General features: G+C 63.1%; 84 protein-coding genes, 1 tRNA gene and 2 pseudogenes (2 of these 87 only partly in view). 45 read left to right on the top strand and 42 right to left on the bottom strand.

What is annotated here, in order from left to right; all coding sequences use genetic code 11:
* Nucleotides 1-73 carry the 3' portion of an NCS1 family nucleobase:cation symporter-1 gene (locus ACZ9GA_RS10795; RefSeq protein ID WP_457362683.1) on the top strand. 1,373 nt of this gene lie to the left of the window's left edge, so only the last 73 of its 1,446 coding nucleotides appear in the window; its start codon lies off the left edge, out of view; its stop codon occupies nucleotides 71-73.
* 172 nt (nucleotides 74-245) lie between these two features.
* Nucleotides 246-512, top strand: coding sequence for a DUF2790 domain-containing protein (locus tag ACZ9GA_RS10790; RefSeq protein WP_457362684.1), 267 nt, complete (start codon nucleotides 246-248; stop codon nucleotides 510-512).
* On the opposite strand, the gene ACZ9GA_RS10785 is transcribed toward ACZ9GA_RS10790, so the two are convergent.
* On the bottom strand, nucleotides 513-1,787 hold the full coding sequence (locus ACZ9GA_RS10785) for a chloride channel protein (protein ID WP_457362685.1): 1,275 nt from the start codon (nucleotides 1,785-1,787) through the stop codon (nucleotides 513-515).
* Nucleotides 1,788-1,910: 123 nt separating this feature from the next.
* Nucleotides 1,911-3,629: a phospholipase D-like domain-containing protein gene (locus ACZ9GA_RS10780; protein ID WP_457362686.1), complete on the bottom strand. Its 1,719-nt coding sequence runs from the start codon at nucleotides 3,627-3,629 to the stop codon at nucleotides 1,911-1,913.
* Nucleotides 3,630-3,922: 293 nt separating this feature from the next.
* On the opposite strand from ACZ9GA_RS10780, the gene ACZ9GA_RS10775 reads away from it, so the two are divergent.
* Nucleotides 3,923-4,813, top strand: coding sequence for a hypothetical protein (locus tag ACZ9GA_RS10775; protein ID WP_457362687.1), 891 nt, complete (start codon nucleotides 3,923-3,925; stop codon nucleotides 4,811-4,813).
* Between the two features lie 153 nt (nucleotides 4,814-4,966).
* Here ACZ9GA_RS10775 and ACZ9GA_RS10770 read toward each other — a convergent pair whose 3' ends face one another.
* The 7 genes from ACZ9GA_RS10770 to ACZ9GA_RS10740 all read right to left on the bottom strand — a co-directional run bounded on the left by ACZ9GA_RS10770 (nucleotide 4,967) and on the right by ACZ9GA_RS10740 (nucleotide 13,554).
* Nucleotides 4,967-5,614: a ribonuclease T2 family protein gene (locus tag ACZ9GA_RS10770; RefSeq protein ID WP_457362688.1), complete on the bottom strand. Its 648-nt coding sequence runs from the start codon at nucleotides 5,612-5,614 to the stop codon at nucleotides 4,967-4,969.
* A gap of 66 nt (nucleotides 5,615-5,680) precedes the next feature.
* Nucleotides 5,681-6,571: a hypothetical protein gene (locus ACZ9GA_RS10765; RefSeq protein ID WP_457362689.1), complete on the bottom strand. Its 891-nt coding sequence runs from the start codon at nucleotides 6,569-6,571 to the stop codon at nucleotides 5,681-5,683.
* Nucleotides 6,572-6,680: 109 nt separating this feature from the next.
* Entirely contained in the window at nucleotides 6,681-7,571 is an 891-nt protein-coding gene (locus ACZ9GA_RS10760) for a hypothetical protein (protein ID WP_457362690.1), read from the bottom strand.
* A 40-nt stretch (nucleotides 7,572-7,611) separates the two neighbouring features.
* A complete protein-coding gene (locus ACZ9GA_RS10755) occupies nucleotides 7,612-8,808 on the bottom strand; it encodes an alpha-xenorhabdolysin family binary toxin subunit A (protein WP_457362691.1) in 1,197 nt (398 codons plus the stop codon).
* A gap of 49 nt (nucleotides 8,809-8,857) precedes the next feature.
* On the bottom strand, nucleotides 8,858-9,940 hold the full coding sequence (locus ACZ9GA_RS10750; RefSeq protein ID WP_457362692.1) for an alpha-xenorhabdolysin family binary toxin subunit B: 1,083 nt from the start codon (nucleotides 9,938-9,940) through the stop codon (nucleotides 8,858-8,860).
* Nucleotides 9,853-11,058, bottom strand: coding sequence for an alpha-xenorhabdolysin family binary toxin subunit A (locus ACZ9GA_RS10745; protein ID WP_457362693.1), 1,206 nt, complete (start codon nucleotides 11,056-11,058; stop codon nucleotides 9,853-9,855). Before ACZ9GA_RS10745 ends, ACZ9GA_RS10750 begins: the two co-directional genes overlap by 88 nt.
* A 132-nt stretch (nucleotides 11,059-11,190) precedes the next feature.
* Nucleotides 11,191-13,554 (bottom strand): DNA polymerase II, encoded by a 2,364-nt coding sequence (locus ACZ9GA_RS10740; RefSeq protein WP_457362694.1) that lies wholly within the window; start codon nucleotides 13,552-13,554, stop codon nucleotides 11,191-11,193.
* Nucleotides 13,555-13,681: 127 nt separating this feature from the next.
* Between ACZ9GA_RS10740 and mltA the strand changes: the two genes are divergently transcribed.
* Together mltA and ACZ9GA_RS10730 are read left to right on the top strand one after the other, a co-directional pair.
* Complete coding sequence (gene mltA, locus ACZ9GA_RS10735; RefSeq protein ID WP_457362695.1) at nucleotides 13,682-14,827, top strand: murein transglycosylase A; 1,146 nt, start codon at nucleotides 13,682-13,684, stop codon at nucleotides 14,825-14,827.
* Between the two features lie 108 nt (nucleotides 14,828-14,935).
* Nucleotides 14,936-16,492, top strand: coding sequence for a GGDEF domain-containing protein (locus ACZ9GA_RS10730; protein ID WP_457362696.1), 1,557 nt, complete (start codon nucleotides 14,936-14,938; stop codon nucleotides 16,490-16,492).
* A gap of 3 nt (nucleotides 16,493-16,495) precedes the next feature.
* Here ACZ9GA_RS10730 and ACZ9GA_RS10725 read toward each other — a convergent pair whose 3' ends face one another.
* Both ACZ9GA_RS10725 and ACZ9GA_RS10720 read right to left on the bottom strand, forming a co-directional pair.
* The gene (locus ACZ9GA_RS10725; RefSeq protein WP_457362697.1) at nucleotides 16,496-17,203 is read right to left on the bottom strand and encodes a metallophosphoesterase; all 708 of its coding nucleotides are present in this window, start codon (nucleotides 17,201-17,203) and stop codon (nucleotides 16,496-16,498) included.
* A gap of 80 nt (nucleotides 17,204-17,283) precedes the next feature.
* Nucleotides 17,284-17,499, bottom strand: a complete 216-nt coding sequence (locus ACZ9GA_RS10720; protein ID WP_027978073.1) for a TOBE domain-containing protein — start codon at nucleotides 17,497-17,499, stop codon at nucleotides 17,284-17,286.
* Between the two features lie 260 nt (nucleotides 17,500-17,759).
* On the opposite strand from ACZ9GA_RS10720, the gene ACZ9GA_RS10715 reads away from it, so the two are divergent.
* Together ACZ9GA_RS10715 and ACZ9GA_RS10710 are read left to right on the top strand one after the other, a co-directional pair.
* Entirely contained in the window at nucleotides 17,760-19,334 is a 1,575-nt protein-coding gene (locus ACZ9GA_RS10715; protein ID WP_457362698.1) for an FAD-dependent oxidoreductase, read from the top strand.
* The gene (locus ACZ9GA_RS10710) at nucleotides 19,334-19,684 is read left to right on the top strand and encodes a 4Fe-4S dicluster domain-containing protein (protein WP_457362699.1); all 351 of its coding nucleotides are present in this window, start codon (nucleotides 19,334-19,336) and stop codon (nucleotides 19,682-19,684) included. Before ACZ9GA_RS10715 ends, ACZ9GA_RS10710 begins: the two co-directional genes overlap by 1 nt.
* Before the next feature lie 692 nt (nucleotides 19,685-20,376).
* On the opposite strand, the gene ACZ9GA_RS10705 is transcribed toward ACZ9GA_RS10710, so the two are convergent.
* The 5 genes and pseudogenes from ACZ9GA_RS10705 to ACZ9GA_RS10685 all read right to left on the bottom strand — a co-directional run bounded on the left by ACZ9GA_RS10705 (nucleotide 20,377) and on the right by ACZ9GA_RS10685 (nucleotide 27,367).
* Nucleotides 20,377-21,147, bottom strand: coding sequence for an ABC transporter ATP-binding protein (locus ACZ9GA_RS10705; protein WP_008373463.1), 771 nt, complete (start codon nucleotides 21,145-21,147; stop codon nucleotides 20,377-20,379).
* Nucleotides 21,141-22,139 (bottom strand): ABC transporter permease, encoded by a 999-nt coding sequence (locus ACZ9GA_RS10700; RefSeq protein ID WP_457362700.1) that lies wholly within the window; start codon nucleotides 22,137-22,139, stop codon nucleotides 21,141-21,143. Before ACZ9GA_RS10700 ends, ACZ9GA_RS10705 begins: the two co-directional genes overlap by 7 nt.
* The gene (locus ACZ9GA_RS10695) at nucleotides 22,126-23,190 is read right to left on the bottom strand and encodes an ABC transporter substrate-binding protein (protein ID WP_457362701.1); all 1,065 of its coding nucleotides are present in this window, start codon (nucleotides 23,188-23,190) and stop codon (nucleotides 22,126-22,128) included. Before ACZ9GA_RS10695 ends, ACZ9GA_RS10700 begins: the two co-directional genes overlap by 14 nt.
* 285 nt (nucleotides 23,191-23,475) lie before the next feature.
* Nucleotides 23,476-25,852: pseudogene (locus tag ACZ9GA_RS10690) on the bottom strand (TonB-dependent receptor plug domain-containing protein).
* A 282-nt stretch (nucleotides 25,853-26,134) separates the two neighbouring features.
* Nucleotides 26,135-27,367, bottom strand: a complete 1,233-nt coding sequence (locus ACZ9GA_RS10685) for an alpha/beta hydrolase family protein (protein ID WP_457362703.1) — start codon at nucleotides 27,365-27,367, stop codon at nucleotides 26,135-26,137.
* Nucleotides 27,368-27,635: 268 nt separating this feature from the next.
* Between ACZ9GA_RS10685 and ACZ9GA_RS10680 the strand changes: the two genes are divergently transcribed.
* From ACZ9GA_RS10680 to ACZ9GA_RS10625, 12 genes are all read left to right on the top strand, one after another.
* On the top strand, nucleotides 27,636-28,328 hold the full coding sequence (locus ACZ9GA_RS10680; protein WP_457362704.1) for an HPP family protein: 693 nt from the start codon (nucleotides 27,636-27,638) through the stop codon (nucleotides 28,326-28,328).
* Nucleotides 28,325-28,729 (top strand): MarR family winged helix-turn-helix transcriptional regulator, encoded by a 405-nt coding sequence (locus ACZ9GA_RS10675; RefSeq protein ID WP_455922831.1) that lies wholly within the window; start codon nucleotides 28,325-28,327, stop codon nucleotides 28,727-28,729. Before ACZ9GA_RS10680 ends, ACZ9GA_RS10675 begins: the two co-directional genes overlap by 4 nt.
* A gap of 5 nt (nucleotides 28,730-28,734) precedes the next feature.
* Nucleotides 28,735-30,297, top strand: a complete 1,563-nt coding sequence (locus ACZ9GA_RS10670; RefSeq protein ID WP_457362705.1) for a chloride channel protein — start codon at nucleotides 28,735-28,737, stop codon at nucleotides 30,295-30,297.
* Nucleotides 30,298-30,373: 76 nt separating this feature from the next.
* A complete protein-coding gene (locus ACZ9GA_RS10665; protein WP_457362706.1) occupies nucleotides 30,374-30,697 on the top strand; it encodes a DUF6388 family protein in 324 nt (107 codons plus the stop codon).
* A 373-nt stretch (nucleotides 30,698-31,070) separates the two neighbouring features.
* The gene (locus ACZ9GA_RS10660; protein ID WP_457362707.1) at nucleotides 31,071-32,141 is read left to right on the top strand and encodes an LLM class flavin-dependent oxidoreductase; all 1,071 of its coding nucleotides are present in this window, start codon (nucleotides 31,071-31,073) and stop codon (nucleotides 32,139-32,141) included.
* A 14-nt stretch (nucleotides 32,142-32,155) separates the two neighbouring features.
* Nucleotides 32,156-32,764 carry a cysteine dioxygenase family protein gene (locus ACZ9GA_RS10655; RefSeq protein WP_457362708.1) on the top strand — a complete coding sequence of 203 codons (609 nt, stop codon included), beginning with the start codon at nucleotides 32,156-32,158 and terminating at the stop codon, nucleotides 32,762-32,764.
* Nucleotides 32,761-34,344, top strand: a complete 1,584-nt coding sequence (locus ACZ9GA_RS10650; RefSeq protein WP_457362709.1) for a rhodanese-related sulfurtransferase — start codon at nucleotides 32,761-32,763, stop codon at nucleotides 34,342-34,344. The genes ACZ9GA_RS10655 and ACZ9GA_RS10650 overlap by 4 nt, the downstream gene beginning before the upstream one ends.
* A 276-nt stretch (nucleotides 34,345-34,620) precedes the next feature.
* Nucleotides 34,621-35,577 (top strand): ABC transporter substrate-binding protein, encoded by a 957-nt coding sequence (locus ACZ9GA_RS10645; RefSeq protein WP_457362710.1) that lies wholly within the window; start codon nucleotides 34,621-34,623, stop codon nucleotides 35,575-35,577.
* A 20-nt stretch (nucleotides 35,578-35,597) separates the two neighbouring features.
* Nucleotides 35,598-36,950, top strand: coding sequence for an LLM class flavin-dependent oxidoreductase (locus ACZ9GA_RS10640; protein ID WP_457362711.1), 1,353 nt, complete (start codon nucleotides 35,598-35,600; stop codon nucleotides 36,948-36,950).
* Nucleotides 36,947-38,092, top strand: a complete 1,146-nt coding sequence (locus ACZ9GA_RS10635; RefSeq protein ID WP_457362712.1) for an acyl-CoA dehydrogenase family protein — start codon at nucleotides 36,947-36,949, stop codon at nucleotides 38,090-38,092. The genes ACZ9GA_RS10640 and ACZ9GA_RS10635 overlap by 4 nt, the downstream gene beginning before the upstream one ends.
* The gene (locus ACZ9GA_RS10630) at nucleotides 38,089-39,048 is read left to right on the top strand and encodes a D-isomer specific 2-hydroxyacid dehydrogenase family protein (protein WP_457362713.1); all 960 of its coding nucleotides are present in this window, start codon (nucleotides 38,089-38,091) and stop codon (nucleotides 39,046-39,048) included. Before ACZ9GA_RS10635 ends, ACZ9GA_RS10630 begins: the two co-directional genes overlap by 4 nt.
* A 211-nt stretch (nucleotides 39,049-39,259) precedes the next feature.
* The gene (locus ACZ9GA_RS10625) at nucleotides 39,260-41,347 is read left to right on the top strand and encodes a TonB-dependent receptor (RefSeq protein WP_457363757.1); all 2,088 of its coding nucleotides are present in this window, start codon (nucleotides 39,260-39,262) and stop codon (nucleotides 41,345-41,347) included.
* A 336-nt stretch (nucleotides 41,348-41,683) separates the two neighbouring features.
* Here ACZ9GA_RS10625 and ACZ9GA_RS10620 read toward each other — a convergent pair.
* The 3 genes from ACZ9GA_RS10620 to selA all read right to left on the bottom strand — a co-directional run bounded on the left by ACZ9GA_RS10620 (nucleotide 41,684) and on the right by selA (nucleotide 45,063).
* Nucleotides 41,684-41,779, bottom strand: a tRNA-Sec gene (locus ACZ9GA_RS10620).
* A 9-nt stretch (nucleotides 41,780-41,788) separates the two neighbouring features.
* Nucleotides 41,789-43,690: a selenocysteine-specific translation elongation factor gene (selB, locus tag ACZ9GA_RS10615; RefSeq protein WP_457363758.1), complete on the bottom strand. Its 1,902-nt coding sequence runs from the start codon at nucleotides 43,688-43,690 to the stop codon at nucleotides 41,789-41,791.
* The gene (gene selA / locus ACZ9GA_RS10610) at nucleotides 43,687-45,063 is read right to left on the bottom strand and encodes an L-seryl-tRNA(Sec) selenium transferase (RefSeq protein ID WP_457362714.1); all 1,377 of its coding nucleotides are present in this window, start codon (nucleotides 45,061-45,063) and stop codon (nucleotides 43,687-43,689) included. Before selA ends, selB begins: the two co-directional genes overlap by 4 nt.
* 277 nt (nucleotides 45,064-45,340) lie before the next feature.
* Here selA and ACZ9GA_RS10605 point away from each other — a divergent pair, with 277 nt between their 5' ends.
* The gene (locus tag ACZ9GA_RS10605) at nucleotides 45,341-46,153 is read left to right on the top strand and encodes a crotonase/enoyl-CoA hydratase family protein (protein ID WP_457362715.1); all 813 of its coding nucleotides are present in this window, start codon (nucleotides 45,341-45,343) and stop codon (nucleotides 46,151-46,153) included.
* A gap of 13 nt (nucleotides 46,154-46,166) precedes the next feature.
* Nucleotides 46,167-46,979 (top strand): class I SAM-dependent methyltransferase, encoded by an 813-nt coding sequence (locus tag ACZ9GA_RS10600; RefSeq protein ID WP_457362716.1) that lies wholly within the window; start codon nucleotides 46,167-46,169, stop codon nucleotides 46,977-46,979.
* Between the two features lie 161 nt (nucleotides 46,980-47,140).
* Here ACZ9GA_RS10600 and fdhE read toward each other — a convergent pair whose 3' ends face one another.
* From fdhE to fdnG, 4 genes are read right to left on the bottom strand one after another with little or no spacing between them, the layout of a single operon-like run.
* Nucleotides 47,141-48,064 carry a formate dehydrogenase accessory protein FdhE gene (gene fdhE / locus ACZ9GA_RS10595; RefSeq protein WP_457362717.1) on the bottom strand — a complete coding sequence of 308 codons (924 nt, stop codon included), beginning with the start codon at nucleotides 48,062-48,064 and terminating at the stop codon, nucleotides 47,141-47,143.
* Nucleotides 48,061-48,714, bottom strand: a complete 654-nt coding sequence (locus ACZ9GA_RS10590; RefSeq protein WP_457362718.1) for a formate dehydrogenase subunit gamma — start codon at nucleotides 48,712-48,714, stop codon at nucleotides 48,061-48,063. Before ACZ9GA_RS10590 ends, fdhE begins: the two co-directional genes overlap by 4 nt.
* Nucleotides 48,711-49,625: a formate dehydrogenase subunit beta gene (gene fdxH / locus ACZ9GA_RS10585; RefSeq protein ID WP_457362719.1), complete on the bottom strand. Its 915-nt coding sequence runs from the start codon at nucleotides 49,623-49,625 to the stop codon at nucleotides 48,711-48,713. Before fdxH ends, ACZ9GA_RS10590 begins: the two co-directional genes overlap by 4 nt.
* A complete protein-coding gene (gene fdnG, locus ACZ9GA_RS10580; RefSeq protein ID WP_457362720.1) occupies nucleotides 49,626-52,691 on the bottom strand; it encodes a formate dehydrogenase-N subunit alpha in 3,066 nt (1,021 codons plus the stop codon).
* Between the two features lie 463 nt (nucleotides 52,692-53,154).
* Between fdnG and thiM the strand changes: the two genes are divergently transcribed.
* Nucleotides 53,155-54,015 (top strand): hydroxyethylthiazole kinase, encoded by an 861-nt coding sequence (gene thiM / locus ACZ9GA_RS10575; protein WP_457362721.1) that lies wholly within the window; start codon nucleotides 53,155-53,157, stop codon nucleotides 54,013-54,015.
* Here thiM and ACZ9GA_RS10570 read toward each other — a convergent pair.
* Nucleotides 54,008-55,006, bottom strand: coding sequence for an NAD(P)H-quinone oxidoreductase (locus ACZ9GA_RS10570; RefSeq protein WP_457363759.1), 999 nt, complete (start codon nucleotides 55,004-55,006; stop codon nucleotides 54,008-54,010). The genes thiM and ACZ9GA_RS10570 overlap by 8 nt on opposite strands.
* A gap of 148 nt (nucleotides 55,007-55,154) precedes the next feature.
* On the opposite strand from ACZ9GA_RS10570, the gene ACZ9GA_RS10565 reads away from it, so the two are divergent.
* On the top strand, nucleotides 55,155-56,048 hold the full coding sequence (locus tag ACZ9GA_RS10565) for a LysR family transcriptional regulator (protein WP_457362722.1): 894 nt from the start codon (nucleotides 55,155-55,157) through the stop codon (nucleotides 56,046-56,048).
* Here the strand turns inward: ACZ9GA_RS10565 and ACZ9GA_RS10560 are convergent.
* The gene (locus tag ACZ9GA_RS10560; RefSeq protein WP_457362723.1) at nucleotides 56,011-56,508 is read right to left on the bottom strand and encodes a methylated-DNA--[protein]-cysteine S-methyltransferase; all 498 of its coding nucleotides are present in this window, start codon (nucleotides 56,506-56,508) and stop codon (nucleotides 56,011-56,013) included. The genes ACZ9GA_RS10565 and ACZ9GA_RS10560 overlap by 38 nt on opposite strands.
* A gap of 267 nt (nucleotides 56,509-56,775) precedes the next feature.
* Here ACZ9GA_RS10560 and ACZ9GA_RS10555 point away from each other — a divergent pair, with 267 nt between their 5' ends.
* The 8 genes from ACZ9GA_RS10555 to ACZ9GA_RS10520 all read left to right on the top strand — a co-directional run bounded on the left by ACZ9GA_RS10555 (nucleotide 56,776) and on the right by ACZ9GA_RS10520 (nucleotide 66,833).
* Nucleotides 56,776-57,474 (top strand): GntR family transcriptional regulator, encoded by a 699-nt coding sequence (locus ACZ9GA_RS10555; protein ID WP_457362724.1) that lies wholly within the window; start codon nucleotides 56,776-56,778, stop codon nucleotides 57,472-57,474.
* 3 nt (nucleotides 57,475-57,477) lie between these two features.
* Complete coding sequence (gene prpB / locus ACZ9GA_RS10550) at nucleotides 57,478-58,368, top strand: methylisocitrate lyase (protein WP_455922855.1); 891 nt, start codon at nucleotides 57,478-57,480, stop codon at nucleotides 58,366-58,368.
* 141 nt (nucleotides 58,369-58,509) lie between these two features.
* Nucleotides 58,510-59,637 (top strand): bifunctional 2-methylcitrate synthase/citrate synthase, encoded by a 1,128-nt coding sequence (prpC, locus tag ACZ9GA_RS10545; protein WP_457362725.1) that lies wholly within the window; start codon nucleotides 58,510-58,512, stop codon nucleotides 59,635-59,637.
* A 150-nt stretch (nucleotides 59,638-59,787) separates the two neighbouring features.
* The gene (gene acnD / locus ACZ9GA_RS10540; protein WP_457362726.1) at nucleotides 59,788-62,382 is read left to right on the top strand and encodes a Fe/S-dependent 2-methylisocitrate dehydratase AcnD; all 2,595 of its coding nucleotides are present in this window, start codon (nucleotides 59,788-59,790) and stop codon (nucleotides 62,380-62,382) included.
* Between the two features lie 10 nt (nucleotides 62,383-62,392).
* Entirely contained in the window at nucleotides 62,393-63,574 is a 1,182-nt protein-coding gene (gene prpF / locus ACZ9GA_RS10535) for a 2-methylaconitate cis-trans isomerase PrpF (RefSeq protein WP_457362727.1), read from the top strand.
* A gap of 221 nt (nucleotides 63,575-63,795) precedes the next feature.
* Nucleotides 63,796-64,122, top strand: coding sequence for a hypothetical protein (locus ACZ9GA_RS10530; RefSeq protein ID WP_457362728.1), 327 nt, complete (start codon nucleotides 63,796-63,798; stop codon nucleotides 64,120-64,122).
* 327 nt (nucleotides 64,123-64,449) lie between these two features.
* Nucleotides 64,450-65,589 (top strand): porin, encoded by a 1,140-nt coding sequence (locus ACZ9GA_RS10525; RefSeq protein WP_457362729.1) that lies wholly within the window; start codon nucleotides 64,450-64,452, stop codon nucleotides 65,587-65,589.
* Between the two features lie 92 nt (nucleotides 65,590-65,681).
* Nucleotides 65,682-66,833 carry an epoxide hydrolase family protein gene (locus ACZ9GA_RS10520; RefSeq protein ID WP_457362730.1) on the top strand — a complete coding sequence of 384 codons (1,152 nt, stop codon included), beginning with the start codon at nucleotides 65,682-65,684 and terminating at the stop codon, nucleotides 66,831-66,833.
* A gap of 68 nt (nucleotides 66,834-66,901) precedes the next feature.
* Here ACZ9GA_RS10520 and ACZ9GA_RS10515 read toward each other — a convergent pair whose 3' ends face one another.
* On the bottom strand, nucleotides 66,902-67,135 hold the full coding sequence (locus ACZ9GA_RS10515) for a hypothetical protein (protein WP_457362731.1): 234 nt from the start codon (nucleotides 67,133-67,135) through the stop codon (nucleotides 66,902-66,904).
* Between the two features lie 259 nt (nucleotides 67,136-67,394).
* Between ACZ9GA_RS10515 and ACZ9GA_RS10510 the strand changes: the two genes are divergently transcribed.
* Nucleotides 67,395-67,754 carry an NUDIX hydrolase gene (locus ACZ9GA_RS10510; protein WP_457362732.1) on the top strand — a complete coding sequence of 120 codons (360 nt, stop codon included), beginning with the start codon at nucleotides 67,395-67,397 and terminating at the stop codon, nucleotides 67,752-67,754.
* 56 nt (nucleotides 67,755-67,810) lie between these two features.
* Nucleotides 67,811-68,233: pseudogene (locus ACZ9GA_RS10505) on the top strand (GNAT family acetyltransferase); the annotation flags it as partial.
* 124 nt (nucleotides 68,234-68,357) lie between these two features.
* Here the strand turns inward: ACZ9GA_RS10505 and ACZ9GA_RS10500 are convergent.
* On the bottom strand, nucleotides 68,358-68,885 hold the full coding sequence (locus ACZ9GA_RS10500) for a tetratricopeptide repeat protein (RefSeq protein WP_457362733.1): 528 nt from the start codon (nucleotides 68,883-68,885) through the stop codon (nucleotides 68,358-68,360).
* A gap of 126 nt (nucleotides 68,886-69,011) precedes the next feature.
* On the opposite strand from ACZ9GA_RS10500, the gene ACZ9GA_RS10495 reads away from it, so the two are divergent.
* Nucleotides 69,012-69,806 carry an SDR family NAD(P)-dependent oxidoreductase gene (locus tag ACZ9GA_RS10495; protein WP_457362734.1) on the top strand — a complete coding sequence of 265 codons (795 nt, stop codon included), beginning with the start codon at nucleotides 69,012-69,014 and terminating at the stop codon, nucleotides 69,804-69,806.
* A 421-nt stretch (nucleotides 69,807-70,227) separates the two neighbouring features.
* On the opposite strand, the gene ACZ9GA_RS10490 is transcribed toward ACZ9GA_RS10495, so the two are convergent.
* From ACZ9GA_RS10490 to ACZ9GA_RS10480, 3 genes are all read right to left on the bottom strand, one after another.
* On the bottom strand, nucleotides 70,228-71,478 hold the full coding sequence (locus ACZ9GA_RS10490; protein ID WP_457362735.1) for an MFS transporter: 1,251 nt from the start codon (nucleotides 71,476-71,478) through the stop codon (nucleotides 70,228-70,230).
* 191 nt (nucleotides 71,479-71,669) lie between these two features.
* A complete protein-coding gene (locus ACZ9GA_RS10485) occupies nucleotides 71,670-72,833 on the bottom strand; it encodes a hypothetical protein (RefSeq protein ID WP_457362736.1) in 1,164 nt (387 codons plus the stop codon).
* A 184-nt stretch (nucleotides 72,834-73,017) separates the two neighbouring features.
* A complete protein-coding gene (locus ACZ9GA_RS10480) occupies nucleotides 73,018-73,188 on the bottom strand; it encodes a hypothetical protein (protein ID WP_457362737.1) in 171 nt (56 codons plus the stop codon).
* Between the two features lie 168 nt (nucleotides 73,189-73,356).
* On the opposite strand from ACZ9GA_RS10480, the gene ACZ9GA_RS10475 reads away from it, so the two are divergent.
* Entirely contained in the window at nucleotides 73,357-73,995 is a 639-nt protein-coding gene (locus ACZ9GA_RS10475; protein ID WP_457363760.1) for a DUF1345 domain-containing protein, read from the top strand.
* 306 nt (nucleotides 73,996-74,301) lie between these two features.
* Here the strand turns inward: ACZ9GA_RS10475 and ACZ9GA_RS10470 are convergent, their stop codons facing one another.
* Complete coding sequence (locus ACZ9GA_RS10470) at nucleotides 74,302-77,157, bottom strand: hypothetical protein (RefSeq protein WP_457362738.1); 2,856 nt, start codon at nucleotides 77,155-77,157, stop codon at nucleotides 74,302-74,304.
* A 200-nt stretch (nucleotides 77,158-77,357) separates the two neighbouring features.
* Between ACZ9GA_RS10470 and ACZ9GA_RS10465 the strand changes: the two genes are divergently transcribed.
* Nucleotides 77,358-82,148: an Ig-like domain-containing protein gene (locus tag ACZ9GA_RS10465; RefSeq protein ID WP_457362739.1), complete on the top strand. Its 4,791-nt coding sequence runs from the start codon at nucleotides 77,358-77,360 to the stop codon at nucleotides 82,146-82,148.
* A 668-nt stretch (nucleotides 82,149-82,816) separates the two neighbouring features.
* Here ACZ9GA_RS10465 and ACZ9GA_RS10460 read toward each other — a convergent pair.
* Nucleotides 82,817-84,802, bottom strand: coding sequence for a hypothetical protein (locus ACZ9GA_RS10460; RefSeq protein WP_457362740.1), 1,986 nt, complete (start codon nucleotides 84,800-84,802; stop codon nucleotides 82,817-82,819).
* Nucleotides 84,803-84,890: 88 nt separating this feature from the next.
* A complete protein-coding gene (locus ACZ9GA_RS10455; protein ID WP_457362741.1) occupies nucleotides 84,891-86,774 on the bottom strand; it encodes a hypothetical protein in 1,884 nt (627 codons plus the stop codon).
* 351 nt (nucleotides 86,775-87,125) lie between these two features.
* Between ACZ9GA_RS10455 and ACZ9GA_RS10450 the strand changes: the two genes are divergently transcribed.
* Nucleotides 87,126-89,099 carry an RCC1 domain-containing protein gene (locus tag ACZ9GA_RS10450; RefSeq protein ID WP_457362742.1) on the top strand — a complete coding sequence of 658 codons (1,974 nt, stop codon included), beginning with the start codon at nucleotides 87,126-87,128 and terminating at the stop codon, nucleotides 89,097-89,099.
* Between the two features lie 69 nt (nucleotides 89,100-89,168).
* Here the strand turns inward: ACZ9GA_RS10450 and ACZ9GA_RS10445 are convergent, their stop codons facing one another.
* From ACZ9GA_RS10445 to ACZ9GA_RS10430, 4 genes are all read right to left on the bottom strand, one after another.
* Entirely contained in the window at nucleotides 89,169-91,127 is a 1,959-nt protein-coding gene (locus tag ACZ9GA_RS10445; protein ID WP_457362743.1) for an RCC1 domain-containing protein, read from the bottom strand.
* A gap of 48 nt (nucleotides 91,128-91,175) precedes the next feature.
* A complete protein-coding gene (locus ACZ9GA_RS10440) occupies nucleotides 91,176-93,863 on the bottom strand; it encodes an RCC1 domain-containing protein (protein ID WP_457362744.1) in 2,688 nt (895 codons plus the stop codon).
* Between the two features lie 183 nt (nucleotides 93,864-94,046).
* Nucleotides 94,047-96,296: an autotransporter outer membrane beta-barrel domain-containing protein gene (locus ACZ9GA_RS10435; RefSeq protein ID WP_457362745.1), complete on the bottom strand. Its 2,250-nt coding sequence runs from the start codon at nucleotides 96,294-96,296 to the stop codon at nucleotides 94,047-94,049.
* A 241-nt stretch (nucleotides 96,297-96,537) separates the two neighbouring features.
* Nucleotides 96,538-98,568 (bottom strand): hypothetical protein, encoded by a 2,031-nt coding sequence (locus tag ACZ9GA_RS10430; protein WP_457362746.1) that lies wholly within the window; start codon nucleotides 98,566-98,568, stop codon nucleotides 96,538-96,540.
* A 244-nt stretch (nucleotides 98,569-98,812) separates the two neighbouring features.
* On the opposite strand from ACZ9GA_RS10430, the gene ACZ9GA_RS10425 reads away from it, so the two are divergent.
* Both ACZ9GA_RS10425 and ACZ9GA_RS10420 read left to right on the top strand, forming a co-directional pair.
* On the top strand, nucleotides 98,813-99,799 hold the full coding sequence (locus tag ACZ9GA_RS10425) for a LacI family DNA-binding transcriptional regulator (protein WP_457363761.1): 987 nt from the start codon (nucleotides 98,813-98,815) through the stop codon (nucleotides 99,797-99,799).
* Nucleotides 99,800-100,043: 244 nt separating this feature from the next.
* The gene (locus ACZ9GA_RS10420) at nucleotides 100,044-100,508 is read left to right on the top strand and encodes a hypothetical protein (RefSeq protein WP_457362747.1); all 465 of its coding nucleotides are present in this window, start codon (nucleotides 100,044-100,046) and stop codon (nucleotides 100,506-100,508) included.
* Nucleotides 100,509-100,511: 3 nt separating this feature from the next.
* Here ACZ9GA_RS10420 and ACZ9GA_RS10415 read toward each other — a convergent pair whose 3' ends face one another.
* Both ACZ9GA_RS10415 and ACZ9GA_RS10410 read right to left on the bottom strand, forming a co-directional pair.
* Nucleotides 100,512-100,883, bottom strand: a complete 372-nt coding sequence (locus ACZ9GA_RS10415; protein WP_457362748.1) for a HipA N-terminal domain-containing protein — start codon at nucleotides 100,881-100,883, stop codon at nucleotides 100,512-100,514.
* 320 nt (nucleotides 100,884-101,203) lie between these two features.
* Entirely contained in the window at nucleotides 101,204-101,467 is a 264-nt protein-coding gene (locus ACZ9GA_RS10410; RefSeq protein ID WP_457362749.1) for a hypothetical protein, read from the bottom strand.
* Nucleotides 101,468-102,224: 757 nt separating this feature from the next.
* Here ACZ9GA_RS10410 and ACZ9GA_RS10405 point away from each other — a divergent pair.
* Together ACZ9GA_RS10405 and ACZ9GA_RS10400 are read left to right on the top strand one after the other, a co-directional pair.
* Nucleotides 102,225-105,470 carry a hypothetical protein gene (locus ACZ9GA_RS10405; RefSeq protein ID WP_457362750.1) on the top strand — a complete coding sequence of 1,082 codons (3,246 nt, stop codon included), beginning with the start codon at nucleotides 102,225-102,227 and terminating at the stop codon, nucleotides 105,468-105,470.
* 623 nt (nucleotides 105,471-106,093) lie between these two features.
* The gene (locus tag ACZ9GA_RS10400; RefSeq protein ID WP_457362751.1) at nucleotides 106,094-109,186 is read left to right on the top strand and encodes an Ig-like domain-containing protein; all 3,093 of its coding nucleotides are present in this window, start codon (nucleotides 106,094-106,096) and stop codon (nucleotides 109,184-109,186) included.
* A 287-nt stretch (nucleotides 109,187-109,473) separates the two neighbouring features.
* Here the strand turns inward: ACZ9GA_RS10400 and ACZ9GA_RS10395 are convergent, their stop codons facing one another.
* On the bottom strand, nucleotides 109,474-109,614 hold the full coding sequence (locus ACZ9GA_RS10395) for a hypothetical protein (RefSeq protein WP_457362752.1): 141 nt from the start codon (nucleotides 109,612-109,614) through the stop codon (nucleotides 109,474-109,476).
* A 137-nt stretch (nucleotides 109,615-109,751) separates the two neighbouring features.
* On the opposite strand from ACZ9GA_RS10395, the gene ACZ9GA_RS10390 reads away from it, so the two are divergent.
* Genes ACZ9GA_RS10390 through ACZ9GA_RS10375 form a run of 4 tightly spaced genes read left to right on the top strand, consistent with a single transcriptional unit; the run spans nucleotide 109,752 to nucleotide 113,808 of the window.
* Entirely contained in the window at nucleotides 109,752-110,537 is a 786-nt protein-coding gene (locus ACZ9GA_RS10390) for a sugar phosphate isomerase/epimerase family protein (RefSeq protein WP_457362753.1), read from the top strand.
* Complete coding sequence (locus ACZ9GA_RS10385) at nucleotides 110,530-111,474, top strand: sugar kinase (RefSeq protein WP_457362754.1); 945 nt, start codon at nucleotides 110,530-110,532, stop codon at nucleotides 111,472-111,474. The genes ACZ9GA_RS10390 and ACZ9GA_RS10385 overlap by 8 nt, the downstream gene beginning before the upstream one ends.
* A 51-nt stretch (nucleotides 111,475-111,525) precedes the next feature.
* A complete protein-coding gene (locus ACZ9GA_RS10380) occupies nucleotides 111,526-112,818 on the top strand; it encodes an MFS transporter (protein WP_457362755.1) in 1,293 nt (430 codons plus the stop codon).
* A gap of 15 nt (nucleotides 112,819-112,833) precedes the next feature.
* On the top strand, nucleotides 112,834-113,808 hold the full coding sequence (locus ACZ9GA_RS10375; RefSeq protein WP_457362756.1) for an NAD(P)-dependent oxidoreductase: 975 nt from the start codon (nucleotides 112,834-112,836) through the stop codon (nucleotides 113,806-113,808).
* Nucleotides 113,809-113,951: 143 nt separating this feature from the next.
* On the opposite strand, the gene ACZ9GA_RS10370 is transcribed toward ACZ9GA_RS10375, so the two are convergent.
* Both ACZ9GA_RS10370 and ACZ9GA_RS10365 read right to left on the bottom strand, forming a co-directional pair.
* Nucleotides 113,952-114,527 carry a hypothetical protein gene (locus ACZ9GA_RS10370; protein ID WP_457362757.1) on the bottom strand — a complete coding sequence of 192 codons (576 nt, stop codon included), beginning with the start codon at nucleotides 114,525-114,527 and terminating at the stop codon, nucleotides 113,952-113,954.
* 133 nt (nucleotides 114,528-114,660) lie between these two features.
* A protein-coding gene (locus ACZ9GA_RS10365) for a GGDEF domain-containing protein (protein ID WP_457362758.1) crosses the window boundary here: on the bottom strand, nucleotides 114,661-115,343 show its 3' portion. Its footprint extends 496 nt past the window's final position; 683 of the gene's 1,179 nt are visible here — the last part of the coding sequence; its start codon lies beyond the right edge, outside the window; the stop codon is at nucleotides 114,661-114,663.

The raw sequence follows: 115,343 nt of genomic DNA, 5'->3' as shown, positions 1-115,343 counted from the left end.
AGGTGGGTTGTTTTATGGGTTGAGCTTGTGGTCGCAGCGGGGAGTGCCTGTTTCAACCGCTATGGTGCGCTGAACACCATCCAGCGATACCCCTGACACACTGCGGTGCCTGTGACGCGGCCTACGGCCGCTGCTACAGGGTTAGCGCATCACTTTGGCTGATGCCCGCTATCGACACCCTCCATTTCAAACGGGGGTGGGCGCCTTCGTAAAATGGCGCCCATACCCGAATGGAGGGCTCACTGATGAAATACCTGATCGCACTCGCACTGACCCTGTTGGCCGCCTTTACCTCGTTCGCCCGCGCCGACGACGCGGCGCCCGCACAAGCCAGCGCGCAAACCAACGGTTACGACTATTCCCAAGACCTGGACATCGCCAAGGTGGTACGCATGAACAGCGGCGGCGACCAGTGCGGCCCGGTACAAGGCCACATGACCTACATCGACAGCAAGGGCGTGCAGCACGAGCTCAACTACACCCGTCTGGGCGGCGACTGCGACAAGGGCTGATCAGCCCAGCCGCGCACATAGCCGACTGACGCACACCGAGCCCACCACCGCCAGAATGATCGGCACCAGGAAGTCGTGGTCGATGCGGGTGAACTCCACCACCAGCACGATGGCGGTCAGCGGCATGCTCATGGACGATGACAGGAAGGCCGCCGCACCGACGATGGCGAACGCGCCCAAGGGCACGCCCGGCCACACCAGGCTCCAGCCGCCGCCCAGGATCACCGCCAGCAACGCGCCGCAGGCCAGCGCCGGCGTCAGCAACCCGCCCTCCGCGCCCGCACGCAGGGTGCTGCTGGTGATCACCAGCTTGGCCACCAGTAACAGCGCCGCCAGGCCGATGGTCAACTGATCGTCAAAGCCCAACTGCGCCGGGCCTTTGCCGTTGCCCAGCACCTGCGGCAGGTAGATGGCCAGGCAGCCGATCAGCATGAAGTTGAGCAACGACAGCACTGGCAGCTGCCAACCGCGCGCCGCCCGCTCACGCGCCGCCCCCGTCAGGCGCACGAAACCGTAGGCAGCCAGCCCGAACAGCGGCCCGCACAGCACCGCCCACGTCATCAGGTCAGGGCTGACGACAAACGCCGGCACCGTGTACTGCGCCTCCGCACCCAGACCTATCCAGGCCACCGAAGCACCGATGGCCGAAGTGGCCAGGGCAATGATTGCCTCACGCCAGGCGAAGCGTGCCACCAGCACTTCCAGCACGAACACCGCGCCACCCAGCGGCACGTTGTACACCGCCGCCAGACCCGCACCGGCTCCACAGGCAATCATCAGCCGACGCGTGTCGGCGTCCAGGCCGCTGTAGCGCGACAGCCGATCGGCAATCAGCGAGCCCAGTTCGCGCGGCGCCACTTCACGGCCCAGGGGCGAGCCCAGCGCTACGGTAACGATCTGCAGCAGCAGGTGCGCCAGGGTTTCCTTGCCGGGCATGCGCGCCTCGGCGTTGCCGACCGCCTTCTTGATGCTGACCAGGGGCCTGCCGTAGCGGTACAGCAGCCACCAGCCCAGCCCTGCCACCACGCCACACAGCGTCAGCGCCGCCACCCGGCGCTCGGGCGAGGCAGCCGTGACGCCGAGCAGGAAGCTTTCATGACCCACCAGGTGATCCTGGCTGTAGCCGTAGGCCAGGTGCTGGATGCCGTGCAGCAGCAGCGCCAGCAACATGCCGCCCAGGCCGGCGCCAATGCCGGTCAACACCACCACGGCGGCCAGCGCCAGGTTGGCGCGCACAGGGGAACGTACGACAACGGGTGAATCAGGCAACGACATGCAGCGCTCCGCAGGCAATCTCAGGTAATGCCCCAGAGGGTAGCCGCCGTCAGCCTGCGCGCCTAGGGACGCGCCGGCCGATTGGGAGCTGGGCGCTACAGGTTGTCCGCCAGGGGATAAGGATCAGGCGAACAGCAAGCGATCCTGGATTTTGCGCGGGTCGCTGTAGTCCTCCTGCCACCAGGGGGTCGGACCTGGCCGCTGCAAGGTCAGCGCCGTGCGCGTGCCGGCCTTGACGCTTTCCTGGGCGACGCGGAAGTGATAGTGGTCGAGCAGGCGCACCGCCTCCACCATGTAGGCCACCGCCACCCGGCGATCACGGATCAGCAGCAGGTTTTCGCCATTGCTGCGGTCGGCGGCGTCGGCAAAGTTGTACGACCCCATGTACACCCGCGCCGTGGGCTTGTCGAAATCGATGACCACGAACTTGTGGTGCAGACGCACCCCGGCGCCGCCGATCAGGCCGGTGGGCTCGGCCTGGAACGGCGCCGGGATGTTCTTGTTCAGGGCCGCAGCGTGCAGGATGGCGCTGTCGCCGCCGGGCAGCAGCACGTCCAGGCCCTCCTGCATGTGCCGGTCGGAAATGCCATAGACAAAGATGGCGGGGTTGGCCGCCACCTGCTTGATCGCCGCCTGGATCGGCCCGCGGGTCTGGTACAGGAAGGCCAGCGAGAACAACAGGCTGGAGCCGGTGGTGGCAATGTCGCTGCCCACCCCGGCCAGCGCCGCGTTGTCCAGGGCGTGGGGCGAGAACGTCACCTGCGCATCGATGTTGTCCAGGCCCAGGTCGTGCCATTGCGCAGGCGGCTGGGCGCCGAAGTCCTTGGCCGAGCTGCTGGCCCAGTACTGGGCAAACGCCGCCTGGAACAGCCGCAACGCCGTCTCGCCCTGCACCACCAGGGCGTTGTTGGCCTGCACGTACAGACCGCGCCAGCTGAAGTTGGTGGAGCCGCACACCACGGTCTTGAGCGTGCTGCCGTCCAGCAGGATGACCTTGTTGTGCTGCAGGCTGGCCATGTGTTCGCGCTTGACCGTGGCGCCGGCCTGGGTCAAGCGCGTGGCGGCCAGGGTTTCGGCGGAATCGGCGTCGCCGTGGCTGCTGCTGTCGTCGATGATGATCTGCAGGCGCGCGCCCAGCTGTTCCAGGCGGCTGACGATGTTGGGTTCGTTGAGGTCGTAGGCGATCACCTTGACCTGGGCTGCGGTGTCGGCCACTGCCTGGTCCAACACCGCCAGAATCGCCTCGCGCGCCTCGAAGCCCATCCACTCAAGCGCCGCCTGGGCATTGGGGTTACTGGGGACGAAATCCAGGCCGTCGTCGGCCTTGCGCGGCAGCAGCGTGGTCAGGTTGCGATCATCCTTGGCGTAGCGCTCCACGAAGGCTTGGGACGACACGTAGCCGCGGGTGAAGGTGACGTTGAGCTGGCCGGGCCAGGTGTCGCGCTGCAACTCGATGGCGGCCACCTGGGCTTCACCGTAGCTGAGCACGTTCTGGGCGTTCATGAACACCGGGGTCACGCGATAGGTAAAGGCGCCGGTCAGCTCGGCGTTGCGCGGGAAATGCACCCAGCGAAATTTCTGGATCGGCGACAACAGGCTTGAAAGCGCTGTGGTGGGCACGCTGCCGTCGGCGGTGGGGAACGTCAGACGGTTGTTCAGTGCGTAGAAACGGTCGCCGGCCGGTTCCTTGTACTCGATGCCGAAACCGACGAAGTCGGCGGGTGGCGGGCCACTTTTCCAGTTCATGGCCAACAGCAGCATGCCTTCGCTGCGGTGCAATTTGAGGGTGAACAGGGCGGCATCATTGTTGCCACTGACTTGAAAGTCCCCGGGTGTGGGCATGCGTGCGTTCCTTCGGCGGCGGTGAGGCCAGAGAGTGCCAGATCCTGCCGGGCCTGGGTATATGCGCCCGCACCGCGCCGTCTGCATCGCGACCAAGGTCGGCTCCTACGCCATTCGCGGTAGGAGCCGACCTTGGCCGCGATGCAGGCGACGCGATCCCGTAGCCGCTGCCGCCAGGCTGCGCTGGCCCTGTGCCCCGCTGGAAATATACGACGTACACGCGTGCCAGCGCAGCCTAGCGGCAGCGGCTACAGGGTGTAAGCTGGCGGCTTGCCTTGACCCGGAACCCGCCCATGCGCCACTGGCTCGCCCTGCTGCTCACCCTGCCCGCCCTCGCCCACGCCAGCCAATGGCTGGCCGTACAGCCACAGCCAGGCCTTGGCAGCCTGCATTACTACGCCTCCCAGGCACCCAACCGGCAGGCGCAATCGGCCTTGATCGTGCTGCACGGCTTCCATCATGACGCCCATCGCACGTTCGACACCGGGGTGGCCGTAGACCCTCACGGCCTGGTCGTCGCGCCGCTGTTCCAAAGCGTCGGCGACACGTGCCAGGGCCGCGATGAGCCCGCATCGCAACCCGGCGACCTGCAATGGAGCTGCGGCGGCTGGGCACAGGGTGAGCCGGCGCTGCAAGGCGGCGCCGTGACGTCGTTCCAGGCCATGGATGCCTTGATTGCGCAGGTTCGCCAACAGTGGCCGTCAGTCCGATCCATCACCGTGGCAGGCTTCTCGGCCGGTGCTCAGTTGGTGCAACACTACATCGGCTTCGCCGCCGCGCAGCCCGGCCTGCGCTTCGTGGTGGCCGACCCGGGCAGTTGGCTGTATTTCACGGCCACGCGCCCCTACCCGGTCGCCGACTGCCCGGCACTGAACCACTGGAAATACGGCGTCGAACACTTGCCTGCCGGCTTGCCCCGCGACGCCCAGGCAGCGGCGCGCCATTACGCGGAGGCCGAAGTGCACTACTTGGCCGGCACCCTGGACACAGGGCGTGGCAAGGGGACGGCCTACACAGTGCTGGACCGCTCGTGCGCCGCCATGGCCCAGGGCCCGTACCGCTACGAAAGGGCCCAGGCGTACGCGAAGGCCCAGGGCAAGCCGCTGATCGACATCCCCGGCTGCGCCCACGACGTACGCTGCGTGTTCGCAGCTGCCCCAGCCCGCGAGGTGCTGGTGCCCTAGGGTCTGTATGAAATGTATTCCAGCGAAGGTCAGGCAAGGCGAAAACAGGCGAGGAACGGTCGGAGTCGCGCTCGACTTTACGGGTTGTAAATGAGCATTCCGAGCCTGTATTCAACGCAGCATGGGCGAGCTGGGATGCATTTCGTACAGAGCCTAACGAATGCCTGGCACCCGTACCTCATCCTGCGCGCACTGCATCTTCACCCCGCGCCCGCACGAGGTGAACGCCAGGTCCTTGGACAGGCACACCCGCACCTCGGCCAACTGCGGCCCGCTGCACCGCACCACAATACCGTCCTCGGGCATGCCGGGATTGCTTTGACGGAACATCTGCACGATCTGCTGCGGCGCAAAGGACTGGGCGCCTTCGGACGGCTGCAACGCCGTGGGCACCTTCACCCTGCCCACGGCGTGGTCAGCGGTGTTCAGGTAATCGGTCGCGCTCAGGCCACTGCAGGTACCGTGCTTGGTCCATTCGTGGTTCACCAATTGCCGGCTGGGGTACAGGCTGGCGCCCTGGCTGCGTTCAGCCGCCGACAACGGCGTGATGGGCTGACAGTTCTGCGGCCAGCCGCCCTTGAGGTATTGCGGCCACAAGCCGTGCAGCACGAAGCCGTAGCCCTTGCCGCTGCACTGCTCGTTGTTGCCATGGGTGAGGCAGAACGTCGGCGACCACGACAGGCTCAGCAGGTAATAGTCGAACTGGCCTGCCACGGCGGGTGGCCGGTTGCCGGTTTGCCGGGCTTGCGCAGTACTGAAGGTGCATAGCAGCGCCAAGGCGATTGCCACGAGCTTGGTCACGGTGACTTCCTGTTTGGGTAGGGGGACACACTGTAGCAAAGTGCCCCCCTGCGACGTAGCACCGGCTTACTGCAGGGCTTTCTTGGTGGCCTGTAGCAGGCCATCTACGGTTTGCCATACATCGACAACGTCTTTGAACCGTACGACGAAGAACAGGACAGCAAGGTTGTAGTGCAGGGTGGACAACTCGGAAACTGTCGACTTCAGATAGGTTAACAGCGCAACCTGGAGGTCGTTCAACGCCGATGCGGAAGCATCTACCCCCCGATCAAGCATTATGCCCTGCAACATTCGGCCCACGTTTGACAAACAGAAATGACAGTAATAAACACCGCACATTTGAGACAGTCCTGCCTTATGCAAGCGATCAAGTGCCGGCGATACGGAAGTTCTGAATGAGCGACTGAAGCTCTCTGCCGCGTCGCTTACCTTCACCACCAACGCTTTATTAGCCATTACCTCAGCGAGCCTTTGCCCTATCATGGCCTGCAACGTCCCTACTGTTTCGACATCACGAGCACTGAGTGACCGATTTCGCAGCTCGCCCAGCTTTTCCTCCGTCAGATCGCCGATGGTGCAATCAAGTTGCTCCATGAGATCCATTTTTTCGACCAGCGCCACAATATCACGACCACTCGAAAGCCACTTCCCCGATTGTTGCAGCAGAACACCAACAAGGTCCGACAACGACTTCTCCAACGTCACCCATTGCTCACCGGAGCCGGCAAGCCTGGTGAAAAACCCATCTGATTTTATCAAGCTGAATAAGTCCTTATGATAAGGGCCGTCATTGCATACACCTTGATACCACCAGCCTATCGCTTGCACATTACGCGCATAATGTCTCAGCCCAGCCAAATCCTCCTTCCTGAGAAAAGCGACTTCAGTCCCCAGCGACATCTTGCCCCTGACCGACCACCTTGCGATAATGCGCAACATCTCTTTAGCTGCATCCATGCACGCCTCCCTACACGCCGCCAGAAACCACACCAACCTTTGACAAGCAGCGACCCACTACCCGTTTTCAAGGCCATTACAAATAGTGCCAACTTTTGATAGAGCACGATTATTCCAGCGCCTTCTTGGTGTTTTTCAACATGCTGTCTACCGTCTGCCAAACATCGACGACGCCTTTGAACTGCACAACGAAGAAAAGAACAGCGAGATTGTCGTGCATACCCGTCAACTCGCGGATTGTCGATTCCAGGTAGGTTGACAGCGCAACCTGCAGGTCATTCAAAGCCGCTGCGGACACGTCCACTCGCCGATAATTAAGCAGGGTATTAAGAGTCACCTGAATATCCCACAATCTGGCGTTACAGTAAGGCTGATTGCAAGGACCCGCCGTCGTGGTCTTGTATAAACGCTCTATGCATGGCAGGGCAGAAGTCCGGAACTCCTGGTTGAACTTTGCCGCCGCAACGTTCATGCCCGTGACTGACGTATTGTTAACCCTCGCGACTGCGACAATCTGTTCGAGTATTCCCTGCAACGACCCAACGGCCTGGGTATCACGGTGACTGAGGGTGCGACTTCGCAGCTCATTCATCTTGCTTTCTGTCAAATCGCCGATAGTACAATCAAGCTGCTCCATCAGGTCCATCTTTTCGACCAGATCCAAAATATCGCGCCCCCCCGAAAGGTAGACCGCAGATTGATACAGCATTGCGTCCACGGTATGGGACAGTAAACGCTCCAGGTGTTTCCAATCAGCACCCGACTTGACAAGTACGCCCAAAGAGTCAGGCATCTTGAGCACCGTCCTGAGGGCCTGATGATAGTGATTCGCGCTACAGATCATGTCATACCACACCGGAAACCTTGCCGTGTAATACGCATATTCTCGCAGCTTTACTACATCATACCTTTCAAGAAAACCAACTTCAGCACTCACCATCATCTTGCCCGTCGCAGCCCACGGCGAGATGACCTCTACAATCTTCTTGGCTGCATCCATGCGCACTCCCCTCCACTCACAGTTTGTCGTCACCCATCCATCACCGTTCAGCGTTACGCTGCCAGTCATTGATCGCGTTGTGAAACAGCACAGAAAATTCGAACGCCTGCTCTTCGATATCGGCCCAAGGGTTAAGCACCAGAGAAAACTCGATGACAAACTCAAACAACGACTTGGCATCATCAATCTTCTTCAAGCGCCCTGCCGAGACGTCAATAAACTCGTGCAGCAAAAGCCACATGTCTCGAAGATTACTGGCACCCTCTTCGGCATCCACCAGTCGAAAATCAATGTCGTGCAACCCCCCGGACAACCGGTCCACGGCCCCAATCAATGGTTGGGTAGCACGGATCTGAGTGTGTACTGCATCACGTTTACGAATCAGTTGATTCTTGTCCTTGCGTGCACGCTCCGCCCTTGCACCGTATATCCCGGCATTGACCAGACCAAACGGAAATATTGCCGCATACTTCAAGGCTTTTTTAACGAGCGCGTCATACTCGACTTTTTTACTGGCGATATCACGGTCCAACTCTTTCAGCTGCGCATCCAGCCCCTCAATGACTTTGTGCAGGTTATGCGTCCTGGCGAGCGCTATTTTCTGGTTCACGGCGGGTATCAGTACTTCGCTAATCTGCCGTGCAAAATCGGTAATTCCAAGCTTGACTCGCGCAACCTGCGCACACTGCGTTTCCACGTCGTGCTTGATCCACTCCAGAAAGGTAATCAAGCTACCCTTGAGCCTGAGGTCCTTCTCACTCAACGGTCGGCCAGAAAAGCCTGCAAGATCATCAAGCACAAGATCACCGACCTTTTTGTTTAACTGCTCGATGATGTCCATGGCGTTGACGACACTCAGCACCGCATCGCCATTGCGCCTGAACTTCCCTGCAAAAATGTGCAGCTGGGTGCTGGTTGATTTGATGTCGCTTTCCAGCGCCATCCAGGTGCCCGCGTGCTGTTTGATACGGCCGTAAACCGCGATGATATCGGTCAGCTCCAGGCCATTGATCCCGGTCTTGTTGACGCCGACCTCAACCTGCAACGCCGCCACAGTCGCAGGCAGCGCAAAAGCGCTTTTCTCATAGGTCTTGATTTTGAAAATATCGTCGCGCGTTACCACCAGTCCGCTGTCACGCCCCTGGGGTTCGCTGTTCATCATGATGCCCAGACGTTGAGCTGGAATGGCGGCCGCGCGGCCTGCCAACTGTCGATGAGTGTCTGCGAATCCTTGCATATTAATCTCCTACGGGCGGAGGCGCCCCGCAAGGAGGCGCCGCGCCACGTTAACGGATGCCCGAATAGGTCGACTCGGCGAAACCATGGCAAGCGCCCAGAATGCTGATCATGGAATCCATGTCGCGTGCCTTGCCAGCTGCCATCAACGTCAGGCTGAACTGCTGCAAGGGTTGCGCAATTTTCAGCAATTGATCCTTGAGCTCGTCCTTCTGGGTGTGCAGTTGCGAGGCCGTGTCAAGGCACGACTGCTGGCGGCTGAGTTCGGCCAGCGACGCCTTGAGTGCGTCTAGCTCAATCACGCCCTGTGCCTGTCGATTGCGCAGCCCGTCACGCTGTTCGGTCAGTTCGACGTACGCCATGCCTTCGGTGACTTTGCCCAGCAGCTTCTCCAACAGTTCCAAGCCGGCTTCGATGGCCGCCAGCTCCGGTGACGGCAAGCTCATCCCTTTCAAGTCTTCGGGTGAGGGCAGCTTGATGGTCGGCCACTTGGATTTTTCCAGGGATTTGATGGTTGCATCCAGGGTTTCGCGGTCCTTGCGCAGCAAGGCCAAGGCCGCGGTGTCCTCCTCCAGTTTTTTGCTGCTCAGGTTGGTTTTCATCAGCAGTTCGGGCGCAATCTCCGCAACGCGCATGGCGAGGTTGATGGCATCAAATGTGCTGCAAGCTTCACGTATGACCATCGCCGCATGGTCGATCTTTGCCCGGTGGTCTGCCGCCAGGGAATCAGCCATTTTCCAGACCAAGTCCATTGCCTTCTGACGCATCTCCTCAGGCAGCCCTGCGGCTTCGGTGGCTTTGAGCTTGGCCTGTACTGCCTCAAGGCCTGCCGCCCCATTGCTGGCGGTAACTGCCACCAACTGGCCGCGCACTTCTTGCTCAGCGTTGATTGCCCCCAGGTGCAAGCCCCGCACGCCTTGATCCAGGCGTGCATGGAAAGCCGCGTCCAGAACGCCCGCCACGCGGCGGATTTCCGTGAATCGTGTTTTGATCAGGTTTACATCAACTTCCGGTGTAGCATCGAAACCTTTAAGGAAATAGATATTCATGCGTGTGCTCCACTGTTCCAATCGTTGATAGCGCGAATAAACGTTGTATTCAGCTCGTAGGACGTCTGTTTGATATCGTTCCATGGCAGCAGGACCAACTGGAACTCCATCACGAATTCAAACAACGTTTTGGAATCGTCTATCAACCGCAGCTTGCCCAACGACTCAGTGACCCACGTGTGCAGCAGCAACCACATGTCCCGCAAATTGTTGGCGCCGACCTCGGCATCCTTCAGCGACATGTCCAGATTGTCCAGGTAGCCCGCCAGGCGTCCTACTGCCTCGATCAGCGGCGCCAAGACCTTGACCTCTGCCACCTTGGCATCACGCACGCCGATCATCTTGTTGCGCGCCTTCCGAACTTTTTCCGCCTGGGCACCGAATATACCGCCCAGTACCACCAGGCCCACGGGCCCCATGAAGTTGATCCCGTCGAGCGCCTTCTTGACCAGTTCGTTGTACTCTTGTTTCTTCTGGTCAATGTCTTTGGTCAACTCTGCTATTTCAGCATTCAACTCTTCAACCTTCTTACCGAGGTTGTGCTTCTGCGACAATGTGATTTTCTGACCTACTTCGGGGATTAACTTCTGCGTGATTTCGCTGGCAAACCCCGATGTTCGGTTTTTCACCAGGGTTACCGCCGCCAACTGTGCTTCAATACTGGCAGCCATCATTTCCAACAATCTGGCCAGGCCCAGATCCTTGACAAGCTTGTCATTGTCAGACAGCTCCTTGGGGGCCAGATCAGCGCCGTCCTCAATGACTGCCTCACGGATAGGCGTCGTTAACTGTTTGACAAAATCCATTTTTTCGATGACGTCGATCACCCGCTGGCCCGTCACCAGAAACTCCGAAGAAAAGGTATACAGGCTGGCACTGGTCAGTTTGACTTTTTCTTCCAGGTCCGCCCAGGACAAGCCGTGCCCGCGTAGTTTTTTATACGTGGCCAACAGGTCCGCTGGCTCCAGCCCGGCGATACCACTCTTACTGAAGCCCAACAGTTGGGTGACACTTTGCAGGTTGCTGGGCAGCGCTAAAGCAGTGCGCTCATAGCTTTTGATCTTGAAAATATCTTCGCGGGTCACCAACAAGCCGCTGTCGCGACCACCCTCTTCACTATTGGCTGTTATTTCAACATATTGACCGGGAAGTTCTGCCGCTCGTCGATTTAAATCCTGGGGCACAGATGAAGTCGCAAACATATTCACACCTCGTATGTTTTGTAGGTATCACCGTAGTGACACCCACAGCATAAAAGTGTGTTAGCTGTTGAATAACCGGGAACTTATACGTACGCCGCAATACTCCCGTGGCTGCCCGTTGAGAATGCCCGGTTAAAACAAGCCCATCTGCCCACCCACCAGCGTCGCGAAGTCATCATCCACGAACGGTAAAATACCGTCCGCCACCGGCTGCAACTGCCGGCTGATGTAATGGTCATAATCAATCGCCGCATCAATCGCCTCCAGCGGCTGCGGCCCCGCCAGGGTGATCACATAGCTGATCCAGCCCCCGCGCTGGTATTGCAACGGCCGCCCCTGCCGTGCGTTGAACTCGTCAGCCAGGCGCGCCGCCCGTACATGGGGCGGCACATTGCGCTCGTAATCATCCAGCGGCCGGCGCAAGCGCTTGCGGTAAACCAGTTGCTCGTCCAGCTCGCCCGCCAGGGTACGTTGCACCACCGTGCGCACGTAGTCCTGATAGGGCCGATGGTGGAAAATGCGCTCGTACAGTTCCCGCTGAAAGGCGCGGGCCAGGGGCGACCAGTCCGTGCGCACCACTTCCAGGCCTTTGTAGACCATCTCGTCGCAACCATCGGCGCGGCGCACCAGCCCGGCGTAGCGCTTCTTGCTGCCCTCCTCGGCCCCGCGAATGGTGGGCATCAGGAAGCGCGTGAAATGGGTTTCGAACTGCAGCTCCAGGGCGCTGTGCAAACCGTACTCGGCCTGCAGATGCTCACGCCACCAGGCGTTGACGTGGGCCACCAGGCGGCGGCCGATGTCGGCGGCTTCCTGCTGGCCATGGGCGCGCTTGAGCCACACGAAGGTAGAGTCGGTGTCACCGTAGATCACCTCGTAGCCTTGAGCCTCCACCAGTTGCCGGGTGCGCTGCATGATCTCATGGCCACGCAGGGTGATGGACGACGCCAGGCGCGGATCGAAGAAGCGGCAACCGCTGGAGCCCAGCACGCCGTAGAAGGCGTTCATGATGATTTTCAGCGCCTGGGACAGCGGCTGGTTGCCTTCGGCCTTGGCGGCTTCGCGGCCTTGCCAGACGGCCTGGACAATGGACGGCAGGCAATGGCGCTCGCGGGAAAAACGCGCGCCTAGAAAACCCGGCACCGAATGCACATCGTCCGGCTGGCGCAGGCCCTCGATCAAGCCGATGGGGTCGATCAGGAAGCTGCGGATAATCGAGGGGTACAGGCTCTTGTAGTCCAGCACCAGCACCGATTCATACAGCCCGGGCCGAGAATCCATCACGAAACCGCCAGGGCTGGCCTGGGGCGGCCGCTCCCCCAGATTGGGGGCCACGAAGCCCTGGCGGTGCATCAACGGCAGATAAAGGTGGGTGAACGCCGCCACCGAGCCGCCGCTCTGGTCGGCTGGCAGGCCGGTGACTGTGGCGCGTTCGAGCAAAAAGTCCATGATGCGCGTGTGCTCGAAGATACGCAGCACCAGTTCGCAGTCCTTGATGTTATAGCGGGCCAGGGAAGGCTTGTCCTCGGCGAACAAACGGTTGATTTCGTCCATGCGCTGGTAGGGCGTGGCGATGGACTTGCCCTCGCCCAGCAGGGTCTGGGCCACGTTCTCCAGGCTGAACGAGGGGAAGCTCCAGGTGGCCTGGCGCAGCGCCTCAATGCCGTCGATGATCAGCCGCCCGGCCGCACTGGCAAAATAGTGCCCGTTGCCGCTGCCGTGCTCGCGCCACAGCAACTCGCCGCCATTGCGGCCCAGGCGCAGTTGTACGCCGTAACGCCGCGCCTGTTCGTGCAGCACGCGCAGGTCGAACTGCACCACGTTCCAGCCGATGATGGCATCGGGGTCGTGGTCGGCCATCCACTGGTTCAGGCAGTGCAGCAGTTCCACCCGCGACTGGCAGTACTGCAGGTCAACATCCACGACGCCGGCGTCACCATTGGGCGGGCCCAGCATGTAGACCTGGCGCTGCCCGCAACCTTGCAGGCCGATGCAGTACAGGTCGCCATGTTCGGTGGTCTCGATGTCCAGCGACAGCAGCTTGAGCGCCGGTCGATAGCCCGGCGCCGGCTTGAGCTGGGCGTCCAGCAGCACGCCGTTGGCGTCCGCACGCCCGACGATGCTGGCCGGGGCATTGATGAAACGCTCCATCAAGTAGCGTTCTGGCGGGCGAATATCCGCCTCGTAGACGTCGGCACCGTTGCGGCGCAGGCTTTTTTCCAGGTCCAGCAGGTGGCGGTATTGCTGGCAGTACAGCCCGTTCACAGGCCGGTGGTGAAAGTCCTGCAACCCCAGAGGCCGCAACTCGGCACCCGGCTGCGCAGCCACCGCGGCCTGGGCGCGTTCGCTGTGCTCGGCAGGCACGAACGCCACCGAAGGCTGCAGCGGCAGGCGCACGTGGCGGGGACCTGCGTCGGTGGCCAGCCAGAACTCCACCTCCGTCCCCGCCGGCGTATCGCGCCAATGGCGGGTCAGGATAAAACCTTGCTGGACGTCCACTGCGCTGACCTCGTTGAACCGCGGGGCAAAAACGCCATTGTAACCGTTCAAGCCAGGGATTTGACGCGGCGCAGGGCATTGCTCAAGCTACACGGCTTTCCACTTGCAGTATGGATACCCGATCCCAGTGAAGACTTCAGCGATCAAATGGCCACGCCTGCTGCTGGCCGCCACCGGCGTGCTGGTGCTGCTGGCCGGCTGCGACTTCGGCAAGCCCAAGCCCCCACCGCCCACCACCTACACCAGCGTGGACTGGAGCGCCCTGCCCGCCGTCAGCGACAATGACCTGATGGCGGGCTTCGGCGCCTGGAAATCAGCCTGCCAGCGGCTGGCCAAAGACCCCACCTGGGGCGCCACCTGCGCCGCAGCCGCCCAGGTGCCGGCGCAACCGGCGGCGGTGCGCAGCTTTCTGCAGGCGCAACTGCAGGTGTTCAGCCTGCGCTCGGGCGACAACCAGGACCGCGGCCTGATCACCGGCTACTACGAACCGGTGTACCCCGGCAGCCTGACCCGTGACGATCAGCACACGGTGCCGGTGCTGGGCGTGCCGGACGACCTGATCATCGTCTCCCTGGACAGCGTCTACCCGGAACTGAAGGGCAAACGCCTGCGCGGGCGCCTGGACGGCCACATTCTGCGGCCCTACGACGACGCGCAAACCATCAACCAGAAAGGCGTCAACGCGCCGGTGCTGGCCTGGCTGAACAACCCCATGGACCTGCAGTTCCTGCAGATCCAGGGCTCGGGCCGCATCCGCCTGGACAGCGGCCGCCAGTTGCGCATCGGTTATGCCGACCAGAACGGCTACCCCTACAAACCGGTGGGCCGCTGGTTGGTGGAACAGGGCCTGCTGAAGAAAGAAGAAGTCAGCATGGGCAAAATCCGTGACTGGGCCGTGGCCAACCCCGAGCGCGTGCCGGAGCTGTTGGCCAGCAACCCCAGCTACGTGTTCTTCTCCACCCGCCCGGACAGCAACGAAGGCCCGCGCGGCTCGCTCAATGTACCGCTGACCGCCGGCTACAGCGTGGCCATCGACCGCAAGGTGATCCCGCTGGGCAGCCTGCTGTGGCTCAACACCACCAGCCCCGACGGCAACACCCTGACCCGCCCAGTGGCCGCCCAGGATACCGGCGGCGCCATTGCCGGCGAAGTGCGCGCCGACCTGTTCTGGGGCACGGGCGACAAGGCCGGGGACCTGGCGGGCAACATGAAGCAGCAAGGGCAGATCTGGCTGCTGTGGCCCAAGGGTGCGCAGCCGCCCAAGCTGAACTAAGCAGCCCCTTGGTCCCACAGGGCACTTGCCTGCCACTGTGAAAACCGGGCAGCGCAGCGTGCGGCAGCGGCTACACTCAGAGCACACCCTTTGACGTGATGGCCGCCGATGCTGGACAACCTGCAGCAGCGAATCATTCTCAAGGCTCGCCCCTCCGCCCAGCGCCTGGCCATCGGTTTCATGGCGCTGGTGCTGCTGTCCCTGCTGGGGCTGGACACTTGGCAGAGCTGGACCGCCCGCACCCAGGCGTTGCGAGTGGCGCAGACCGATACCTCCAACCTGGCCCGCTCCTTGGCCCAGCACGCCGAAAGCACGGTGCAGGAAGCCGACGTGGTGCTGGCCGACCTGACCGAGCGGGTGCGCGCCGACGGCACTGCCCCCGAACAGCTGGCGCGGCTGCACCGCTTGATGCAAGGGCGCACCCACGACCTGACGCAGTTGCACGGCCTGTTCATCTATGACAAGGATGGCCGCTGGCTGGTGTCTTCCAATGATGTCGACCCGCAGGGCGCCAATAACGGCGACCGCGAGTATTTTCAGTTCCACCGTTTCAACCGCGACCCCGCCGTGCACATCGGCCCGGTGATCCGCAGCCGCACCAACAACCAACTGGTGATCCCCGTCTCACGGCGCATCGACGGCCCCGACGGCGCCTTCGCCGGTGTCGCCCTGGCCACCCTGGACCTGGAATTCTTCAACCGTTTCTACCAATCCTTCGACCTGGACCGCCAAGGCGTCATCGTGCTGGCCTTGGGCAATGGCACCATCCTGGCGCGCCGGCCTTTCGAAGAACACATCATCGGCACTAGCCTGGCCCGCGGCCGTGTCTTCAGCGAGATGCTGCCCAACCACCCGGACGGCAGCGGCATGATGCCGTCGATGATCGATGGCGTGTCGCGGCTGTTCAGCTACAAGGCCCTGGGCAAATACCCGCTGGTGGTGGAAGCGGCGCAGTCCAAGGAAGCCATCTACGCCACCTGGTACGCCAACCTGATGCGCTCAGCCGCGTTCATCCTGGTGGTGGGCGCGGCGCTGTCGGTGTTCGGCGTGGCGCTGATCCGCCAGATCCGCCACGGCCAGCTCACCGAAGCCAAGCTGCGCAATGCCCATGCCGCGCTGGAGATCCTGGCCATGCAGGACGCCCTCACGGGCCTGGCCAACCGGCGGCAACTGGACGCCGCCCTGCCCCACGAAATCGGCCGCGCGCGGCGCAACGGCAAGGCGCTGGGGCTGATCATGATCGATGTCGACCACTTCAAGCGCTTCAATGACCTGTACGGCCACCCCGAGGGTGACCAGTGCCTGGCCAGCGTTGGCCGAGCGGTGCTCGACTGCGTGGGCCGCAGCAGTGACCTGGTGGTGCGCTATGGCGGCGAGGAGTTGCTGCTGGTGTTGCCCGAAAGCGATTGGCAAGGCACTTGGCTGGTGGCCGAGAAAGTCTTGCAGGCGGTGCGCAACCTGGGCATCCCCCATGCGGGCAATGACGGCGGCGTGGTCACGGTCAGCGCCGGCCTGCACGTGTGGGTGCCGGGCGCCGGCGACCCCCATCCCCAGGACCTTATCCAGGCGGCCGACCAGGCCCTGTATGCAGCCAAGAGCCAAGGCCGCAATCGACTGCACCCTTCCTTGCCGCAGCACCTGGCCCAGGCTGAAGAGACGGCATAAGGCTTATCCCACCGACTGCGGCACGCTCACAGGCTGCAGTTCGCCCAGTTCCATCAAGGTGAAATAGCCTTCGCTCCAGCCCGCCGTGTCTATGTGCCAGACATTGCCCAGCCGGCGGGGGCGGCGCAGCGGCGTGTGGCCGACGATCACCGCGCGCACATCGCGAATGCCACTGCCGTCGCCACGTTTGATCCGCGCCCGCGACCACTGGCAACCCTCATCGGTGTAGGTGTCGTCGGGCCAGCGGTGCTGGACGAAATCGCGCAATTGGCGCCAGGTGGGGAATGGGCAGTCCGCATGCACCAGGCCAATCAAGCCACGGCTGGTCTCCACCTCCAGCGCCACGGGCAACTGGCTGAAACGCTGGGCGTAAAGCTGCTGGGTTTCCTTGCTGGCGTCCAGGAACCAGGCACCGCCGCTGGCGCGGTACATGCGCTCATCGACGCTGATATTGGCGTGGTGCTGGATGGCCAAGGCCTCGTGGTTGCCCTGCACGGCAAAGAACCAGGGCCGGTCCAGCCACTCCAGGCAGGCTTCGCTCTGGGGGCCGCGGTCCACCAGGTCACCGACGCTGAACAGGCGGTCGGTGTGCGGATCGAAGCCGATCTGGTCGAGGCTGGCCTGCAAGCGGCCAAAATGGCCGTGAATATCGCCCACGGCAAAATCGCGCCCCCTGAGGTTGCGCGTGTAGTGGGCGAACTTGTTGGTCATGGCCTGCCTCCTTGTGCCGAACTGCACCACGATAGTCTGCCCGTGGCGCCGCGCGGTCAAGGATGGCGGCCGGATCGGGCTCAGAGCTTGGCGATGGACACTTCGGTGGATTTTACGAACGCGATCACTTCGCTGCCGATTTTCAGTTCCAGTTCATGGATGGAGCGGGTGGTGATGACCGACGTCACGATGCCCGAAGCGGTTTGCACGTCGATTTCCGACACTACCGGGCCTTCGATGATTTCCTTGATCACGCCCTTGAACTGATTGCGTACGTTGATGGCTTTGATAGTCATGGCACGGTTCCCTTGTGATGGTAGCGGGTAGTGAACGTTGCGGCCCTGTGCCGCGATGGATTTAATGTGCCTGAGTGGTTATAAAATCAAAAGGAATTGATTGTGCTTTTGATATCACCAAAAAGAATATAAGCACCTAGAATTGAATAATAACCCGGTAACTACATAAAATATATTCATAGAACAATCCGGCATTTCCCAACCTGCCTCCCCGCGCCTTAGCGTAGCGCCAGCATTTCACACCTGGCAGGGAGACACCGTTGAAAGCACACACAGCCACCTTGGCGCTGGAGGCCGATGTACTGATCATCGGCGGCGGCCTGGCCGGCACTTGGGCCGCCATTGGCGCGGCCCGCGAAGGCGCCCGCGTGATCCTGGTGGACAAGGGTTACTGCGGCACCAGTGGCGTCACGGCCACCGCCGGCCCTGGGCATTGGTGGGTACCGCCGCTGCCCCAGGCACGCGAGGCGGCCATCGACAAACGCTTGGCCACGGCCTTCGGCCTGGCCGACAGGCGCTGGATGGCGCGGGCCATCGACACCACCTGGACCAGCCTGCCGGGCCTGGCGGGCTATTACGATTTCCCTCGCGACGATGCCGGGGTTACTCAGTACCGCGGCTTGCGCGGCCCCGAGTACCTGCGCGCCCTGCGCAACCGGGTGCTGGACAGCGGTGTCACCGTCCTCGACCACCACCCGGCCCTGGAGTTGCTGCGCGACACCCACGGCCGCCTGGCCGGTGCCCGTGGCTGGCGCCGCCAGGCCGGTGGGCGCTGGCAGGTGCGCGCCGGCGCGGTGGTGCTGGCCACGGGCGGTTGCGCGTTCCTGTCGCGCCTGCTGGGGTGCCACACCAACACCGGCGACGGCTACCTGATGGCCGCCGAGGCCGGGGCCGAGCTGTCGGGCATGGAGTTTTCCAACTACTACTGCATTGCCGCCGCCGGCAGCACCATGACCCGCTCAATGGTGTACACCTTCGGTGATTATTACGACAGCACCGGCCGCGCGCTGGATATTCCCCAGGGCCCCGGCTTTACCGATGCACTGGCCAAGGCCCTGCTGCAAGGCCCGGTGTTTGGCGACCTCAGCGCGGTACCGGCGCACGTCCGGGCGCGCCTGCCGAGCATTCAGCCCAACCTGATGCTGCCGTTCGACCGGCGTGGCATCGACCCCTTCCGCCAGCGTTTCGAAGTGACCTTGCACGCCGAAGGCACCATTCGTGGCGTGGGGGGCTTGCGGGTGATCGATGACGACTGCCAGACCGGCGTGCCAGGCCTGTACGTGGCCGGCGATGCGGCCAGCCGCGAGCCGATCGCGGGGGCCACCTCCGGCGGCGGCGCGCAGAACTCGGCCTGGGCGCTGTCCACCGGGCAGTGGGCCGGGCGCGGCGCGGCGCGCAGGGCCTTGGACAATGGCGCACCCGGTGGGCCGCTGAACGGCTTTGGCGGTTTGGGCCTGGGCACCGGCCAAGGCACGCCGGGCGTGGAACTGATCGCGCAAATCCAGGCCGAAGTGCACCCGCTGGACAAGAACCTGTTCCGCCACGGCCAGCAATTGCAGCAGTCGCTGGACGCCCTGGACAACGTCTGGGACCGGCTGCAGCAAGGCCCCAGCCGCGACGACAACCCCTTGCGCGCCCGGGAAACCGTAGCCATGGCCGCCACGGCACGCTGGTGCTACCGCGCAGCCCTGGCCCGCCGCGAAAGCCGTGGCATGCACCAGCGCTGCGACCTCCCCGGCCAGAATCCCGCATTCGACGGCCACCTGCGCGTCGGCGGGCTGGACCAGCCGTGGACGCGCCTCGACCCCCTCACCGCTCTGGAGCCACAGGCCTGATGCTGGAAATCATCTTCACCGACCGTTGCAACCAGTGCGGCGACTGCGTCACCGTTTGCCCCACCAACGTCCTGGCGCTCACTGACCGCCAGCCGCGCATCGCCGACCCGTTCGCTTGCCAGACGTGTTTCATGTGCGAGCTGTACTGCAGCGAGGATGCGCTTTACGTGCACCCGGACCCAGAGCGCCTGCACCACCCCAACCCCGCGCAGATCGCCGCCAGCGGCCTGCTGGGCCAATACCGGCGTGATTCGGGATGGGATGAGTGGGCGCAGGATCCGGCGCATCAGAACGAGCATTGGCGGATGGACGCGGTGTTTACCCTGGCGCGCAGCCGTCAGCCAGCCTAACCCCGTAGCCGCTGCCGCCAGGCTGCGCTGGCCCTGCGCCCCACCGCAAATCTGCAGCGTACACACAGGCCAGCGCAGCCTTCGGCAGCGGCTACAGGCGATCCGTAGCCGCTGCCGCCAGGCTGCGCTGGCCCTGCGCCCCACCGCAAATCTGCAGCGTACACACAGGCCAGCGCAGCCTTCGGCAGCGGCTACAAGTGATCCGTAGCCGCTGCCGCCAGGCTGCGCTGGCCCTGCGCCCCACCGCAAATCTGCAGCGCACACACAGGCCAGCGCAGCCTTCGGCAGCGGCTACAGGCGATCCGTAGCCGCTGCCGCCAGGCTGCGCTGGCCCTGCGCCCCACCGCAAATCTGCAGCGTACATACAGGCCAGCGCAGCCTTCGGCAGCGGCTACAAGTGATCCGTAGCCGCTGCCGCCAGGCTGCGCTGGCCCTGCGCCCCACTGCAAATCTCCAGCGTACATACAGGCCAGCGCAGCCTTCGGCAGCGGCTACAAGTGATCCGTAGCCGCTGCCGCCAGGCTGCGCTGGCCCTGCGCCCCACCGCAAATCTGCAGCGTACATACAGGCCAGCGCAGCCTTCGGCAGCGGCTACAAGTGATCCGTAGCCGCTGCCGCGCAGGCTGCGCTGGCCCTGCGCCCCACTGCAAATCTCCAGCGTACATACAGGCCAGCGCAGCCTTCGGCAGCGGCTACAGGCCTAGGGACTGCAGAATCTGCGTACGCAGGTTGACCAGGTAAGGATCATCCCGCCGCCGCGGATACGCCCGGTCCACCACAATCTCGGACTTCACCCGCGCCGGCCGTTCGCTGAACACAATGATGCGGTTGGCCAGTAGCAGCGCCTCTTCCACATCGTGCGTCACCAGCAACGCCGTATACCCTTGCCGCTGCCACAACTCGATCAGCTCCTTTTGCATGGCAATGCGTGTCAACGAATCCAGCTTGCCCAACGGCTCATCCAGGATCAGCAACCGCGGCTCATTGACCAGCGCCCGCGCCAGCGCAACACGCTGGGCCATGCCGCCTGACAGCTGCCGCGGCCAGGCGCGGGCGAACTCGCTCAGGTGCACCTTGGCCAAGGCCGCATCCACCCTGCCCCGCTGGGTCTTGAGCACCCCCTGGGCCTCCAGCCCCACCGCCACGTTGTCCCACACCCGCCGCCAGGGATACAGGGTGGGGTCCTGGAACACCACGACACGGCTCGGGTCCGGCGCCGTGATGGCCTGGCCGTCGCCCTCAAGCGTGCCTCGATCGGCCGGCTCCAGCCCCGCCACCAGCCGCAGCAACGTCGACTTGCCACAGCCGGAGGGCCCCAGCAAGGCGACGAATTCGCCCGGTGCCACGTCCAGGCTGACGTTGTCCAATACCGGCAAAGGCTCGCCGTCCAGATGGAAGGCATGGCTGAGCCCTTCGATATGCAAGGCCAGGCCCGCGTCCTGGGGTTTGTGCAGGGCTACCATTTGACCGCTCCTTTCTGCCAGGCCAACAAGTGATCACGAACATAGAACAGCGCGCTGATCAGCCCCGAACAGGCCAGCGCCATCACCAGCAACGCCGCGTACATATTGGCGTACGCCGCCCAGCCCTGGGCCCATTGCAAATACCAGCCGATGCCGGATTTGACACCCATCATCTCGGCCACCACCAGGGTTGAGAATGACGCGCCCAGGCCCATGAACAGACCCACGAACACATGGGGCAAGGCCGCCGGGATCGCCACCTTGAAAATCAGGAAACCGGGCTTGGCACCCAAGGTGCGCGCCACATCGTAGTAGGCCTTGTCGACGCTGGCCACCCCCGACCAGGTCAACACCGTGACCGGGAACCAGGTGGCCAGGGCAATCAGGAACACACTGGCGCTCCAGCTGCTGGGGAACAGAAAGAAGCACAGCGGCAACAGCGCCGTCGACGGCACCGGCCCCAATATGCGCAGCACCGGGTGCAGCCAGTAACCGATGGCCCGCGACCAGCCGATGGACACCCCGGCGATGAAGCCGAACACCGCGCCCAGGCCCACGCCACTGCCCAGCAGGAAGGCCGAGTGCCAAAGGCTGTCCAGCAGCCGCGGCCAATCGGTGATGTAGACATTCAGCAAGGCCTGGGGCGGTGCGAAGAATGGCACCGGCAGCAGCGCCAGCTTGGCGGTCAACAGTTCCCAGGCTGTCAGTAGCAGCGCCAGGGCGATCAGCCACGGCGCCAGCTCTCGTACCCGGCGCGCCAGGGCCGGCGAGCGTGAGGCCAGCAGCGCCAACGCGCCAATGCTCACCGCCAGCGCCAACTCGACATTGGCCAGGCCCTCGGTCAACGGCCAATGGCGCGTGGCGTCGGGGTAAAAACGGGTGACCAGCGCCGCGAGCACCCAAGCGCCCACCGCCAACGCAGGCCGCACGCCGACACGCACGCGGGCCACCCGGCTCGGCTCACCAGCATGAGTCAGTTCAACTGAAGACATTGGCCGTGATCTCCTTGGAAAATTCGACGGCATTGGTGCTGGCATCGAACACCTCCACTGTCTTCAGGTCGTCCACGTAAGTGACGATCTCGGTAGCCAGCGCCGCACCTACCGCGTGGTGCCCGTGGGTGTGGTCGTGCAGGATGGCCTGCACCTCGGCCTCGCTGGTATTGAGCGCAAACTTCTGGAAGCCCTTGGCCACGGCCTCCGGGTGCTGCACGGCATAGTCGTGGGCTTCAAGGATGGCCTGGGTCAGGGCCGCGGCCACGCGCTTGTCTTCGCGCACCAGCTTGCCCGTCACCCCCACCACGCAGCAAGACAGGTTGGCGTATTCCTCCACCAGGTTGGTGGACAGCTCCCGCGCCTGGCCGCCCTTGATCAGCCGGTACATGAACGGGTCGCTGCCGCTGATGGCCTGCACTTCGCCCTTGTCCAGGGCGGTGCTCAACAGGTCGGCCGGGTACAGCTTCCACTCCACGTCGCGCACCGGGTCCACGCCGTGCTTCTTCAGCAGGATGGAGAAGAAGTTGCGGTCTGGCGCGGCCATGTCGGTCACGCCGATGGCCTTGCCCTTGAGGTCGGCCAGGTTGTTGATCGGGCCGTTGGTGGCGCTGAGCAGGCGCAGGCAGCCGCCATGGGTACCGGCGGTGAGCTTGACGTCAAAGCCCTGCTCCAAGGCCTTGAGCCAGCGCAGCGCCATGCCGATGCCGGCGTCGGCCTTGCCGGTGGCGATGGCCTCGAGCAGCACCTCGGTGGAGTTGCCGAAGTTGACGAACTCCACGTCCAGGTTGTGCTGGGTAAAAAAGCCTTCGCCATGGGCGATAACCACCGGGGCCAGGCACACGGCGTTGAGATTGATGGCCAGCTTGAGCTTGCGTGGCGCGTCGAGCTTGATGAAGTCGCCGGTGCCGCCGGGCTCCACGCTGCTCATGTTCATGTGGTCGTGCTCATCGGCCCAGACCTTTCGGGGTAGCGACAGCAACAGCGGGCTGGCCAGGGCAAAAGCGCCCAGGCCCAGCAGATGGCGGCGAGACAAGGTGTTCGATGACATGGAGATTCCCTGGGCAAGACGTGGGTGTTCGGGTCCGCACGCACGGTCGCCGAGGGTAATTGTTAGAACCATAACACTGGATTTTTAATAATTTAAATTCATTTAATGCATAACCTAATATGCAAAAAACACCAGCAAAGCGATTCCCGTAGCCGCTGCCGCCAGGCTGCGCTGGCCGGGGTGAACCCTGAAGTTCTCCAGTGGGGCACAGGGCCAGCGCAGCCTCGCGGCAGCGGCTACGGGATCGCGGTATTAATAGGTGTTAAGCGGTGTTAGCGAGGAGGATTACCAGCTATACCCCACCTTCGCGTAGTAGAACGCCCCGCTGTAGCCATACGGCGAATAGGTGCTGTACGCCAGGTTGCCGCCGCTCGACGAATAGGCAATCAGCTTGTCCGGGTACTGATCGGTAACGTTGTCGCCCCCCAGGGTGAACAGCCAGTGCTTGTAGCGATAGTCCACCGCCAGGTCCAACACCCAGGCGGCCTGGAAGTGCTGGTCATTGACCGCATCAGCTTGGTAGCTGGTGTACTCGCCATAGCGCACCAAGGTGCTGTGCAGCGCCCAGTTGCCGTAGTTGAAGTCGTTGCCCAGGGTCAGTTTGTGCTCGGGGGGTGGTGTCACCCAGCAGGCCGTCCTTCTCGCGGCGGTCCACGCGCTGCAGGTTGACGCCCAGGGCGTCGAGCACCGCCGGGTTGGCTTTCACGTCGGTGACTTTGGTGTGGTTGTAGTTGTAGCCCACGGTGCTGTTCCAGCGCACGCCATTGTCGAACTGGTAGCGGTAGTTGGCCACCAGGTCGATGCCCGTGGTGCTGGTGTCCACCGCGTTGGTGAAGTAGCGGGCACTGGTGTAGTCGATATCGCCCACGCCATTGGCCTGCAGATAGGCCCTGGCGGCGTCGTTGAGCACCAGGTTGGAGGACAGGGTGATGCGGTCGTCGATGTCGATGCGGTACACATCGGCGGTCAGCGTCAGGCTGTCGGTGGGCTGCAGCACCAGGCCCAGGCTGTAGTTGCGCGACTTCTCGGGCTTGAGGTCCTCGGCGCCCAGCAGCTTGGCCACCTGGCTGCTGGCCGGGAAGGTGCCGGCCTCCTGCACGGTGTCGCCGATCAGTTGCGAGGAGGTGTAGGTGAAGTTCTGCTGGGCCAGGGACGGCGCGCGGAACCCGGTGGAAATACTGCCGCGCAGCGCCACCTGCGGGGTGAAGGCGTAGCGCGCCGACAACGAGCCAGTGGTGTTGGCGCCGAAGTCGCTGTAGTCCTCATGCCGCACCGCCGCCGAGCCGCTGAGCTTGTCGGTGAAGTCGGTCTCCAGGTCCAGGTACTCGGCGACGTTGTGGCGGTTGTAGCTGCCGGCGTCGGCAGCGCGGAAACCGCCCAGCCCGGAACTGCCGGTGCCGAAGTACGAGTCCGGGTCGCCGGCCTTGATCTGGTAGTCCTGGTCCAGGTATTCGGTACCCACTGCCAGCGACACCGGGTTGGGCAGCCAGCCCAGGCGGAACTCGCGGGACAGGTCCAGGCTCAGCTGTTTCTGGCTGTTCTCCAGGGTGCCGTTGTAGAAGTGCGTGGGTGTGGCCAGGCCCAGCGAGGTGTTGATGGTGCGGGTGTTGATCTCGTAGCTGTTCTTGCCGTAGTTGGCCGACAGATCGTAATGCCAGTCGTCCAGCCACTGCCCGCGCACGCCCACCACTAGCGAGGTGTCCTCCAGGGTGCCTTCGATCAGCGGCAGGTAGCCGTTGGGGTACAACGCCGGGATATTGTTGCTGGCGTTGCTGGCCCGATAGAACGCCGCCGTTTCGCCCGTGCGGTGGCTATAGCCGCCGAAACTGTAGAGTTGGGCATTGTCATTGAGGTCGAATTCGCTGTTGAAGAAGACCTTGCCATCCTTGGTGGCCGGCTCGCCTTGGCGGAACACGTGCTGGCCGTAGGTGGTGGAGCCGATGCTGGCGGTACGGTAGTCATCACCGGCGCGGTCGGTGTAGTCGTTGTTGGCGCCTTCCCCGGAAATATTGAAAAAACCACGGTCGCCCAAGGCGAAACCGGCGTTGCCGTCCAGCTCGCGCTGGATGCCGTCGCCCTTCTTGTAGCCGCCGTACTTGGCCGACAGCGAACCGCCGTGGTTGGCGTCCTTGAGGATGATGTTGATTACGCCTGCGATGGCGTCCGAGCCATAACGCGCCGAGGCACCGTCGCGCAGCACTTCGATATGGTCGATGGCCGACAGCGGGATGGCGTTCAGGTCGGCGGGCGAAGAGCCGCGCCCCACCGCCCCGCCCAGGTTGACGAAGGCGCCGGTGTGGCGGCGCTTGCCGTTGACCAGCACCAGCACCTGGTCGGGAGACAGGCCGCGCATCTGCGCCGGGCGCGCCAGTTCGGCGCCGTCCACCAGGCTGGGGCGCGGGAAGTTGATGGACGGGATCAGCCGGGCCAGCACCGTGCCCAGCTCGTCCGAGCCGCTGTTGCGCAGGCTCTCGCCGGAAATGACATCAATGGGCGACAGCGACTGGCTGGCGGTGCGCTCCTGGGCGCGGGTGCCGGTGACGATCACCGTGTCCAGCTTGGCACCGTCCTCGGGCGTGGCGTCGGCGAAGGCCTCGACGCTGCAGAACAGGCCGGCCGACAGCAGCGCTGCCGCCAGCGGGTGACGTTGGAATCCTTGCATGTACCGCTCCTGGAATCTCTCGTGGCGAGCGATCCGTATGGCGAACGGTGGCGATCATCCTTGTGTCGTGTTTGTAGAATTCGGTGGCCCGATGACATATATCCTATTGCCATTTAAATAATTTTTTAAAGACCGAAAAAGAATATATGAAGTTCTAAGCCGTATCCGCTGCCGATCCGTCGCATCGTCTGCATCGCGGCCAAGGCCGGCTCCTACCCCGGATGGCGTAGGCGCCGGCCTTGGCCGCGATGCAGACACCGCCGGTCAAGACAGTTGATGGTATCAGTGGGCGGCCCAGTGATAGAACTCCATCCCCACCGCCGTGCGCGCGCCAAACCCTGCCCACTTACCGTCAATGGCCTTCGGCGCCAGGTTCAAATAGACTCCACGGTCCAAACCCTTCAACTGCTGGTCCAGAAACGCCGTGACGAAGTGCTGGTTCACATTGTTCAACCGCCCGCTGTCCCATGCCGGCTCGCTGTAGGCACTGAAATCGTCGGCATTGGCGCTGGCCGCAGGCGGTGGCGGGTTGGGCGCCACGTTGTGGCGGGCATTCTGATACACCAGCAGATAACGGTCGGCATTCACCGCGCCGTCCACCAGCCGGCGCACGCCGTCACTGTAGCCGGCCACATCATCCTGATCGCCCGCTACGAACAGCGTAGGCACCTTGAGCCCTGCCAGGCCCTGGGCATCGAACATCCCCTGCCGCCCGCCCCACGGCGCAAAGGCCACCAGCGCCTTGATGCGCCCATCATGCAGGGCGAGGAAATCAGGGTTGCCGGCCTGCAACCGTTGCAACGCGCCGCCCGGCACGAAATTGACCGCCGCCGGGCTCAGCCCCGCGCCGCCCACCAGTAGGGCGCCATAGCCGCCCATGGAATAGCCGATCAGCGCGCTGTGGTCGACATCCACCCTGCCCGCCAGGAAATGACCACTGCCAGGCTTGGCCCAAGCCGCCACCTGGTTCAGCACAAACAGGTCATCCAGCGGCCGGTTGAGCAGGGTGCTGGCAAAGCCGGCCTTGTCGGCGCGGGTGGAGTCGGTGTGGTCGATGGCCACCACCACGTAGCCGCGCGAGGCCAGGTGCTCGGTGAGGTAGCTCATTTGCAGGCGCGAGCCGGGGTAGCCGTGGGACAGGATCACCAGCGGGTAGACGCCATGGCGGTCGACGGCGGCATCGCGCACGGCACGGCCGGCGAATTGGAACGGGGTATTGGGCCGCTTGGGGTCGTTGGCGCCCGCGCCCAGCACGTCGGTGTACACCGTGCCCGGCTGCTGGCCCTTGGCGAGGGTGGCCGGGTACCAGATTTCCACTTGCAGGGGGCGGTCGTAGGGGTGGCCGGCGAGGATGTCGAGTTGGTTGTGGTGGGTCAGGTGCTCGGTGCGCACGCCTATGTGCAGTTCGCCGGGGGCGGCCAGGTCGGGGGCGTCCGGGCGAGCGTCGCCGTACATGGCGAAGGCGCTGGCAGGGAGTATCAGGGCGCAGAGGCAGAGCAGTTGCTGGAAACTCATCGGAGCGTCTCGTAACGGATGGTAGCGCTAACATCACATAAGGAACTGCAGGCGTCCAATCACCAAAATCATGCCGTCACGATCAACCCGTTATAACGCAATGCCCTGTAGCCGCTGCCGCCAGGCTGCGCTGGCCCTGTCGTTCACTGGAGATGTTCAGGGTTCACGCCGGCCAGCGCAGCCTGCGGCAGCGGCTACAAGGAGGTGCGTGGATATTTATGTCACGCCGTGATATAAAGCCCGCGTTTTTCTGCCGAGGATTTTGTTCGTGAACCCGTTCCTGCACCGCTGGCGCCCCGCCCCCTTGCACTTGAGCCTGCGAGAATGCCTGCGCGCCGCCCTGGGCGCCTTGCTGGGCATCGGCCTCACCGCCGCCCTGTGCACCTGGGCCTTGGGCCTGAGCGCCGACCTCCCGCTGCTGATCGCCCCCATGGGCGCCTCGGCCGTACTGCTGTTCGCCGCCCCCGCCAGCCCGCTGGCCCAGCCGTGGTCGCTGATCGGCGGCAACCTGGTGGCCTCGTTGGTGGGCGTGACCTGCGCCGCGTTCATCGGCAACGAAATCATCGCGGCGGCCGTCGCCGTGTCGGTGGCGATCGCCCTGATGCTGGCCCTGCGTTGCCTGCACCCACCCTCGGGCGCGGTGGCGTTGACCGCCGTACTGGGCGGGCCGAGCATTCATGCGGCCGGCTACGGCTTTGTGCTCGACCCGGTGCTGCTCAACTCCGCCGTGCTGCTGGGCGTGGCGTTGGTGTTCCACAGCTTCAGCCGCCACCGCTACCCCCATGGCCACGCCCCTGCGCCTGCGGCCACGCGCGCGGTGTCCCCGGCCAGCCAGCAATTGCATCAGGCCTTGCAAGCGGTGCTGGACGAGCGCGACGAGTTCATCGACGTCGACGCCGACGACCTGGAGGCCATCGTCACCGCCACCCTCGCCCGCCTGCAGTCGGAGCCACGCCCATGAGCGACGCCCTGGACAAGACCGATTTCGAAACCCTGTCCGAATTCCGCTACCAGTTGCGGCGCTTCCTGCGCTTCTCCGAAGAGGCCGTGCAGGCCCACGGCGTGACGCCCCAGCAATACCTGCTGATGCTCCACACCCAAGGCTTCAGCGGCCGCGACTGGGCCACCGTGGGCGAGTTGGCCGAGCGCCTGCAGATGGTGCCCCACGGCGCCGTGGCGCTGGTCAAACGCTGCGAGGCGGTGGGCCTGGTGCAGCGCCAGCGCAATGAAGAGGACCGCCGCGAAGTGCGCGTCAGCCTCACTGCCCAAGGCATCCAGGTGCTGGAAAAACTGGCCTTCGTGCACCGTGAAGAACTGAAATCCGCTGGCAAGCGCTTCCGCGTGCCGTTCGAACAGGAGTAAGCGCCATGCAGCATAAACGTGACTTCAATGTTGATCGCCGGCTGTTTCGCCAAGTGCTGCTGGCGGCCGTGATCGGCGCGCTGGCGGTGTTCGCGGCGGCCGCGCTGCTGGCACTGATCCACCTGTGCACCAACCTGTTTTTCTTCCAGCGCCTGTCACTGGACACCAGCTCGCCCGCCCAGCACCACCTGGGCGCCTGGATCATCGGCCTGCCGGTGCTGGGCGGCCTGATCGTGGGCCTGATGGCGCGCTACGGCTCCAGCAAGATCCGTGGCCACGGCATCCCAGAGGCCATCGAGGCCATCCTGTTCGGCCAAAGTCGCCTGTCGTTGCGCGTGGCACTGCTCAAGCCCTTGTCGTCGGCCATCGTCATCGGCAGCGGCGGCCCATTCGGCGCCGAAGGCCCGATCATCATGACCGGTGGCTCGCTGGGTTCGCTGATTGCCCAGCGCTTTCACCTCAGCGCCGCCGAGCGCAAGACCCTGCTGGTGGCCGGCGCCACGGCCGGCATGACCGCCGTGTTCGGCACCCCGCTGGCCGCCGTGCTGTTGGCGGTGGAGTTGCTGCTGTTCGAACTGCGCCCCCGCAGCCTGGTGCCGGTGGCCATTGCCTGCGCCGTGGCCGGCCTGCTGCGCCCGCTGCTGATCACCGCCGAGCCCTTGTTCGCCGTGCAAACCCTGGCGCCGGGCCTCGACGTACTGCCCGGCTGCCTGCTGGCCGGCGTGGCCAGCGGCCTGCTGTGCACCGCGCTGTCGTGGAGCCTGTACCGCGTCGAAGACCTGTTCGGCAAACTGCCCGTGCACTGGATGTGGTGGCCGGCGCTGGGCGGCCTGGCCGTCGGCATCGGTGGCTATTTCGAGCCGCGCGCGCTGGGCATCGGCTTTGACGTGATCAGCGACCTGCTGCACAACCATCTGCTGCTCAGCGCAGCCATCGCGCTGCTGCTGGTCAAGGCGCTGATCTGGGTCATCGCCCTGGGTTCGGGCACCTCGGGCGGCGTACTGGCGCCGCTGCTGATGCTGGGCGCAGGCCTGGGCGCAGTATTGGCCCATGTGCTGCCCGGCAATCAGGGCGCGCTGTGGCCGCTGGTGTGCATGGCGGCAATGCTGGCCGGGGTGCTGGGCGCACCGTTGACCGCGGTGGTGTTCGCCCTGGGCCTGAGCCACGACCTCAATGCCCTGCTGCCGCTGCTGCTGACCGTCACCGTGGCCTACGCGGTCACGGTGATGATCGCCAAGCGCTCGATCATGACCGAGAAAATCGCCCGTCGCGGCCTGCACATCTACCGGGAATACTCGGTAGACCCGCTGGAGCGTCATGATGTGGCCGAGGTGATGCGTGTCGACGACGTGGTTCCCGGGACCCATCTGCAAATCGATCAAGCCTGCGCCCTGCCCCACGAAACCTGCCGCGCAGTGGCCGGGCGCATGGTGTCGCTGGGGCTTGAGCGCATGCCCGTGGTGCGTGATCGCCAGGGCCTGGAGCTGATCGGCTGGGTAACCAGCCACGATCTGCTCAAAGGCACCCTGGCCGTGCATGAAGAAGAAACGCTGATGCAAACTGCGTAGCCGCTGCCGCCAGGCTGCGCTGGCCCGTAACGACACTGATAGACTAAAGCCACCACAGCCCAGCGACAGGTAAAAGATGATCGACCCCGAACAGCGCCACCCCGCCGCCCTGGAACGCTTCCTCGCCGAACACGACGAGGTGCGCCAGCAACTGGACCACCTCAACCCGCTGCTGGCCCAGGCGGCCGGCATGACCGTCGCCCAATACCGCGCCGAACGCCTGCACGAGGCGTTCGAGCTGGAGGCCGAGAACCTGGGGTTGTTCGCCTGGGAGCTGACCTTGCAACTGACGGCCGCCACGCCTGAGGAATTTCAGGCGCAGCGTATCGAAGTGCACAAGGAAGTGGCCGAGATGGCGGGCATGAGCTGGGATGAGTATCGCGAGTTGTATGGGCTTTGAGCCAGCAACTGGCTCGAAACCGCAATGCCCATCGCGACTGAAGTCGGCGCCTACGCCGCCCGTGGTAGGAGCCGGCCTTGGCCGCGATGCAAACTGTGTGGGAGCGGGTTCTACCCGCGAAAAGGACGCCACGAGGCGTCAGGGATTACGCGGTGTTCTTTTCGCGGGTAGAACCCGCTCCCACAGGGGCCGCTGCTACCGAGCCCTCAATATGCATTTATGTAATATTCAAACCGCCTTAAATTCCCATATTTAATAATTACCTTAGAACAAAATCGAATTTCACAGCGCTCATTCCTACCTTTATGTTCTTCATCAACGACCGACCCCACGCCAGGCGGAGGCCCTTGATAACGCCATAAAGGAATAACCCATGAGCATCGAATTCATCGGCTACATCGGCGGTCAGCACAGTTCTGAAATCCACCCGGCCAGCGGCCCGGTGCTGCAACCCGAGTACATCGAGAAAGTCGCCCGCGCCCACGAAGAGGCCGGTTTCGACCGCGCCTTGGTCGCCTTCCACTCCAACAGCCCCGACAGCACCCTGATCGCCAGCCACGCGGCCAGCGTCACCAAAAAACTGCAGTTCCTGATCGCCCACCGTCCAGGCTTCGCCGCCCCTACCCTGGCCGCCCGCCAGTTCGCCACCCTGGATGTGTTGAACGGTGGCCGCACCGCCGTGCATATCATCACCGGCGGTGACGACAAGGAACTGCGCGCCGATGGCAGCTTCATCGGCAAGGACGAGCGCTACGCCCGCACCGACGAGTACCTGACCGTGCTGCGCCAGGAGTGGACCGCTGACAAGCCGTTCGACTTCAAGGGCGACTACTACGAATTCGAAGGTGCCCATTCGGCGGTGAAAACCGCGCAACCGATCCCGCTGTATTTCGGCGGTTCTTCCACCGCTGCCATCGAAGTGGCCGGCAAGCACGCCGACGTCTATGCGCTGTGGGGCGAAACCTACCAGCAGGTCAAAGAGATCGTCACCCAGGTGCGCGCCGAAGCTGCCAAACATGGCCGCACGGTGCGCTTCAGCCTGTCCCTGCGGCCTATCCTGGCCGAGACCGAGGAAAAGGCCTGGGCCCGCGCCGACAGCATCCTGGCCAAGGCCACCGCGTTGGCCGAGCAACGTGGCTTTGTACGCCGCGAGCCTGCCAACGAAGGCTCCCGTCGCCTGCTGGCCGCGGCCGCCCAAGGCAGCCGCCTGGACAAGCGCCTGTGGACCGGTATTGCCGGCCTGCTGGGCGCCCAGGGCAACTCGACCTCGCTGGTGGGCACCCCGGAACAAGTGGCCGAAGCCCTGCTGGATTACTACGACCTGGGCATCACCACCTTCCTGATCCGTGGCTTCGACCCGCTGGAAGACGCCATCGACTACGGCAAGAAACTGATCCCGCTGACCCGTCAGCTGGTGGCCCAACGTCACGCCCAGGTGGCCTGACCCAAGGAGCGAAGATGTCCCAGGTTCGTCACCCCGAACGCCTGCGCGCCTTTATTGGCGCCCTGGCCGAACTGCTCGACAGCGACCCGCGCGAAGGCGACAAGCTGCACCGCGGCGGCCAGTTGCTGCACCAGCTGGTCAGCTTTGATGACTGGCTGCCCGATGAATACGCCCAGCCCTCCCCCGAGCGCTACCAGCAGTTTCTGCTGCACGCCGACTCGCGCCAGCGCTTCTCGGTGGTCAGCTTTGTCTGGGGCCCGGGCCAGCAGACGCCGATCCACGACCACCGCGTGTGGGGCCTGATCGGCATGCTGCGCGGTGCCGAAGACTCGCAGAATTACACGCGTACCGACAGCGGCGCGTTGGTGCCCGATGGCGCGCCGATCCGCCTGCTGCCCGGCGACGTCGAGCCCCTGTCGCCGCGCATCGGCGATATCCATCAGGTCAGCAACGCGTTTGCCGACCAGGTATCCATCAGCATTCACGTCTACGGCGCCAACATCGGCGCCGTACACCGCGCGGTGTACCAGCCTGATGGCAGCGAGAAGCTGTTCATTTCCGGCTACTCCAACACCACGCTCCCCAACATCTGGGACCTTTCCAAAGAGAACCGCAGCCTATGAGCCACCCCCTGACCCGTTCTTTCGCCGACATCCGCCAGGCCCTGCTGCAACGCCAGGAAGTGGCGCTGGTGGACGTGCGCGAAGAGGCGCCGTTTGCCCAGGCGCACCCGCTGTTCGCGGCCAATATCCCGCTGTCGAAACTGGAGGTGGAGGTGTACCCGCGCATCCCGCGCCGGGACACCGCCATCACTGTGTACGACGACGGCGAAGGCCTGGCACAACGGGCCGTCGAGCGCCTGGTGCAACTGGGCTACACCGACGTGGCGCTGCTGCAAGGCGGCCTGCAGGGCTGGCGTGACGCTGGCGGCGAGCTGTTCATCGACGTCAACGTGCCCAGCAAGGCCTTTGGCGAACTGGTCGAGCACGAGCGCCACACCCCGTCGCTGCCCGCCGAAGAGGTCAAAGCCCTGCTCGATAGCAAGGCCGACGTGGTGGTGCTCGACGCCCGCCGCTTCGACGAATACCAGACCATGAGCATCCCCACCGGCATCAGCGTGCCCGGCGCCGAACTGGTGCTGCGTGCCCGCGAGCTGGCCCCGGACCCGGCCACGCGCATCATCGTCAACTGCGCCGGCCGCACCCGCAGCATCATCGGCACCCAGTCGCTGGTCAACGCCGGCCTGCCCAACCCCATTGCTGCCCTGCGCAACGGCACCATCGGCTGGCTGCTGGCCGGGCAGGCCCTGGACCACGGCCAATCGCGGCAATTTGCCGAAACCGGCGAAGACACCCGCCAGCTGGCACGTGCCGATGCGCGCCGCGTGGCGGACAAGGCCGGCGTCAAACGCGCCACCCTCAAGGACTGGCAGCAGTGGCAGGCCGAAGCCGGCCGCACCAGCTACCTGTTCGACGTGCGTACGCCCCAGGAATACGAAGCCGCGCACCTGCCTGACGCCCGCTCCACCCCCGGTGGCCAACTGGTGCAGGAAACCGACCACTACGCCAGCGTGCGCGGTGCCCGCATTGTGCTGGTGGATGACGATGGCGTGCGCGCCAACATGAGTGCCTCGTGGCTGGCACAACTGGGCTGGGACGTGCAGGTGCTCGACGGTGTGGATGCCAGTGCCTTCACCGCCAGCGGCCCGTGGAAGCCGGCGATTCCGGCTGTGCCCTCTTACGAAACCATCAGCCCGGAAACCCTGGCCGACTGGCAGGCCCAGGGCGATACCCAAGTGCTGGATTTCACCACCAGTGCCAACCACGTCAAGCAGCACATCCCCGGTGCCTGGTGGACGTTGCGTGCCGACCTGGCCCAGGCCTTGAAGAAGATTCCGGCGGCAGAACGCTACGTGCTGACCTGCGGCAGCAGCCTGCTGGCGCGCTTCGCCGTGACGCAAGTGCAGGCGCTGACGGGCAAGGCGGTGTACGTGCTGGGCGATGGCACGGCCAGTTGGCTGAAGGCCGGCTTGCCGACCGAGAGTGGCGAGGCGAACCTGGCGTCGCCGCGTATCGATCGCTACAAGCGACCGTACGAAGGCACCGATGCCCCGCGCGAAGCGATGCAGGCGTACCTGGATTGGGAGTTCGGCCTGGTCGAGCAATTGGCCCGCGACGGCACCCACGGTTTCTACGTCATCTAAATCCCCCCTTACATCCCCATCACCTTCGTGGGAGCGGGCTCTGCCCGCGAAAAGGACACTGCAAAGGGTCAGAATAAGCGGTGGTCTTTTCGCGGGCAGAGCCCGCTCCCACACAAGCAATAGATCGCATAATCATGTGAATATTAATTACCATATTTTATAATTAGCATAGATCCAAAAAGAATTTCACAGCCATTTCTTATAGTCATATTCTCACTACCAGACCGACCCCCCACCCGGCGGAGGCCCTCCCATCCCTAACACTGGAGCGCTTTCATGCCCCTCTCCCGTCTGCTGTCCGCCGCCTTGCTGAGCCTGGCCGCCACCCTGGTGCACGCCGCCGACCTGCAACCGCTCAAGGTCGCCAACCAGAAGTCCACCATCAAGGCCCTGCTGCAAGTCTCGGGTGAACTTGAACACGTGCCCTACACCATCGACTTCTCCGAATTCCCTGCCGCCGCCCCCCTGGGCGAAGCCCTGAACGCCGGCGCCGTCGACGTCGGCGCGCTGGGCGATGCGCCCTATGTGTTCGCCCTGGGCGCCGGTGCGCCGCTGAAAGTGGTCAGCATCACCCACCTCAACGGCCGCTACACCACTGCCCTGCTGGTGCCCAAGGACTCGCCCATCCAGAAGGTCGCTGACCTCAAAGGCAAGCGCATCGTCACCACCAAGGGCTCCATCGGCCACCTGCTGGTGATCAAGGCGCTGCACGAGGCGGGGCTTAAAACCAGCGACGTGACCTTCGCCTTCCTGCTGCCCAGCGAGTCGCGCGTGGTGCTGGAAAACGGCAGCGTCGACGCCTGGTCCACGTGGGACCCGTACACCACCGTGGCCACCGCCAGTGGCCAGGAGCGCGTGCTGGTCAGCGGCGCCACCCTGCTCACCAACCACCTGTACCTGGCCGCCACCAGCCAGGCCATCGCCGACAAGCGTGTGCAGTTGCAGGACTTCGTCGCTCGCGTGGACCGCGCCTGGCAGTGGGCCAACGCCCACCCGCGTGAATACGCCGCCGCCATGGCCAAGGTCACCGGTCTGCCGCTGGAGATCCAGCTGGCCGCCGCGCAGAACACCCACATGGAACGCGTGCCCATCGACGCGCAGGTCATCAAGGGCCTGCAGCAGACCGCCGACCTATACCGCAGCGAAGGCATCTTGACCAAGCCGGTGGACGTGTCCCACGGCTTCGACCCCAGCTTCAACGCCAGCACCCCTATCGCCGCCAGCGCCCAGTGATTGATCAAAGGAGTATGACCATGACCCAGAAACGCCAACTCAAGCTTGGAGCCATGATCCACGGCGTCGGCCACGGATGGGGCGAGTGGCGCCACCCCAAGGCGCTGCCCAACGCCAGCACGAGCCTTGCGTATTACCAGCAGCAGGCGAAGTTGGCCGAAGCGGCCAAGTTCGACTTCGCGTTTATCGCCGACAGCCTGCATATCCACGAGAAATCCAGCCCGCATTACCTGAACCGCTTCGAACCGCTGACCATCCTCTCGGCCCTGGCCGCCACCACCGAGAACATCGGCCTGGTGGCCACCGTCACCGTCAGCTACACCGAGCCCTTCCAGGTGGCGCGCCAGTTTGCTTCCCTGGACCTGATCAGCGGCGGCCGCGCCGGCTGGAACGTAGTGACCTCGTGGCTCAGCGGCACGGCCGACAACTTCGGCAAGCCCGAGCACCCCGCCCACGCCACGCGCTACCGCATCGCCCGTGAACACGTGAACGTGGTCAAGGGCCTGTGGGACAGCTGGGAAGACGACGCCTTCACCTACGACAAGCAGACCGGCCAGTTCTTCGACCCGGCCAAGCTGCACACCCTGGGCCACAAGGGCGAGTTCTTCTCGGTCAAGGGCCCGCTGAACATCGCCCGCTCGCCCCAAGGCCAGCCGCCGATTTTCCAGGCCGGCACCTCGGAGGACGGCCGCAACTTCGCCGCGGCCAATGCCGATGCGATCTTCGTGCATGGCGAGAACTTCGAGCAGGCCAGCGCCTACTATCAGGACCTCAAGCGTCGCGCCGCGGAAGCCGGTCGCGACCCGCACAAGCTGGCGATTCTGCCGGGCATCCGGCCCATCGTCGGCCGTGATGAAGCGGAGGTGGAAGACCGTTACCAGCAGGCCGTGGACCTGGTCAGCATCGAGGATGCCATCGTCGCCCTGGGCCGTTCGTTCGACGACCACGACTTCAGCCAGTACCCGCTGGATGCGCCCTTCCCCGACGTCGGCGACCTGGGAGCCAACAGTCAAAAAGGTGGCAGTGACCGCATTAAGCAACTGGCCCGGGACAACAACCTAACCCTGCGTGAAGTGGCCCTGCATTACTCACGGCCCAAGCGCGATTTCGTCGGCACCGCCGAGCAGGTCGCCGATCAGGTGGAGCACTGGTTCAAGGCCGGCGCCGCCGACGGTTTCATCGTCACCTCGCTGCTGCCCGACGGCCTGCAGTACTTCACCGAACTAGTGGTGCCGGTGCTGGTGCAACGCGGTCTGTTCCGCGACGCCTACACCGGCAGCACCCTGCGCGATCATTTGGGCCTGGCCGCGCCGGCCAACCGCAATGCAGCCCCGGTGGCGGCAAAGGCCCCGGTCGAGGAAGAACTGGCATGAGCGAATTCAGCTTTCGCACCCTGCTGCCCACGCTGACGGCGCAACTGGCCGCCAGCGCCGAGTTTCATGACCGCACCGGGCAGTTCCCCACCGACAACTTCGCCCTGCTGCACCGCCACGGCCTGCTGGGCTACACCGTGCCCAAGGCCTACGGCGGCGCAGGTGCCACCCTGGCCCAGGCACGCGACGTGATCGCCGCCGTGGCTCGGGGCGAGCCGTCCACGGCGCTGATCCTGGTGATGCAATACCTGCAGCACTCGCGCCTGGGCACCAGCAGCTGGCCCGAAGCCTTGCGCCGCCAGGTGGCCGAGGACGCGGTGCGCAACGGCGCCCTGATCAACGCCTTGCGCGTGGAACCGGACCTGGGCACCCCGGCCCGTGGCGGCCTGCCCGCCACCATCGCCCGGCGCACGCCCGAAGGCTGGCGCCTGAGCGGCACCAAGATCTACTCCACCGGCAGCCACGGCCTGACCTGGTACAGCGTGTGGGCGCGCAGCGATGACGATGACCCGCTGGTGGGTGCCTGGCTGGTGCACCGCGACACCCCCGGTATCCGCATCGTCGACACCTGGGACCACCTGGGTATGCGTGCCACCTGCAGCCACGAGGTGACGTTCGACAACGTGCTGATCCCCCTGGAGCACGCCGTCAGCGTCAGCCCCGCCAGCGCCCCGGCAGCGGAACTGGACCCCGAAGGCCTGCTGTGGATGTCGGTGCTGCTGTCCTCGGTGTACGACGGCGTGGCCCAGGCCGCCCGCGACTGGCTGGTGCAATGGCTGACCGAGCGCACGCCGTCCAACCTCGGCGCGCCGCTGTCCAGCCTGCCGCGCTTCCAGGAAACCGTGGGTCAGATCGACACCCTGCTGTTCAACAACCGCAGCCTGCTGGACGCAGCGGCCCAGGGCCTGACCGCGCCGCAGCACGCCGCGCAGATCAAGTACCTGGTCACCGACAACGCCATCCGCGCCGTGGAGCTGGCCATCCAGGCTTCCGGCAACCCGGGGCTGTCGCGCCACAACCCGCTGCAACGCCATTACCGCGACGTGCTGTGCAGCCGCGTGCACACGCCGCAGAACGACGCGATTTTCACCGGTGTCGGCAAGGCCGCTTTTGCCGCGTTCACCACAGGAGTCAAGCCATGAGCGACCTGGTCATCGCCAGCCAGCTGGATGCAACGTTCAACCAGGCCCTGCGCGAGCGGCTGGCCAAGACCCACCCCGGCATCAAGGTGATCGAAGTGCCGGTGGGCGTGCCCAGCGACCTGCCGCCCGAGGCTCGCATCCTCATGGGCCGGCCCATCAACGTGCGCGGCTACCAGGCCCCCGACACCCCGCCGCCGGGCTGGCCCTACGGCCTGCGCTGGATTCAGCTGGCCTCGTCGGGCATCGACTTCTACCCGGCGTGGCTGTTCGACGGCCTGCCGGTGACCACCGCCCGTGGCAGCGCCAGCGACCCGATCGCCGAGTTCGCCCTGGCGGCCATTTTTGCGCGCAACAAGCACCTGCCGGATATCTGGGTGAACGACGCCGACTGGCAGTTCACCGCGCTGACCCCGGTCAAGGGCCAGACCCTGGGTATCCTCGGTTTTGGCTCCATCGGCACGGCGCTGGCGCACAAGGCCCAGGCCCTGGGCCTGCGGGTGATTGCCCTGCGCCAGAGCGATACGCCACTGGGCGTGGACGGCGTGGAAACGGCGCGGGACATTCACCACCTGTTCGCCGAATCCGACCACCTGGTCGTGGCCGCGCCGTTGACGCCGGACACCCGCCACCTGATCAACGCCGACGTGCTGGCCAGCGCCAAACCGGGCCTGCACCTGATCAACATCGCCCGCGGCGGGTTGCTGGATCAGGAAGCGCTGCTGCACGCCCTGGACCACGGCCCGCTGGGTTTCGCCTCGCTGGACGTCACCGAGCCCGAGCCGCTGCCCGAAGGCCACCGTTTGTACAACCACCCCAAGGTGCGCCTGTCGCCGCACACCTCGGCCATTTCCACCCGGGGCGGCGAGGCCATTGCCGACATCCTGCTGGACAACCTGCAGCGCTTCCTCAGCGACCAGCCCCTGCACAACCTCGCCGACCGCACCCGCGGATATTAAGCACCATGCACAACCCGTAGCCGCTGCCGCCAGGCTGCGCTGGCCCTATGCATCGACGGAGATGTTCAGGGTTCACACCGGCCAGCGCAGCCTGGCGGCAGCGGCTACAAAACCCCCGACCCGACGCCAGGAGGAGGCCCCCAACACCCCATAAAAACAGAGAACCGCCATGCCAACACCGCGCTTTGCGTACCACCCGCTCACCCTCGCCATGCTGTTCGGCGCCAGCCCCGCCGCCTTCGCCGAAGACCCTGCCAGCCCCGCGCTGCCCACGGTCACGGTAACCGCCGAGCACAAAAGCGAAAACCTGCAGAAAACCCCGCTGGCGATTTCCGCCTTCGACGAAAAAACCCTGGAAGACAAACAGATCCGCAACGTGCGTGACCTGTCCGGCCAGGTGCCCAACCTGACCCTCAGCCACCAGTCAATTTCGTACAGCGCCCAGACCTACGGCATCCGTGGCATCGGCGAGACCGACCCGATCCAGGAATCGGCCGTGGCGGTGTACGCCGATGACCTGTACATCCCGCGGGCCATCTCCTCCATGCTCGACTTCAACGACGTGGAGCGCGTGGAAGTGCTGCGCGGGCCCCAGGGCACGCTGTACGGCCGCAACAGCAGCGCCGGGGCCATCCGGGTGATTACCCGCGACCCGGATCAGCAAACCAGAGGCTTCTTCGAACTGGGCGGCGGCAGCTTCGATGCCCGCAACGCGCGCCTGCTGATCAGCGGCCCGTTGATCGACAACACCCTGTTCGGCAGCTTCTCGGCCACCAGCCTTTCGCGCGACGGCACGGTGTCGAACCCCACGCGCGGCAAGCACGTCAACAACATCGACATCCAGTCCTACCGCGGCAAGCTGCGTTTCAAGCCCGACGACTCGCCGTGGGACGTGCAACTGACCCTGGCCGGCACCTTCGACCGCGGCGACACCACCAGCTACACGCCCTTCGACGCCGACGGCCATTTCGACAAGTTCAAGAGCTACTCAAGCCTGGACCCCAAGAACAAGCTGGACCAGGGCAGCGCCGTGCTGCGCGCGATATACGCCTTCAATGACCAGCTGAGCTTCAAGTCGGTGACCGCCTATTCGGCCTTCCACCAGCCGGTGGATTACGACAACTCCGGCCAGGCCGCGCTGATCCAGCAGAACCTGATCCTGTACAAGCAGAAGTACGCCACCCAGGACTTCCAGCTCAACGGCAACTACGACCGGTTCAGCTTCACCACCGGCGTGTTCCTGTACCACGAACAGTTCGACGCCGACCGCGACAACCTCACCTACTCCATCGCCCGCGGCCGGGTGGTGGGCCAAGGGCAATACAGCACTACCACCACCGACAGCTACGCGCTGTATGGCCAGGGCAGCTACAAGCTCACCCCGCAGTTGTCGCTGATCGCCGGCCTGCGCTTCACCCGTGAGCACAAGAACTTCGACTACACCAACTACGCCATCAACACCAGCCGGCAGATCACCGGGGTCAACTTCACGGCCGACGCCAGCAAGTCCTGGCAAAGCACCAGCCCCAAGGTGGGCCTGGAATACGCCTGGACCGAGCACCTGAACCAGTACGCTTACGTGGCCAAGGGCTTCAAGGCCGGCGGCTACGACAACCGCGCGCCCACTGCTGCCGCGGCCGAGACGGCGTTCTCGCCCGAGGATGTGACCACCTACGAAACCGGCTTCAAGGGTGACTTCTTCGACCAGCGCCTGCGCGCCAACGTGGCGTTGTTCTACAACGACTACCAGGACCTGCAGACCAACGCCTACGACCCGGCCCTGGGCGTGAGCCTGCGCACCAACGTGGGCAAGGCGCACACCTACGGCGTGGAAGTGGAAACCCTGACCGCGCTGACCCGCGACCTGCAACTGACGGCCAACGTGGGCTTCCTGCAAAGCCGTTACGACGACTTCCAGAACGCCGCCGGTGCCGGCGTGGATGCCGATGGCAAGCAACTGGTGTTCTCACCTAAGTGGAACGCCAGCGTGGGGCTGAACTACACCGTGCCGGTCAGCCTGCCGGGGCAGGTGCTGGTGGGTACCGATGCGCAGTTCCAGACCCGGTCGTACGCCAACGCCTTGAACGACGACATTCAGCAAATCCCCAAGCAGACGTTCTGGAATGCCAATACGCGGTATATCAGTGCTGATGGCCACTGGACTACGACACTGGCGGTGAAGAACCTGCTGGACCGGGCGTATCCGCAGTCGGTGGGGTATGTGCCGTCGAGTGGGCAGCGGTATTATTCGATTAATGATCCGAGGACGGTTTTGTTGAGTGTTCGGTATGATTTGTAGTCGTTGGAGGTTGCAGGGCGTATGACGATGTTCTTTCGGTGTTCATGAGACCGCGCGCCGCCCGCGCGGCGCTTCCCGGGCACAGCCCGGTCCTACATTTGTTTCGGGCCAGTTATGTGAGTGCCATCACCTGGTCCGCTTTGTTTGTTCACTACAGATCTGCAGTGAACTAACAAGGCGGACGAGGCGATCTCACAGGCAATGGTACGTTGCAACAAATGTAGGACCGGGCTGTGCCCGGGAAGCGCCGCGCGGGCGGCGCTCGATCTCAACACCACCACAAAACCCCAGCCAAACCTGTACCACACCCCACCCAAACCCAACCCCCACAAAAAATGGCGGAAGGCAGCCGGAGTCGAACCTGCCCGGGAACGGCTGCCGTCCCCAACCGGGTTTGAAGCCCGGCCGCGCCACCGGGCGCGATTGCCTTCCTTTGATGCGTCAATCGTCCTGCGCCAGGGGGTTCTCCGGGCGCAGGCGACGGTGTTCGCCCAACCGCCGGGTCAGGCCGATGCGGTCGAAGAATTCCAGTACCTGGATGCTGCGCTTGCGGCCCAGCCCCAGCTTGTCCCTGAACGCCACCACCTGAATATCCGGATGGGCTGCACTCAGTTGCCTCAGCATAGCCGCCATCTCACGCAACGTGGCATCGGCGTAGAACAGATCCTTCACCACCTGATGCACCAAACCCAACCGCGCCAGCTTGCGCAGCAGCGTGCGCACGCTGGCATCGTCTTGCCCCGTGGCGCTGGCCAGGTCGCGCACCCATCCACTGCTGCACAACACGGGTTCAAGCCGCTGCCATAACACCTCATCGGCCTCACTCAGGTGCGGACGGTGATCAGGCAGATGCAGCCACGGCCCCGTCGCCGCCACCGCCCCCTCGCCCAACAATTCATCCACCAGGCTGATGAACGCTGGGCGCTCCACGGGCAAGGCGGCAAAGCGCCGAAGCCGGTCACGGTCAGGTCCCATCTGGTCGATTTCCAGTTCATGGAACCGCTCCAGGTGCGCCAGCAGCGCGACCTTCAACGACTGCCAACGATGCTGGTTGAACAGCAAAGGCCCTTGCCGCGTGGCAATCACCAACACGCCCGCGGGCAACCGCCAGGTCTCGCGCAGACGGTTGAACTGCCGTTCCAGGCGCCGCGGGTCCAACCCCGAGCCATTGTTGGTCAGCAGCAGCGGTAGCGCACTTTCCAGGCTTGGGGCACTGGCCAGGATCTGCAACTGCGCCAGGCGCGCCAGGCTGCGGCGCTGACGGGTCGGGGCGAAGGGGTCCAGCACCCGGCCACCGCCCACCGTGCGCTGGGCGCTCTGGTCACGCAGCACCAGGCGGTCGCCGCGCACCGCCTGCAACGGCGCATTGACCAGCAACTGCGCCAGCATGCACCCGCCCGGCAGCACCTGGCCGCCTTCCAGCAACGCCACCCGCCCGGTCACGTCCTGGGTGCCCAGGTGCACGTGCACGGGGCTGAAATGGGCGAAGGGCCGTTCTTCACTGGCCAGAATCTGCAGTTCGATGTCCAGCCGCACCGTAGGCGCGAATAACCACTGCGGCACCAGCCAATCGCCCCGATGGATCTGCTCCACGTTCAGCCGCTCACCCGCCAGGTTCAACGCCACGCGCTGGCCGGCCTCGGCACTGTCCACTGGCTGGTTCTGCGCATGCAGCCCGCGCACCCGCACCGGCCGGCCATCAATGCCCAGTACCAGGCTGTCGCCCACCTGCACGCGCCCGGCCAGCGCCGTGCCGGTCACCACCACGCCTGCGCCCTGCACGCTGAAGGCGCGGTCAATGGCCAATCGAAAACCACCGGCGTCGCGCTGCTGGCGGACTTCGCGCTGGATCATCACCAAGGTCTTGAGCAGTGTGTCGATGCCCACGCCGGTGACGCTGGACACGGCGATCTGCCGCGCGGCGATGTAGGGCCCCGTGGCCAACAGGCGCCCCATGTCGGCCTGCACCTGGCGCACGCGCTCGATGGGCACCCGGTCGCACTTGGTGATGGCCACCAGCGCCTGGGGGATGCCCAGCAGTTGGACGATGGCCAGGTGTTCCAGGGTCTGCGGCATGATGCCGTCGTCGGCGGCCACCACCAGCAGCACCAGGTCGATGCCCTGGGCACCGGCCAGCATGTTGTGGACGAAACGCTCGTGGCCCGGCACGTCGATAAAGCCGGTCAGCGGTGCGCCGCGTTCCAGCGTTGCGTACTGATAGCCCAGGTCGATGGTGATGCCGCGCTCGCGCTCCTCGCGGCGGCGGTCACCCTGCTGACCGGTCAACGCCGCCAGCAGCGCGGTCTTGCCGTGGTCGATGTGCCCTGCGGTGCCGACGATCACAGGGTGGCCCACTGGGCCAGGAACGCTGCCTCGTCATCCAACTGGCGCAGGTCCAGCCACAACGCATCATCGTCGACACGCCCCAGCACCGGGATGGCCAGCGCGCGCAACCGCGTCTGCAGATCAAGCAACTGGCGGCCGCGCAGGCGCCGGGGCACCTGGGGGCGCAGGCACAGCGCCGCGCTGGGCAGGCGCGCCACCGGTTGGCTGCCGCTGCCGATCATGCCCAGGGCCGGTGCCACCGCGACCTCCCAATCCTGCCCCACGGCCTGGGCCACGGCGGCTTTCACGCGTTCTGCCTGGGCCAGGATATCGGCCTGGGGCCGGGTCAATAGGCGCAGGCTGGGCAGGCGTTCGGCGAGACGATCGGGGTCGCGGTAAAGGCCCAGCACCGCTTCCAGCGCCGCCAGGGTCAGCTTGTCGACCCGCAAGGCACGCTTTAGCGGGTTCTTCTTGATCGTGGCGATCAAGTCCTTGCGGCCCACGATCAGCCCCGCCTGCGGCCCGCCCAGCAGCTTGTCGGCGCTGAAGGTGACGATATCGGCGCCATCGGCCAAGGCCTGGCGCACCGTGGGCTCGGCGGGCAGGCCCCAGCGGGTCAGGTCCAGCAGGCTGCCGCTGCCCAGGTCCTCCAGCAACGGCAAGCCATGGGCGCGGGCAATGCCGGCCAGCTCGGCGGTGGGCACCTGGGCGGTGAAGCCTTCGATGCTGTAATTGCTGCGGTGCACGCGCATCAGCAGACCGCTACGCGGGTTGATCGCCGCTTCGTAATCGCGTGCGTGGGTGCGGTTGGTGGTGCCCACCTCATGCAGCTTCACCCCGGCGCGAGCCATGATGTCGGGGATGCGAAACGCCCCGCCGATCTCGATCAGCTCACCGCGCGAAATGATGCCCTGCTTGCGCGCCCCCAGGCTGTTGAGGGCCAGCAGTACCGCGGCGGCGTTGTTGTTGACCACCGTTACCGCCTCGGCGCCGGTCAACTCACGGATCAGGCCTTCGATCAAATCGTCGCGGTCGCCGCGCTTGCCGGTGGCCAGGTCGAACTCCAGGTTCAGCGGGTAGCGCGCGGCAAGCTGCACGGCCTCGATGGCCTCCTCGGGCAGCAGCGCACGCCCAAGGTTGGTGTGCAGCACCGTGCCGGTGAGATTGAATACCCGGCGCACGCGCGGTTGGTGCTGGGTAATGAGGCGTTCGCTGAGGCGGCCCAGCAACACATCGGGGCTGCATTCCAGCGCATCGATGGGCATGGCGCCACGCAGGTCATCGAGCAACACACGCAACGCCCCCAGCACGGCGCTGCGGCCATAACGCGCCAACAACGGCGCACAGGCGGGTTGGCGCAGCAAGCTATCGACGGAAGGCAGATGGGGCATGGGCACCTCTTTCAAAGTGGACACCCAGAGCGTAGCCGGTGGGCGGCATACCGGCCGGACTCAGCCTGCAACCGCCCCGCGAACCGTAGCCGCTGCCGCCAGGCTGCGCTGGCCGGTGTGAACCCTGAAGATTTCGAGTGAGGCACAGGGCCAGCGCAGCCTGCGGCAGCGGCTACGTGGCGGGCCATTGATGGCCATATGCCTCCTGTCAACTCTTACAGTTTCGCCCGCCTGCGTTGCTGGTCACCATGGAGGCCTCCATTACAGGGGCTGACACATGGAATACACCACCCACTATGACGCTGAGCACCAGGCCCTGTGGGGCTACCTGGCGCCACGAAGCATCCCCACCTTCACCCCGTCCATGCTCAACGCCATGCAAGCCTGCGATGCGGCGCTGAATTTGGACGCGCCGCATTGCCCCGTGGATGCCTACATCTGGGCGTCCGCCACCCCCGGCTATTTTAGCCTGGGCGGTGACCTGGCCCACTTCATCGACTGCATCGAGCGCCACGATCGCGCCGCGTTGACGCGCTACGCCACCCAGTGCGTTGACATCATTCACCGTCGGCTCAACCACTATGGCAGCCCACGCCTGATTACCCTGGCCCTGATTCAAGGCGACGCGCTGGGCGGCGGGCTGGAAGCCGCCTTGGCCAACGACGTGATCATCGCCGAAAAACAGGCCAGCTTTGGCTTCCCGGAAATCCGCTTCAACATGTTCCCCGGCATGGGCGGTTACCCGCTGATGTCGCGGCGCATCGGCGCGCGGGCCACCGAAGCCATGATGACCGGTGGTTCGGTTTATTCGGCCCAGGCCTGCCACCAGATGGGCTTTGTCGATCAGGTAGTGCCTACCGGCACGGGCCTGGCCGCCGTGCGCGAGTTTCTGCAAAACGCCCAACCTCGCAAAAATGGCCTGGCTGCCATCTACGCGGCCCGCCAGGCGGCCTGCCCCGTCACCTACGACACGCTGCTGGACACCACCACCCAATGGGTCGACGCGGCGCTGCGGCTGCAAGGGCCCAGCCTGGCCTACATGACCCAGCTGGTACACAAGCAGCAGTCGCTGCCGCTGGCCCACCCTTGAGGGAGTAAACACCATGCCCGGCTACGTATTCGGCCATTCTGCGCAAGAGCTTGAACGCCTGATGTTCCAGGCCCGAGTCCTGGCACCCATCACCTCGCGGTTGATCAGCCACATGGGCATCGCACCCGGCATGCGTGTGCTGGACCTGGGCTGCGGCGCTGGCGATGTGTCGATGCTGGTAGCCCAGGCGGTGGGCGAAAGCGGCTCGGTCATCGGCATCGACCTGGATGCCGATACCGTGGCGTTGGCCCGGCACCGGGCGCAGCTGGCACGCCTGCCCCAGATTCAGTTTCAGGCCTGCGCCATCGAGGCTTATGCCAGCGCTGAAGGCTTTGATGCAGTGATCGGCCGCTACATCATGCTGCACCAGGCCGACCCGCTGGCGTTTCTGCACAAGGCCGCCAGCCTGGCGCGACCTGGCGGGGTGCTTGGGCTGCACGAGATTGCCATCGAGGCGCCCATGCTTGAATCCCATCCCGTGGTGCCACTCTGGCAACAAGTGGGCACTTGGCTGTTCGACGCACTGAACGCAGGGGCACGCAGCCCCAGCGCAGCGGGCAGCATGCTGGGGCATTTTGACGACGCAGGGTTGCCGCCGCCGGAGCAGTTTTGTGAGCGGCCGATTGGCGGCGGCGCCGATGCGCTTTTCTATCGCTGGGCGGCCGAGGCGGTTCGCACCTTGATGCCCCATCTGATAAGGCTGGGGGGCCTCGATGAAGCCGCGGTGCAGTTGAACACCCTGGAGCACCGGTTGCGCAAGGCCACGGTGCAAGCCCGTGCGCAGCTGCTGGGACCCACCCAGGTGTGTGCGTGGGTGCGGCTGTAGCCGCTGCCGCCAGGTTGCGCTGGGCGGGGTGAACCCTGGAGATGTTCAGCGAGGCGGAGGGCCAGCGCAGCCTGGCGGCAGCGGCTACGGGTTCGACGTTTGGGGTTTGGGGTTTGGGGTTTGGGGTTTGGGGTTTGGGGTTTTCGGTTCGGGCTCAGCCATCAGCCGCCCGGCGCCAATAACAGGTTCGGCGCCTGGCGCAGGTAGCCTTCCTGGTCCAGGCGCACATCCAGGGCCAGGGTGGCCAGGTCGGCCGACAAGGCCTCGGCACTGGCGTCGTGTTCCAGGTACACCAGCTTCAGGTAGCTGTGGCAATGCGGGCAACTCTCAGCGCGCAGCGGCGCCTGCCCCGGCGCATGGCGGTCGGTGGCAAGGCTGGTGTATTGCAGCCCCTGGCTTTGCTCGCAGTAGATGCACTTGACCCGTACCACGTGCCATTGGCACGCACACAACGAACACACCAGATAGCGCAGCCCCGCCTGGTTGCCGCGATGACGAATCACCCCGGCCATGGCCGGCGAGCCGCATGCCGGGCATTGGCTGAGGCTGCTGCACGGCGCCAGCGCCAGGCTGGGCATGTCCAGCAGCCAGTGGCACCAGGCGGCCTGCAAGGCGGCGCCCAGGAACGGCACCAGCGCCGAGGGTACGCTGGCGTACTGGCCGCCGAGCAGCGCCAGCGCCCACACCTTGCGCTGGTCGGCAGCCGCGCCACCCAAGGTGGCCAGCGCCTGTTGCACCGCCGGCTGGGCAGGCGGCGAATAGCGCAGCAGCAACGCATCCAGCCAAGGCTGCCAGGCACCGTCGCGCACCAGGCTGTCGAAGGCCAGCGGCGGCAAACCGTGTTGCTGGCACAACAGCAGGCGATCGGGGTTGGGCGTGGGCGCGGCCGGCGGATGGTCCAGCAGGCTTTGCTGCACCTGGCACAGGTCGCCCACCAGGTTGAGGTAATCACCCAGCGGGTGCCCCGCCGCCAGTGCATGCAACCGCGCCGCACGATGGCCGAACAGGTCGGCCGGCGGCAGGTTGAGGAAATCCGGCGCCGTGCTGGACGCCTGGATCTGTTGCGGTTCAAGCATCCTGCTCATGGCTCACTCCTGTGGGGTGGTTCAATGCGCTTGTCGCCCGTGACCTCGCGGTACCACAACCCATGATGCTTGCGCGCCCAGGCGCGGCTGACCCAGCCATGCAGCATGGCGTCCACCGAGCCCTTGATCCAGATACCGGCATAGATGTGCACGATAATGCTGATCACCAGCACGAACGCCGCCGCGGCATGGGCCAGCACCGCCAGGCGGATCGTGGTAATGCCGAACCACTGGCTGAAATACACCCGCCAAATCACCAGGCCACTGAACAATAGCACCAGCATGCAGGCCAGCAGGGTCCAGAACAGCAATTTCTGCCCCGGGTTGTATTTGCCTATCGGCGGCACCCCCTGCTCCTGGTTGAGCATCACCCGGTCGATGCGCTTGAGCCACAGCCGGTCGTTGTGGATGAAAAAGTTGGCGCGCCAGAAACGAATCACCAGGCCCATGAACAGCACGAACATGGCCACGCCCATGAACGGGTGCAGAATGCGCGTCCACGGCCCGCCGCCGAACAGGTGGCTGAGCCAGAACAGCGCCGGGTGGAACAGCGCCAGCCCCGACAGCCCAGCCATGAAAAATAGGATCGCCACCAGCCAGTGGTTGGTGCGCTGGTTGGCCGTGTAGCGCAGGATCTGTTTGGGCATCATGGCCGTGGCTCCTCGTTGGGATCGAAGATATGCACGGCCGGGTCGCCGTGAGGTGCTTCATCCTCCTCGGTCAATTGCGGGCCCACGCGCACGTAATGGAAGAACCCGGCCAGCACCGCCGCGCCCATGGCCAGCAGCGCCAGTGGTTTGGTCACGCCTTTCCACAACCCCACCAGCGGGCTGATCACCGGCTGGTTGGGCAACCCGGCATACAGCGACGGCTGATCGGCGTGGTGCAGCACGTACATCAGGTGGGTGCCGCCCACACCATCGGGGTCATAGAGACCAGCCTGTTCAAACCCTCGGCTTTTCAGGTCGACGATGCGCTCGGCGGCATGTTCCTTCATGTCCGCCTTGGTGCCAAAGACGATGGCGCCCGTGGGGCACGTCTTCACGCAGGCCGGCTCCAGCCCCACCGACACGCGGTCCGAACACAGGGTGCATTTGTAGGCCTTGTGGTCCTTCTGCGAGATGCGCGGGATGTTGAACGGGCACCCGGTGATGCAATACCCGCAGCCAATGCAGTGGTCCTGGTTGAAGTCGACGATGCCGTTGGCGTGCTGGATGATCGCGCCGGGGCTGGGGCAGGCCTTCAGGCAGCCAGGGTCGGCGCAGTGCATGCAGCCGTCCTTGCGGATCAGCCATTCCAGGTTGCCGCTGGCGGTGTTTTCGTGCTCGGTGAAGCGCATCACCGTCCAGCTTTCTGCGGTCAGGTCGATGGGGTTGTCGTAGGTGCCGTGGTTGTGCCCTACCTCGTCGCGCAGCTCGTTCCATTCCGAGCACGCCACCTGGCAGGCCTTGCAGCCGATGCATTTGGTGGTGTCGATCAGCTTGGCCACCTCGTCCATCTGGCGCACCGAGGACGGCAACGTGGTGGTGGCCGACTGCGCGGTAATGTCTTGAATCGCCATCTAGATTTTCTCCACGTTGACCAGGAACGACTTGGATTCCGGTGTCTGCGAATTGCCGTCGCCCAGGAACGGCACCAGGGTGTTGGTCAGGTAGCCGTGGCGCGTCACCCCGGTGAAGCCCCAGTGCAGCGGGATGCCGATGTGGTGCACCACCTGGCCGTTGACCTGCAGCGGCCGAATGCGCTTGGTCACCACGGCCACCGCTTCGATAAAGCCGCGCTTGCAGCTCACGCGCACACGATCGCCAGCGGCAATGCCCTTCTCGCCCGCCAGCACCTCGCCGATTTCCACGAACTGCTCGGGCTGAGCGATGGCGTTGAGGCGGCAGTGCTTGCTCCAGAAGTGGAAGTGCTCGGTCAGCCGGTAGCTGGTGGCCGCGTACGGGAAGTCCTTGGCCTGGCCCAGCGAGTCCCACACCGAGTCGAAGATGCGCGCCGCCGGGTTGCTGATCACCTGCTTGTTGTTGGGGTGCAGGGGGTTGATGCCGATCGGCGTCTCGAACGGCTCGTAGTGCTCGGGAAATGGGCCCTCGTTCATCTTGTCGACGGCGAAGAAACGCGCCACGCCTTCTGGGTTCATGATGAACGGGTTCATGCCTGCTTCGGGCGGCACGTCGGCCTTGTAGTCGGGCACGTCGGTACCGCCCCAGCTTTTGCCGTTCCACCACACCAGGCGTTTTTTCTCATCCCAGGGTTTGCCCTGGGGGTCGGCCGAGGCGCGGTTGTAGAGGATGCGGCGGTTCATCGGCCAGGCCCAGGCCCAGCCCAGGTGCTGTTTCATGCCGTAGGGGTCGCTGTTGTCGCGCCGGGCCATCTGGTTGCCCTGCTCGGTCCAGCTGCCGCAGAAAATCCAGCAGCCCGAGGCGGTGCTGCCGTCGTCCTTGAGCTGGGCGAAGCCGGTCAGTTGGCTGCCGCCCTTCACGGCGGCGCCGCTGGCGTCGGTGTAGTCGACCACGGCGGCGCCGTTGAGCTCCTTGGCCAGCTCTTCGGGCGAAGGCTCGTCGGGGATTTTGTACGGCCACGACAGGTTCAGCAGCGGCTCGGCGTAGGCCCCGCCGTTGGCCTGGTACAGCGCCTTGAGGCGCAGGTACAGGGCGCTCATGATCGCCACGTCGGTGCGCACCTCGCCCGGGCCATCGGCGCCCTTCCAGTGCCATTGCAGCCAGCGGCTGCTGTTGACCAGCGAGCCGTCCTCCTCGGCGAAACAGGTAGTGGGCAGGCGGATCACTTCGGTCTGGATGGCGCCGCTGTCGACGTCGTTGAACGGCCCGACCTTTTCCCAGAACTGCGAGGTCTCGGTGGCCAGCGGGTCCATCACCACCAGCCATTTGAGCTTGGCCAAGGCCTTCATTACCCGGTTCTTGTCCGGCAGTGCGGCGATGGGGTTGAAGCCCTGGCAGATGTAGCCATTGACCTTGCCCTGGCCCATCAGGTCGAACATTTTCAGGATGTCGTAGTTGGGGATGTCGAGCTTGGGCAGCCAGTCGTAGCCCCAATGGTTGTCGGCGGTGGCGTTGGCGCCGTACCAGGATTTCATCAGGCTGACGTGGAACTTGCTGTAGTTCTGCCAATACGACAGCTGCCCGGGGCGCAGCGGTTTTTGCGTGCGTTTGGTGATGAAGGCGTCGTAGTCCTGCTCGGCATCCAGGCCCAGGGTGAGGTAGCCGGGCAGCGCGTTGGACAGCAGCCCCAGGTCGGTCAGGCCCTGGATGTTGGAGTGCCCGCGCAAGGCATTGACGCCCCCGCCCGGCATGCCGACGTTGCCCAGCAGCAGTTGCACCATGGCGGCGCTGCGGATGATCTGCGAGCCAATGGAATGCTGGGTCCAACCCAGTGCATACAGGATGGTCATGGTCTTGCCAGGCACGGCGCACGTGGCGATCTCGTCCCAGATCCTGCGCATGGCATCGGCGGGCATGCCGCAGGTCTGGCTGGCCAATTCCAGGGTGTAGCGGCTGTAGTGCTGCTTCATCAATTGGTAGACGCAGCGCGGGTCTTGCAAGGTGGGGTCGACCTTGGCAAAGCCGTCCTCGCCCAGTTCATAGCCCCAGGTGGACTTGTCGGTGTAGGTACGTTTGGCCGCGTCGTAACCGGTGAACAGGCCATCCTCGAAGCCGAAGCCGGCTTTGACGATGAACGACACGTCGGTGTAGGTGCGCACGTACTCGTGCTGGATCTTGTCCTGGGTCAGCAGGAAATTGATCAGCCCGCCCATGAAGGCGATGTCGCTGCCGGTGCGAATCGGCGCGTAGTAGTCGGCCACGGAGGCGGTACGGGTAAACCGCGGGTCGACCACGATCAGCCGGGCCTGGTTGTGGGCCTTGGCTTCGGTCACCCATTTGAAGCCGCACGGGTGCGCTTCTGCTGCGTTGCCGCCCATTACCAGGATCAGATTGGCGTTGCCAATGTCGGTCCAGGTATTGGTCATGGCACCACGGCCGTACGTCGGGGCAAGACTTGCCACCGTCGGGCCGTGTCAGACACGCGCCTGGTTATCAAACCCCAGCATGCCCAGGCTGCGCACCACTTTGTGGGTGAGGTAGCCGGCTTCGTTGGACGCCGCAGAGGCCGCGAGGAAACCCGTGGTGACCCAGCGGTTGACGGTCTGGCCCTTGTCGTTTTTCTCGACGAAGTGGGCGTCGCGGTCGGCCTTCATCAGCGCGGCCACGCGGTCCAGGGCTTCGTCCCACGACACGCGGGTCCACTCGCTGCTGCCAGGCTTGCGCACCTGCGGGTACTGCAGGCGGTCGGGGCTGTGGATGAAGTCCAGCAGGCCCGCCCCTTTGGGGCACAGGGTGCCGCGGTTGACCGGGTGGTCGGCGTCGCCTTCGATGTGGATGATGTGCTGCGCGACGTTCTTGGCCGCATCGCCCTGGCTGTACATGATCAGGCCGCAGCCGACCGAGCAGTAGGGGCAGGTGTTGCGGGTTTCCTGGGTGTGGGCCAGCTTGAAGTGGCGCACCTGCTCGGCGAACGCCGGCGCGGGGGCCATGCCCAGCGCGCCGATGCTGGCGCCGGCCAGGCCGATGCTGGCGACCTTGAAGAACTGACGACGGTTGAGGTCCATCGGCGGGGCTCCTTGATCTGGGGTGGGGGGTGGGGTTAATTCTAGTTGGGGGTGGGGATTGGGGGGGGCCGCTGGTCTGGTGTGGGTTGGTTTTGGGGTGGAGTGGTTTTGGTGTGGTTTTGGGGGTGCAGGGCTTTAGCTTTTTGGCGTTCTTGAGATCGAGCGCCGTCCGCACGGCGCTTCGCGGCCGCAGGCCGCTCCTACCGTTTGTTTCGGGCCAGTTTTGCCAGTGGCATCTCCCGGGACCGCTCTGTTGGTTCACTGCAGATCTGTGTGGGTGCCAACAAGGCGGTCCCGGGAGATGCCACTGACAAAACTGGCCCGAAACAAACGGTAGGAGCGGCCTGCGGCCGCGAAGCGCCGCGCGGGCGGCGCTCGATCTGATGAACACTGCAAAACTTAAGACGAACACCCAGGCAAACAGGTACTTTATCCCCCACCCCAAAAACCCGGAACCCCCCCCATGCTCCAACTCGCCCGCCAGGCACCCACCCTCGACGCCATCATCACCGCCCACGCCGCCCTGCGCGCCCAGGGGCCGCTGGTGCAGTGCCTGACCAACGTGGTGTCGGCGCCGTTCATGGCCAATGTGCTGCTGGCCGCCGGCGCCTCGCCGGCCATGGTCGACAACCCCGAGGAAGCCGCAGGCTTTGCCAGCATCGCCGGCGCGGTGCTGGTCAACCTGGGCACGCCCACCACCGCCCAGGTGCAGTCCATGCGCCTGGCGGTGCAGGCTGCCTTCGACATCGGCAAGCCGTGGGTGCTGGACCCCATCGGCGCCGGTGTGCTGCCCTGGCGCGGCGCGGTGGCGGCCGAATTGCTGGCGCAGCGGCCCACGGTGATTCGCGGCAATGCTTCGGAGATCATCGGCCTGGCGGGGCTGGGCAGCAGTCGGGCGAAGGGCTTTGACAGTTCCAATGACCCCGCCGACGCCATGCCGGCGGCCATGAGCCTGCTCAAGCACGCCCATTGCGTGTCGGCTTCAGGGCCTATAGACCATGTGGTCGGAAAGGTGCAGGACGATGCCGGCAACGTCAGCCATTACCTGCTGCGTATCGCCGGTGGCAGCGCCCTGCTGCCACGCATCACGGCCTCGGGCTGTGCGTTGGGCGCGTTGGCGGCGGCGTACACGGCGGTGGCGGCGGACGCGTTCTGCGCCGTGGCGGCGGCCCATGTGCACTTCGCGTTGGCGGCCGAATACGCCGAGCGCCAGGCGCGCGGGCCGGGGTCGTTCATGCCGGCGTTCCTGGATGGGCTGGACTTGGTGGACGCCCGCCTGATCCGCGCCAAGGCGCAGATCGACGGGGTGAAGTTGGTCAGATAACCCGCAGCACGATCTTGCCGATGTGATCGCCGCCTTCCATGCGCTGGTGTGCACCCACCGCATCGGCCAGGGGGAACACCTGGTCCAGCACCGGCAGGCATTTGCCCTGGGCCAGCAGCGGCCAGACGTGACGCTGAAGGCCAGCGGCGATCACCGCCTTTTCCTCGGTGCTGCGCGAGCGCAATAGCGAGCCGGTGACCACCGCCTGCTTGGCCAGGATCGCCAGCAGGTTGACCTCCTTGACCACCGGCGAGCCCAGGAAGCCAATCACCACCAGGCGTCCACGACGCGCCAGGGACGCAATGTTGCGCTCGAAATACGGGCCCCCCATGATGTCCAGAATCACGTCCACGCCCTTGCCCGCCGTGCGTTCGGCAATCACCTGGGCGAAATCCTGCTCGCGGTAGTTGATCGGCTCGCCGCCCAGGGCCCGCACCTGTTCAGCCTTTTCGGCACTGCCTACCGTGGCGAATGCGCGGATGCCCAGCGCCTGGCAGATCGACAGCGCGGTGGTGCCGATGCCGCTGGTGCCGCCGTGGATCAACAGGGTTTCGTCGCGGCCCAGGTGCGCCATGTCGAACAGGTTGGCCCATACGGTGAAGAAGGTTTCAGGGATCGCCGCCGCCGAGATCATGTCGATACCGGCCGGGATGGCCAGCACTTGGGTGGCCGGTACCGTGGCGTATTCAGCGTACCCGCCGCCGTTGGTCAGCGCACACACTTTGTCCCCCAAAGCAAAGCCCTGCACCTGGTCGCCCAGGCCGACCACTTCACCGGCCACTTCCAGGCCAGGCAACGGGTTCATGCCTGGTTGCATGGGGTATTTGCCCGCCCGTTGCAGGGCGTCGGGGCGGTTGACGCCAGCGGCGTGCACCTTGATCAGCACTTCATGAGGTTGCGCCACCGGCAAGGCGCCGCTGCGCGCCGCCAGCACCTCCGGGCCGCCGGGCGTGGTGATCTCGATGTAGGTCATGGTGGACGGCAATTCAATCGCAGGCATATTCAGGCTCCCGAAGCGTTGGGGTACTGGCAGTGACAACGGCCAGCAGGCAGGCGTTCATCATAGCGCCGGGCAATGATGCGATAATGCAGCGATTTTTCATGCCAAAGATGCACGTTTGCATCACCCGAGGACGACCATGAACTGGGATGACACGCGCTTTTTCCTGGCCCTGTGCCGTGACCAGACGCTGCGCGGCGCCGCCCGCCAGCTGGGAGTGGACCAGGCCACCGTGGGCCGGCGCATTGCCGCGCTGGAGCAGGCGCTGGCGGCCACGCTGTTTTTGCGCAGCTCCGACGGTTACCGCCTGACGGCGTCCGGTGAGGCCGCCTATGGCGCAGCGCTGAAGATGGAGCAGTCGGCCCATGACCTGCAACGCCGGTTGCAAGGGCTGGACGACAAACCCAGTGGCAAGGTGCGGCTGGCCACCACCGATTCGCTGGCAGCCGACGTGGTGATCCCCGCCCTCGCCCGCCTGCACCGCCAGCACCCGCAGGTGCAGGTGGAGATCAAGGCGTCCAGCGAGATGCTCAACCTGACCCGCCGCGAGGCGGACCTGGCCATCCGCACCGTCAAGCCGGACAACCCCGACCTGCTGGTGCGACGCCTGGCGCAGTGGCCGGTGGGCCTGTTCGCAGCCGCGCCGTACCTGGAGCGCCACGGCCACCCGCAGCCGGGCAGCGGCTTTGCCGGCCATGCCCGTGTGGCCTGGCAACCTCACCTGGACGCCAGCGCCGTGGCGACGCTGCTGGATGAGCCGGCGCAGCAGGCGCAGGTCAGTTGCAGTGCCAACACCAGCCTGCTGATACGCCGCGCAATGGTCGCAGGTCTAGGGCTGGGTGAACTGCCGGTGCCGGTGGGCGAACAAGATGGCCTGACCCGCGTGTGGCCCGATCGGGTGCGGGCGCAGCCTTACCAGGTGTGGCTGGTCAGCCATGCCGACCTGCGCCACACGGCGCGGGTGGAGGTGGTGGTGCAGGCCCTGGTGCAGGCGTTTACTGAAATGACAGCAGGTCGCGGCGTTCCAGATTGAGCAAGTACTGCTTGGCCGGCAGGCCGCCGGCGAACCCGGTCAGGCTGCCGGAGCTGCCGATCACCCGATGGCACGGGGCGATGATCGAGATCGGATTACGGCCATTGGCCGCACCCACCGCCCGCACGGCCTTGGGGTTGCCCAGTTGCATGGCGATGTCCAGGTAGCTGCGGGTTTCGCCGAAGGGGATGGTCAACAACGCCTGCCACACCTGCACCTGGAAGTCGGTGCCGGCAAAGTCCAGCGCCAGGTCGAACACCTGGCGCTGGCCGGCGAAGTATTCCTGCAACTGGGCGGCGGTGCGTTGCAGCATCGGGTGGTCGTGGCGTTGTTCCAGCTCGCCCAGGCGCACGCGGTTGGGGCGGTCTTCTTCCCAGAGGATGGCGGCCAACTTGGGCCCGCGCGCCACCAGGGTCAGCAGCCCGACGGGGGATGGCAGGTGCATGAAAGCATCGGGCATGGCAGTGAATCCTGGGCAGGTGACCCACCATTCTAAACCGCACCTCGATTGACGACACGCCCCTATTGGGTCGGGATTGGGTGTGGGAGCGGGCTCTGCCCGCGAAGCAGGCACCGCGCACTGCCTTGGGCTACGCGGTGCCTGCTTCGCGGGCAGAGCCCGCTCCCACAAAAAACGACACGATTGTCGACAGTTACTATTTTTGCTTTGACTATAAACGCCTATATGGCTATTTTCGACCCTACAACACCAAAACGTGTCGACAATATGCCCACCCTCACCGCCCCCGAGACCGAAGACACCGAAACCCTCTCGGAAAATGTCTTCCGCCGTATCCAGGCCGCCATTGTCAAAGGCGACATCGCCCCCGGCAGCAAAATCTCGGAGCCGGAGTTGGCGCGCACCTACGGCATCAGCCGCGGCCCGCTGCGCGAGGCCATTCACCGGCTGGAAGGCCAGCGCCTGCTGGTGCGCGTGCCCCATGTGGGCGCGCGGGTGGTGTCGCTGAGCCACGCCGAGCTGATTGAGCTGTACGAAATTCGCGAGTCGCTGGAAGGCATGGCCTGCCGCCTGGCCGCCGAGCGCATGAGCGAGGCCGAAATCGAAGAGCTGCGCCAGGTGCTGCACACCCACGAGCGCGACGCCGCGTTCCAGGCCGGCGTGGGCTATTACCAGCAGGAAGGCGATTTCGACTTCCACTACCGCATCATCCAGGGCAGCGGCAACCGCACCTTGGTGCAGATGCTCTGCGGCGAGCTGTACCAGCTGGTGCGCATGTACCGCATCCAGTTCTCGGCCACGCCCAACCGCCCGCGCCAGGCGTTCGCCGAGCACCACCGCATCCTTGATGCCATTGCCGAGCGCGATGGCGAATTGGCCGAATTGCTGATGCGCCGACACATCGGCGCCTCGCGACGCAATATCGAGCGTCACTACACGGACGCGTCCACCCAGCCTGAGAGGTGAGTCATGAACAATAAGAACAGTCCCGGCCAGCGCTTTCGCGACGCCGTTGCCAGTGAACATCCGCTGCAAGTGGTGGGCGCCATCAACGCCAACCACGCCCTGCTGGCCAAACGCGCCGGTTTCAAGGCCATCTACCTGTCGGGTGGCGGTGTGGCGGCAGGTTCACTGGGCCTGCCGGACCTGGGCATCAGTGGCCTGGACGATGTGCTCACCGATGTACGCCGCATCACTGACGTGTGCGACCTGCCGCTGCTGGTGGACGTCGACACCGGCTTCGGTTCCTCGGCGTTCAACGTGGCGCGCACGGTCAAGTCGATGATCAAGTTCGGCGCTGCGGCTATCCATATCGAAGACCAGGTGGGCGCCAAGCGCTGCGGCCACCGGCCCAATAAAGAGATCGTCAGCCAGCAGGAAATGGTCGACCGCATCAAGGCCGCCGTGGATGCGCGCACCGACGACAGTTTCGTGATCATGGCGCGCACTGATGCGCTGGCGGTGGACGGCCTGGAAGCCGCCCTGGAACGCGCCGAAGCCTGCGTGGAAGCCGGCGCCGACATGGTGTTCCCCGAGGCTATCACCGAATTGGCCATGTACAAGCTGTTCGCCGACCGGGTGCGAGCGCCGATCCTGGCCAACATCACCGAATTCGGCGCCACGCCGCTGTACACCACCCAAGAGCTGGCATCGGTAGACGTGTCGCTGGTGCTGTACCCGCTGTCGGCGTTCCGCGCCATGAACAAGGCCGCCGAGAACGTCTACGGCGCCATCCGCCGGGACGGCACGCAAAAAAATGTCATCGACACCATGCAGACTCGCATGGAGCTGTACGACGCCATCGACTACCACGTGTTCGAACAGAAGCTGGACGCCCTGTTCGCCCAGAAGAAAGCCTGAAGCATACCCGTAGCCGCTGCCGCCAGGCTGCGCTGGCCTGTGTGAACCCTGAAGATTCCGAGTGAGGCACAGGGCCAGCGCAGCCTGCGGCAGCGGCTACACCGTGAAATCCAGACAATAAATTCAAGAATGGAGACAACCATGGCCGAAGCAAAAGTATTGAGTGGTGCCGGCCTGCGTGGCCAGGTGGCCGGGCAGACTGCCCTGTCCACCGTGGGCCAGGCCGGCGCCGGCCTGACCTACCGTGGCTATGACGTGCGCGAACTGGCCGAGCACGCCACCTTCGAGGAAGTGGCCTACCTGCTGCTGTATGGCGAGCTGCCCAACCATCAGGACCTGGACCACTACCAGCACAAGCTCAGCACCCTGCGCGACCTGCCCAAGGCGCTCAAGGAAGTGCTGGAGCGCATCCCCGCCAACACCCACCCCATGGACGTGATGCGCACCGGCTGTTCGTTCCTGGGCAACCTGGAACCGGAGAAAACCTTCGACCAGCAGCACGACGTCACCGACCGCCTGCTGGCCGCCTTCCCGGCGATCATGTGCTACTGGTACCGCTTCAGCCACCACGGCGTGCGCATCACCTGCACCAGCGACGAACCGGACGTAGCCGGGCACTTCCTGCACCTGCTGCACGGCAAGGCGCCCAGCGAGCTGCATCGCAAGGTGATGAACGTGTCGTTGATCCTCTATGCCGAGCATGAATTCAACGCCTCGACCTTCACTGCCCGGGTGTGTGCCTCGACGCTGTCGGACCTGCACTCGTGCGTGACGGCGGCCATCGGCAGCCTGCGCGGCCCACTGCACGGCGGTGCCAACGAGGCGGCCATGGCCATGATCCAGAAATTCCACAGCGCCGAGGAAGCGGCGCGCGGCACCCTGGCGATGCTGGAGCGCAAGGACAAGATCATGGGCTTCGGCCATGCCATCTACAAAGACAACGACCCACGCAACGAGGTGATCAAGGCCTGGTCGAAAAAATTGGCCACCGAGGTGGGCGACACCGTGATCTACCCGGTGTCGGAAGCCATCGACAAGACCATGTGGGCACAGAAGAAGCTGTTCCCCAACGCCGATTTCTACCATGCCTCGGCGTACCACTTCATGGGCATCCCCACCGAGCTGTTCACGCCCATTTTCGTCTGCTCGCGGCTGACCGGTTGGGCGGCGCATGTGTTCGAACAGCGCGCCAATAACCGCATCATTCGGCCCAGCGCCGAATATGTGGGCGTGGAACAGCGCGCCTACGTGCCAATAGAGCACCGATAACGCGAAACCAGGGGTGCAAACACCGGCTGTAGGAGCCGGCCTTGGCCGCGATGGGGCCTTCAATATCGCCATCGCGGCCAAGGCCGGCTCCTACAGATGAGTACGCGCCCTCGCGATTGTGTGACCGACACCGTGAATGAGCCCGCCACCATGAACAATCAATACCGCAAAAATCTCCCAGGCACCGCCCTGGACTATTTCGACACCCGCGCCGCCGTCGACGCGATCAAGCCCGGGGCCTACGCCACCCTGCCCTACGTGTCCCGCGTGCTGGCCGAAAACCTGGTGCGCCGCTGCGACCCGGCCACCCTCACCGCCTCCCTGAGCCAACTGATCAACCGTGCGCGCGACCTCGACTTCCCCTGGTTCCCTGCCCGCGTGGTGTGCCACGACATCCTCGGCCAGACCGCCCTGGTGGACCTGGCCGGCCTGCGCGACGCCATCGCCAGCCAGGGCGGCGACCCGGCGCAGGTCAACCCCGTGGTGCCCACCCAACTGATCGTCGACCACTCCCTGGCCGTGGAACGCGGCGGCTTCGACCCGCAGGCGTTCGAGCAGAACCGCGCCATCGAAGACCGTCGCAATGAAGACCGCTTCCACTTTATCGACTGGACTAAAAAAGCCTTCAAGAACGTCGACGTGATCCCGCCCGGCAACGGCATCATGCACCAGATCAACCTGGAGAAAATGTCGCCGGTGATCCAGGTGCAGGCCGGCGTGGCCTTCCCCGACACCTGCGTGGGCACCGACAGCCACACCCCGCACGTCGACGCCCTGGGCGTGATCGCCATCGGCGTGGGCGGCCTGGAGGCCGAAAGCGTGATGCTGGGCCGCGCCTCGTGGATGCGCCTGCCGGACATCATCGGCGTGGAGCTGACTGGCCAGTTGCAGCCGGGCATCACCGCCACCGACATGGTGCTGGCCCTGACCCAGTTTTTGCGCCAGCAGAAAGTGGTAGGCGCCTGGCTGGAGTTCTTCGGCCAAGGCGCGGCAAAGCTGACCCTGGGCGACCGCGCGACGATTTCCAACATGGCCCCCGAATACGGCGCCACCGCGGCGATGTTCTACATCGACCAGCAGACCATCGATTACCTCAAGCTGACCGGCCGCGAAGACCAGCAGGTGCAGTTGGTGGAGGACTACGCCAGGCTCACCGGCCTGTGGGCCGACAGCCTGAAAACCGCGGAATACGAACGTACCCTGAGCTTCGACCTGAGCAGCGTGGTGCGCAACATGGCCGGCCCCAGCAACCCCCACGCGCGCCTGGCCACCAGCGAGCTGGCCGCCAAAGGCATCGCCGCGCCGTGGTCGGAAACGCCGGGGCAAATGCCTGACGGCGCGGTGATCATCGCCGCCATCACCAGTTGCACCAACACCAGCAACCCGCGCAACGTAATCGCCGCAGGCCTGCTGGCGCGCAACGCCAACCGCCTGGGCCTGACCCGCAAGCCGTGGGTCAAGAGCTCGCTGGCCCCCGGTTCGAAAACCGTGAAACTGTACCTGGAAGAAGGCGGCCTGCTGCCCGAACTGGAACAGCTGGGCTTCGGCGTGGTGGCCTTTGCCTGCACCACTTGCAACGGCATGTCCGGCGCCCTGGATCCGGTCATTCAACAGGAAATCATCGACCGCGACCTGTATGCCACCGCCGTGCTGTCGGGCAACCGCAACTTCGACGGGCGCATCCACCCCTATGCCAAGCAGGCGTTCCTGGCCTCGCCGCCGCTGGTGGTGGCCTACGCCATTGCCGGCACCATCCGTTTCGACATCGAAAAAGACGTGCTGGGCCACGGCCCCGACGGCGCCGAGATCCGCCTGAAGGACATCTGGCCCAGCGACGAGGAAATAGACGCCCTGGTCAAATCCTCGGTCAAGCCCGAGCAGTTCCGCCAGGTGTACATCCCCATGTTCGCCGTGCACGAGGACACCGGCCCCAAGGTCACCCCACTGTACGACTGGCGCCCGCAAAGCACCTATATCCGCCGCCCGCCCTACTGGGAAGGCGCCCTGGCCGGCGCCCGGCCGCTCAAGGGCATGCGCCCGCTGGCGGTGCTGCCGGACAACATCACCACCGATCACCTGTCGCCGTCCAACGCCATCATGCTCGACAGCGCCGCCGGGGAATACCTAGCGAAAATGGGCCTGCCCGAGGAGGACTTCAACAGCTACGCCACCCACCGCGGCGACCACCTGACCGCCCAGCGCGCCACCTTCGCCAACCCCAAGCTGTTCAATGAAATGGTGCGCGAGGACGGCAAGGTCAAGCAGGGTTCGCTTGCCCGCGTTGAGCCCGAAGGCCAGGTGATGCGCATGTGGGAAGCGATTGAAACCTACATGGAACGCAAGCAGCCGCTGATCATCATCGCCGGTGCCGACTACGGCCAGGGCTCGTCCCGCGACTGGGCGGCCAAGGGCGTACGCCTGGCGGGCGTGGAGGCGATTGCCGCCGAAGGCTTCGAACGCATCCACCGCACCAACCTGGTGGGCATGGGCGTGTTGCCGCTGGAGTTCTTGCCGGGCACCAACCGCCACACCCTGGCCATCGACGGCAGCGAAACCTATGACGTGGTGGGCGAGCGTACCCCGCGCGCCACCTTGACGCTGGTGATCCACCGCGCCAACGGCGAGCGCCTGGAGGTGCCGGTGACCTGCCGCCTGGACACCGCCGAAGAAGTCTCCATCTACGAAGCCGGCGGCGTGCTGCAACGCTTTGCCCAGGACTTCCTCGAACAGGCCCCGGCGGCCTGAGGACCCTTACATGAGCTACCCCGCACAACTGAAAATACCCGCCACCTACATGCGCGGCGGCACCAGCAAAGGCGTGTTCTTCAAGCTGGACGACCTGCCCGAAGCGGCGCGTCAGCCAGGCCCGGCCCGTGACGCGCTGCTGCTGCGGGTGATCGGCAGCCCCGACCCTTATGGCAAGCAGATCGACGGCATGGGCGGCGCCACGTCCAGCACCAGCAAAACGGTGATCCTCAGCAAAAGCCAGCGCGACGGCCACGACGTGGATTACCTGTTCGGTCAGGTGGCCATCGACTCGGCGTTTATCGACTGGACCGGCAACTGCGGCAACCTGTCGGCGGCGGTCGGCTCCTTCGCGCTCAGCAACGGCCTGGTGGACGCCGCGCGCATCCCCCGCAACGGCATGGCCACGGTGCGTATCTGGCAGGCCAACATCGCCAAGACCATCATCGCCCACGTGCCCATCACCGACGGTGCGGTGCAGGAAACCGGCGACTTCGAACTGGACGGCGTGACCTTCCCGGCCGCCGAGGTGCAGCTTGAATTCCTTGACCCCGCGGCCGAGGAAGAAGGCGCAGCCGGCGCCATGTTCCCCACCGGGCACGTGGTGGACGACCTCGACGTGCCCGGTGTGGGCAGCTTCAAGGCGACGATGATCAATGCCGGTATCCCGACTATCTTCCTCAACGCCGTCGACCTGGGCTACACCGGCACCGAGCTGCAGGACGCCATCAACGGCGACCCGCAGGCCCTGGCGCGCTTCGAGACGATCCGCGCCCATGGCGCCTTGCGCATGGGCCTGATCCAGCAGCTGAGTGAAGCCGCCACGCGCCAGCACACACCCAAGGTCGCGTTCGTGGCCAGCCCCGTCGCCTACACCGCCTCCAGCGGCAAGGCGGTCAGCGCCCAGGACTGCGACCTGCTGGTACGCGCCCTGTCGATGGGCAAGCTGCACCACGCCATGATGGGCACCGCCGCCGTGGCCATCGGCACCGCCGCCGCCATCCCCGGCACCCTGGTGAACCTGGCGGCCGGCGGCGGTGAACGCCAGAGCGTGCGCTTCGGCCACCCCTCCGGCACCCTGCGCGTGGGCGCCCAGGCCGAGCAGGTGGACGGTGAGTGGAAAGTGCTCAAGGCCAGCATGAGCCGCAGCGCACGGGTGTTGATGGAAGGTTGGGTGCGGGTGCCCGCCTGATTCGTAGCCTCTGCCGCCAGGCTGCGCTGGCCCTGTACCTCCCTGAAGATTTTCAGGGTTCACACCGGCCAGCGCAGCCTGGCGGCAGCGGCTACGCTGTCGAAAGGCTGAATAGACAGCAAAATCTCCCCCATATCGGGATCTATCGATATAATTGACCGTTGCGTGGCATTCACCTCACGCCTTCCCGCGGCTGCGTCCGCGTTTCAGGATCACGTTCAATGCGACTACCTCTTATTTCGCTGTTTGCCGCCCTTTGCGTGGCCGGTTGCGCCACCCCCAACTCCCCGTCCAAAACCTTCAACAGCGGCAAAAGCCCCGAAGAGGTAGGCGAGTGCATCCTGCCCAAATGGCAGGCCCTGCGCGCCGGCACCGAAAAGAGCGGCACGGCCAAGCACATGCGCCTGACGGTCAGCAGCAAACTGGCCGCCGACGAGATTCTGGACATTTACAAAACCCAGACCGGCAGCGAAATTTCCTGGTATCAGCGCGAGCCCCTGACCTTTGGCCGTGGCAACCTCAACAAGGCCGTACGCGATTGCCTGTGAGCGACGTCGCAAATCCGCCGCCGCGTTGCCGATTGAGCAAGGGCTTGACCGCCGGTTGATGCCCCTGCCATCCAGCCTGCAAACGTGCCCCGCGCCCGCCTCCCTGCACTCAAAAGCACCTGCCGATGGCCCAGGATGGCGCACGGGGGACGCTGTCAGGCCCCGCCCTTCAACCTTGCGCCACCCACCCGCCACGCTCTGACCCGCTGATGACAGGGTGCGCGCCCGCCCCTTGCGCAACGCGCATGCCCTGAACAAATAAACAATTCCCGCCTTGCCTTGGCCTCCCCGACTCTAGAACTCCCGGTCTTGCCCAAGGAGCTCTCGATGAACAAAGGTTATGCTACCGCCGCATCCCTGGCCGTGTTCGCACAAGGCTGGGCCTTGTCGCCGCAGGCGCAGGCCGATGGTTTTCCCGGTATCGCCATGATCGCCCCCGGTTTTGGTTACTACGCCATCGACAGCGGCTTCGACAGCAAGCTCAAGGTGTACGGCACCGTGGATGCCTTCGCCAGTTACCACGACTCCGGCCACTCCACCGGCACCCAATTGGGCGGCGGTGGCGCCTGGACCAACAAGCTGGGCGTGTACGCACGCACCCCGGTGGCGACCGACACGGTGCTGGAAGCCGACGTGGAGGAAGGCTTCAACGTCAACGGCAACACCGTCGGCCAGGACTGGAAAAGCATCGGCACCCTGCGCCTGGCCGTACTGGCGCTGCGCTCCAAGGACTACGGCAAACTGGAGGTGGGCAAAACCTACGGCATGGGCACGCCGACCTATGCCGACCCGTTCCTGGCCAGCTACGGCTCGCCCTATACCTACCTCAGCCTGCCGGCCGCCGGCAAAGGCGCCTATTACCTGGACCTGCGTCCCAAGCACACTGTCGCCTATACCACGCCCACCTTCCATGGCTGGAGCATCGGCACCGCGGCCAGCTTCGGCCTCAACGACACCGCCAGCGACGGCCGCACCCTGCGCGGTGGCGGCGCCAAGCTGCAGTACACCGACAAGCGCCTGATCCTGCTGGCCTCGTTCAACCGCTACTTGAGCGACCCCTGGGTGGACGGCGGCCAGCTCAAGCAGACGCCCAATTACTACAAGAGCCTGTCGGCGTTCTACGATTTCGGGCCGTTCTCCAGCAGCCTGACCTGGCAGCGTCAGGACGTGGACGAGACGGGCAGCCCCAGCACCACGGTGGTCACGGCAGGGTTCATCCTGCCCCTGGGCAAACGCGACCTGACCCGCCTGGTGCTGGTGAAACGCTCGGTGGACGCTGCCGGCAAGGACGCCTATGGCGCCATGATCGGCTACGACCACTTCTTCACCCCGCGCCTGGCCACCTACGTGCACCTGGGCATGGTCAGCAACCAGCGCAACAGCGCCGTCACCTACGAAGGCACCCCCGTGGAGCAGACCGGCGACGACCCGCAGAACCTGACGGTGGGGGTGTATTACCACTTCTGATCATCCGCCGCCCCCCGAAGCCGCAGCCTGGCGGCAGCGGCTACAGGCGTTTATCATCCGTAGGCCACCGCCAACGTCAGGGAGTAAGACGGATGAGGATCGAGCCCTTCAGCATTGCCATCAGCGACGAGGCACTTGAAGACGTACAGCGTCGCCTGGCCGCCACCCGCTGGGCCAGTGGCGTGGAAGGCAACGGCTGGAGCGAGGGCACCGACAGCGCCACGCTGCACCGCCTGGTCGACTACTGGCGCGAAAGCTTTGACTGGCGCGCCCAGGAAGCACGGCTCAACCAGTTGCCGCAATTCATGGCCCACATGCCCGGCCAGCGCATCCACTTTCTGCACCAGCGCGGCCAAGGCCCGGCGCCGTTGCCGCTGGTGCTGACCCACGGCTGGCCCGGCTCGTTCGTGGAAATGGAAGCCATCCTGCCCCTGCTGGCAGACCCGGCCAGCCACGGTGGCGATGCCGCCGACGCTTTCCACGTGGTAGTGCCGTCCCTGCCCGGCTACGGTTTCTCCCCCGCCCCCACCGCCAAGGGCACCGGCCCGTTCGAGATCGCCGGGCTGTGGGCGCAACTGATGACCGCCCTGGGCTACGACACCTTCGGCGCCCAGGGCGGCGACTGGGGCGCCAGCATTTCCACCTGGCTGGCATACCGCTATCCGGTGCGGGTCAAAGGCCTGCACCTCAACTTTCTGCCCGGTTCTTACCGCCCGCCGCTTGGCCCCGAGCAGCCGCCGTTGCGTGCCGAGGAACAGCGCTTCCTCGACCAGCTCGGCGCCTGGGCGCAGATGCACGGCGCCTACGGGCAAATCCAGGGCACGCGGCCGCACACCCTGGCGGTGGGCCTCAACGACTCGCCTGCCGGCATGGCCGCCTGGATACTGGAAAAGTTTCAGGCCTGGAGCGACTGCCAAGGCGATGTAGAGCGCACCTTCGGCCTGGATGCGCTGCTGACCAACATCGCGCTGTACTGGTTCACCGGCAGCATCGGCGCCACCTTCCGCCTCTACCTGGAAAGCCGTCGCCGGCCCTTGCAGTTCAGCCCCGGCCAACGCGTGCTGCCGCCGCTGGGCGTGGCCCAGTTCCCGGCCGAGTTGCCGATGCCGCCGCGCAGTTGGGTGGAGCGCTGCTACAACGTGCAACGCTGGACGCACATGCCCCGCGGCGGGCACTTCGCGGCGATGGAGTGCCCCTACGCCCTGGCTGAAGACATCCGCGCCTTCTTCCGCCCGCTGCGCTGAGGCGCTCCCCCCCAACAACACCGCAAACCGTAGCCTGCGGCAGCGGCTACGATTGAAGGTTGCGCCGCTCAGGGCACCAGCAGCGCCTCATGAATCTCCACGCTCGGCACCTCGCATCGGTGCCGTTGCGCCTGCAACCAGGCGCGCATTTTGTGCACGTCGAAGATCTGCCCCTGCTCCATCAGGGTCAGCACCAGCTCATGGGACATGCGATAACGCCCGCAGTCGGGGCAATGACGTTCTTCCCAGGCACCTTCGCACTGCAGGTCTTCCGCGCTCCCAGCGCAAATCAAGCAGCTCATGGGCGGCCTCCTTATTGTTGTTTTTCTATACTCTAGCGCTGAGCACTTGCAAATAGTGTGACAGCGGCTGAGCCGTCGTCCCCCAACCGTAAATCAGCGGCGCAATTGTTGTCCAGCCGAGGGAACCTGAGGATTTGCGCAGGATCAATGGGTTATCGAGTTGGCATTGTTAATGCTTGAGTCACTCATATGACGAAATTGTGACAGCGACGATGCCCGTTCCAGAGCATCGCGTTGCAGTAAAATGGAAACCTGCACCATGAAAGAGCGCGCTACCCTGATTTGCCGCCGTGACGACCAGATCCTTTATGTGCGCAAGGCCAAGTGCCGCTGGAACCTGCCCGGTGGCAAGGTCGAGAAAAATGAAACCCCCGCCGCAGCCGCCGCCCGCGAACTGCAGGAAGAAACCGGCTTGCACACCCTGGCACTGGTGTTCCTCGGTGCCTACGAAAGCGACGATACCCTGCATCACCTGTTCGAAGCCCAAGTGGCCGATGACGCCCACCCCCAGCCCCACAACGAAATCGTTGAATGCCGCTGGCAGAACCGTCAGCAACTTCGGGATCTGCGCCTGACCCAGAACGCCCGGGCCATCGTGAAAATCCTGCGCGCGGCCTGAGCCGCGGCGGTTATGATCCCAGGCCCAGTCCCTTCGGCGAGGCCTCCATGCCCAGCATCCACACCTACGACGACCTCTTGCACCGCGACGCTGTGACTACCCTGTGGCGCGACGTGTTCGACTACCCCACCGCCCACAACCGCCCCGAACTGGCCTTGGCGCGCAAGCTGGCGGTTGACGACCTGTTGTTCGTGGCCGTGGCCGATGGCGCGGTAGTGGGCACCACCATGGCCGGCTACGACGGCCATCGCGGCTGGCTGTATTCGGTGGCCGTGCACCCCGCCTGGCAAAACCGTGGCCTGGGCGCCGCCCTGGTGCGCCATGCCGAAGCGGCCCTTACGGCCTTGGGGTGCATGAAGATCAACCTGCAGATCACCGCTGGCAACGATGCGGTGGCCGGTTTCTATGAACGGTTGGGGTATGTAGTGGAGCCGCGCATCAGCATGGGCAAGGTCATCGCCGCCAACGTCCCCGATTAAGGGCGCGTCTATCGCGTCGTCTGCATCGCGGCCAAGGCCGGCTCCTACCACGGACGGCGTAGGAGCCGACCTTGGTCGCGATGCAGACGACGCGGTTTCAAGACCGTTGCGGCTACAGCGGCTGTTAAGTCTTCGAAGCCCCCTCTATGGCCTCCGCCAGATCCTGATATTCCTCGCACGTGGTGCTGCAAATCGACTTGATACTCGCCAGTTGCTCCTTGGCCAAGTCCAGCCTTCCCTTGATCACATACGCCTCGCCCAGGTACTCGCGCACCTGCGCATAACGCGGGTCCAACTTGACCGATTGCAGGTAATAGCCAATACCTTCATCGGTGCGCCCCAGTTTGCGCGTGGCGTAGCCGCGGTAGTTCAGGGCCTTGGCGGTGTTGGGCTGCTTGAGGGTGTCCAGCAGTGCGATGGCCTCTTCATAGCGCCCGTCCTTGGCCAGGCGGTAGGCGTAGTCGGTGCGGTCTGCGTCGCTGGCGGCGCTGCTTTGCTGCATCACGCAGCTTTTGCTGCGGCTGTCCCAGACCTTGCCCTTGGGGCAGTTGGGCTTGGGTGGCGAATCGTCGCCGCCGCTGGCCCACACGGGGGCGCTGGCCACGGCGGCGCCGAGCAAGGCGATGGGCAACAGGCAAGTACGTAGCTTCATGACGTGGCTCCCGGCAGGAACACGAAGGTGGGAGTTGCAGTATAGGCAACACGCAGGGAACACCGGGATCCACTGCGGGTCTCGATACCAGGACATCCTGATCACTTACCCCGTTGGAGACCCACCATGCACATCGATCTATCCGGCAAAAGCGCCCTGATCACCGGCTCCACCCAAGGCATCGGTTTTGCCATCGCCCTGGGCCTGGCCGAAGCCGGCGCCCAGGTGGTGATCAACGGCCGCAAGGCCGACGCCGTCGACGCTGCCGTGGCCAAACTGCGCGAAGCCGTCAGCGGCGCCAAGGTACAGGGCCTGGCGGCAGACCTGGGCACCGCGCAAGGCTGCGAGCAAGCGGTGGCCGCCCTGCCCCATGTCGACATTCTGGTCAACAACCTGGGGGTGTATGGCCCGCAGGATTTCTTCGACACCTCGGATGAGGAGTGGGAACGCTTCTTCCAGGTCAACGTGATGTCCGGGGTGCGCCTGTCCCGTGCCTACTTGCCCGGCATGGCCAAGCAGGGCTGGGGCCGTGTGCTGTTCCTGTCCTCGGAGTCGGGGCTCAACATCCCGGCGGACATGATCCATTACGGCTTCACCAAGACCTCCAACCTGTCGGTCTCGCGTGGCCTGGCCAAGCGCATGGCGGGCACCGGCGTGACGGTCAATGCCATCCTGCCCGGGCCCACGCTGTCGGAAGGTTTGCAGGACATGCTCAAGGAACAGCAGGCGGCCAGCGGCGAGTCCATGGAAAAAACCGCTGCCGCCTTCGTGATGAAAAACCGGCCCACCTCGATCATTCAGCGTGCTGCCACCATGGAGGAAGTGGCGAACCTGGTGGTGTATGTGGCCTCGCCACAGGCCAGTGCCACCACCGGCGCAGCGCTGCGGGTGGATGGCGGCGTGGTGGACACCATCGCCTGACGGCCGGCAGAAGCAGCCCCTAGTGTGGGAGATTCCATGGTATTGGGCAACCTGTAGCAGCGGCCGTCAGGCCGCGTCACTGACGCCGCGCGCTGACTGATCCACCGCGCCGCCTGTGACGCAGCCTTCGGCAGCTGCTACACCACTCTCTGTGGGAGCGGGTTGTACCCGCGAAGAAGGGCGCGCGGATTCCTGACGCATCGCAGTGTGTTTTTCGTGGGCAGAGCCCACTCCCACAAAGACAGTTGCTGCTACAGGATTAGCGCCGAAGCTTTCCCACAAACGCATCTGATCCGGTTTTTTTCGCTGTTTCTGAATCTGGTGTCCTTCTGCACCGGCGGCGCATAGTGGACACCATCAGAACAGCGATTCAGGAGTCAGAGCGATGGAAGAGTTCGGCGTGAAGGAACTGATCCGGTTTTCACTTTACGTGGTGGTGGCCTGCGGCGTGTTCTTCGCCGTGGCCATGTCCTTCTGACGCCACCGCGCGGGGGCGCGCCAGGGCGGTGACCACCGCCCCCAGCGCCATCAGCGCGCAGGTGGCCCAGAACACCACGCGCATGCCAATGTGCCCACCCAGATAACCACCCGCCAGGGGGCCCAGCACCTGCCCCACGTACTGGCATGAGGTGGAGTAACCGAGCATGCGCCCGGCAACGCCTTCAGGCACTGAATGGCGAATAATGGCGGCGATGCAGGGCAACAACCCACCCAAGGCCAGGCCCATCAGCAAGCGCAACACCACCAGTTGCCACGCCTGGGTGACCAACGCCTGGGGGATCAGCAACAGCGCCGCCGCGACCAGGCAGCCGATCACCACCTTCCAGTGCCCTACCCGGTCCGCCAACTTGCCCAGCCGCGAAGCCGAGAGGATGCTGCCCAGCGCGGCGGCCGACATCACCCAACCCGCCGCCATGGTCACGTTAGGCGCGCCCAGTTGCATCAAGTAGACGGTGATAATCGGCTCGATCGACATGTTCGAGAAGGTCACCAGGCTGGCCACCACGAACATCGCCACCACCGGCGCCATGTTCACCGCCGCATCGACACGCGGCGCGTTGTTGGCCACCGGTGCGCGCTTGGGTCGCGGTGCCTCCTTGAGCAAAAATGCGGTGGCCAGGAATGCCACGAAAATGAACGCGCCGGACAGGAAGAACGTGTTGCGGATGCCCACCAGCGGCGGCAATGCGCCCCCGATCAACGGCCCTGCCAGGCTGCCGGCCATGATGCCCGACGACAGAATGCCCAGCGCCCAGCCCGACCGCGCCTTGGGCGTCTGCGTGGCCACCAGAATCGTTGCGCCCGAGGCATAGCCACCGAGCAAACCGCCCAACAGCCGCAGCAACACCAGTTGCCAGATGTTTTCCGCCAGGCCGATCAGCGACATGGCGATGGCCATGCCCAGGCTGGCGCGGATCAGCATCAGTTTACGGCCATAGCGATCGCCCAGCCGGCCCCACAACGGCGCCGTCAATGCGGCCGACAGGAATGTCGCGCCGAACGCCACGCCGGACCATTGCACCACCGCCGCCGAATCGCTGACGCCCAGGTGCTCCACGTAGAGGGGCAGGAACGGCAACAGCAAGGTCATGGCGATGATGGTGGTGAAGGCGCCGAATACGCACACGGCGAGGTTGCGTTGCCAGTGCTGTTCGTTGTTGGGGACATCCATGGGGTTTTCTCCTCTCAGGTGCCACCACGCTACAACTCATCCACTCATAAATAAAATTCATGTTTTTTATAGAGTGGATTCCAAATGGATATACGCGAAAACCTGTAGCCGCTGCCGCCAGGCTGCGCTGGCCAATGGAGTCCTGAAGAATTTGAGTGAGGCATAGGGCCAGCGCAGCCTGGCGGCAGCGGCTACGAGGTTGAGTGCATACCCAGGTTCAGCGCCCCATGCACCTTCACCAACGCCTGCTGCACCCCATGCTCCCACTGGGTAAAACTCAGGAAGTACAACAGGCTGGTATGCACCGCGCTGTGGCGCACGGAAATGCCCAGGCTGTACACCGGCTCGCCGTCCTCGACGATGTGCTCCACCACGTACGTCAGGTAGTCCTGCCAGCGATGCCCACTGCCCGTGTTGAACGCTGCCTTCTTGTTCACCGAATAGACCAGGCTACGCCCACTTTCGCGCGAGGCCTTGATCAGGCCGGCATCGGCGGGTATCGGCGTCAGCTCCCCGCCTTGCTGGCCATGCACGATATGCGCTTTGTAGTGGCGGTCCTGCCTGTCGAGCTTGCGGAAATGCACCCGCACCTCATCGTTGCCCGACGGTCCACTCTGGTCAAACAGGTGCTGTTTGATGCAGCCCGCCACACTCATCAGGTAGGCATCGAACACGTCGCGGTTACCCGCCGAAGTCCGCGCATCGGCCAGGTAGCGCGCCGTCTCGCTCTGCAGGCCGTGGTGGAACAGGCAGGCCTTGTGTACATAGCGCGGCAGCAGCTCAAAGAACAACGGCTTGATCGGGAGTTTGTGTTTGCGCGCCAGGGTGATGAACAGCTGACCACTGACGAATTCATCGCGGGCCTGCAACACGGCCGCGGCTTCGGCGAGGTCTTGGCGCAGCACCTGTTGCTGGTCATCCAGTTGCTGCTTGCGCGCCGCCAGGGCCTGGCGCTCCTGCAGCAGGGCCTGCACATTGAGTTCTCGCTCCAGCAGACTGTCCAGCTCCAGGCGCTTGGCCTCGTGGTAGGCGTCCAGGGCCTTGTTGTTGCCGAACACCACGTCGATCAGGGTGATGCGGTATTTGGAGTCCTGCTTGAGCAGCAGTTGGGTGAGCAGCGCCAGCGTGGCGATAAAGCCCAGAACGTAGGTACCCGTGAGCACCAGCACCAGCTCGCCGGAGTCATGGCCGTAACTGATGAAGCCTTGCAAGGCTGAATCGGTCTCCAGCGCCACCGCGCTGAGGCTGGCAGAGCCGGCAATGACCTTGCCGGTCTTGGTGCCAAAGGCAAAGGCGGCCCAGCCGCCCATGGCGCCGGTGAACAGGCCGACCAGAGTAAACGTGATGAAATCCATGCTGCGCAGGTCCGATGTGCCGAATGAAGGCATCATTGAACCCTGGGGGGACATGCGCGGTTACTGGTAGAACCCGCAGATGTCCGTAGCCGCTGCCGAAGGCTGCGCTGGCCCTGTGCCCCACTGAACATCTTCAGGGTTCACGCAGGCGAGCGCAGCCTGGCGGCAGCGGCTACAGCATCGCTCAGTGGGAGGTGTCGGGCTTGGTCGGGTGTTCTTTGTGACGTGGCGGCTGCGGCTCGAAACTGGCGTCATTGCTGGCCGGTCGGCGCGCCTTGTGCACCCAGCGGGTCAGGTTGGCTTCACTCATCAACCCCTGCAACAACAGTGATTCGTCTGGATGATCAATCGCCATGACGCACGCTCCCTGAGTAAGACGTTTCCGGCATTGAACCTGTAATCCAAACATTTGCCTACTGTCAGATCTTACAGGTGACAGCGTCTGAAAATTCCGGTACGCACAACGCCACACCCTCCACCTGCTACAGTCAAATCAATGTAAAAACCAAGGAAAATCATGGCCCTGCCCAGCCTGCCCCGTACCCACCCGCGCCTGTCCTCCTCTGCCCTGCTGGGTATTACCGTTGGTCTGATCACCCCCGCCGACCCTGTAATGCGCGTGGTCATCGGCTGGAACGTCGGCGTCTGGTTCTACCTGCTGTTGCTGGCATGGCTGGCCACCCATGCCAATGCCGAGAAAGTCCAGCAGACGGCCCAGCAGGAAGACGAGAACGCCGGCCTGGTGCTGGTGACCGTGTGCGTGGCGGCCATTGCCAGCCTGGCGGCCATTGGCTTTTTGCTGGCAGGCGGCAAGCAACTGACGCCCAGCGTGCGCGGGCTGCACTACGCCCTCACGGCGGTGACAGTGATTGGCTCGTGGTTGATGACCGGGGTGGTGTTTGCGCTGCATTACGCGCGGCTTTTCTACATGAACGACGGCAACGACGCGCCGCTGCGCTTTGCCGACAGCGAGACGTGTCCGGACTATTGGGACTTTCTGTATTTCTCGTTCACCATCAGCGTGGCGGTGCAGACGTCGGATGTGGGGGTGGCCACCCGCGCGTTGCGGCGGGTGGTGTTGGGGCATTCGTTGATTGGGTTTTTGTTTAATACGGCGATATTGGGGTTTTCGATTAATATTGCGGCGGGGTTGATTAATTGACACATTATCCCCTTCCGTCAAAGGCGATGGCGCGCGTCGACGCGCCCGCTTGGCTGGCTGATTGCCGGGGCGCCCCGCGTGAACGCTTTGCCAACCCTGCTTGAGCTGAACGTGTGGCCACCCATTGACAGGCTCGTGACGGCAAAGCTCCACTCCCCTCGAGGCATTGACCGACGCCGTGCCTCGGCTTGTGGCAACGTAGAGCATCTCGACCTGTTGACGGCTGCTTGCCTTACCAGCCAAGGTCAGCGTGATCGCCAGGGTGTTCCCACCGTTGGCAATCTCGCTGTTCTGAGGGTCGCGCACCTATTTGTTGGTCTGGGTGACCTCAGGCTCGACTACCACTAAGCGTTGCCTCGAGACCGAAAACCCGTCATATAGCCCGCGCGCGGCGAAATTATGCACCCCCAATCCAAGACCTGTAACGGAAAGGGACCAATCGCCTGAAGCAGTGACTGATACCGTGCCGAAGTTAGTTGCGTTGCTGTAGACTTCGACCTGCTGATTGGGACGGGCTTTGCCCTCCAAGAGCAGCGAGGTCCACGTGGTATGCCCAATATTGGGAACTTCGCTGCCATAACCGTCGAGAACCGTTTCGATGGTCGGACTATAGTTGATAGGCGACTTCACCGTTATGATATATGCAAGCGATTGCTGACCGGAGCCGAACGAAGCTCTCGCATTATACCAGTGCAAACGCCATGACAAACCGTCAAGGACGAGGCTCCAGTTACCCAGGTTATCGGCCCGGGTCAGGCCTTGGTAAACATCATCATCGTAAACCTGCACCTGAGCGCGGGCGTTACTGCTCCCCGTGAGTCTCACCCAAGTGGATTCAGTCTCACCACCGTTGGGAATGTGGTTTCCCTGCTTGTCTTCGATCGAGACAATAACAGGTCGCAGGCGCACTATGTCCAGGACCTGAAGCATCAACACGTCAGAACTGCCTACCGGCTGCCCCATGTTCAACACTACGTAAGAAACCCGGACCAGCTGGCCGATACTCGCCGTCAGCACCTCGGCCGGTACCTGGATGCGGGCCTCACCGTTTGTAGAGACACTCTCCCACGGCACGCTCAAGTCCTGCTCATTGGGCAGACGCCAGACCACGGCGATGATGTCGTCCACCCTGAGGCGGCTGTCCACGACAGTGAGCGTTGCCGTGTTTACTTCAGCCCCGGTGCCCGGTTTGATGGGATTGAACGGATTAGCCGGCTCGCCCGTGGCATCGATTATCCCTGGCACAGGCCAATGCACCTGCTGCTCGCCGATGTTCAGGGACAGCTCCGGAGACGGCCCCACCAAGCTCCCCCCACGCTCCACCGTGTACCACGCCGTCACGGTACCGTTAAGATTGGGAGTGATCAGGTCCGGCGCAATCTCGAACAGCACCGGCCCGCTGGCCCCCGCCGTGGTCCAGTTGGTGTAGACCGGGGTGACACTCCCCCGCCAGTAATAGCTGACCTTGTCACCCTGCTGAATCGTGCCGCGCGGCACCGACAGGGTCGCGCCGCCGGGATGCTCTGCCGGGTTGAACCAGCCATCTACCGCCTGCAATACGGTCGGCGCCCGCAGTTGGCTGGACCCAACCCCCACATTCACGCTGAGGTAATCGGAAGTACGCTCCTGGGCCGTATTGGGATTGACCTTGTAGAACACCGTCGCCTGGGTGCCGTCCAACGGCGCAAGTAGGTCTTGGGGTAGCGTGATCACCAACGGCTGATCCTGCTCGCCCTCGATCACCGGATACGCCGGACTTTCGTAGTTGACCACCTGGCCGTCCAGGCTGGTACCGCTCACATGCAGCACGATGATGTCGCCCGCCGACTTGCTGCCATACACCGGGGTGCTGAAGCGCGGAAACTGGATATCGATGGGCAGTTCATCATCGCCGTTGAGGTCAAGGGCTTCCGGCGCCGGCCAGGCCAGCGGCTGGCCGATCACGTCCAGGCTGTTGCGGGCCGAGTGGTCGCTGTTGCCGTCTTTGCTGAGCGTGTAATACACCACCACGCGGCCGCCGCGAATCTGCTCCACCACGGCGCTGGGCACTTCGAAATACAAGGCCATCGGTGCACGTGAAACCCTCAGGTCTTCGGTGTGCACTACTGCGGTACCGTCAGCAGTGATGCCGCGCCAGATCAAGGTGCAAGTGCCGTTCACATAGGGCGAGTTGCGCTCGATATCGACTTCCACGCTGACCGGGCTGCCGGCCAATGCGTCCAGGTCCAGCACTTCCTGATCGTCGCCGGCTTCCAGCACGTAGGGTTCGTACAGGGTGGAATCGTTGGCGTATACCTCAACGTAGGTGGTCGGCGCCCAAGGCCTTTCCTCCGAGTCACGCGAGGAGTTGTTGACCTGGTCCACCAGCTTGTAGGTAACGTTCAGATTCACGTCGTCCCAGGCGTCGCGAATGGTGTCGGCACCGACCTGAAACACCATGTCCCGTCCTATCTCAGCGGTATTTTCCACCCGTTGGGTCAAGGTTTCCGAGCCCCAGTGCAGCTCGCAGATGTCATGCAGCGCCATGTTGTCCCAAGCTGCAATGGTCACCGGAACCCCTGCGGCAGCATCGCCTGGCCCCACGCCGTTATCGACGATGTGCTGCGGCAACTGCGCCCGGGCCATGTTCTGGTTGCCCGGTTCGTCGGCGTCGATGTCGTTGCCGCCGGGGCGGCTCAGCTTGACCAGGTACTTGCGCGTGGCCGAGCGCTCGGCGCTCTGGCCCACGGCGGTGACTTGGCAAAAGGCCAGAAACTCGCCCTCCTCAATACGGTCGGTGGGGATGAACAGCCGCACCGGCAGGATCGGCACCTGATCGAAAATTTGGGACGCCACGGGCACGTCCTGATCGCCCCAGAACACGTCCACGGTGTCGAGGATCCGCGGGGAGGTGTAGTAGACATCGGCCAGCACGCCTTCGGGCAGGGTTTCGCGCAGGGCGATGTTGACGGCGCCGTCGTAGCCCTCGGGGGTGATGCTGTCGGCGTTGGGGATGCTCAGGGGCATTACTTGCAGCAGGCCGGGGGGTGCTTGGGTCGGTGTCCGTGGTGCGGGGCGCTGCGGGAGCACCCAAGGGTGTGCTTGTATCGGGCTAGGCGGTGGCTGAATGCCGCTGCGCCCCAGCCGCTGTAGTTGCTGGGGCGTGAGGGTGTGTCTGGGCATGGCGAGCTCCTGGTGAGGCGGTTGATGGAGGCGAGCCCCCATTCAACGCCTGGCGAGGGAAATGCACACCTGTCAGATCTGACAGGTCCCCCCACCACCCTCCCCCTAGCGATGACCGCTGGTCAAAACTAGTATTTCTGACAGGTGCCGGCACTTCGCCCCTGCGTTTCACTGCTCCGATATCCTAAAGGAGCCCCCCAATGAACTTATCTCTTACCCCCCTTGCCACGAGTACCAATGCCATCACCGGCCTGCGCGTGCCTGTGGCTGAAAACATGCGAGTGCCCGGCGTCAACGGCGGCATCAATCTCGACCTGCGCGACCGCAACCCCCAGGGCCTGCTGGTATACGTGCAACCGTACGTGGACATGGAGGTGGGCGATCAAATCGATCTGCGCTGGGGAACCCCGCCCGCGCCGGTGGGCACCTACCCTGTCACCGTGAGGGATCAGCCGGTGGTCATACGCATTCCCTGGGACAAGGTCACCCCCGGCATCGAAGGCTGCGACTACGATGTGCGCCGTGTGGATGGCAGCAGCGAAGGTGCGCCGGGCCGTCAGTTTCTGGTGAAGTTCACGCGCCCTGGCGGCAACGACCCCCAGGCAGGCGTGCCTGGCCATCAAGGATTGATCGCGCCCCTTCTGCCGCAGGACATCATCGACAATGGCGTGGGCGAGGAAGAAGCCGCAGCCGGCGTGCCCCTGCGCGTCAAGCCGTATCTCAACATGAGCGAGGGCGACACCCTGGAGGTTCGCTGGGGCGCCCAGGGGCTGTTCAAATGGCCGCCCCTGCAGGCCCATGACGTGGGCAGCGACGTCATCATCACGGTACCGGAAGAAGCGATCCTGCTGGGCGGCGACGGCCCCAACATACCCGTGTGTTACCGGGTCATCGACCAGGTGTACAACTACTCCCTGGACACTGACAAATTGCACTGGTCGCCCAACACGCTGGTGGATGTCTACGCCAACAATTCCAAGCTGGCAGCCCCCTTTGTGGTTGAAGCCGTAGATGGTGTGATTGATCTGGACGTGCTGAACGGCGCCGACGTGACCGTGGAAGTGGTCGCCGACCGCAATCCCCCCTACGCCGTCGGCGATACCATCGAGTTGACCTGGCGCGGGACTTCGGTCGATGAGCAGCCGGTGGTGTTCAAAACCCAACTGAGCATCACGCGGATCCCCCAGGCCTTGAACTTCACGGTGCCCTACTCAGAGGTCAGCGCGCTGTACACCAGCCGCGCGGTGGCCTCCTATGAATTGCTCAAGGCCGATGACAGCCGCCAGGGTTCCAGGCGCACCCCCGTGGACATCAAAGGCAACCCGTTGTGGCTGGCGCCGCCCGTGATACTGGATGCTGCAGACGGCGCCATCGCAGCCGACCTGCCCGTGGCCCGGGTGCAGATACCCGCCTACAGCAACATGGCCGAGGGCGATCAACTGACCTTCTATTGGCACGGCGTCGGCTTGTACGGAGAACAGGTGGACTATGAAATCGAACGCCCTGTCACCCACGATGAAGTCGGGCAACCCATCCTTCGCCTGGTCAACAACACCTACATCGCGCCACTGGACCACGGCCGTCTGAACATCCGTTACACCGTGCTCAACAGCAAAGGCTTGCGCGAGTCGGATCGGGTGTACTACACCGTCGGGGCGGTAGGCGGCGCGCTGCCTGCCCCCCAGGTGGAACAGGCCCAGGGAGACCTGCTCAACCCCTACGTGTTGCCGCCCGAAGGCGCGACCCTGGTCGTCCCGCTGGCCAATATCGTGGAGATCGGCGACACCTTGACGTTTTCGTGGCGTGGCAGCAGTACCGGGCTGTTCGAAGGCAGCGTGCCCATTCGCTCGCTGCAGGGGCCGCTGTATTTCAACCTGGATCGCGACCTGTACGTGGAGCCCAATTTGCTGGGCACGATAGCCGCCAGCTACCGGGTGATTCGCGATGGCAGGCTGGTAGGCACATCGGCCACGTTGAACCTGCGCGTATTGGCCGTGCTGCCGGCCCCGTCCGTCAAGCAGGCCAACGGCTCGTCCCTGGACCCGGTGGCGGCGAAAGACAACCTGACCGTGGTGGTGCCAACGCTGTCGGCGCTGCTGCCGACTGACCAATTGGTGGTGACCTGGACGGGGGCTGCCGGCAGCCCTGTCGACGGTTCCTACACCTCGCCCGCACGGCCCGTCAGCGCCGGCCTGGAAGTGTCGGTGCCCAACTCGGTGCTGGCCTACAGCCTGGGCGCCGAGGTAACGGTGAGTTACCACGTGACCCGCGGCAACGAGGTGCTGGACTCCGAAGTGTTGGTGCTGGCCGTGCAGCCCATGCCTGGCACGGCGCTGGACCAGCTCATCATCGTGCAGGCGGCCAACGCCGGCGCGGGCCCGCAGTTGGATCTGGGCACGGTCACGGCAGCCACCGTCCGGGTGGGTACCTGGCCGCTGATCGCACCCGGCCAACCCGTGTGGCTGGATGTGCGAGCTACCCGCAACGATGGCAGCCTCTATGCCAAACGGCTATGGGACGGTGGTGGCGACGTGACCGATGCCAGCTGGATCAGTCAAGGCTTCAACACTGCGGCCATTACCCCGTTCGACGAGTTGCTGTACTTGCGCGATGGCAGCTCACTGACCCTGACCTTCAAGGCGGCGTTGGACCGGGTGAACGATGAGTCCCGTGCCGTGACTTTTGCGCCACGTACTTATGTGGTCAAGGCCCCCACCGACCTCAAGCCCAGCATCACGCGGGTACAGGACATCCACGGCGAAGTCCCCCATCAGGGCACCACCGTGGAGCGCACCTTGACCTTGACGGGCGGGGCCACCCCTAATCAACGCGTGGAAATCCGGGACGGCACGGCCAGTGTGACAACCACCGCCGCCGACGCCACCGGGGTATGGCGCACGCAGGTATCAGGGCTGGCAAATGGCGCGCATGTGTTCAGTGCCAAGGGACTATACGGCACGGGGCAAACCTCCAACCCCTGGCAGGTGACGATTGCCCAGGCACTGACGCCGGTCATCACGGCCGTCACCGACCCGGCCAGCAACCCCGTCCCCAATGGCGGCACCACGGTTGCCAGCAACCTGACACTGACCGGCAACGCGACGGCCAACCTGCAGGTGGACATTCTGGACAACAGTGCCGTGCTGGCCCGCGTAACAGCGAACGCTTCGGGCGTATGGACCTACCCAGCAAACGGACTGGCAATCGCCAGGCATGGCTTCACCGCCCGCGCAGCCTATGGTGATAATCCCGTATCTCAAGCCTGGGTCATCACGGTGTCAGACTCGGTGGTGCCGGTCATATCCTCAGTCAAAGACCCCAGCGGCGGGGACATTGGGAACGGTGCCAGCACTTTCGCTACTCATGTGACACTGCTGGGTACCGCCACCCCAAACCTGACCGTGGACATTCTGGACAACGGTGCCAACCTAGGTCGGGTAACTGTAAGCGCAGCAGGCGTGTGGACGCTGTCCAAAGCAGGATTGGCCATCGGCGGGCACTCTTTCGTGGCGCGGGCCAACTACGGTGAAACTCCATCGTCTCATCCATGGGTTATCACCGTGAAGAACGCGGTTGTACCGATCATAACCTCGGTCAAAGACCCCAGCGGCGCGGACATTGGGAACGGTGCCAGCACCTTCGCCACCAACGTAACGCTGATGGGTACCGCTGCCCCGAACCTGACCGTGGACATTCTGGACAACAGTACCGTGTTGGCCCGGGTCACCGCGAACACTTCGGGCGTATGGACTTACCCGGCCAACGGACTGGCAATCGCCAGACACGCCTTCACCGCGCGCGCCGCCTATGGTGACAATCCCGTGTCTCAAGCCTGGGTCATCGCGGTAACAGAGGCGGTGGTGCCGATCATTTCTTCGGTCAAAGACCCCAGCGGCGCGGATATTGGAAACGGCGCCAGTACTTTCGCCACCAACGTGACGCTGATGGGTACCGCAGCCCCTAACCTGACCGTGGACATTCTGGACAACGGTGCCAGCCTAGGTCGGGTCACCGTGAGTGCCGCAGGCGTGTGGACGCATGCCCAAAACGGACTGGCTGTCGGTGGCCACTCGTTCGTAGCTCGGGCAACCTACGGTTCCAACCCGCAGTCATCCCCCCGTACACTCACCGTGCTGGCAACGGTTGCACCTACCATCACCTACGCCAGGGACCCTCAGAACAACGACATTCCCAACGGCGGCTCGACCATTGCGACCACAGTGACACTCACCGGCAAGGCCAGCCCCAACCAGCAAGTCCAGGTAGCCGATGGTGGCAGCGTCAAGGGCACCCCGACGGCCAATGGTTCATCCGATTGGAGCCTGACGGTCAGCGGGCTGGCCCTGGGCAGCCACTCCTTCACCGCCCGCGCCCTATACGGGACCGGCCCGGTATCGGCGGCCCGGACCCTCACCGTTCGCTCCGCATTGGAATTTGGCGGCAACCACACCCTCAATGCGTCCGGTTACCGAGTGGTGCAAGGCAGGCCACCCAGTTCGCCACCGGCCAATGCCACTTACACCCGGGCGGCCAGCGGTGGTAGCCCACCCTACAGTTACTCGTCCAGCAACCCTGGCGTAGCACTAGTCAACGGCGCAGGCCGGGTGGTGGCCGGCGACAACGGCACCACGACCATCACCGCGCGGGACAGTGCAGGCACCACGCGCAGCTACCAACTGACGGTGACGGGTGCGATCGTTTACGTGTACGTGACCACTAACACCTTCAGCCCTGCAATGGCAGAAATCGAGGGTCGGGGCCTGCGGATACCCAGCGTGGCAGACCTTCAATACCTGTCTGCCGTCTACAGCGCTGACCAACCCATGGATCGCTATGTGGGCTGGCCGGAAAATGGCCGGGGTACAACCTGGACGAATGAGAATGCCAATTGGCAAGGCAGCTGGAAGTGGGCCGTGCACCTGAACCTTGGGACGTACGACTATTACTGGATAATCAATATTTCCCTGCTGGCGGTGGGTATCAAACCTTAGCTCGTCAACCTGCGATAGCCGATGGCGCCAGGCCGGGCTGCGTTGGAGCGTCTCTGCAAGGCACCTGTCAGTTCTGACAGGTGCCTCTTTCTCCGATTGGGCATTCAATGCCCAGCGCGAGGCGGTGCCGGAGGGCTGCCTATCAAGGTCAGTTACACCAACCCCAGCCTGTGGGACACCGTGGATGTCTATTGGGTCGATGACACCCGCCCGGTGGCAACGATACGGATGCCGAGGAGCCCGACAACCAGAGCAACGCTTGGGCGCCACCATCTATGTGGAGGTATACGCCAACGACTCTCGTCTGTACGAGCCCCCATGTTGAGCTGGCCGGCCTGGCGCAGGAAACCCTGGATCTGGATGCCATTGCAGGCGGTCCAATAGACATAGAGGTCTGCAGTACAACCTCTCTAGTTTAGGGGCGGGCATTTGTGGACGGGAATTATGGCGGGCGACAACGAGGCATACGCAGTGAGTACAGGCGGTAACTCCTCCAGTTTTAGTTACTCCGTGCGTCCTGATAGCTTTTGCTGCCCAAGCATATGGGGCTTCGGATTGCTTTACGGCTAAATGGCCCTTAGCCAATGCTGGCCCTGGCGTTCACTGATCACTTCCAGAAACGTTTAGGGCCAGCGCAGCCTGGCGGCAGCGGCTACAGCGGTGTTTCATTAGTTCACTGGCTTGCACCACTGCTCATCATCATGCGCCTGCCCATCACACGGACACACCGACCCCGGCGGTACCAACTCCAGCGACACGTAGGCCGAACGCGGTCGGCTCATCGACACTGTCACCGCCCCACCGAACACTATGTAGAACACCTCCGCCGAGCCGTTCTGCCGGTCATTGCCCGCCCCCCATTCAAACCCGATCGGCTGCACCAGCCGCACGAACTCCTCATGGGTGGCGCCCACGGTGAAGTCGACACCCTGGGCCTGGGCATCAGCGGGAATCGGCACATCAAACACCTCATTGGTCTGCGGCCGCGGGTCGGTGAGGTTGACGCCCTTGTAACCGCGCCACAGCAGGTACAGGCGCGTGGCGCCGGCGAAGTGGTTGCCTGCGGGTACATGCAGGGCAATGCCCTGGCTGGGTGGCGGCACGGTGGAGCAACTGATGTAGTTGTTGATGCTGGCGTGCACGAAGGTGGCGTCCGGCAGGTACTGGCCTGAACTTGGCGTCAGCATGATGACAATGGCGGTGTCCGGCGCCTGCTGTTCATTGACACCGTTGCTGATGCGGAAATGCACTGGCCAGGCGCTCTGGTCACCGGTGGCCTGGATGGTGGCCCACTCGATGATGAAGCTCACTGGATCACCCTCCTCGTCCCCCGCCTCCACGGTGTACGTCGCGAGAGGCGTGCTGGCTGTGCCCCAGTACAGTCCCATTACCTCGCCCGGCTGGGGGTTGGCGTACAATGCCACGGTGGCCGTGGCGGGCAGGTTGGCGTCCAGGGGGTAGATCACGTTGTCGAAGGGGTAGCGCCCGCCGCCACGCACCACCACCGGGGCCAATGCCAGGTTGAGGGGGCATGGGCTGGGGTTCGCGGGCCCGGGAATACGCAGGTCCACGTTCACGGTCAGGGTCGCCGACGGTGGGCTGACAAACGCGCCCCTCTGCACCTGCCAGTACACCACGGCCTGGTAAGGGGCGGTTTCACCATAGCCCCTGAGGATATCCCAAGGCACCTCGACGCTCACCGGAAAACCTGCGGCGGCAGGCGCCGGCACCGGTGCCAGCGCTGTGCTGTTGAAGGTCACCAACAGCAGGTCCCCCGCCGTGGGCACGCTGTAGCCGTCCAGCACCACCAGTACCTTGTCGCAAGCGTCGGCGCGACTGAGCAGGCCATCGGCGGCCTGGGGGATACGGGGCGGGCGCAGTGCAGTAGGCGGCACCAGCACCTCGACCAGCCATTGACGCTCGTCCGAATGCGCGCTGACGTTACCGGCCCGATCAGTGATCCGGTACCACACCCGTGCCCGGCCATTGCCCTTCTGGCGAATGATCCGGCCGCTGAACACCAGTACGATCTCACCGGTGCCGATGGCCTGCTGGTCGACCACCGTCTGCGCATCGGCCGCATCCTGCTCCGGCAGCAGGTCAGGCTGCCAGAAGCCCTGGATCAGATCGCCCACGCGGGTTTCCACGTAGGGCAGTATTTTCGCCAACACTTGGTCGCCATTGGCGGCAAGGTAGGCCTCATTGACGATGTCGTTGGGTACCACGGGGTCCGGCACCAGCGGCAGTAGCACGTCGTTGTGGCCTGGTTCCACAGTGTCGATCCACACGGGCGCAGGCGCAGAGCCAACCGGGTTGCCCACCGAGTTGTAGGCGACGTACTGCACCTGATGCTCACCGTCACCGCTCAGGCGGTCGCGGGGCACGGTCATGAAAAGGTTGGCCGGGATCACGTCGTCAGCGGTGAACAGCTTGCTGTCCACCTCCACGCCGTCCCAGTACAGGCACAGCGTATCGCCCGGGTCGCTGGGGTCGGTGACGGCGCCCTCCCACACGGGAAACTCGACCCTCAGCGGGGCCAGCAAGGCCGCCTTGGGCAGCAGGTTGGGCTCGCCGTCGGGGATGTCGGGCACAGTAGGCACCGGGGTGGGCGGGGCCAGGCGGATGGGGATGTCGCGAAGGTCGGTGCGGTTCATGATGGCAGCTCCTGAATGCCTGCAACAGGCTGGACGCCCCATTGAACCGCTGATGACCACTACCCGAAACTGACAGAACTAACAGGTCTCAGCCCCCACTGCTCTCCCCACGCATATCGATCAAGGTGCGGCTCACCAGTGACTCCCCTGTACCGCTCGCATTACTGGCCTGATAGGCGACATTGATGATATTGCGCGGGCCTGGGTACAGAGCGAGGGTGAATTTCTGTTCAGGCACCAGAAATTGGTAATAACCCTGAGCCAACTCCACTGCGTCGACTTGGTCCTGAGCCGTATATTCAGTGCCCGGCAGTTGAGTCGTGCCATCCGGACCATAACCCTGCAGGCGCATGACCAATTCATCCCCCGCCGCCGCCTGCGGGTAGTCCAGTTCGATCCGGTACAGGGCACCGCCGCGCGTCAGCTGATAATTCAAGGCCTGGTTGGCGTTGGTATTGGGAAAACGGCCCGCCTTGAGCTTATCGCCCCCACCCGGGACTTCGCCCGGCGCCTCCACACGACAGGCAGTCTGGGGTGAGTGCTGCACGTTGATGCCATTGCTCACGCTGTACCAGACCGGCACTGCAGCGCCGAAGCCCGCCGCCAGTACGTCGGCCCACTCGACTTCAAAAGTGATCAATTGCCCGGCGCTATCGCCTGCCACTACTTGGTACGACGCCACGGGCGCCGTCAGGCTGCCCCAATACAGGTTCATTACTTCGGTTGGGCGCGGATTTTCATACAGCATCACCTGCACCGGCACCGGCCCAGGTGCATCGGATGGCACCACGACGTTGTCGGCAGTCGAGCCTTTGACCGTCACCCGTGACAAGAGACCGTTCAACGGGCACGGACCGGGATTGGCCGGCCCCGCAATACGCAAGTCCACCTCCACGGCCAAGGTCTGCGACGGCGGGCTGATAAACGCCCCTCGCTGCACTTGCCAGTACACCACGGCCCGGTAGCTCGCCGTTTCCCCGTAGCTTCTGAGAATGTCCCACGGCACCTCCACGCTCACCGGAAAGCCGCCAGCGCCCGGCGCATGCACGGGCGCCAGGGCGCTGCTATTGAAGGTCACCAGCAGTTGGTCGCCGGGCGCGGGGGTGGTGTACCCGTCCAGCACCACCATCACCGTGTCGCAGGCATCGGCGCGGCTGATCAGGCCATCGCTGGCCTGGGGGATACGGGGTGGGCGCAACGTGGCAGGCGGCGCCTGTACGTCGACCAACCACAGCCTGTCGTCAGAACGTGCGCTGACGTTACCGGCCCTGTCGGTAATGCGGTACCAGGCCCGCGCGCGGCCGTTGCCCTTCTGGCGAATGGTCTGGCCGCTGAACACCAGCACGATCTCACCGGTGTCGATGGCCTGCTGGTCGACCACCGTCTGTGCATCGGCCAGGTCCTGGTCGGCCAGCAGCTCGTGCTGCCAGAAGCCCTGGATCAGATCGCCCACGCGGGTTTCCACGTAGGCCGGCACCCGCGCCAGCAACTGGTCGCCATTGGCGGCCAGGTAGGCCTCATTGACGATGTCGGCCGGTACTGCCGGCTCGGCCACCAAGGGCAATAACACGTCGTTGTGGCCAGGCTCCACCGTGTCGATCCACACGGGCGCAGGCGCAGAGCCAACCGGGTTGCCCACCGAGTTGTAGGCGACGTACTGCAGCTGATGCTCTCCATCACCGATGAGTCGGGCACGGGGCACGGTCATGAAAAGGTTGGCCGGGATCACGTCGGCAGCGGTGAACAGTTTGCTGTCCACCTCCACGCCGTCCCAGTACAGGTACAACGTATCGCCCGGGTCGCTGGGGTCGGTGACGGCGCCCTCCCACACGGGAAACTCGACCCTCAGCGGGGCCAGCAAGGCTGCCTTGGGCAGCAGGTTGGGTTCGCCGTCGGGGATGTCGGGCACGGTCGGCACCGGGGTGGGCGGGGCCAGGCGGATGGGGATATCGCGAAGGTGGGTGTGGTTCATGGCGGCAGCTCGTGGTGCGCCTGTAGCAGGCGGGATGCCCCTATTGAACCGCTGCAGGCCGCCGCCCGAAACTGTCAGAACTAACAGGCGCGCCATCTCAAGCAGAAAGGCGAATTTACACTGCGTAATTTGTTTTGGCCTTCCTCTTTGAGTGCATCTGTGCAATTGAGGTCTCTTGCTGTGGGGCCCCACGCCGTGGATTTAACAAAAACTTTGAGACATCAAAAAAATTTTGAAAACCAAGTTTCAACATAAGACCAAAAGCAGCTTCACATCCAGAAAAAACTTGAATCCCTCGGCCTTGGATCCACAATTAAAATTGAGCAAGCAAATCACCCACGGGAGAAAATCATGTCAGATTTAGAGTCAGACATCATAATCCGCATCGCATTGCCACTCAACAATATAAAATCGGGTATAGAACCACGTAAAAGCAACCAAGAAACGAGTCCCACCCCACAGACTGTGGAAGAAAATAATACCGATCTGCCGACACCTGATTCACTTGGGATTGTCGGCAGACCTATTATACCCGGCACCCTTCAAGCCTGCTTGGACACGGAACAAACGCCACCAGCTACCTACCAATGGTCCATTGACGGACGACCTTCGGTAGCTGGAGAGTTTTTTCATTTAACAGAAGAACACCTGAACAAAACTATTCAATGCAAAAGCACGCCACTTTTGGGCGGGTCCGCCGCAGAAGCTGCGTCGATTCTATACGCCGCCACCGATTCTTTTCAAAACATTTCAAGACAAGAAAATGAAAACAGTTTCATAAAGCTGTTTGGCAATTTTACCATCCACTCCCCAGCCCCGGCAGATGGAGTATTGTCCTTGACCAGTGGCGCTTATGCGCTTTTAACCGGGGGAAATCGTCTACAGATTGGTGGCAAGGCAACCCATGGAGGAACGCCACCAACCTATTTTTCAGATTTTCTAAAGCACAATGGAACAGCAAACGTTTTCACAACTGAGAAAGATTTTGCCGTACTGGTGGAGACCCCTACCAGCAATCGTTTACTGATATGGGGCTCCAACATTCCAGTTAATATTCCTTATGGTTTAGGAAATATCAGGTTTACGTACAGCAATCGCTATTCGTTCGCCTTTATTTACCGAGATCAGGGCAGCACCGAGTATAAAATTGGCGCCGCAGGCGCCGCTAGCAACGGCGGAGTCATCCCAGATGCGGTGCATCTAAGCCTAAGCCATGAAACACCACGCGCCATCTATCCAACAGAAGCAGCCTTTGCAGTGTTAACAGAGGCAGGTCACGTGTTCGCATGGGGAAATACTGGCTATGGGGGCACGATAGACGTCAGCACTCGATCAATACTGGACACCCTCAAGGTTACTTCGATTGTGACCAACTCTTCTGCATTTTGTGCCATCGGTGAATTAGGCGAACTTGTTACCTGGGGAAAGTCGTCAGACGGCGGAACCATACCCGCAACCATTTTAGAAAACATCATGGATGACGGCGGTGCCGAATTAGTCGTTGCTGCAAAGTCTGCCTTCTGCGCAATCACCCGAGGTCGAAGAAAAGCTTTTTGCTGGGGTGCCACTGCAACAGGCGGCACAATGAGTGCTGCTGCAAGCGAACTATCTGCGCGCGGAAATATCATATTATGCAAGGCTGCATCATGGGCATTTTGCATCGTTAATCAAAGCGGACAGGCCGAAGCATGGGGGCATGCCGCTTACGGCGGGACGACTATCCCTGCAGAGGCGAGTTCGGGAATTTCAGACATTAGCAACTCAGAAACAGCCCCCCCTACCACGCTAACAGAAGCCCAACTCTCAATAAAATCACTGTTTTCCGAACGCTCAGGCTCAGCCCATGAAACAGTGAGTCAACAGAGTACAAACACTGTTTACAGTGACGCACTAGGCACCATTCGCCTGTACGCTAATGATGGGGGGTTTTGCCTGCTCGGCCAAACTCCCGAGGGGCAGACGCGTAATATTATCTGCTGGGGGCACGCCACCTACTCAGCACTCCCGCAGCCCACCAAACAGATATTGCTGGCTAGTAAAATAGAGCAAATATACTGCTCAAATGGCGCGTACTGTGCCCTCACTCGGCAAGGGGACGTCGAAGGGTGTGTGGTGGCTTGGGGATCCGGCAGTAATGATGGTGGCGCACTACCCGCGAACCTGGACCGAAGCCTTTATCAAGGCGTACTGCAAATTTATCCAATAAAATCGGTCCCCGACAGTATCGCACCCGCCACAATCGCTGGATTTGCGGCGCGCTGTCAAAATGGCGATACCGTCTTCTGGGGGGCGGCAATTCCTGCAGCGATACTACCGTCGGAATGAATGAGCTCATTAGATACGATGCCCTGCCTTGGATCGAGGCAGCCTTCTTGCGAAGGCTGCCTAGGCTTCTCAGATGAATGACTCATGATCACTCGGGGTAAAGACCTGATTAACCACATTCCCGCCCCATAATACATAAGCGCCTGATATATGCCGTGCCGCAAAGGAAGGATCCACCCGTACAGGCGTTGGGCTGACAGGCGGCGAGCGCTTGATGGAATAGAGTTCAATAACCCCACCACGCAGCAACTGGGCAATTTCCGGCGGAGTTTTCGGAATTTCCCCCGCATCCATTTGCGCCAATGTGGCCCCCCAAACGGTAACTACGCCGTTTACGCTCCCTTGGGAAGCAATCACTCCATAGGCTCCATTAGTGCAGTAAACGTGTGTAATCCGGCTAGCGAGTAATGTCTGACGCACATCATTCCCCATTGACCCGCCACCGTTCGCTTGCCCCCACACCCACAAATTATTAGTGTAGGACTCCTCATCTTGGGCAATCAAAAAGAAGCTGGAATCGTTACCGTAACAGCTCACATTCCCCTCGCCTATGATAATTCGGGAAGATATGGTTTTGAGCCCAAGGGAAAAAGCATCAGCCGCTTGGTCTACGTCCACTGGCGAGGAGGCCCCGAGGCTCAATTGTTGCTTGAAATACTTCTCAACCTCTTTCTTGACGCCCAAATCCAGCAGGTCCTCCATTGGGCTAGGCTCAGGCGCGGGCACTGTTGAGTTGGGGATCGTGCCTCCAGAGTTTGCGACACCCCAAGCCTCCACTTGCCCAGAGGCATTGATCATACAGAATGCCCATGTAGCCGCCTTGCACATCACAATGTTACCGCGCGCAGCCAGTTCAGCGGCCCCGCCCCCCATATTTCCGCCTTGGTCGGCAAGCCCCCAACTGACGGCTTTGGCTCTTCCTTTCGTCACTGCGCAGAATGAGGCGCGAGCCGCGATCACCGACTTGACGCCGCCTTGATCCAGAATAGTCTCAAGGCGATCCGCTGGAATAGTCCCGCCGTTATTAGGGTTACCCCAGGTGACGATATCACCTGACGCCCCAATCGCGCAGAACGCACTCATGTTGGAAATGATTCGTTTCACTGGCATCGCGTCCAGCAGTGCCTGCGCGCTGGCACTGATGGAGCCGCCATCGGCAGCTTTGCCCCACGCATACACCTTACCTCTGGTCGTCAGCACGACAAAAGCTTCATAGGCCGCGTAGATAGCCACCGGGGGATCAGTGACAAGTCGCAGGTGGACGCTGTCAGGGATCAATCCGCCGTTCGCTGCATTACCAACAGCCCCGATCCACTTGTTTTCACTGGTCATCTCCGAATGAATGTAGGCAAACGCACTGCCATTAGAATAAACGCCCTTGATATTTCTAAGCTTCGTCAAATCAACATTATTCGGAATATTATTGCCCCATACCAACAATTGATTCTGCCGCCCCAGGGGCACCAAGGCCGCAAAATCGCGCTCAGTCGAAAATAAAACTGTGGCAGGGTTATTGATCAAGTAGCCACGAATTGCCTCAGGCACCACAGCACCGTATGCATCTTCTCCTCGAACGTAAACATTCTGACTTTGGCCATCCAGCAATGAGAACGCACCGCCCGTCGATACAAAAATACGATCCGCCGGCTCAGCCGCATAGAACGAAAAGTTACCGTGCTGCTTCATGAAACTATTTTCGTTTTCCTCATCCGTGATATTCTGAAAGCCTGACACCACCAACTTCGCAGATGACAACACCGTCGCTCCAATTTCACCCGACACAGCCACAGGTGTTACGCTAAACACGATTGACTTACCGCTGTATTCTGGACCAACCAATAAAGACAGCGTTGTAGCTATCACACCCCCATCGACCAGCCATTGAAAATGTGAGTTACCCTCTGGATTTTCAGCTGTATTTCGATATTTATAGCTACCATTCAAGGTTCCTCCGACAATTGCCTCACCGAGAATAATTACATCTTCCGCGACCGGGACAGCAGTGATTTCACTAGGTACGTTGCTCATTTCCCAACACTCCATTAGTGCCCACAGCGAACGCTGTAAGCCAGCACATCAAATGACTTGCGAAACCAAGCCATCCAACGATTTCAAATCAAGATTATCGCTCCCCCAACTTACGAGTTCGTCATCTTGAGTCAATACAATAAAGTTCGCTCCAGCAGCATAAACCGCACGCGCTCGAGTACCGGTATATTCTCCAGAAGTAACTCCCCACGAGATGACTGAACCATCCAGACGGCAGGCAGCCATAGACCCATATCCGGATATTATCGAACTGGCTTGCAACCCAGTTGGAACTGCACCTCCTTCATCGCCCTGCCCCCAACCGACTACTGCGCCATTCGTAGTCAAGGCGGCAAATGCTGTGCTAGCCCCAACCAGATGACGGGCGTCCTCGATAGGAGCGGACAATTGGCCGCCAAAGCGCGGATCCCCCCAAACGAGTACTCGCCCCTGTTCCGTCAATGCAGCAAATGCTGAACTGGTCGAAGCAATAGCCACAACATTGATGAGTTGGCTCACGAGTTCGACGGGTATTTCGCCTCCATCAGCAGAAAGGCCCCAAGCGACTGCCGTTTTGCGTAAGGTGACGGCGGCAAATGCATTGTCACTGGCGCTAAGCCGGTGGCTCCCGCGCGCGACTGCAACCGTCATCCCATATGGCCACTGTTCTCCCCCCCAGCAGAACACCTCCCCGTCATCACGCAGTGCGGCGAATGCGTTTTCTCCACCAACTACTTGACGAATAAGCGCGAGCTGGGGTGCGATAAGCGGAGGGATGACGCCCCCCCTGAATGCGTCTCCCCATGTCACCAGTGAACCATTGTCACGAAGCGCAGCGAAGGCACTACCAGCGGCGACTATCTGGATAACACCTGTTAAGCCTGTAGGCGCTAATCCGCCCCGATTGACATCTCCCCAGCAGGTCACCGTTCCATCATTGTGAAGAGCAGCAAATGCCTGTCTGTTGCAAGTAATACATTTTACATTTTGCACATCGGGCGGAGGATTAATTTCGCTATCACCTCCCCAACCAAATAGTGCGCCGTCATTTTTGACGATACACCCACTACGATATGATGAAAACGAAGGAATCCCACAAATATTGACAGGGCGAAGAGTTGTTCTGGCACCTACAACTCCCGCCTTTTCCCAACTGACCATTAATGGACTTTCCGGATGAGTATCAGTGAAAGTATCGCCCAACGCCGACTGCTCACCCTCCCTATAACTCCATCGATATACGACATCAGAGCGTGCACTTTTTACGGCTAGCAGACTTGGCCCCGAATGATAAAATGGACCCGTTTGAGAGCGAGACCCAGTAATCTCCAGGCCCAATTCAACCTGACACTCCGTGCCCCAGGACCGTTGCTCATTGAGGCCATTACTAACTGTGTAATGCACCACCAAGTTAGCTCCTGCGCCTTCGGCTTCGATATCCGCCCAGCGAACTTTAAAAACAATTATTATCCCCGGGAAATCTATCGCTTGCACATCATAGGTGGCCACCGGCGTAGCCAGCCTCCCCCAATACAGAGCCAATTGATCATGCTCTTGCGGGTTTCCGTACAACGAGACCTCAACCGACACGGGTCCCGGAGCGTCTGCATCGCTAATGAGGTTATCCCCTGCCGCACCTTTTACAGTTACAGTCGGCAACCGTCCGTTCAACGGGCACGGACTGGGATTGGCCGGCCCCGCAATACGCAAGTCCACCTCCACGGCCAAGGTCTGCGACGGCGGGCTGATAAACGCCCCTCGCTGCACTTGCCAGTACACCACGGCCCGGTAGCTCGCCGTTTCCCCGTAGCTTCTGAGAATGTCCCACGGCACCTCCACGCTCACCGGAAAGCCGCCAGCGCCCGGCGCATGCACGGGCGCCAGGGCGCTGCTATTGAAGGTCACCAGCAGTTGGTCGCCGGGCGCGGGGGTGGTGTACCCGTCCAGCACCACCATCACCGTGTCGCAGGCATCGGCGCGGCTGATCAGGCCATCGCTGGCCTGGGGGATACGGGGTGGGCGCAACGTGGCAGGCGGCGCCTGCACGTCGACCAACCACAGCCTGTCGTCAGAACGTGCGCTGACGTTACCGGCCCTGTCGGTAATGCGGTACCAGGCCCGCGCGCGGCCGTTGCCCTTCTGGCGAATGGTCTGGCCGCTGAACACCAGCACGATCTCACCGGTGTCGATGGCCTGCTGGTCGACCACCGTCTGTGCATCGGCCAGGTCCTGGTCGGCCAGCAGCTCGTGCTGCCAGAAGCCCTGGATCAGATCGCCCACGCGGGTTTCCACGTAGGCCGGCACCCGCGCCAGCAGCTGGTCGCCATTGGCGGCCAGGTAGGCCTCATTGACGATGTCGGCCGGTACTGCCGGCTCGGCCACCAAGGGCAATAACACGTCGTTGTGGCCAGGCTCCACCGTGTCGATCCACACGGGCGCAGGCGCAGAGCCAACCGGGTTGCCCACCGAGTTGTAGGCGACGTACTGCAGCTGATGCTCTCCATCACCGATGAGTCGGGCACGGGGCACAGTCATGAAAAGATTGGCTGGGATCACGTCGGCAGCGGTGAACAGTTTGCTGTTCACCTCCTCGCCGTCCCAGTACAGGTACAGCGTGTCGCCAGGATCATTAGGATCGGTGACGGCGCCCTCCCACACGGGAAACTCGACCCTCAGCGGGGCCAGCAAGGCTGCCTTGGGCAGCAGGTTGGGTTCGCCGTCGGGGATGTCGGGCACGGTCGGCACCGGGGTGGGCGGGGCCAGGCGGATGGGGATATCGCGAACAGGAATGCGGTTCATGGCGGCAGCTCTTGGTGCGCCTGCAGCAGGCGGGATGCCCCTATTGAACCGCTGCAGGCCGCCGCCCGAAACTGTCAGAACTAACAGGTAGGGCTGCGGCCGGAATTCGTCGCCGTGGTGTTACCAGCTATAGCGTACGCCCAGGTTGGCACCCCAGGGTTGCTCGATGTGCTCGCCCTTGCTGTAGTCGAAGTCAGCATGCACCTGCAGGCGCTCGGCCAGCGAGATGGCGATACCGGCACCCAGTTCGCCACGGGTGCCCGACAGATCATTGTTGAAGACGTTGCTGCCGTTCACCTCGACCTTGTTGTTGTTGATGAATTCGTGCGCCACGGCGGCCCGCACATACGGTTGCACGAAGCGCCCCTGGCCCAGCTCGAAGGTGCGACCGGCGCTGCTGCCGGCCTTGGCCAGCACGGAGCGGGCACGGTCGCCATCGGCCTGCATGCCGTTGTTCAGGCTGTAGTCCCGGCCCTGGATGACGACACTGGAAAGCTGACCGAACGGTTCGAGAAAGTAGCCGTCACGCAGTTTGATGTGACGCCCGAACTCGGCCGACGCCCCAAGGCCTGCGGTGTCGTAGTCGCCCTTGGCCCGGGTGCCGTCGCTCATGTTCACCCGCGCGTTGTTCTGGAAGCGGTTGGCCTTGACCACGCCATCGAAGTAATAGCCGGTCTGCGCATCCAGCCAGGTAGCGTAGGCACCGGCGTAGTAGCTATAGACAGTGCCGGAGCTGCCACGGTCCAACGCCAGGTCCGACTGGCTGTAGCCGGCCAGCAGGCCCACCAGCCATTGGCTGTCGCCCAAGGGTACGTCCGCGCCCAGGGAAAGCCCCTGCTGGGTTTGCTGATACCCCACGCCCGAGGCTTCAGCCACGTTGTATTTGTTGCCATAGGCTCGCGCCCACAGGCCGGCGGCGCCGGGGTTCTGCCGCAGTTCGCCCATGCGCGTGCGCAGCGAGGTCAGCTCGCCGTACCACACGGTAGGCGCCGTATTGAACAGGGCCAGCACGGTGCTGGTGCTGGGGCTGATCTGCTTGAGGCTGGCGTCCAGGTACCAGTCATCGTCCACCTTGGCCAGGCCGTAGGTGTAGGTGCCTTGGTCCACGGTGCCACCGACCAGTGAAAACTGCGCGTCGCCGCCGCCGGTGTGCACCACTTGCAAGCTGCTGTCCTGGGCGGGATCTGCGCCGGTGGCACTGATCAGCAAGGCATGGGTGCCCGAGGCCTGGCCTTCGATATTGAGGAAGTCGCCCAGGCCTGCGGCGAAGTTGACCGCCATCACGAAGGTGCCCGTACCGCTGAGGCTGGCCAGGTTGAGTTGGTAGAACCCTGCACTGTCGTCGAAACGCACCGTGCCGTTGTCCAGGCTCAGGGCGCCCACGCTGGAGTCGCCCGTCATTAACCAGGTCGAGTCACTGGCGATGTCCATGCTGCCCAGGTTGGTCACCGTGCCGGTAAAGGTCGAGGCATTGCGCAACGCCAGGCTGCTGTCGCCGCCGGTTTGGGTCACCACGTTGCCTTGCAGGGTGGCACGGTCGAATACCAGGTGAGCAGCACTGTCGGCCGCCACCTGCACATCGCCGGCCAGGGCGCTGTTGGTGACCTGGACGTTGGCCGTGGCGGCGCCCGACACCTCCAGAATGTTGCCATTGTTGCCGTTCAACTGCGTGCCGTCGGCGATGGAAATGGTGGCCTGTACCGCCCTGTTTACGGCGATGGCAGCGCCGGTCTGGCCGGTGACGATGCTGTTGCTCAGGTTCAGCACCGCCTGCTCGTCGGCGGCGCCGGCTTCAGAAGACACCAGCACACCGTTCAGACCGCCGGTCAGGGTACTGCCGGTGGCGCTGACCGTACTGGAAAACATACGCAGCCCAGCGCTGGTGGCCCCCACGCCATTGAGCGAGGAGTTGTTGAGCTCAAGGGTGCTGTACCTCGACACACTGGCGCCCGCCTGGGTGCCGGTGATGGTGCTACCGGTGACCGTGGCAGTGGAACCGGTGGTCAGGCTTTGAACACGCGCCACGTTGAGCCCTGAGCCAATGGCCCCGGTATTGGTGACAGTCGCCCCGGTCAGGGTGGCGCTGGCGTTGCTCAAGTTCACCGCACCCACGCCGGTGCCCGTCACCGCTGCACCGGTGACGGTCACCGTACTGCCGGCGTTGGCGGTGATGGCATTGGTGGCGGACCCGGCTTGCAGGTTCACACTGGATCCGGCATCCGTGAGCCTGACGGTGCCATGCTGGGTGCCACTTATGACATTGAGCGTGCCGCCCTGGGAAACCACGTAGGTGTCGGTGGGGGTAGTGGCATCGATGTCCACTACCGTGCCCGTTACAGGGGTAACCGCTATCGCCACCGGGCTTAGCATAGAGAGTCCGGCGCTACACATCATCAGGCCTGCACGAAAGTAAACTTTCACGATAGTTCTCCGCGAAACATATTAATCATGGGCCAGCAAGTGTAAGGATACTGCGTGATCAATATTGTAGGATCAATACTACGGAAACGTAGGAAATTTCAACAACCGACGAAGCCATAAACAATATTCCCGCCTTCAACTCAAAGAAGGCGGGAATATCATTACGACACGTGAAGTCTTGAATATTTATTTACGGGGTACAGAATGTATCGCCCTGACGGCGCGATACGCGAGGTTGAAGCAACAGAGAGCTGCCTTCCTGGCCATCTGCTTTAAACAGGCGATAGAAAATATCCGCACTACCATCCGATACCAGCTCGATCATTCCATTGTACGGAGTAATCGTGAAACTAAAGCCGTTGGTCGCCTGGCCAGGGGTCAGCGCAGCAATTTCGAATTCCTTGTCAGTATTGGGGATCGCGGTGCCGTTGTTCGCATCCGAGTACCCCTGGAAGTAGCACACCACGCGATCGCCCGCCGAAAACACACTGCCGTCACCGGGGACATTGACGACAATACCGTTCCATATTCTGGACGCGCAGTTAAGCACCTGGCGCCCATTGGGCAGGGTCGTGGCAGCCGGGAGTACCGGGTTGGGCAAGCCTTCAAGCTGGGAGATGCGCGCATCCACCAATTGCAGCGTCGACAGCTGGACGTTGGGCAGGCCTGGACGGCTGACCGTATAATCCACCCTGACGAACTCATTGAAGCCGCCCTGGTTGATGACATTCCACGGAACGGTGAATGTCACCTCATCGCCTTCACTTTCACCATTGATTGTCACGGTAGCCGCCGCGCCGGGGAAAGTGCCCCAATGCAAGGTCAGGACATCGTCGTCCTCAATCTTGGCTGCCAGCTCCACGGTCGCGGTGGCTGGCTGGCCGCGATCGGCGATAGTCAGTTTGTTGTCCGGATCACCTGCTTGCCAAGCACCACCACGCACGGTAACCGGCAGCAACAGTGGGTTGGGCCCTGGCACGATAGGGTCAGGGCCAGGTGCGCGGAAATCGACGTTCACCGTCAATTCCGGCGACGGGTAGCGGACCAGGCTGGTGGCCGTGCGCTTGACGTAATATTTGACGATGACAGCCCTTGGACCTGGCCCTTTGCTGGAGAGCGAGGCCCAAGGTATCGTAAAGCTGGGGGTGGTAATGGGAGTAATGGCCTGAACAATGCCATCCCACTCCACCTCGTAGTAGTCACTGGGGTCGTAGCCCTGATAGTCAGGGATATTCACCTCAACACCCAACTGGGCGTCGGCCAGGTCAATAAGGCCATCATCAGCCAGCGGTACCAGGGGGGCCAGTAAACCGAAAGGTGGCGGCAGCAGCTCCACCGGAATATAGGGCACCCCAAACACTTCCCGGATGTTGTTGGCGCGGTCGTGAATCACGAAAGGGGCGGCCTTTTGCCCAGCACCTTTGGCACGGATGACGTCACCCGGAATGGTAATGGTCACGGGCGCGTTGACGTCGATGATGCCAGCCGTGGTGCCGTCTGGCAGGTCTTCATTGGACGGTGGCGTGGTTCCCCAGTACCAGGTGACGTAGTCCCCGCGCTTGGCCCCCAGGTAAGCAGGCACCGAGGCGATCACTTCATCGTTGTGGCTGCCCAGGTACTCGGCGGTAATGCCGTCGGCAACGACTTCCGGGGGAAATATCAGCGCGCCGATAGGTGCGTTGTTTCCCGGAGGCGTCTTGTCAATGGTGACCACGGTTTCGATCGATTCCTTAGAATTGCCCACGTCATTGATATAACTGTACCAAAGCGTATGCACACCTTCCGCAGCAAAAAAGCGAGCGGGGATTGTCACCACGAATTCGGCAGGGTCGTGTGGAATAGTCAACTGCTTGTTTTCGATCACGGGAATGTCGTCGACAAACACGCTCAAATATTCTTCTGTATTAGACCCTGCGGTCCATTGCGGAATGGTCACTACCAGTGGATCGTCATGATAGCGGTTAAGCAGCAAGTTGACTTCGTCGCCAGGGTCGGAGGGCGACAAGGGTGGCGCAATTACGGCAGGGTCCAACGTTGCAACAGGCAACTCTGGAATTTGCGGGCCGGCCAGTGCGCGGCGGGTGAGATACGGACGTCCCTTTTTCGCGACAGCTTCGCGATGGGCCTTGATGACACTTTGGCGGGTTTGCTCAGCGGTCGGCGCCTTTGAATCAGTCATGGTGAACTCCACTTCAATGGGGAAATGATCCGTGCCGTTCAATCGGCACGCTCCGTAGCAGCGCGATAGCAACGATGCGCCACAGGTGGGGCTATTACATGCGCCAATGCCCATTCCCGCACCTGTCAGAACTGACAGGTGCCCCCCTCATTTCCCATTAAAGCCGACCAGCGGTACACTTGGGCCCGTCGCCCCGGTATTGAGCCATACCCGGCCATGACCATTCCAACAAGGACCCCCGGCCCCCGTGAGCAGCCTCCCACCAGCACCCCGTCACCGCGTCACCATGCAGGACGTCGCCCGCCGCGCCGGCGTGTCCAAGGCCAGCGTGTCGCGCTTCATCGGTGACGACAAAGCCCTGCTCTCGGACGCCATTGCCCTGCGCATCGAAAAAGCCATCAGCGAACTGGGCTACCGCCCCAACCAGATGGCCCGCGGCCTGAAGCGCGGGCGAACGCGCCTGATCGGCATGCTGATGGCCGACATCCGCAACCCCTACTCCATCGCCGTGATGCACGGCGTGGAAACCGCCTGCCGCCGCCACGGCTACAGCCTGGTGGTGTGCAACACCGACCGCGATGGCGAACAGGAACTGCAACAGTTGCAGGCGCTGCGCAGCTACAACATCGAAGGCCTGATCGTGAACACCCTGGGCAAGCACATGGACGAGCTGCGCGACCTGCAGAGCGAACTGCCCATGGTGCTGGTGGACCGCAAGCTGGAAGACTTCCACAGCGACATGACCGGCCTGGACAACGCCGGCGCCATGCGCATGGGCCTGGTGCACCTCAAGGCGCGCGGCTACCGCGACCTGGCGCTGGTCAGCGAGCCGCAGGACGGCACCAGTTCGCGCAACGAGCGTATCGCCGCCTTCGACCTGCTGGTGTCGCAGGATGGGCAGTTGAGCGGCAGTCGGTTGCAGACTGGCAGCGACCTGGAAAGCCGCTTACGCGAGTTTCTGGCAGCGCCCGGGGCGGGCCCCAAGGCGCTGTTCTGCGCCAACGGCCTGGCAGCGCTGGCCGCCACCCAGGCGTTGCGTGCGCTGGGCTGCAACCTGTTCGACGACGTAGGGCTGATTGCCCTGGATGACCTGGACTGGTACCCGCTGGTGGGCAGCGGCATCACCGCGCTGGCACAGCCTACCCACGCCATTGGCGTGCGGGCGTTCGAGTGTTTGCTGGAGCGCTTGCGCGGTGATGCAGGGGCGGCGCAGCGGTTTGATTTTGCCGCCGAGCTGATCGTGCGCGGCTCCACGCCGCCCAAACCCAACTGACTGACGACCGCATGTGGGACCGGGCGAAGCTCGGGAAGCAGCCACCGCAGTCGTTGGCCTGAGTAAACCCTGAACATTCCCCCACCTGTCATTTCTATCAGGTTACAGGGCACTATTTAATCTTCATGCTCCCAATTGAGCACAGGGAGCAATGGCTATCAACACGCATTCTGCTGATCATTGGTTCTTGACTCGTACACGACCACTCCACTCACAGGCCATAATCTTGGCAGGAGAATTGATCATGAGTACTAAAACGACACCTAAGGCAGCGCCCACCCGCATTCAAGAAAACTTTGAAAGCGAAGCTGTTCGGCAGCTGCCCGCGAATGAGTCAGCCGCATTTAAATACTTCGACGTGCACGCTGGTAGCGCTGTAGCCATACAGGAGCTCGGTAGCAAATATGCGCCGTCAATCTCGGGGAAAGCATTAACGAGCAGCGGAAACTCGCACTTCAGCATCACGTTACATAATGCGGTCTCCTACGCGGCAAGCAGCGGTTATGTCTCGGCCAATACGAGAGCCACGGTAGAGTTTGTCGACGCTGGCGGCACTCGCGTTCATAGCGTTACCGGTGAAGGTGGCTCTGACGGCAAATTTCTGGACCTAGGGGTTCCAATCGATATAGCCGAAATAAAGTCAGTAAAAGTGCAGACCGACGGCGACGGATTCTTTGCTTTGGATAATATTTCACTGTCTGAAGCTTGAGTATCAGCGCTCGATCGAGTGTGCCTTGCGCTCCTGTGCAGGGCACACGTTCCAGTGCCGCAGGATGGGGACAGGTTTTTTGTGTGCCCCAGGGTCTGTATGGAAAAGCATGTGACGGCGGGCTCTGGTGTGGGAGCTGGCCCGCACCATCAAAAAATCTGACAGTCCCGATCTGTTGGAAGCACGGCAGGTCATCTGAAAAACAGGGTGCAGGCCACGTGACTCGTAAGGCATGTCGCGAACCCCCATGGTCAGGCTGATCTGCTGACCGGCTCGCGCTCCAATACCGTAGTGGAACAGATAGTCCTGGTCATGGCTCAGTTCCCCGCTTTCGCCCTTGGGGGTCTGGATGCGAACGCGCTGCAACGGCCTCATTTGAACACCTCGCGCAATTCCTCAAAGGTCGGTCGGCGGGCAGGTACCAGGTTGTAACGCCCGCTTGTGCGGCCAACTGGATGATCGTCAGGCCACGGAGGGTGCGCATCTGCTGGATTTGCTGGCCGAGGCGGTCGGCTAGAAGCTGAGGATCCATGTTATGTTTACGTCACATGCATGGAGATAAGTTACGTAAAAGCAACATTCTCATTAGCTACTTATATGCATCGTAGCCGCTGTCGCCAAGTGCGCTGGCTATGTGAACCCTGAACATCTGCACTGAAGCACAGGGTCAGCGCAGCCCGGCGGCAGCGCCTACTTCAGTGCGCAGCAGGCAACCCCGCCAACGACGCCTCCACCAACGCCCGCGCAATCTCACTCAAGTGCTCCACATTCCGCGCCATGGCGCGCCACTGCGGCGGGCAGTTTTCCACCAGTTCGGCGGCACCGGCGCTGGTGCTTTTCAAGTACGCACATGCTTGAGTCAAAGCCTCTTCCAACGGCATGCCGTTGCGCACGGCCAGGATCGGCATATCGCCTTCACATGGGCCGAAGGGATGGTGGGCGGTAACGTATTCGCTCATGGCGGGTGTGCTCCTGCACTGGATGTCGAGACGGATGGGTGATGCGGTTTCAGGCAGGGGGAAATCGGGTGGATCGGGGGTTAGTTTGACCATGCTGCTTACTCCTGACGGTTCACTGAACCGCCCCCTCTGCTGCGAAACAGGATAGGTGGCGGCTTTACGCGGGTTCGCAGACCGGACCGTCAGGTACCCGGCGCACCCGAAGGTGCCCCACGCTCAGCCGCCATGGAACAGACCGCTGGAAATGCGGGCACTGGGCATGGGGACGCTGTGCGCCTGACGAATGACTCGGGCTGCGAAACCCGACCGCTGATTTGGCAGCGGCGGCCGCAGACTAACCCCGGAAAAACGCCAGTGCAAGCGCTCGCGCAGAACAACGAATTTTGAAACATTTCGTCATTTTTTAGCGCTGTAGGACGATTATTGCAGATCTTGAGCGGAACCTCCTAAGGAAATTCCTACAGCTAGCCGCCGCCAGGCTGCGGCTACACGGCTGCCAGCAGTGACGGTTAAATGCACACCTGTCAGATCTGACAGGTGTGCATTTCCCCTGCCAGGCGTTGAATAAGGGCTCGCCTCCATCAACCGCCTCACCAGGAGCCCGTCATGCCCAGACACACCCTCACGCCCCAGCAACTGCAGCGGCTGGGGCGCAGCGGCATTCAGCCACCGCCTAGCCCGATGCAAGCACACCCTTGGATGCTCCCGCAGCGCCCCGCACCGCAGACCCCGACCCAAGCCCCCCGGCCTGCTGCAAGTGCAACCGCTGAGCATCCCCAACGCCGACAGCATCACCCCCGAGGGCTACGACGGCGCCGTCAACATCGCCCTGCGCGAAACGCTGCCCGAAGGCGTGCTGGCCGATGTTTACTACTCGTCCCCGCGCGTTCTGGACACCGTCGAAGTGTTCTGGGGCGATCAGGACGTACCCGTGGCGTCCCAAATCTTCGATCAGGTGCCGACCCTGCCGGTACGGCTGTTCATCCCCACCGACCGTATCGAGGAGGGCGAGTTTCTGGCCTTTTGCCAAGTCACTGCCGTAGGCCAGAGCGCCGAACGCTCGGCCACGCGCAAGTACCTGGTCAAGCTGAGCCGCCCCGGCGGCAACGACACCGACGCCGACGAACCGGGCAACCAGAACATGGCCCGGGCGCAGTTGCCGCAGCACATCATCGACAACGGCGTGGGGCCGGGCGATGCCGCGGCGGGCGTCCCGGTGACCATTGCAGCTTGGGACAACATGGCGCTGCATGACATCTGCGAGCTGCACTGGGGCTCGGAAACCTTGACCCAACGGGTGGAAAATACCGCTGAGATAGGACGGGACATGGTGTTTCAGGTCGGTGCCGACACCATCCGCGACGCCTGGGACGACGTGAATCTGAACGTCACCTACAAGCTGGTGGATCGGGTCAACAACTCGTCGCGAGACTCGGAGGAAAGACCCTGGGCGCCAACCACCTACGTTGAGGTATACGCCAACGACTCCAGCCTCTACGAGCCTTGGGTTGAAGAGGCTGGGAGGGACCAAGAAGTTATTGACCTGGATGCACTGGCTGGCAGCCCCGTACATGTGGAAGTCGACATCGAGCGCAATTCCCCTTATGTGGACGGCACCTGCACCCTGATCTGGCGCGGCATCACCGCTGACGGTACCGCAGTGGTGCACACCGAAGACCTCAGCGTGTCACGTGCACCGATGGCCTTGTATTTCGAAGTGCCCAGCGCCGTGGTGGAGCAGATTCGCGGTGGCCGCGTGGTGGTGTATTACACGCTCAGCAAAGACGGCAACAGCGACCACTCGGCCCGCAACAGCCTGGACGTCATCGGCCAGCCACTGGCCTGGCCAGCACCGGAAGCCCTTGACCTCAATGGCGATGATGAACTGCCCATCGATATCCAGTTTCCGCGCTTCAGCACCCCGGTGTATGGCAGCAAGTCGGCGGGCGACATCATCGTGCTGCATGTGAGCGGTACCAGCCTGGACGGCCAGGTGGTCAACTACGAAAGTCCGGCGTATCCGGTGGTCGAGGGCGAACAGGATCAGCCGTTGGTGATCACGCTACCCCAAAACCTGCTTGCGCCGTTGGACGGCACCCAGGCGACGGTATTTTACAAGGTGAATCCCAATACGGCTCAGGAGCGTACTTCCGATTACCTGATCGTGAATGTGGGGGTTGGCTCCAGCCAACTGCGGGCCCCGACCGTAGTGCAAGCGGTGGATGGCTGGTTCGACCCGGCAGAGCACCCTGGCGGAGCGACCCTGTCAGTGCCGCGCGGCACCATTCATCAAAATGACAAGGTCACTTATTACTGGCGGGGTAGCGTAACCCCGGTCTACACCAGCTGGACCTATGCGGGGGCCAGCGGGCCTGTGCTGTTCGAGATTTCACCGGACCTGATCACGCCCAATCTTAACGGTACCGTGACGGCGTGGTACACGGTGGAGCGCGGGGGGAGTTTAGTCGGGACATCGCCCGAGCTGTTGCTCAATATTGGGGCGAACCAGGCGGGATGGCCTGCGCCAGAAATCGTCGATGCCACGGGCCAGGTGGTGAATCCGTTCGACCCTATCAACCCGGCTACCGGTCTGGAAAATACCGCCACTGTGGTGATCAACGATGCTCGCCTGGCGGTTAACGATGTGGCCGCTGTGGTGTGGTCCTTGCCTGATGGCAACGTTCCAACAATTCCTTATGTGCCTGTTACCGCTCGCGGTGAAGTGCATATCGCCGTGCCGCGTGAGGTACTGGCATTGAGCATCGATAAGCAGATCAAGGTGACCTACGTCATTTTCCGGGGCGCTGAGGCGGTGGGGACATCGCCTGAACTCCTGCTGCGTGTACTGCCGCTGGCTCAGAACACATTGCCCACCCCGGTCATCGTGGAGGCCACTGCCCAATCAGTGCTGGACCTCAACACCGTGACCGGCGATGCCACTGCGCTGGTTGCACCCTGGCCGTTCATGGTTGAGGGGCAAACGTTCTGGTTGCGATTGCATGCCCTGCGCGACGACGGCGAGGCGTGGAGTGGGCAGCTGGAAGAGCCTTTCACGGTGCAGCCGGGTGAGGTGCAGACCGGGGTGCGGCGATCATTGAAACGGCCGGATTTGTTGCGGCTGGAAAACAACTCACGACTGATGCTGGAGATGAAGGCTGGGTTGAGTGGTGCGTTGGCTGAAAGTGAATCGGTGATATTTCCTGAGGGAGTGTATGTGATGACTCAAGTGACGTTGGTGCTGCCTGCACCGCTTGTTGAAGGTGTGGTGGATGGTTATCTGGATCCGGACAGTATCCCGGCGCAGGGCGTGAAGATTACCGCGGCGTTCCCCGGGCAGGTGGCCGGATATTGGGTGGGCGCACACTGGGTGGGAATCGATGACGCATCCTCCCATTATTTTCCAGCGCAAGAAGTGGCGGGGGCGTCTGCCCTGGAATTCCAAGTGCCGAAGGCAACTGCTCTACTCAGCGACAAAAAACCCGTGACGGTCGAATACAAAATTGCACGAGTAAGCGGGGGGCTCGGGCAGACCTCGCTGCCCACGCCACTGGTACTTTCGGCAGATTCTCCCACCGTGCCGCTGCCTGGCAGCGAAGACTTTGAACTCTTCGAGGTGCGGACGTATACGGACGTAGAACTCAATGGTCTTCTCATAAATTCTGACCTTGGTAACTTTGAAGTAAGAGTCGCACCTTCCACACACTATCCAGCCATCATCAACAAAGCACTTTACTTCCAAAAGAACGCAAGCTGGAACTATTTCATAAGAATAACCCCACCACAACCCCTCTCGGAATTTAGATTCGGGGCCACTAATGGAAGCAAAAAAATTCTTATCAGGGTTTTCTATGTAGATGGTAACTACACTAACTTCGATATATCAGGAACGACAATAGTAAGCCAAAACAATTCCGCCCCGGGAGGCAAAATATCGGCTATATTTGTAGTCTGCGCGAATGACGCCCCATCGATTTACATTGATAATATTAGCTGGAAATTTTAGACAAAAGGAATGCAGATTACCCGACCTCCGTTTGGCCGCAACATTTGCGGCCCTCGATCTCAAGAACGGCAGAGAAGCATCTTGAGCAATAGCGCGGCTTCATGACAGACAGCTCGGGCCTTCCTCGGCGCCCCCCCCCCCCGCCGACGGTGGTTGGCCACTACTGAGAGCGGGCGACACCAAGCCTCGCTGCTAAACGAAGAGGTGGCGGTTGTACGCGGGTTAGCAGACCGGACCGTCAGGTACCCGGCGCACCCGAAGGTGCCCCACGCACAGCCGCCATAAACGCTAGTGCAGGCGCAGATACCCACACTAGCGATGACAACGCCATGCGTCTGACGAATCTCGGACTGCTAAATCCGACCGCTGATTTGGCAGCGGCGGCCGCAGCCTAACCCCGGAAAAACGCCAGCGCAAGCATTCGCACACAACAACGATGTTGGAAACATTTCGTTATCTTTTTAGCTCCGTAGGACGATTATTGCAGATTTTGTGTGAATCCCCCTAGGGATTTTCCTACAGACTGGCCAGCAATCTGACACTTACCCCACCTGTCATTTCTATCAGGTTACAGCCCCCTCCCCCCTTCATACACTCAAGCCTCCCCCTAGGAGGCCATCCTGATGAGTACCCTCAACCAGGCGCTACAACGCCTAATCCTCAACCAGCGACACCCATCACACCTGGGCCGCCACGACGGCATCACGCCCACCTTGCCCGCCCCCATCATCCCCGCCGTGCTGGTCCACGGCGGCCTGAACAAGAACGACCTGCACGACCCCACCGTGCCGGTGGCCGTGCAGGTGGTGCTGACCACCGACATGGCCGAAGGCGACACCTTGGCGCTGTACTGGAACGACGCAGCGGTGGCCAGCGACTGGATCACTCACGAGCATCTGGATGTCGGCCAAGTGGTGTTCTACGTCTACCCCCGCGACATTCCCGACACCACGGCGCACGTGCATTACCACCATATCGGCCTGGTGGGCGACGATGAAAAATCCTCGATTGCGCACGCGCCTTTTGAGGTGAAGCGCACCGTGCCGGGCAACCCTGACCCCATTCCGAGCACGCCGTACATCAATGAAAATCTTCTGCCACTGACCGGCATTCCGGACTCGATTGAAGCCAGCGCCGGGCCATTGACGGTCGGCGTGCCGCGCTATCAATACATCGCCGAAAACGACGTGATCACCGTGCAGTGGAGCAGCGTGCCGGTCAGTAAAATTGTCTCGCGGGCCGAAGCTGAGAATGCGGCTGCACCGCTGAACCTGGTCATCGATGCGGACATCATCCGCGACAACCCCGGCCTGCAGTTGGTCGTGACCTATGACATTCGCGACACGGTTAAAAACTGGTCGCTGTTCAGCCTGGAAAACCGCGTTGATGTCGAAGCCCCCGGTTCGCTGCACGTGCCTGCGGTGCGTGACGCCGACGACTTCGACGTACTGGACATGGATGCCTTGGCGGGCGCTGACGTGGCGGTTCAACTGCCCGTCAACGGCAACCTCGACGTACCGTCCACCGGCACGCTGACCTGGACGGGCCAGCCCGTACTGGGCCCGCGACTGACCTACACCCAGGCGTTTTCAATTACCCAGGCCACCACCCGACTGACATTGATGGTGCCTAACGCCCAAGCTGCCGCGTTGGTGGGCAGCACTGCCACGGTCTATTACGACGGCGTGCACAACAATGTTGCCGGACGCTCCGCGCGGGCCACCGTCAGCGTGATCGGACAACCGGTGGAGTTGGCCAAGCCGCGACTGACTGGGGTGAGCGGCGACACCTACGACCCCGACCTGATCGTGGGCGACGTCCAGGAGGTGATCGTGCCGGCTTACGCTTTTATGGCCGTCGGCCAGGAGGTCACCCTGATCTGGGAAGGTATCACCGCCAGCGGCACTAATGTGTACCGGACCGCGAAAGTGCTCATCGAACAACCATCCCAGGTCGGCCTAGCGATCAGCGTGTACATCGAGAAGCTCTATGCCGTTGCGCTGGCCGGTGGCTCATTGCGCGTGCGCTACAAAGTGACTGCTGAAGGACAGAGCTACGAATCGCCCACGCTGGAACTGACCGTGACCGGCCAGGTCAACACCCTGCCGGCGCCGGGCACCCTGCCGGCGTTTCCCAACGGCCAGGTGGACCCGGACCAGGTAGGCGCGACGCTACAAGTGGTGGTCAAGGCGGGTGGCGTGCTGCAACCGGGCGACAGCATCACCGTGCACTGGGTAGGCGAACCGAGTGCCAGCACGCATCCGACTGCGCCGATGCCTCCAACTGGGGATCTGTTGGTGAGCATTGCCAAGGATCCTTACGTGACAGGGAACAGCAACCGCCCAGTGGCGGTGAGCTATGAGGCTCGGCGAGGTGGCAACTTACTCGGCAGCTCGCGCTTGTTGAACCTGACTATCGGAGAGCCCGGACAATCGCCGTGGCCTGCACCGCAGGTCACCGATGCCACGAGTAGCACTGCAAACCCCTGGCACCCGATCGTCCCTGGCACCAGTGATCGGGAAAATACCGCGACGGTGGAGCTGACAGATGCGCGCCTGGCGCCCGATGATGTACTTGCCGTGTTGTGGTTTTTGCCAAATGGGGTTGTTCTGAATGTTCCCTGGGTGCCAGTGACAGTCCCGGGCACGGTGTCGGCGCCTGTCCCACAGGAGTTTATGAGTGCCAGCCTGGGCAAGGTCGTTAGCGTCAATTACGTGGTATTTCGTGGCAGTGACGCGATAGGCAGTTCCCTGGACCTAAGTTTATCGGTGGCAACTATTCCGCCAAGTGCATTGCCCTCGCCCTTAATCATGACCGCTGCAGACAACGACACGCATGAGTTCTTTGTCACGCAACTGACTACTAACGCTGCTGTAGTAGTCAATCAATGGCCACTGATGAATGTTTCGCAGTTCTACTGGGTAGAGGCGCGGGGGACCCATAATGATGGGACGCCCTTGGTAATAAACTTGGCTACGCGCAAACCCGTACAGAGTGTAGGAGTACAACACCTGGAAATCCCGTTGGCGAGTGCCAGAGCACTAAAGAATAGTAGCTTATTGACCTTGACTATGCGAATTGCGTTTGGCGGAGATGATCGCGATACCATTGAGTTGTCGCAGGTGGTATATGTTGTGCACTCGGTACCGGCCATGACAATAGACCCGAGTCTGATGTCGTTGTCCGGATTCTCTATTAAAGTCACGGATTGGCCAAAATCGGGCCAAGATTCCATTGGGAACACTGCATCAAGACAGCCATTAGGTGGAGTTCCCCCTTACAGCTACCAATCTAACAACCCCGAGGTGGTTTCGGTTAACCAGAACGGAAAAGTGACAGGGCTCAAAAATGGCAGCACAAGGATCGTAATAACCGACACGGCGGGCGCGAATGTTTCCTACCCAGTAACAACCTCAAACATATGGCAACTAATAAGAGTTCGGAGGAGCGGAACTAACGCCCAAGCGCTGGAATTCATCCGCGCTGTAGGGGGAACCATAGTTGACAATGTGTGGGCATATAGCGAGTTCTTCTACGATGCAAACAGAGTTTATACTCCTCCGCTGGGCACAACCTATGAGGCATGGACAGGACTATTTGAGAGCGGAACTAACCGAGGATCCTTCAAGAAATGGACTACAGCGCTACATACCTACGCAACGGATGCGACCGTAATAAAACCGGAGCTGTGGTATATGCTTCCATTAAACGGTTAGGCTCTCACAAAACCAAAAATTTTTGATAAGGAAAAGGAGTCTATCCACAGCTGAAAACCTCTATCAACGAAGCACTGGATGTAGCGATGCTTTGCGCCTGACGAAGTTTCAGTAAAACCGCAAGGCTAGGCCCTGTATGAAATAATGTGGAGGGTACGCGAATACTCTGGGAGCTGGCTTGCCAGCGAGCTGTTGAGGCATCCAGATACGCTGGCCCTGAGCGTGCAGATTTTCGGCGAGGCTCAGGGGCCAGCGCAGCCTCGCAGCAGGGATACGGCAAGCACGCCCTAGCCCAACAACTTGCCGCACAGCTGCCCCCTCTTGACTCCTACCCCCACCAAGGTGTTTCCTACCCCATCGCTGAAACCGATTTCAGCCACAACCAACGCCGCCTGGCAAAACAATTCCAACAAGGAAATCAGGCCCATGACCGCTCTCCTCCTCACCCCCGCCTTGCCCCAACCATCCCGGCTCGCCCGCACCCTATTGAAAAACTGAACCCCCCACCCCGCTCCGGGGTCTTTTACATAGATCAATTTGAAACCGGTTTCAGAGGCCAATAACAATGAATCTCTACCCCGTGTCCATCAGCCTGTCCAGTTACGGCGCCACCGTGATCCGCGAACAGGGCCAGGCGCCCTTTGCCGCCCTGCTCGCACAGGCCGGCGCCGACGTGATCGAATGGCGTGAAGAGCTGTTCACCACCCTTGATACCGACCAATTGCGCCAGGCCGCCGACGCCCAGGACCTTCAAAGTGTGTACTCCTGCCCCATGGAGCTTTGGCAGGAAGGCCGCGCCGAGCCGGATGCGGCATTGGTGACCGCGCTGGCCAACGCCGCGGCTTGCGGCTCGAAGTGGCTGAAAGTGTCACTGGGCTTTTTCGCCCCGCACAACGACTTCGCCGCCCTCAAGCACCTGCTGGCCGACCAGCCCGTACGCCTGTTGGTGGAAAACGACCAGACCACCCAGGGCGGGCGCATCGACCCGCTGGCGCGCTTTTTTGCCCGCGCCCGCGAGCAGGGCGTGCCAGTGGGCATGACGTTCGATATCGGCAATTGGCAGTGGCAGGAACAGTCGGTGTTCAGCGCCGCGGTGCAGCTGGGCCAATACGTGGAATACGTGCACTGCAAGGCGGTGGAACGCACCAGCGCCGGCAAGCTGGTGGCGATACCGCCGCAGGCTCGCGACCTGGAGTTGTGGGATCAACTGCTGCGGCGCATGGCACCGCAGGTGATGCGCGCGGCGGAATTTCCGCTGCAAGGCGATGATCTATTGGAAGTGACCCGTGGTCACGTGGCCACCCTCGCCCGCCTGGGCCAATCGCAATCGGAGAGCGTCGCTCATGGCTGATGTCCTGTGCTTCGGTGAAACCATGGCCATGCTGGTGGCCGAACAAACCGGCGACCTGGCCGCCGTCAGCCATTTCCACAAGCGCATCGCCGGGGCCGACAGCAACGTCGCCATCGGCTTGTCGCGCCTGGGTTTCGACGTGGCCTGGCTGAGCCGCGTGGGCAATGACTCCCTGGGCCGCTTTGTGGTCGACACACTGCAACGCGAAGGGCTGGACTGCCGTCACGTGGGCGTGGACCAGGCGAACCCCACGGGCTTTCAGTTCAAGTCCCGTGAAGATGATGGCGCAGACCCGGTGGTGGAGTATTTCCGTCGCGGCTCGGCGGCCAGTCACTTGAGCGTGGAAGACCTTAATGACGACTTGCTCAGCGCCCGCCATTTGCACGCTACCGGCATTCCGCCCGCGCTGTCGGCCAGCGCCCAGGAACTGTCCAGCCACCTGATGCAAACCATGCGCGGCGCCGGCCGCAGTGTGTCTTTCGACCCCAATCTGCGTCCAAGCCTGTGGCCCAGCCAGACGCGCATGATCAGTGAGGTCAACGCCCTGGCCAGCCATGCCGACTGGGTACTGCCGGGCCTTGCCGAAGGCCGCCTGCTGACCGGTTATGAAGACCCCGCCGACATCGCCGCTTTCTACCTGGACCACGGCGCCGAAGCCGTGGCCATCAAGCTGGGGGCCGAAGGCGCCTACTACCGCACCGCCCAGGGCGAAGGCTTTGTCGAAGCCCACCGGGTGCAGAAGGTGGTGGACACCGTGGGCGCCGGCGACGGCTTTGCGGTGGGCGTGATCAGCGCCCTGCTCGAAGGCCAGACCCTGGAGCAGGCCGTGGACCGTGGCAACTGGATCGGCAGCCGCGCCGTGCAGAGCCAGGGTGACATGGAAGGCCTGCCCAGCCGCGACCAATTGCTGGAAGCCGTGGCCCTGCGCCGCGCGTAACCCCATGGAAGGACCTGTTGCGACAACAACAAAATGCTCAGGAGCACACCCATGAATACGCTGAAACTGGCAACCCGCCGCTGGTGGGTGATCATGCCGATCGTTTTTATCACCTACAGCCTGGCCTACCTTGACCGGGCCAACTACGGCTTTGCCGCCGCCTCCGGCATGGCCGAAGACCTGGCCATGACGCCGGGGCTGTCCTCGCTGCTGGGGGCGCTGTTCTTCCTCGGCTATTTCTTCTTTCAGGTACCGGGCGCCATCTACGCCGAAAAGCGCAGCGTGAAGAAGCTGATTTTTGTCAGCCTGATCGCCTGGGGCGCCTTGGCCAGCCTGACCGGGGTGGTGGAGAACGCCTACTGGCTGATCGGCATTCGCTTCATGCTGGGCGTGGTGGAAGCCGTGGTGATGCCGGCCATGCTGGTATACCTGTGCCACTGGTTCACCCGCGCCGAACGCTCGCGCGCCAACACCTTCCTGATCCTGGGCAACCCGGTGACCATGCTGTGGATGTCGGTGGTCTCGGGTTACCTGGTGCAGCATTTCAGCTGGCGCTGGATGTTCATCATCGAAGGGTTGCCGGCCATTGCCTGGGCGTTTATCTGGTGGCGGCTGGCCGATGAGAAACCGGCCAACGCCGGCTGGCTCAGCCAGCAGCAGAAAGACGATTTGCGCGAGACCCTGGCGGCCGAGCAGCAAGGCATCAAGCCGGTGAAGAACTATGCCGAGGCGTTCCGCTCGCCCAAGGTGATCATCCTGTCGGTGCAGTTTTTCTGCTGGAGCATTGGCGTGTATGGCTTCGTGCTGTGGCTGCCGTCGATCCTCAAGCAGGGCCAGGAAATGGACATGGTCGAGGCCGGCTGGCTGTCTTCCTTGCCGTACCTGGCCGCCGTGATTGCCATGCTCGCCATCAGCTGGGGCTCGGACCGTATTCAGCGGCGCAAACGCTTCGTGTGGCCGCCCCTGCTGCTGGCCGCTTTAGCGTTCTACGGCTCGTATGCCTTGGGCAGCGAGCATTTCTGGTGGTCCTACGCCCTGCTGGTGGTGGCCGGGGCGTGCATGTACGCGCCCTATGGGCCGTTTTTCGCCATCGTCCCCGAGATTCTGCCGGCCAACGTGGCCGGTGGCGCCATGGCGCTGATCAACAGCATGGGCGCGCTGGGCTCGTTCGCCGGCTCCTGGCTGGTGGGCTACCTCAACAGCACCACCGGCAACCCGGGCGCCTCGTACCTGCTGATGAGCGGCGCACTGGTGCTGTCGGCCGTGCTGACCCTGCTGCTGGCCCCCGGCGGCTGCGACCTGGTGCGCGCCAAGCCGCGCGCCCTCACCGCCCACCATTCCTGAACACGAGAACCTGTGATGAAAAAGCATGTGGTGCTGTACAAGAAACTGTCCCCCGCCCTGCTGGCCCGCCTGGGCGACCAGGTGGACGTAACCTACGTGGAAGACCCGGCCAGCGACGGCCTGGCGCGCCTGCGCGAGTCCCTGCCCCAGGCCCACGGTCTGCTGGGCGCCAGCCTGAAACTGGACGCCGCGCTGCTGGACCTGGCGCCGCAGCTTGAGGCGGTGTCCAGCGTTTCGGTGGGCGTCGACAACTATGACATCGACGACCTCAGCCGGCGTGGCGTGCAATTGACCAACACCCCAGACGTGCTGACCGAGACCACCGCCGACACCGGTTTCGCCCTAATCCTTGCCACCGCACGGCGCGTGGTGGAACTGGCCAGCATGGTGCGCAACGGCGAATGGACCGCCAGCGTCGGCAGCAAACAATTCGGCACTGATGTGCATGGCAAGACCCTGGGCATCATCGGCATGGGCCGCATTGGCGAGGCGCTGGCCCAGCGTGGTCACTTCGGCTTCGGCATGCCGGTGATCTACCACAGCCACACGCCCAAGCCTGCGGTGGATCAGCGCTTTGGGGCGCGCCACTGTGGGTTGGACGAGTTGCTGCAGCAAGCTGATTTCATTTGTCTGACCTTGCCGCTGACGGCTGAGACAACCGGTCTGATTGGTGCGCGCGAGCTGGAACTGATGGGCCCGGACAGCATCTTCATCAACATCTCGCGGGGCAAGGTGGTGGATGAGCAGGCGTTGATTCATGCCTTGCAGACGCGCCAGATTCGCGCGGCGGGGTTGGATGTGTTCGAGCGCGAGCCGCTGGACCCGCAGTCGCCGTTGTTGAAGCTGGATAATGTGGTGGCGACGCCGCATATCGGTTCGGCCACCCATGAAACACGGGAGGCGATGGCGCGGTGTGCGGTGGACAATCTGCTGGCGGCGTTGCGGGGGGAGCGGCCGCAGAACCTGGTGAATCCGCAGGCGTTGCGCTGACAGCCCGAGTACGACTGACCATCGTTGTGGGACCGGGCGAAGCTCGGGAAGCGATCGACCCGATAGGCCTGCTGGCCGCTTCCCGAGCTTCGCCCGGTCCCACACTGGATAACCCGATACAGGGGCGATAACGGCGCTCTACGTCACGCAGTAACCACAACCGTAATCGCCGAGGTCAGCAAGAACTCCGACAGTAAGGTTCTGGCGCTACCCGCTACCAGTTGAAACAAGGTACCTGCGGCTACGGTTCCATTCGCAGCCGGCCCCGTTTTCACGAGTTGGATGGCGTATCCCATTCCTGTTGAGTAGAGTGTACCGGGCGTCAACCCGATAGGCCCTGCTACAGTTGCCGATAACGAGCCGTCAGGGTACAGCAGCACTATCACGTAACTCAGGCCCGGGACACCTGTAGGTAACTCATGCCCGCCACCTACATAGTTGAAGCGATTGTTACTATACAAAGCATCGGTAGGTTCACTGCCCGCACGAATAACGCCACCTGTGCCCTCTGCAGGACGGATAATATCCGACTGATACACAACAGTACCATCAGGCGTTCCCGCACTGACATAGATCGGTGCGCCCAGCGCAGGCAGCACATGCCGCCCCGCCATGCCTGAGGTAAACTCGACCGCACCCGACAGCGCGGGATCGGCTTTGATCGACGAGCCAGCGGCAGCGTCAAGTGCAACGGGGGAATCAATAATTAATTCGCTCATGAGACCTACTCGCTTTCATGTGAAGGAAGGCCTCATTAAATCAACAAGCGGCTGAGCTGGAACCTGATAGAAATAACAGTCCCCCAGCCCTGTGTTCCAGTTCACACCGGCCAGCGCAGCCTGGCGGCAGCGGCTACAGGGCCACCGCCACCTGATTGCGCCCGCCCTGCTTGGCCTGATACAGCAACCGGTCGCACTGCCCAAACACCTCCGTCGCCGTCTGCCCCGCCACCCCATCACACATCGCCGCCCCCACGCTGACCGTCAATACCCCATGCCCGTCCGGCCGGTGCCGATGCTCGATACCCAGCTCCTGCACCTGCTGCACTAGGCGTTTGGCCAGGGCGGTCAACTGCCCATGGTCATCCAGCGGCAAAACGATGGCGAATTCCTCGCCGCCATAGCGGAACAGCTCCCCTTCGGCCACGCACTGGGCCATCACCCCGGCCACGTCGGCCAGGCAACGGTCGCCAGCCTGATGCCCGTAGTGGTCGTTGAAAGGCTTGAAGTAATCGATGTCCACCAGCAGCAGGCCAAACGGCTGGCCCTGTTGCTCCATCAGCATCCAGCGCTCGTGCAGGTGTTGATCGAACGCGCGGCGGTTGCCCACCCGGGTCAGGGCATCGGTGATGGCCAGCGCTTGCAGCCTTTGGTTCAGGTCGTACAGCTGCGCCTGCTGCCAGCGTTCGTCCTGGTCGGCCAGGAAGGCGCGGCGCACGCTGACCACGTTGGTCCAGGCAATGAACAGGCTGAAAAACAGCACCGGCAGGTACACCACCACGAACACCAGCAGCGCCTTGGGATCGTTGGGGTGCA

This window comes from Pseudomonas sp. TE3644 (assembly GCF_056278815.1).
Note: the sequence above shows the minus strand (reverse complement) of the source record. Positions and strands in the feature narration are given on the sequence as shown.

Excerpts from the sequence above, each read along its gene's own strand:
- ACZ9GA_RS10645 (WP_457362710.1), top strand. The coding sequence starts at position 34,621 with ATGCCCCTCTCCCGTCTGCTGTCCGCCGCCTTGCTGAGCCTGGCCGCC.
- ACZ9GA_RS10725 (WP_457362697.1), bottom strand. The coding sequence starts at position 17,203 with ATGACCAACAAGTTCGCCCACTACACGCGCAACCTCAGGGGGCGCGAT.
- prpC (WP_457362725.1), top strand. The coding sequence starts at position 58,510 with ATGGCCGAAGCAAAAGTATTGAGTGGTGCCGGCCTGCGTGGCCAGGTG.
- ACZ9GA_RS10730 (WP_457362696.1), top strand. The coding sequence starts at position 14,936 with ATGCTGGACAACCTGCAGCAGCGAATCATTCTCAAGGCTCGCCCCTCC.
- thiM (WP_457362721.1), top strand. The coding sequence starts at position 53,155 with ATGCTCCAACTCGCCCGCCAGGCACCCACCCTCGACGCCATCATCACC.
- ACZ9GA_RS10710 (WP_457362699.1), top strand. The coding sequence starts at position 19,334 with ATGCTGGAAATCATCTTCACCGACCGTTGCAACCAGTGCGGCGACTGC.
- ACZ9GA_RS10565 (WP_457362722.1), top strand. The coding sequence starts at position 55,155 with ATGAACTGGGATGACACGCGCTTTTTCCTGGCCCTGTGCCGTGACCAG.
- ACZ9GA_RS10705 (WP_008373463.1), bottom strand. The coding sequence starts at position 21,147 with ATGGTAGCCCTGCACAAACCCCAGGACGCGGGCCTGGCCTTGCATATC.
- ACZ9GA_RS10650 (WP_457362709.1), top strand. The coding sequence starts at position 32,761 with ATGAGCCACCCCCTGACCCGTTCTTTCGCCGACATCCGCCAGGCCCTG.
- ACZ9GA_RS10660 (WP_457362707.1), top strand. The coding sequence starts at position 31,071 with ATGAGCATCGAATTCATCGGCTACATCGGCGGTCAGCACAGTTCTGAA.
- ACZ9GA_RS10745 (WP_457362693.1), bottom strand. The coding sequence starts at position 11,058 with ATGTTTGCGACTTCATCTGTGCCCCAGGATTTAAATCGACGAGCGGCA.
- ACZ9GA_RS10555 (WP_457362724.1), top strand. The coding sequence starts at position 56,776 with ATGCCCACCCTCACCGCCCCCGAGACCGAAGACACCGAAACCCTCTCG.
- fdxH (WP_457362719.1), bottom strand. The coding sequence starts at position 49,625 with ATGGCGATTCAAGACATTACCGCGCAGTCGGCCACCACCACGTTGCCG.
- ACZ9GA_RS10670 (WP_457362705.1), top strand. The coding sequence starts at position 28,735 with ATGCAGCATAAACGTGACTTCAATGTTGATCGCCGGCTGTTTCGCCAA.
- ACZ9GA_RS10640 (WP_457362711.1), top strand. The coding sequence starts at position 35,598 with ATGACCCAGAAACGCCAACTCAAGCTTGGAGCCATGATCCACGGCGTC.
- ACZ9GA_RS10790 (WP_457362684.1), top strand. The coding sequence starts at position 246 with ATGAAATACCTGATCGCACTCGCACTGACCCTGTTGGCCGCCTTTACC.
- ACZ9GA_RS10750 (WP_457362692.1), bottom strand. The coding sequence starts at position 9,940 with ATGGAACGATATCAAACAGACGTCCTACGAGCTGAATACAACGTTTAT.
- ACZ9GA_RS10760 (WP_457362690.1), bottom strand. The coding sequence starts at position 7,571 with ATGGATGCAGCCAAGAAGATTGTAGAGGTCATCTCGCCGTGGGCTGCG.
- prpF (WP_457362727.1), top strand. The coding sequence starts at position 62,393 with ATGAGCTACCCCGCACAACTGAAAATACCCGCCACCTACATGCGCGGC.
- fdhE (WP_457362717.1), bottom strand. The coding sequence starts at position 48,064 with ATGAGCAGGATGCTTGAACCGCAACAGATCCAGGCGTCCAGCACGGCG.
- ACZ9GA_RS10685 (WP_457362703.1), bottom strand. The coding sequence starts at position 27,367 with ATGAGTTTCCAGCAACTGCTCTGCCTCTGCGCCCTGATACTCCCTGCC.
- selA (WP_457362714.1), bottom strand. The coding sequence starts at position 45,063 with ATGCCCCATCTGCCTTCCGTCGATAGCTTGCTGCGCCAACCCGCCTGT.
- ACZ9GA_RS10655 (WP_457362708.1), top strand. The coding sequence starts at position 32,156 with ATGTCCCAGGTTCGTCACCCCGAACGCCTGCGCGCCTTTATTGGCGCC.
- ACZ9GA_RS10465 (WP_457362739.1), top strand. The coding sequence starts at position 77,358 with ATGAACTTATCTCTTACCCCCCTTGCCACGAGTACCAATGCCATCACC.
- ACZ9GA_RS10500 (WP_457362733.1), bottom strand. The coding sequence starts at position 68,885 with ATGAAGCTACGTACTTGCCTGTTGCCCATCGCCTTGCTCGGCGCCGCC.
- ACZ9GA_RS10700 (WP_457362700.1), bottom strand. The coding sequence starts at position 22,139 with ATGTCTTCAGTTGAACTGACTCATGCTGGTGAGCCGAGCCGGGTGGCC.
- ACZ9GA_RS10410 (WP_457362749.1), bottom strand. The coding sequence starts at position 101,467 with ATGAGCGAATACGTTACCGCCCACCATCCCTTCGGCCCATGTGAAGGC.
- ACZ9GA_RS10695 (WP_457362701.1), bottom strand. The coding sequence starts at position 23,190 with ATGTCATCGAACACCTTGTCTCGCCGCCATCTGCTGGGCCTGGGCGCT.
- ACZ9GA_RS10635 (WP_457362712.1), top strand. The coding sequence starts at position 36,947 with ATGAGCGAATTCAGCTTTCGCACCCTGCTGCCCACGCTGACGGCGCAA.
- ACZ9GA_RS10515 (WP_457362731.1), bottom strand. The coding sequence starts at position 67,135 with ATGAGCTGCTTGATTTGCGCTGGGAGCGCGGAAGACCTGCAGTGCGAA.
- ACZ9GA_RS10400 (WP_457362751.1), top strand. The coding sequence starts at position 106,094 with ATGAGTACCCTCAACCAGGCGCTACAACGCCTAATCCTCAACCAGCGA.
- ACZ9GA_RS10720 (WP_027978073.1), bottom strand. The coding sequence starts at position 17,499 with ATGACTATCAAAGCCATCAACGTACGCAATCAGTTCAAGGGCGTGATC.
- acnD (WP_457362726.1), top strand. The coding sequence starts at position 59,788 with ATGAACAATCAATACCGCAAAAATCTCCCAGGCACCGCCCTGGACTAT.
- ACZ9GA_RS10780 (WP_457362686.1), bottom strand. The coding sequence starts at position 3,629 with ATGCCCACACCCGGGGACTTTCAAGTCAGTGGCAACAATGATGCCGCC.
- ACZ9GA_RS10385 (WP_457362754.1), top strand. The coding sequence starts at position 110,530 with ATGGCTGATGTCCTGTGCTTCGGTGAAACCATGGCCATGCTGGTGGCC.
- ACZ9GA_RS10775 (WP_457362687.1), top strand. The coding sequence starts at position 3,923 with ATGCGCCACTGGCTCGCCCTGCTGCTCACCCTGCCCGCCCTCGCCCAC.
- prpB (WP_455922855.1), top strand. The coding sequence starts at position 57,478 with ATGAACAATAAGAACAGTCCCGGCCAGCGCTTTCGCGACGCCGTTGCC.
- ACZ9GA_RS10755 (WP_457362691.1), bottom strand. The coding sequence starts at position 8,808 with ATGCAAGGATTCGCAGACACTCATCGACAGTTGGCAGGCCGCGCGGCC.
- ACZ9GA_RS10590 (WP_457362718.1), bottom strand. The coding sequence starts at position 48,714 with ATGATGCCCAAACAGATCCTGCGCTACACGGCCAACCAGCGCACCAAC.
- ACZ9GA_RS10460 (WP_457362740.1), bottom strand. The coding sequence starts at position 84,802 with ATGAACCGCACCGACCTTCGCGACATCCCCATCCGCCTGGCCCCGCCC.
- ACZ9GA_RS10395 (WP_457362752.1), bottom strand. The coding sequence starts at position 109,614 with ATGGGCCTGATTTCCTTGTTGGAATTGTTTTGCCAGGCGGCGTTGGTT.
- ACZ9GA_RS10480 (WP_457362737.1), bottom strand. The coding sequence starts at position 73,188 with ATGGCGATTGATCATCCAGACGAATCACTGTTGTTGCAGGGGTTGATG.
- ACZ9GA_RS10605 (WP_457362715.1), top strand. The coding sequence starts at position 45,341 with ATGGAATACACCACCCACTATGACGCTGAGCACCAGGCCCTGTGGGGC.
- ACZ9GA_RS10675 (WP_455922831.1), top strand. The coding sequence starts at position 28,325 with ATGAGCGACGCCCTGGACAAGACCGATTTCGAAACCCTGTCCGAATTC.
- ACZ9GA_RS10510 (WP_457362732.1), top strand. The coding sequence starts at position 67,395 with ATGAAAGAGCGCGCTACCCTGATTTGCCGCCGTGACGACCAGATCCTT.
- ACZ9GA_RS10485 (WP_457362736.1), bottom strand. The coding sequence starts at position 72,833 with ATGGATTTCATCACGTTTACTCTGGTCGGCCTGTTCACCGGCGCCATG.
- ACZ9GA_RS10520 (WP_457362730.1), top strand. The coding sequence starts at position 65,682 with ATGAGGATCGAGCCCTTCAGCATTGCCATCAGCGACGAGGCACTTGAA.
- ACZ9GA_RS10665 (WP_457362706.1), top strand. The coding sequence starts at position 30,374 with ATGATCGACCCCGAACAGCGCCACCCCGCCGCCCTGGAACGCTTCCTC.
- ACZ9GA_RS10420 (WP_457362747.1), top strand. The coding sequence starts at position 100,044 with ATGAGTACTAAAACGACACCTAAGGCAGCGCCCACCCGCATTCAAGAA.
- ACZ9GA_RS10495 (WP_457362734.1), top strand. The coding sequence starts at position 69,012 with ATGCACATCGATCTATCCGGCAAAAGCGCCCTGATCACCGGCTCCACC.
- ACZ9GA_RS10490 (WP_457362735.1), bottom strand. The coding sequence starts at position 71,478 with ATGGATGTCCCCAACAACGAACAGCACTGGCAACGCAACCTCGCCGTG.
- ACZ9GA_RS10445 (WP_457362743.1), bottom strand. The coding sequence starts at position 91,127 with ATGAGCAACGTACCTAGTGAAATCACTGCTGTCCCGGTCGCGGAAGAT.
- ACZ9GA_RS10450 (WP_457362742.1), top strand. The coding sequence starts at position 87,126 with ATGTCAGATTTAGAGTCAGACATCATAATCCGCATCGCATTGCCACTC.
- ACZ9GA_RS10435 (WP_457362745.1), bottom strand. The coding sequence starts at position 96,296 with ATGCTAAGCCCGGTGGCGATAGCGGTTACCCCTGTAACGGGCACGGTA.
- ACZ9GA_RS10455 (WP_457362741.1), bottom strand. The coding sequence starts at position 86,774 with ATGAACCACACCCACCTTCGCGATATCCCCATCCGCCTGGCCCCGCCC.
- ACZ9GA_RS10625 (WP_457363757.1), top strand. The coding sequence starts at position 39,260 with ATGCTGTTCGGCGCCAGCCCCGCCGCCTTCGCCGAAGACCCTGCCAGC.
- ACZ9GA_RS10425 (WP_457363761.1), top strand. The coding sequence starts at position 98,813 with ATGCAGGACGTCGCCCGCCGCGCCGGCGTGTCCAAGGCCAGCGTGTCG.
- ACZ9GA_RS10600 (WP_457362716.1), top strand. The coding sequence starts at position 46,167 with ATGCCCGGCTACGTATTCGGCCATTCTGCGCAAGAGCTTGAACGCCTG.
- ACZ9GA_RS10630 (WP_457362713.1), top strand. The coding sequence starts at position 38,089 with ATGAGCGACCTGGTCATCGCCAGCCAGCTGGATGCAACGTTCAACCAG.
- ACZ9GA_RS10560 (WP_457362723.1), bottom strand. The coding sequence starts at position 56,508 with ATGCCCGATGCTTTCATGCACCTGCCATCCCCCGTCGGGCTGCTGACC.
- ACZ9GA_RS10530 (WP_457362728.1), top strand. The coding sequence starts at position 63,796 with ATGCGACTACCTCTTATTTCGCTGTTTGCCGCCCTTTGCGTGGCCGGT.
- ACZ9GA_RS10525 (WP_457362729.1), top strand. The coding sequence starts at position 64,450 with ATGAACAAAGGTTATGCTACCGCCGCATCCCTGGCCGTGTTCGCACAA.
- ACZ9GA_RS10785 (WP_457362685.1), bottom strand. The coding sequence starts at position 1,787 with ATGTCGTTGCCTGATTCACCCGTTGTCGTACGTTCCCCTGTGCGCGCC.
- ACZ9GA_RS10470 (WP_457362738.1), bottom strand. The coding sequence starts at position 77,157 with ATGCCCAGACACACCCTCACGCCCCAGCAACTACAGCGGCTGGGGCGC.
- ACZ9GA_RS10415 (WP_457362748.1), bottom strand. The coding sequence starts at position 100,883 with ATGAGGCCGTTGCAGCGCGTTCGCATCCAGACCCCCAAGGGCGAAAGC.
- ACZ9GA_RS10765 (WP_457362689.1), bottom strand. The coding sequence starts at position 6,571 with ATGGATGCAGCTAAAGAGATGTTGCGCATTATCGCAAGGTGGTCGGTC.
- ACZ9GA_RS10375 (WP_457362756.1), top strand. The coding sequence starts at position 112,834 with ATGAAAAAGCATGTGGTGCTGTACAAGAAACTGTCCCCCGCCCTGCTG.
- ACZ9GA_RS10370 (WP_457362757.1), bottom strand. The coding sequence starts at position 114,527 with ATGAGCGAATTAATTATTGATTCCCCCGTTGCACTTGACGCTGCCGCT.
- ACZ9GA_RS10380 (WP_457362755.1), top strand. The coding sequence starts at position 111,526 with ATGAATACGCTGAAACTGGCAACCCGCCGCTGGTGGGTGATCATGCCG.
- ACZ9GA_RS10390 (WP_457362753.1), top strand. The coding sequence starts at position 109,752 with ATGAATCTCTACCCCGTGTCCATCAGCCTGTCCAGTTACGGCGCCACC.